This is a genomic window from Paraglaciecola aquimarina (assembly GCF_032464635.1).
Taxonomy (GTDB): Bacteria; Pseudomonadota; Gammaproteobacteria; order Enterobacterales; family Alteromonadaceae; genus Paraglaciecola; species Paraglaciecola aquimarina.
In genome coordinates this window covers 1-115,343 of the sequence record NZ_JAWDIO010000001.1, presented here as the reverse complement: position 1 = coordinate 115,343, position 115,343 = coordinate 1, and the positions used below count along the sequence as shown (strand labels likewise).

Genomic DNA, 115,343 nt, shown 5'->3' with positions numbered 1-115,343 from the left:
GTGATGTGCTCTATAAGGACAGACTGTCATCTGACGACCAAACCGTATACTTCAACGGTGATTACCCCGGGCACTATGGATCAGATGCTGGCTGGAAAGTGCTAGATTCACGAAAGTTAGCAAGTCTTGTTCAACAAGGTATGGTTGCATACGACGCAGACGGCAATGTGATTCGGAAACTGGGAAAAGGCCGATCCAACAGGCTTTGCATTAAAGCTTCAAGGCAGCACAACGTCTGATGAATATGGTCTAAATGAATTTTATCGTTTCAATTTCAAAGCCGACCAGGCCATTAATGCGGTATATCTGATGGGAATGTTTGAAGGTGAGTTGGGCGGCCTTTCGTACACGGGTAATGCCGGTGTTCGCTACATAGAAACTACCAATGATGTAATCGGTCAAGGTTTCGATGACGAAGGAAAACCTATTGCAGTACTGACTGAAACAGATTATGACAATACTCTACCATCAATTAATCTATCAATTGATTTAACCGAAGATATTGTATTACGTACTGCGTATTCAGAAGCGCTAGTGCGTCCCAACTTGATGGCGCAAACGCCCAGCCCTGTAAATACTAATACGGCTACTAGAGTTAAATTAGAAAACTCTAAGGCGGAAGTACTTCCCTATACATCTAATAACTTCGACCTGTCTTTAGCTTGGTATAACCGAGAAGGTTCAGCTATTTCTATAGGGATTTTCAAGAAGGAAATAGAAGGAAAAATAACGACCGAGACTATTTGTCCGGTAGGTGACCATGAAAAGTACAATGTCGGTGAATTAGAGCTTCTTCAAGACGGAAGCTCAAATGGACGTTGTCAAGAGGTTGGAGAATACGATCCTAAAATGGCGAAGACATTGTTAGTAACCGTCTTGTTACCATTAACCAAACTTTTAATAGTGACATTCCTATTACTGTGACAGGTTATGAATTAGCTGTTCAACAAAAATTAGACTTTTTACCTTATCCATTTAATGGTTTTGGTGGTGTGTTTAACTTCACAAAAATAGACCTTGATGAAGGTGGCGGTCAACCTATGACCCGCATTGCGCCTTACTCATATAACTTAATTGGTTATTACGAAAATGATGGGGCAAGTATTCGCTTAGCGTATAACTGGCAAGACGAGAAATTACTAAGTGCTGGTGGCACTACTTCATTCTTAGGTAGTGACGCACGTACCCAAACGGCAGGTGGCCGTTTAGATATGTCGGCATCTTATCGCTTTGGCAAAGGTCTAAAATTGAACCTACAAGCATTTAACTTAAATAATCGCCAAGAATATGAATACATTGGTGGCAATGACCAAGCCATAAGTCGAATCCGCTACGCGGGACGAACTTACGCTGCAAGTTTAAGTTATAACTTTTAAATTCAACCATTAATTTCAAAAGATAGGTTTTCTGTTGCATGCGTAGTTGTTTAACCGTGGTTTGACCGGCAACTCCGCCTGAGCAATATGAATAAAATGATATTTATAGGAACAATCAAATGAAACAACAAATTCTGGCTTTATCTATGATTACAGCTTTATCTGCATGTGACTTAGATAATAGCGAAGCATTACAGGTACCTGCCAATTTCAATAATGAGTTCATAACCGAAGTGGGTTTTTTCGGCACTCCATATGAAGGCTTAGATGTTGAGTTAACCACTGGTCACAGCAAGCTTCGGGAGTGATAGGTGTAACTGATGTTAACTATGGTGAAGCGGATCCTGACTACACTATGGTCTCTGAAGCTACTTACGGCACGTTCACAATGACTGAAGATGGTGATGGCAAGTGGACATACGACTTAGATGAAACTCATGCTGAAGTTATGGCGATTATGGGAAATGCCAATGGCTCCCTCACCGATTCAATAACACTGACGTCTTTAGACGGGACTCAGCAAAATATCAATTTTATAATTCAAGGTTTAGATGCTGACCTAGCGGCTGAATTTAATGGTTCGTTTGTGGCCAACGTTGCAATGAATCAAACTGACGCCATAGGTCAAGCTCGCGTATATGACCAGAATTTTGATCAATCATCGTTTATGCCTATCGGTGTAGATGATGAACCTAAATCTCAATATGGCCAGTTCACCATTACGGCTGAAGGTGTTTGGGAATACAAATTAGACAACACACTTCCAGAACTGCAAGTGTTGGTTGAACCAGAAGATTTCGTTGAGGAAACTTTCACCTTAATGTCAAAAGACGGTACACCGGTAGAGTTTGCATTGAGAATTAGTGGTGCGCCACTGAACTTCGCGGCGAAGCTGCCAAGTTCTACCACTGAGACGGCATTATTATCAATTATCACTCAAAATAATGGCGGTATTACAACTGCCATGCGTGAGCAAGGTAAATTGACTTTCAGGGCGAAAGTCACTGCCGATGCACCATCTAGTGCTGGATTTGGCGTAATTGGTTCGCGCTTCAACTCAGAGAAAAGAAGGGTTGCACATGTTCGTGCATCCAATGCTGGTGTGATCGATATGTATTCACCAGCTATAGAAGCAGGTGGTACCTACCTAGGCAAAAATTATGTAAGAGATCCTATTACCAATAATATTGTCGATGACTATATTGTTTCTGATCAAACTCACATTCCTGACCAGTGGTTTGATATTGAAATTACATGGAGGAAGAATTCTGGATTACCCGCTCTCCTTTCGATGAAAATTAATGGTGAGCCAGTGAGCTCTTCTCATGAGGCGATTTCTGCCGATCCAACCCAAGCCTTTTTGGCGCAAACTCTTGCCAGTTATAGCTTGACTGACAATGTATCGGAAATTCAATTTACGATGCCTAAAAATGCCGAGCAATGGTGGTGTTGGGGCGGTATTTATCGATGATATAAAAATATATGCGACGATCCTGCTGCAACCGTATTATCTACTCCTATTTTTGAAGATGATTTTCAAGATACAGCTTCTGGCGACCCTGTGACCAAGAGAGGCAGCCCGTTTCTTAAGTCAAAAACGACCGATAGTGTGATTTCAGTTATTGAAATGTAGTTGAGCTTAATTCACTGAAAGATCTTCATGTCGATGCTTTTGGTTAAAGAGCATCGCTATAAAAAAGAATATGTAAAAAAGGAAAAATGATGAAAAAACAATTCCTAGCTTTATCAATTATAACAGCGCTAACTGCATGTGGTGGTGATGACGACACTCCCACGATTGCAGCAACATCAGCAGAAATCTCTGGTGATTTCTCCGGTATTGCGACCAAGGCAGTAAATCCTACTGGCACACTTAATGTAAGCGATGCAAATCCTTATGAGTCTCTAGTCTATCCTGCTACCTCGACTGGCCAGTTTGGTACTTTTTTTATTAACGCTGCTGGCGAATGGGAGTATACGCTAGATAAAAGCAATGAGCAGGTCATAGCATTAGTGAGTTCTGATATGGACTCTCTAGTTGAAAGCCCTTTTGAAGTTACGACCGCTGATGGCACCAGTACGAGTGTAGATATTTCAATCGATGGAATCGATGTTCCAGCGACATTTAGCGGCGCCCTTACCTTTTCTGTATTTTATGATGACGGTAGTGCGTCAGCCAAAGTGAGCGTGTCGGATGCTAACCCTGCTGAGGCTCTATTTGCAAGCGACCAAACACCAACCGCTATGTATGGTGTCGTGACGTTTGACTCTGAAGAAGGTGAGTGGACATACGACCTTGATGAGAGTATTGCAGAAGTTAAGGCGTTAAATTATGTCGAGGACACAGAAACGCCACCTACTTTAGAAGATTCTTTTATTATTAAATCGTTAGATGGTACTGAAGCGACAGTGGCAATGACAATTAAAGGCTCACAACTTGTGCCTGCGGTGATTGAAGGGCTGCCTATTGATGATGAGGGTGAGTCAACCGCGATGGTTAATATTAATAGCCCAGATGTAACGGGTGAATTGACGATTATTGATCCCAACTTTGATGAACAGAGATTTCAAGTCCAAGATGCTACCACAACGAGTTATGGGGCATTTAGTATAGACGAAATGGGAGCTTGGTCATATACCGTCGATAGCACAAACGCTGATATTATCGCCCTAAAAGGAGACGGTACCGCGCCAACACCTCTGTCTGAATTAATTAAAGTCATGGCAGTTGATGGTACAGCGGTTGATATTCCGATAACCATTAACGGTCTAGTCGGTGGTAACTTAGCTGCGCAGATTGGTGGCGAGAAGGACGGCAAATGGGTGATTGATATAGCAGATAAAACAAGCCTGCAAGGTAAAGCGACCTTCTTAGCAAGATACCCTGAAAGTTCAGCAAAAGATGTCAAACTTGTATTTAGTGGTCGTGTATGGAAAGGGGCCGAATTACATAGAACTTATTTAGCGATGACCGTTAGGGCTAGCGGTGAGCTTAGACTGAATAATGAAACAGGAAATGGAAAGTTCCATACACTTACCGATACTGTTGAGAAAGGTAAACCGTTTGCGGTTGAATTAACTTGGGATGGTTCTGCTGGTCTCCCTGCGAAGCTTTCTCTGTCGATAGATGGAACACCGATAACTGCTCCTGACATGACATTTAATTCAGATAACACCTTTACATCAATGACTGTTGGGGCCGGTCTCCAAAATCAAGGGCCTGGTTTTTTCGATGTGCAAACAAAAGGTGGGGACACCTTTGAAATTGATGACTTTACCCTTTATTCGGATGTAGCAGGGACAGAAGCTAACAAGGTGTTTGAGGAAACTTTTGAAAGTGCAGATGATAATGACATCCTTGAAGGCAAAGCGCTTAATGTTGACTATTTAAGTAATAAGTCTTCGAATCCTGTTGCGTTATCTGTACCGCTAACAAAAGGTGAATAATTGACTTCTCCTAACTCGTATTGATTGAAATAGCGCTACAGGGTAGCGCTATTTAACTCTGACTAAGCGTTGCTCACTTCAATTTAACACTCCCCAAAGTTATCCTTGAACTTCCCAGACTTCTCTAGAGGTCGCTGATACATCTTTGAAAAATTCTTATCCAATTAGTCACAATTTACCGCGTTTTACCACTGCTGAAGAAATCGTTGTTTCACAAAAATATTATCAATTAATACCAGTTTACTTAGATGAAATATTAATTGTGTGAATATAAATGACCAATTTAATTTGTTTTGAGTAGCTTTTGGTGGTTGTTTATTTCCTTTTTTATCAATGCCTTGGGTACACCCATTGTTCGTCGTGATATTTTTGTGATCATTTGATGATTGAATATGACTTGTTTTAATTGTTGGTGATGTTACAATAATTTACGATTTATTTACATTTGTTGGGTGGGACACAAATGTTTTCACAACCAATGGACGTCTAGACTTTGAGAGAATTAGAATGAAAAATATAAATTCGAATAAGAGCTTATTAGTAAGTGGTACTGCAAGTTTGTTGCTAGCCATCAGTTCGCCAAGCGTAGTTGCGCAAGAAGTTAATGCTGCGCTTGAGGCCAGAAAAGCCGCGCAGAACGTAGAAGTTATTGAAGTATCGGGTGTGCGTAGCTCATTAGAGAACGCATTGAACGTAAAAAGAGAAGCTGTATCAATTGTTGATGCTATTTCTGCCACCGATATTGACGCCTTACCAGCGTTAGATTTAGGTGAAGCACTGCAAGCTTTAGCCTTATGTACAATTGAACTCTGAAACTGAGGGTCGTCAATCTACTATTAGTTTACGTGGTTTAAGTAGCGGGTTCGTTAAAACTACTGCTTTTGGGCAGTCATTTGCTACACCTAGTCCGGCTAGTGGGAATAGAGTGGGGGCACCTAATCCGTTTTCAGCATTCGAGTCAGGCATATTTGATGGTGTGACCGTCGTGAAATCGCCAACGGCTGACATGCAAGAAGGTGGCTTAGCAGGTATTGTTGATCAAAAATTACAACAAGCTCTTTCCAAAAAAGATGGCCTTGCAACTATTAGTATTGGTGGTCGTTATGAATCGTTGGCAGAAGCCCTAAACCCTAACATTAAATTTTCTGGGGTAAAGCATTTAATAGAAGATAAATTAGCCGTTGCTTTCAAATTCAGTCATTCAGGTCAAGAATTTAGACGTGATACATTTGATATCATTGATTATGTGTCAGTCGAAACGGATGCAAATGGTGAGCGTGCAACTAACCTTGCTGAATATAGAGAAGCGTGGGATGTGCCGGCCGACGCCGAAATACGCGTTCCATTAAGAGGCCGAAATGTTATTCAATATAGTGATGGTGATAGAAACTCATTCAGCGGTAATATTGAATATCGTGCATCTGATGATTTAAAGTTAGGCGCACATATCCTTGTGTCTGAACGCTCGTTGGACGATGGTACCAAAGAAACTACCAATTACGAAGCTGGCTTACATAGAACCAATTCTAGAAACGATTTTTATCAAGGCGAAGTGACCTTAGATATGAATGTTTCGCCATTTGCATATACCGCATTAACCGAAGACGGAAATGGAGGCCAAGCGTATATCGCCCCTGCTATTTCATTCAATAATGGTAAATTGCAAAACGAAAACCGTAAAACTACCTTCCATGAAAAAACTCAAGGTGTCATTTTGTATGGTGATTATCTCGCCGATGATTGGGTTTATGACGGTAAAATTTCTTATTCTGAAGCAACTAATGAATTCACTAATATAGGGGTGGGGTACAACCATCAAGGCAACAGAAATACTTCTCAAACACCAAGTGGTTTTAACGGATACATTAACACAGGGCGCGGAGATTTAAGCGCTATTGAAGTTAGCGGTGGCTTAGATGTGCCGTATGTTTACGACAACTTACCTTGGCCAAGTGGGGCAATTCCAATTACATCGAATGCGGTATCGTTGCTTGCTGATGCAAATCAAGGGCGACGTCTTTCTACCTATGTTAATGGACGTACTCGTGATTTATTGTCGGACATGAGCAGTGCTGAGTTTAATGCCCAGCGATACACCGATTTTGGCTTTGGTAGTGGTTTGCGGTTTGATTCAATTAAATTTGGCGGCCGAATTCAGAAAGAAACAATTGAGAGTATTGACCAAGTACATAGTTTAGGCGGCGTAAACCTTAATAACTTGAATTCGTCATTACTGTCTGATCAGCCATTGTCAGCGCAGCAATCGCCATTCTTTAATGGCAACATTCCGGGTACATTTGATCATACCAATGGTTGGGTAACAATTGATAATGATGCAACAATTGCAGCATTGCAAAATGGCATTGTCACTGACCGAAATGAACTACCTTTGGGCACATTAGATTCATTGCACTCATCAGTCACAATGAACCGCGCGGGTTTTTGGGATCGAGCTAGAACACATATGTGAGGACAGGCATGGTTCTTAGATTATAACTTTGACGTTGAGCAGGTACTATCAGCCCTTTACGTGACGACAGATTTCTCTGGTGAATTACCTCTTGGTATTACTTATACCGGTAATCTTGGTGTGCGTTACGTTGAGACCGACAATACTTTTGATGGTGTACAACTAGGTAATGATGAAGCTGGAAACTTTACGGGTACGCCAATTACCTTTAAAGATGGTTATAGTAATACGCTACCGATGATGAACGTGTCGTTTGAACTGAGTGAAGATGTCATTTTACGAAGTGCGTTTTACAAAGGGATCGTCAGACCTAACATCAATGGACAGCGCCCAGCGCCTAGTTACCGTCCTGGTAATAATACTATCAATCTTGATTTACCTAATGCTACTTTAGAACCATATACAGCTAATAATTACGATGTTTCTTTGGAATGGTATAACCGTGAGGGTAGTGCAATTTCTCTTGGCTTCTTCAAAAAAGATATTACCAATCTATTTGGACAGGAAGACGTATATTGCCCAACTGACGGCTCAGATCAATTGGTAAATGAATTGATCGGAGAGATCGAGCTAGTCGGTGATATCTGTCAGCAAGTTGCGTTATTTACCCCGCCGCTAACGGGTATTGAAGGAGAGATACAGCAAGAGGCCAGAAATCGTGAAGTCAACATTTCGAACCCGCGTAATGTTAAGGATACGTTGAAAGTGGAAGGTTTTGAACTTGCAATTCAGCAAAAGCTAGACTTTTTACCTTATCCTTGGAATGGTTTAGGTGGCGTATTTAACTTCACTAAAATCAAACAATCTGGTTCTGAGAGTTTATTGTCTAGAGTATCTCCTAAGTCCTTTAACCTGATTACCTATTGGGAAAATGATGGTGTGAGCTTACGCTTTGCCTATAACTGGCGTGATGACCAGCAGACTGCCGGTGCTAACAGTTTCTTAGGAACTGGGACCAGAACAATCAAAGCTAAAGGGCGCTTAGATTTCTCTGGTTCTTATGCAATTACTAAAAACTTGAAAGTGTACTTACAGGGAATTAACCTAACTGATGAAATTACTACATCACACTACGGTTATACCGATGATGCGATACACCAGTTAAGTTATACTGGCCGTATCTATAAAGTCTCAGCTAGTTACAAGTTCTAAAGTTTAAAAGAGAATTAACCTTACTTCTCAAAAAATTTGTATCTAAAAAAAGCAAAGCTTAATCATGACTGACCTTGTGATTAAGCTTTTTGCATTTTAAGTTGTCATCATTTTGAAGTGGCATAGTTACTTTGCTATGAGCCCACTTAACGTTTCTTACCACTATTGAAACTTTATTCTCGTAGTACAAAAATTTTTATCTATAAGACAAAAATAAGTCCTACAAATAAAGATTGTTAAAAAATTGTTTTAATATAGATTGCACCCAAATGATTATTTGTGACTGTATGTGGTCAAAAGTGATCGTCGGTGTGATTTGTATCTAAAAATAGCTAACAAGTCATTTAGCAAGCAATCAAGTGAAAGATCACTTTCTTGAGAGTAAAGACATGAAAATATCGAACACAACTCAATCTATCAATAATGGAAAAAAGTAAAAACAGCTTTATTCGCGGGTGGAGCCGCAGGTTTGTTACTCGCTATCAGTACTCCTAGTGTTATTGCCCAAGAGGTGAATTCTGCACTTAAAGCGAATAACACTATTGATGAGACTGAAATTATTGAAGTGTCTGGAATTAGAAGTTCGCTAGAAAACGCATTGAATGTAAAAAGAGAGGCGTCATCTATTGTTGATGCGATTTCTGCCACTGATATAGATTCATTGCCAGCATTAGATTTAGGTGAAGCTCTGCAAGCTATTCCTGAATTCAATTAGAGCGTTCAGGTGAAGGCCGTCAATCTGAAATCACTTTACGTGGTTTAAGTGGAGGTTTTGTTAAGACTACTGCTTTTGGTCAAAGTTTTGCGACGCCTAGCCGTAGCTTTGATGAGGTAGGGGATGCGAATCCCTTTTCAGCGTTTGAAGCGGGGGTGTTTGATGGAGTAACCGTTGTGAAAACTCCTACGGCTGACATGCAAACTGGTGGTATTGCCGGCATTATTGATAAAAAGCTTCAACAGGCACTAGGTAAAAAAGACGGCACTTATCATGTTAGCCTAGGTGGACGTTATGAAGAGTTAACTGAGCATTGGGATCCGGCTATTAAACTGTCTGCTTCAAAACATTTGATTAAAGATGAGCTAGCTGTTGCCTTTAAGTTAGCAGGTTCGGGGCAAACTTTCCGCCGTGATACGGCTAACTTTACAACTTATGCACCTATAGGTATTGATCACCCTAGAGGGGGGACAAGAGGGAGTAACTCTGATACCCATTTAGCGTATAGGGAGAAATGGGGCTTGTCACCAGATGCCGACCTTCGTGGTGTCGCGTCAGCACGAAACGTGAGTGAATTCAGTGATGGAGATCGTATTTCATTCACTGGCAATATTGAATGGAAACCAATTGAAGATCTTCGTTTAGGTTCACACTTACTATATACCAAAAGAAATTTGGATAGTGGGACCAAGCAAGACGCGCAGTTTTCTTCTGGATATAATCAAGTCGTTCCTACAAACAGCGAACAGTACTATAAGATAGAGCCCGATATGGACAGCGCTCCATTTATCTATGATAAAACTGCTGATGGAACAGATGTCTGGGGGGTGACAAAAACCAGCATTACAGATGGTGCTTATACCTTTACGAACCGCGAAACTACTTTCCTAGAAACGGTTAAGGGGTTAATGCTTTACGGAGATTACCTAGCCGGAGATTGGAAACTTGATGGGGTGCTATCTTATTCTGAGTCTGAAAATAAATTCAATCAGTTAGGTTTAGATTTCAGGTTCCAAGGCCATCATAGCAATACTAAAAGTGTCAATGGGGTAAGTGGTGTTGTTATTCCCCCTACTGGTATCAATGTAGATATTGATGCTGCATACGGTGATATTAATAATGCATCAGTGGTGGCTAGTGGTTGGGAAAACATTGTTTATGACCTACCTTCATGGGAATCTTCAGATGCATTCAATTCGCTTTCGTTAACCACTGCCGACCCTCTAAATGATGGTAAGCAATTGCAGCATTATATTTTGGGACGGATCGATAATCCTAAACGTGAAATGACAAGTGCAGAATTCAATGCCACCCGTTTTACCGACTTTGGTTTTGGTAGTGGACTCAATTTTGAAACGGTAAAATTTGGTTTTCGTCATAGCATAGAAGAACTTGAAAACGATGACAGGCAACCTGCTGCAATAGGTTTAAATGCCAGTGCTATTGACGCAACTACTGTACACAATAACCTACTGTCTGTAGGTCAAGCTGCCTTTTTTAATGGTGAGTATAGTGGTGCCTTTGGTGCTTCATCCGGCTGGAATACACTTAATAATCTAGAGCATTTAGCTAAGTTGACTGATGGTTTGCGAGATATCCCCGGTGCTGTTCTAGTTGAAGAAATTGGTTTGTATGAGCGTATGATTAGTGCTTCGTCTTCCATCCCACAGTTATATGGAACGAACTTTGATGTTAAACAAAACATTACAGCTGCTTATGTGATGACAGATTTTGTTGGTACGATAGGGTCTATTCCCTTTTCAGGTAATGTAGGTTTACGCTATGTAAATACGGACAATACTTTCAATGGTTTCAGAGCAGATATTGAAGCCGATACTTTAACTTCAGTTAGTGCGAAGGATGACTATAGTCACATGTTGCCATCTTTGAACTTATCTTTTGAAGTACACGAAGATGTGGTTTTACGTGGTGCATTCAATAAAGGAATAGTCCGCCCAAATTTACGGGTTTTAACCCCCGCTACCGATGTGCGTACTGCCGTAAACGGTAATCAAACCCAAGTGCGAACTCGGGGAGCGGATATCAAACCTTACGAAGCGGATAACTATGATTTATCTTTAGCTTGGTACAACCGAGAAGGTAGTGCAATTTCTATTGGACTATTCTATAAGGAATTATCTGGCTTTATTCTTAGTACCGATACATGTAATGAAAACGATCCTGAAGTTATGGCGGCCATAGGTGGTACGTATACTCGCACAAATAATGCCTCTACAGGAGGATTTGAATGCATAGAAGATACGTTACGGGCTAATAACGATGGTGATTTGGTTAACCGTGATTTACGTGTTATCGAGCGTTACAATTCAGACGGAGCAATCAAGTTAACAGGTGTGGAATTTGCGATTCAGCAAAAACTGGACTTTTTACCTTATCCTTGGAATGGCTTTGGTGCTGTCTTTAACTACACATATATTGATCAAAAATCTGACGAATCAGTGAGTGGTGATGATAATCAGCTATATCAGGTTGCTCCAGAGTCATACAACCTTATCGGATATTACGAAAATGATGGGATGAGTTTTCGCTTAGCTTATAACTGGAAAGATGATTCGTTATTGCAAGGTGAAAACTCTTTCTTAGGTACATTGCCTAGGGTGCAACAGGAGAATGGTAGATTAGACTTCTCTGCATCTTACCGTTTCGCTAAAGGTGCTAATTTTACAGTGCGTGCCTATAACATAACAGATGAAAAGCGTGTTGAGTCATGGGGCTTTGATGAACGCGCTGTGTCACGTATTGATTATACTGGGCGTATTTTAGAAGCAAGTGTCTCTTACAATTTTTAATCTTGTGTTGTAAGGCTATGTCAACTTGATGGTGTAGCATGGTACGAGTAAAGCTTAATCATGGCTGACGTTGTGATTAAGTTTTTTGTATATAGGCCTAAAGTTTTAATTGTCGTGATTATTATTGCTTCTTTATGGTTGGATATGATGGTATTATGTTAATAATATGTTTTTTAAATTCAATTTTCACAATGAAGATGAATGTATTTTATTAACGGTAATGAGTATAGCGAGACCACATGAGCGCATTAATCCAAGGCCTTTATTCACCGGTTCAATCTAGGTTGATGGCTAAATTAGTTTTTATTTCTTTAATATTTATACTACCCACTTTATTTAGTATGGAAGCTAAATCTGAAGCTAAGAATCAACAAATATTAAGCACTGAAGCTATCGACCATGTTTGGTCTGGGCATAGAATTAAACCATACCTACTAACGCGCGGAAAGCAGCAGTTTGTAGCGTATTATGACAGTAATAGGCAAATGACGGTTGCTCATCGAGAGGGTGCTGGGAAATGGCGTTACTACAAAGTCGATAGCTGGTTAGGTTGGGATAGTCACAACTATGTGACTATGGAACTAGATGCTACAGGGCATTTGCATGTTATGGGCAACATGCATGCGGATGCAATTGAGTACTTCCGTACTACAGAGCCACTAAAAGTTCGCTCTCTTAAACGCGTTTCTGTCATGGTGGATACGCGGTTAGAACAACGAATGACCTATCCAATATTTATGCTAAATAATAAAGGCGAGTTGCTCGTTAAATATCGAGATGGTGGCAGTGGTAATGGTAATGAAATTTACAATATCTATGATACTAAAAGTCAAAGTTGGTCTCGCCTGCACGCAAATCAGTTTCTCGATGGGCAAGGCTTAATGAGTGGTTATTTTGAAGGGCCAACTAAAGGGCCTGACGGAAACTTTCATTTAATATGGGTATGGCGAAATACACCTAACGCGGCCACAAATCACAGTTTATCTTACGCTAGTAGTCCAGATTTGGTCGATTGGGTTGATTCAAGTGGCAAGCCAATTACCTTGCCATTAACACTGGAGCATACTGAGGTTGTCGATCCAGTGCCTCCCTAGTGGCGGTATGATCAACGGTAATGTCAAACTAGGCTTTGATCAACAACAAAGACCAATTATTTCGTACCATAAGTATGACCAGCATGGTGATACACAAATGTACGTAGCTCGTCGAGAAAATACTGGCTGGAATTCGGTTCAAATTAGTGACTGGAAAGGGTTTCGTTGGGAATTTGGTGGTGGCGGGTCTCTTGGACGTTTTCCTGTTAAGCCATATGCGCCTTTTTATCATTAGTGATAAGACACTTGGTGTTACGGTACGTAAAAATGACGATGTTATGACGTTTGTGATAGATACCAATACCCTGCAAACAATCTTAGTGGAAAAAACGGATCTGTATCCTCCTCTACTCGAACAGAAAAACCGTGTTGCCGATCGTTTATTATTGCAAGATCCAAACGCTCAGTTGGAGCATTCGGTTTTTAAGGGGGTTGGAGACCTAAGTAACAATGGAGGGCAATATTATTTGTCTTGGCACAGCCAACCTGAGCAACAGGGATAGCGCACACGAAGTGATTACAGCACCTAGCGTCTTATTACTGCATGAAGTGAAATAGCGCGCGTTTAACTTTGTCCCTTCACTTGTTAGCAGAGAAGAGGGGGTAACTTGATTCATATTCAGGGGAGGGATGTACCCTACCCCCAACATATAAAGAAATAAAAATGACAACTAATAATTATTCCTTAGTAATTGATATTGGTAAAACTCATGTGAAACTGCATGCGTTAGATCACAGCTTCCAATCTGTATTTTCAAGACAAATGAAAAATGAAGTTATTTTAGGTCCTATGTATCCTCACGCCAATGTTGAGAAAATATGGCTGTGGTTAATGACTAACATCAAACAAGCGACTAAAGAATTTACGATTAGCGCATTAACTATTACAACACATGGCGCGACTGCGGCCTTAATTGATAGAACAGCCACAGATAGTGATGGATTAGTTTTGCCTGTTTTAGATTATGAATATGCGGAACTGGTAGATAAAACTAGTGAATATTCCAAGGTTAGACCGAGTTTTAAAAGTACCTTCTCACCTAATCTACCAGTAGGGTTAAATTTAGGGCGTCAGTTGTATTGGTTAAAGCATACCTTTGCTAGCGAGTTTTCACAGGCCACTGATATTTTAATGTATCCCCAGTATTGGGCTTGGCGGTTTACCGGCGCATTATATTCAGAAATTACCTCTTTAGGTTGTCATACCGATCTCATGGTCTGTCATTGATAACAAGTATTCTTCTCTTATTGATGAGCTAAATTGTGTCGAATTACTACCAGAAATAAAACCAGCTTGGGCCGATTGTGGGCGAATACTGCCAGAGTTGAGCAAAGAGTTAGGTTTAGCAGCCAACTGTCATTTCTATAATGGTATACATGATAGTAATGCAAGCTTTTTACGCTATCGACTGGCGCATCAAGATACACCATTTACTGTTATTTCTACTGGCACTTGGACTATATTAATGGCTTCGCAAGTGTCATTAAATAATTTAGATGAAACTAAAGATATGTTGGCTAATATTGACGCTATGGGTGAACCAATAGCTTGTGCCCGATTCATGGGAGGGCGGGAGTTTGAAGAAATTTGTGAGCAGGCCGGTTCATGGCTGGGTGAGCAATTCGAAGAACGTGATATGCAAAAAATTATCGACCAAGAAGTGTTTGCTCTACCCGATTTTAGTCAAGGAAGTGGTCCATTTGGAGGGAAGCAAAGTGGTTTCGTTGGAGCTGTTGATAAAATAAGTGGCATCGCTTTGGCAACCTTATATTGTGCGTTGATGATTGATTATCAGCTCGACAAGCTGGGGGCTCAAGGCAAAATTTTCATCGAAGGGGCGTTTTTAAAGAACCCTTTGTTGTGTGCTGTGGTAAATCAATTGAGAACTGAGCAAGAGGTTTTTCTTTCTAAAGATTCAACCGGTACGGTACAAGGAGCTGGCTACTTAACAAATTGGCATGAAGTGGAATGTCATATCGATGCATCTAAAGCGGGAATTGTTGATCTAGATCGACTAAAAGAATACCGAGATCTTTGGCGCTCGCAAGCCGAAATCAACTAATGCTGGAAAGTCTAATAGCATGCTCATGCTATTAGACTTTTAAATAGTTAGTCGTCTACCGCTTCTACTACTATTACTTCAATATCATAGCTTTCAAAATATTTAATGAGATCTTTGTCGGCTTCTGAGTCAGTAATGAGAATATCTACTTCTGATAACCGACAAAATACAAAATTACTTCTTTTACCTAATTTTGAACTGTCAGCCAAAATGACCAGTTTTTCGGTTTGCTTTTTTAATTTCTTTTCGGACTGAATCAGCAAAGGGTCTGATCCCATAACGCCAAACTCGCCTATGCCTGGTGTACCCATAAACATCATTGTGCCATGAAAATACTCGCTACTGTCACTATCATAGGAGCTTAGAATGATACCTTGCTCTCGATATATTTCACCACCAGGTAAGGTTACCTGGATATCAGTATGTTCCGAAAGGTAGTTAGCTAAAACAAAAGAGTTAGTGAGTATATTAAGACTTAGATCTGCTAGGTATTCGCCCATCATATAGGTAGAGCTGCCACCATTGATAATAATTGAGTCTCCATTACTACATAGATCAGCAGCCTTCTTAGCAATGAGCTTTTTAGTATTGACTCGTTTGGCTTTATCTACAATAAAAGCAGAGCTAGCAATATGTTTTTTCTTTGGCTCACCATTAATGGATTCTGCACCACCACGGATTTTAGTAATTTGCCCACGTTTAGACATTTTTGTAATATCTCGACGAATGGTCGCTTCGGACGCATTTAACTTTTCGGTTAAATCACGAACGCTAGCAAACTGCTGTTGATCCAAAATATCTTTTATTAATTGTTGTCTATGTTTTTCTAACATGGGTAGTTCATTTCCTGAGCCGAGAGCACTTTTAACGAATTCGTCATATTCTATCCACTTAATTGATTTTTTACAATTGTACGATATTTTGTTAATAACAATGACTTATTTAGATTTAAATTGCACATTTTATTAACGTATTTGTTATCATAATTGACATTATTTTATCAGTTATGACTTAAAATGCTATTTATTTTTGTAAATAGGTATGTTTTTCAATGATTTAGTCATGAATTTATATTTTGAGCAATGTTGAGCGATTTTACTTATAAATATCGAGATGTTGGGATGGCACTATTAGGTGTAAATAGTTTGCTGAAGCTCTTGATATTTGTTCGTCGTTTTCATTGTTGGTAGTCATAACTTGTCGTTTACACTTTATCTTGTAACATGTATGATAAGTTACAAGTGTGGTGGCTTGACCAATTAGTGTTGAAATATCTAGGTGTACTATAAAAACACAAGCGTCGAGATTTGCTCATACTAAAAGGTATCAACCCAAAGGATGCACCATGATGAACTTATTTACTGATATATTAAAAGTGCTGGTAATGCTAACGGTAGCCATATTACTAAGCGCCTGTAGTGAATTTAAAAAAGACTCTGTTTCCATTCGTTTAGCCCATGGCTTAGACGTTCAACATCCTGTGCATGTCGCGCTGGAATACATGAATACTGAGCTTCAGCGGTTATCTGGAGGCACCATGCAATTGGTGCTGTACCCATCGGCACAATTGGGTTCGGAAAGAGAAATAATTGAACTTTTGCAAATTGGCAGCATGGGAATGACCAAAGTCTCTGCTAATTCACTAGAGGCATTCGTGCCTGAAATGAAGGTCTTCAGTTTACCTTATTTGTTTAACGATCAAGCCCATTATTGGAATACCCTACAAGGAGATATTGGCCAACGCTTGTTAGCTGCCGGTACACAATACCGAGTGAGGGGGTTAGGTTATTTTGATGCGGGAAGTAGGAGTTTCTATACCACCAAACAAGAAGTACATAAGCCTAGTGACCTAAATGGTTTGAAAATCCGCGTTATGAGTAGTCAATCGGCAGTTGAAATGGTGAATACGATAGGAGGTGCAGCGACTCCGGTTAGTTTTGGTGAGCTCTACACCGCCTTGCAACAAGGTATCGTAGCCGGCGCAGAAAATAACCCACCTAGTTTTTATTTTTCTAAACATTATGAAGTCAGTAAGTTTTACTTATTGGATGAGCACACTTCTATTCCCGATGTCATTATTGTCGGCACTCATCTCTGGGATAGTTTGACTGCACAACAGCAAACTTGGTTGACAGAGGCTATGAATGTAGCAACCGAATTTCAAAAGCAGTTATGGGCAGAATCTACAGCTATGTCTCTGGCTAAAGTTAAAGAGGCTGGCGTGTCAGTTGTAGAGGCAGATAAGTCTCTATTTCAAGCCAGTGTACAGCCTATATACGACGAATTAAAAGGTACCTCTATAGAACCTTTAGTCAAAGAAATTAAAGCGTTGGGAGATAGCAAGTGAATAATCTCGGTACATTTATTGAACATTTAGACAAAGTACTTCGTGTAACACTCGCTATTTTGATGGCGTTATTGGTCGTTGATGTGACTTGGCAAGTATTAACTCGCTTTATCTTACCGCAACCTAGCTCTTTTACTGAAGAGGTCGCTCGTTTCACTTTAATATGGGTAAGCCTAATCGGTGGCGCATTAGCTTACAGAACTCATAGTCATTTAGGTTTTGATTTGATTGTACGTAATCTATCTTTAAGCAACGCTATTTTCACGTACCGACTCTGCTGTGTGCTAGTGGCAATTTTTGCTATTTCTGTGTTGCTTATTGGCGGATGTAATTTGGTGTCTTTGACATGGTCGTTAGGCCAGCAATCTCCTGTTTTAAATATTCCAATGGCTGCTGTGTACATAGTCATTCCACTAAGTGGGTGCCTGTTTTTACTGTATAGCACGTACTTTTTCTTAACGGCTAAGGTGATAACTGAGACTTCGAGACTACCAACGTCAACGCTGGAGAATGCTAATGATTAGTTTAATTTTATTTGGCGTGTTTGCACTATTACTATTGATTAATCTACCAATTGCGTTAGCCATTATTTTTGCAACATTAGTGACTATGTTGGCTACTATAGACACTTTGCCTGCGCTAACGACCATCGCTCAGCGAGTTGTCGCGGGGATAGATAGTTTCGCCTTGTTGGCCATTCCTTATTTTATCTTATCGGGTTATCTAATGGGGCAAGGTGGTATTGCAGCCCGCTTAATAAACTTTGCAAAGGTGTTGGTAGGCAGACTGCCAGGAGGTTTAGCTTTTGTAAACGTCATTTCATGTGCCTTGTTTGGTTCAATTTCTGGCTCAGCTGTGGCAGCAACGTCAGCTATCGGTGGGTTTATGATCCCTGCAATGAAAAAAGAAGGGTATGACAAGCCTTTTAGTACGGCAGTAACAGTTACTGCGGCTACTACAGGTATGTTAATTCCTCCTAGTAATATTCTGATTATATACTCGTTAGCCAGCGGTGGTGTGTCTATCGCCGCTTTATTCATTGCAGGTTATCTACCTGTAATATTAGTGACTTTGTTGTTGATTGCGGCTTGTGCAATTTATGTGAAGCGTAAAGGCATTCAGCCCATAACTGCTGACAAAATAGAACCTTTCTGGCCTTCACTGATAGGTGCTATTCCGAGTTTATTGCTCATTGTATTGATCATTGGCGGAATTATTGGTGGCTACTTTACACCTACCGAAGCAGGCGCGATTGCGGTGCTGTATTCATTGGCTCTGTCTGTTGGCATTTATAGAGAAATATCTTTTAGAGATCTGTACCCCATATTGCTCAAGTCAGTGAATACAACGGCCATAGTGATGCTGTTAATTGGGGCCTCGTCAGCTATGTCATGGTTAATGTCTTATGAAAATATCCCACAGACAATTAGTCAAACCTTACTCACATTGTCTGACAATCCTATTATTATTCTGTTGATTATCAATTTGACCTTATTAGTGATAGGCACGTTTATGGACATGACACCCGCTGTATTGATATTCACTCCTATCTTTTTACCAGTGGCTGAAATGTTAGGTATTTCCCCCTCCATTTTGGCATCATGATGATCCTAAATTTGTCTATTGGCCTTTGTACACCGCCAGTCGGTAGTGTTCTATTTGTAGGTTGCAGTATTGGTAATGTGAATATTAGTGAGGTTATTAAGCCTATATTACCGCTATACGCCGCGATGGTGTTGGCTTTGATTTTAGTAACCGTTTTCCCAGCTATCAGTGAATTTTTACCTAGCGTACTTGGTTTAATTTAACTGTAAGAACGCTCACTTATTGAGTCATTGAGTTTAATTTATTAATAAAATTGGAAGTGAAAAATGCAAGATTATCTACTAAAACAATTCGGTTTAACTGACAAAGTCGCCATTGTGACAGGGGCGAGCCGTGGTTTAGGTCAAGCCATGGCGATAGCCCTTGGTGAAGCTGGAGCGACGGTCGTGGCGGTTGGTTCAAAAGCCGAAAATGTAGCGGCCACTATTGAAATGCTCAAAGCTAAAAATATTGAGTGCCTAGCTTTAGGATGTGACCAAAGCAATGGCGATGAAATAAATGCAGTCATAGAAACGACCATTAGCACTTTTGGAAAAATTGATATTTTAGTTAACAACGCAGGCACCATTAAACGCTCGCCAGCCAAGGATTTTTCTGATGAGGACTGGAATGAAGTGATCAATGTGAATTTAAATGGCGTATTTAAATTTTGTCGAGAAGCCGGCAAACACATGCTTAATCAGGGGTCAGGAAAGATCATTAACATTGCGTCTCTACTTAGTTTTTCTGGTGGAATTACGGTGCCAGCCTACGCTGCTAGTAAAGGTGGTGTGGCGCAAATTACCAAAGCATTAGCCAACGAATGGGCAGGTTCTAACATACAAGTAAACGCGATCGCTCCTGACTATTTTGAAACTGACAATACTTACAACATCCGTCAAGACCAAGCACGCCTAGACAGTATTACTGCTCGTATTCCTGCTGGTGTGTGGGGTAAACCCGAAGATTTAGCTGGTGCTACAGTATTTCTATCAGGCAACGCCTCTAACTATATGAATGGCCATATTATGTTAGTCGATGGCGGCTGGATGGCGCGTTAATAAATTTTAAAATTTTAAGAGGAATAATTATGGATTTTATGTTTTCAGCTGATATTCGCAGCTATAAAAATATGCGTAATGATGAATTACGTGAAGCTTTTGTTACCGCACCATTGTTCACAGCGGGTGAAATTAACTTAACTTATACAGATGTTGACCGTGGTGTTGTTGGCGGCATTATGCCGACTTCTGCTTCTATTAAATTACCTACACACAAAGAGCTAGCGGCTGATTACTTTTGTCAGCGTCGTGAAGCTGGCGTAATTAATATTGGTGGCGAGGGCAGCATTACTGTCGACGGTGAGACATTTACCATGTCGAACCAAGATAGTTTGTATATTGCCAAAGAAAGTAAAGAAGTAGAATTTTTCTCTACTGATGCGGCCAATCCAGCTAAGTTTTATTTAGTTTCTTATCCGGCTCACCGTGTTACCAAGACGGTACATGTGCCTAAAAGTGCGGCTCACAGTGTTGATTTAGGTTCTCAAGCCACTTCAAACGAACGTACGATATATCAATCTATTCGCCCTGGTATTGTTGATAGTTGCCAGTTGGTTATGGGGATAACACAATTAAAAGAAGGCAGTGTCTGGAATACCAAGCCACCTCATACACATTTTAGACGTACCGAAATATACATGTACTTCGATCTTCCTGAAGATGAAAAAGTATTTCATTTAATGGGTGAACCATCTGAGGTACGTACGTTACCGCTAGATAAAGAAGTGGCTATTGCTTCACCAAGTTGGTCTATTCACAGTGGGGTAGGTACCACTAACTATACTTTTGTATGGGCTATGGGCGGCGAGAACCAAGAGTTTGATGATATGGATCACATTAAAGTATCTGCATTACGTTAAGTCAATTAGCTTGACGTAGTTTGTCTATTTACTAATTAATCGCTGGGGAATGGGGTGAAAGTCACCCCTAACGAATAATAAAAAGGCCTAGACGTACTCTGTACCCTACAAAATTTAGGAGGAAATATTAGTGAAAAGATTAAATTCGCAACTACAAGATGATGGTGCGCCAATGGAGCTAATTTTGTTATTAAGAACATTATTAGCGGGTTGCAAAGAAATTTCTTTTCGGGTCAGTCAAGGTGCCTTAGCTGGAGTACTGGGTTCGACCTTAAGTGAAAACATCCAAGGAGAAACTCAGAAAAAGTTAGATGTTATTTCTAATCAGATATTAAAAGATATATTGAGTGAATCGGGATATGTTAAAGCTATTTCATCAGAAGAAGAAGATGATGTGGTTGGATGTAATCCTAACGGCAACTATCTTGTTAGCTTTGACCCACTAGATGGTTCTTCCAATACGGATATCAATAGCCTGATAGGTACCATTTTTTCGATTACTCATGCCCCACAGTGGATGGAAGCAGACGACCCTTCTGCATTTTTACAACCTGCATCTCAGATTGTGGCAGCTGGATATGTATTGTACGGACCATCGACTATGTTGGCGTTAACCACAGGTAAAGGGACGCATCTCTATACGCTAGATAAAACCCACGGTGGATTTTTGTTAACCACTGCTAATGTTAAAATTCCAGTACAAACGTCAGAATACGCAATTAATGGGTCTAATCAACGTCATTGGGAAACGTCGACTCAACAGTACATTGGTGATTTGCTTTTAGGTACAAACGGCCCAAGAGAAAGAGATTTCAATATGCGTTGGGTGGCTGCAATGGTTGGAGATATCCATAGAATATTGTGTCGTGGAGGTGTGTTTTTGTATCCTTATGATAAACGGGATCCGACTAAAGCTGGCAAACTACGTCTGCTATACGAGGCCAACCCTATGGCTTTTTTGATTGAGCAGGCTGGAGGATTGGCTGACACCGGAACGGGACGTATTATGGAGGTAATGCCCACCGAAATACACCAACGAGTAGCGGTTGTGCTTGGCTCAAAACAAGAAGTTGAGGCTTGTTTGTCTTATCGCTAACAGCGGCTATTGTTGAATGTTCTTCTTTGTAAAACCGATTTAATCTGACCCGTTATAGGTATGCCAATTTTCAATGGAATGACCCTGAAAATTCCAGAATATGGCTAAATTCTAGTGTTTTATGCCTGAGCGGAATGGGTGTTTTGTACCAAACAAAAAAGGCGCCAATTTTTACATTTAGCGCCTTTATTCTCTCACGGTAAACAGTTGCTATAATTGGGCTTTACGGCGAAATCCAAGCAAAGCTAACCCTGTGATGACAAAAAGACTTAGCGTAGTGGGTGCTGATACTTTTGCTCTCACTGTCGTGTCCGATGCCTCTGCACTAACTGGTCCTAAGAAAAAGTCACTGGCTATGATATTAGCCAATTCAAAATCAGATACACCGTTAGTAATCGCAGTTAAACTAAAGGACGCAATGGTAAAATCGCCGCCAGCAAATAAATCGAAATCTAAAAATGTCAGTGCGACACCAAATGTTTGGGCACTCAAGGCTAAGAAGCCTCCAGTACTGGTTAAGCCAGCAACAGCTAAGTCACTGCTAACTGTTGTTGGGTCAATTTCACCAAAGGTATTTAGGTTATCTATTGCAAATAAATGAGTATCAAATTCTAAGTCGACAGTTAATGTATCAAAAGCATCGAAGCCAGAGCCTAAAATACTCACTTGCACCGTGTCACCAATACCAGGATTAGTGTCACTTAATTCTACATCTATCATACCTGCTTGAGCACTAAAGCCCACAAAGCATGCTAAGGCTACTAATAATTTTTTCATGTTTTTTTCCTACTACTTCGTTTACTTGTTTATTTGAATGCACGGCAATTTGCCGCGCATTTGTTGTTATTAATTTTTTGCAGCGTAGCTATTGCACTGCGCAACGGGTGCGGGTACAAACTGACATGAGCATACGAGCATCTAGTACATTGACCACTCCGTCATTATTCATATCAAAAGCTAAATCAATATCTTGACGGGCTTGTATGGCCGAAGTGAGTGCTCTGACATCAATCATGTCCACATCGCCATCGCCATCCCAGTCACCAGAAATGGCAGCGGCGCCCTCAACATCAAAGATTATCGTTGCTTCGCTCATTTTATTATTGCTGTCAGTTACGACCGCTTTAAAAATGTGATTGCCTGCTTCAATGTGTAGGAGCTCATCTGCATTGAATTCATTGCCCCATGTGTATGGCGCTTCATACAGCTCACGAATTAACACCTCATCTAGATATAAACCCACACTGACAATCGTTATAGATTCCGTTGCTGTATCAATGTCAACCGATACCGATAGGGCGTTGTAGCCTTCGACTAGTTTAATATTACTTTCATTAAAGGTAATAGTTGGAGCTGGCGGTTCTTCAACGATCAAGGTCATACTCGCTTCTGCTTTTAAACCGGCATCATCAACAGCCACCGCTGTGAAGGTATGCTCACCCACACCCAGTGGGTTAGGATTTGGTTCATGGCATGGTTTAGGTACAGGGTCTTGATTACAGTCTATCCAACCCATAGCCCCAAACTCATAAGGTGCATGTGAATGTCCAAAATTCCATACAGGACGTGTATCTACTCGGACTAAGTCACCATTTCGATACAAAGTCACTGATTTAATTTCTCCCCCTTCAGTGGATGCAGCAGCATTAAGGGTAATTGCTAGTTTTTGATAGCCTTCAACCACTGTTACAACGTCATTGGGAAAGCTTATCGTTGGCGGTTTGGGCGCGCTTCTAACCGTTAAGGTCATGCTTGTTTCACTTTCGGCGCCTGCACTATCAAGGGCAACTGCTGTAAAAATATACTCGCCAGCGGTAAATGGGTTAGGGTTAGGTGTATGTGACTCAGTCCAACCCATAGCACCGGTTTCATGAGGTTTACTGGCATGACCGAACAAATAGGTGTATGAATTATCCACACGAACTAGCTCGCCATTAATATACAGAGTGACTGACTCAATTGTTCTATCGCCGGTGGCTTCTGCGGCTACTGTGATAGCGAGCTTTTCGTAACCTTCGTCTACGGTCATTGCTGATTGTGGAAATGCAACGCTCGGTGCGTTTGACTCAACAATAAGTGTCATAGTGGTGGTTGACGTTTGCCCTGCACTATCAAGTGCGATAGCTTTGAATGTATGTTCGCCGGCGAGTAGTGGATTAGGGTTAACGCCATGGGCTTCTTCCCAGCCCATTGCACCCGTTTCATGTGGTTTACTACCATGGCCAAACAAATATGTTGGTCTATCATCTACGCGAACTAATTCATCATTTATGTATAAAGTCACCGATTCAATTGTACGGCCTTCAACAGCAGGCTCAGCAGCAATGGTAATAGCTAATTTTTCGTAACCTTCACTAACTGTCATTACTTCTTTCGGAAAACTGACTATAGGACGCGTCGATTTCACTTCAAAACTCATAGAAGCGAAGCTAGTCGCGCCTTCACTATCCGTCGCAATGGCTCTAAAGGTATGAGTGCCGACTGGTAAACCGAGTAATTCAGTCGGTTTATTGTTATGACCCCAAACAAACGGAGCAGCAGAGTCAGTGCGAATAAAGTTGCCATCTACGTATAAGTCAACTTGTGTAACAGTACGCCCAACGGGGCTAATAGCATCGACTTTAAATGATAATTGCTCATATCCTTCAAACGCCGTCATGGACGTTTGTGGGAAAGATACCACTGGCTTAGCTGCGTCACTTTCAAGATCTAAATCTATGATCTGTAAGTGAAGTGGCATAGCATTACCTGAGGTTTTTTCCATTAAGTAATAGTAGACTTTGCCATCTTTTACATAGATGGTGCCGTGGTCAAATACCGGGCCTTCAGTTTCTTCATAAACACGTTCAAAATCACTGGTTCCACCAACGGCTTTTTCAACAAAAGGACGGCCGTTTTTCAAACCGATAATATAAATATTGTCGCCTGAAGTGTAAATGTTGGATGCGCCAACAAAGTCGGTATCAATGATAAATTCATCAGCACCCGCTGGCTTGTACGCATGAATGTACTGCTGTTCATAATCGGGTCTACTTCTGTCGGTAGATCTAACCAAGCTAATGGTATGAATATCGCCTTTAGCGGTGACTGTCCAGTCAAAGCTTCCCACGATATGTACAGAGTTTGGTTCTGTGTGAGTAATGTAATCACCCGGTTCAAACACTTTTATTTCATCACTATTCACTAGTGGCCACGTCATCTCTTCGCCTTTGTGGTTTTTCCAAGCACCGAAACCTTCAGGATGATCTGAGTACGCGTAAAACACTCCGTTTTGGTATATATACTTGTCAGTATTGTTATTGCTACGCTGCTGGAAACCCACTCGGAGCTTACCATTCACATACTTCATATTGCCGTATAGACCCCAGTTATACGCATTTCCGTGAGTGGTTTTTTGATTTTTATGATTAAAAGGAGTAAAGGTTGACCACTTTTGCTGGTCAGCATCGTAACGATTGAAATAGTAGGCGCCGTTGTTATTTCCACCCCAACGCATATATAGCAATAACGTACCGTCTTTGGTTTCAAAAAACTTAGGATAAGTTAACGCCGCAAAGTTATTTCTATCGGCGAGGTCACCGGTCATGACTAGATGTTTGTAATCATCATCGCCTTGACTAATTGAGCTTTGTATCTTTTACAAATTTTTCTAGGGTAAACTCTTCGTCGGATACTTCGGCTGCGCCCGCAACAGAGTAACTGTAGCGAAAATAGTCATCTTTGAATTTGCCGTCATACTTATTGTTGTCGTAGGCATGCATGTCATACACTATATGAATAGTGCCATTTTGAGGACTGACAGCTAAGCCAATGGTGTTATGGGATTCACCAATCCACCAGTCTCCCCTAAAGCCCGTATGTTGGTGAGGAAATTCAATGTGCTTTACTTTACCCGTAGCGGTGTTGTAGCGAGACAACATTACATGGCGGTCATCTTTACCACCGCGATACCAAGTCATAAATACATAATGTTTGTAGGTTTTTACTGCATCCCCATGAGCTGAAATATTCCTCCCAAAGTGATAGTCATATTTGTCTGTGCCATTGTCAGGTACATTGAAGCCAACATCTTGTCCATCAAAATGTAATCCGATATCAGTTATTTTAATTTGATCCTCTAGTGTCACTTCCGCATTCGCGTACTGAATCGAAGCACCTAGAAATGATGTCATCAGGAGTAATTGCTTCAATGGCGATATGTTTAGATTTTTAAATAAATTCATATTGTGCCTAATTATTGTTGCTTGCTTTTATTTCTGGCTACGAAGTTCTAGCGTAACCACTGTCTAAAGTTGCCTTTTATACTTTGTTGAGTACTTGATACTGGTTGTACTCTTATCTGACAACCATGAATGTTATGATAACAATAGATCAAAAATAGTCAAAATAATTCACTTAAATTTAACTATTATGTCACAAGTGGTCATTATAGGTCTTTGATGGGTGTTGATAGTGCAGTTAGGGATACAGTCGTAAAACAGATACATGTCGATCTAATTCGTCATTTTACTGCCAATATAAATAGCCGCTTAGTCCAACCGATATCAAAAAGACGACAATTGCAATATAGATTGATACAAAACGTATCCCTAAAGCGGGGGGCGCTCGCATGATTTATAGCCACTAATCATCGCCTTGATCAGATTGTCTTGTTTAACCAATACGTAGAAAAAGACCGCTACTAGGTGAATCCATATGACGGCCACGAGTAAATCGAAATTTAATCCGTGAAGTTGGGTCAATTTATCTGAAAAAGCCTTACTGACGTAATCTGACAAAGCGCCGCTAAAGCCTAAGTCGTCATTGGCAAATAAGCCTGAAACTGCTTGAAATCCTATAACTGACATCATGATAATAACCATCCAGCCGCCTGCTGGATTATGGCCGATCTTATGATGAGCTTCGAGTTTTAAGGATTGTATTAAATAGTGCATGGCAGAAATAGGGGGTAATAAAGTGGCTAAATCTTGCTGTAGTTGAGCCAATAACCCCCAGCAGAGTCTAAATATTAGCAATGCTATTAATGTATGTCCGGCTATTTCGTGAAGCGCTATCATGCGGTTCTCTATGGTGTACCAAGCAGCAAGGATATTGATAACTAACGCCCAGTGAAACAAGCGGGTAGGGCTGTCCCATATTTTAATTTTTCTCATCGGCTTATCCTTTATTTACACTTACGAGTTTGACATTCCGTTGTTTAAAAGCGGCTTGTATTTGTTCAGTCAGTATTGTTTGGTTGACTATCACAGACTGTAAGTTTTCGAGCGCCAATAGCTCGATTAAACGATTACTGGTGATTTGCGTGTTGCTTACATTGATTACTGTGATGTTTGGCATGTTTAGAATTAACTCGATGGAATGGTCAGTAATAGCAGAACTTGCAATTTGTAACTCCGTTAATATTGGCGCCAAGGGAGTAAATTCACTTAGCATATCGTCAGTGAGCCACTGCTTTATAGGTAACCCCTCCAATACTACTAAACTTGAGGTTCTTGCTTGGTAATGCAACACATTAGGATAGCGTTTTTGCAGGTCCTTCAATATAGGCGCGAATGGTGCGCGGTCTGCTTCAATTTTTTGCCAATTGATGTCAGCAAATTTTATTACTTTGGCTTTAGCAGGCGCTTCAGGAAAATCATCCTCAGTTAAGTCTCCACGCCCACCTTTACTTAGCCAGAGTTCAATTAGCGCGAGTTCTTCTTCGGTGTGGCGTTCACGACCAAAAGGCGGCATGGCCATTCTATCTGTTCTCGGTAGACTCATTCTGTGTACTAATAAGTTGTTGTCTGCCGCTCTGAGGTCGGATTGGCTTTTTCCCGAAAACGTTAAGTGGCGATAGCTGTCTAACCTTAATTGCCCTTTGTCTTTGCTGTCGTCGTGACATGCTGTGCAGTACTTTTCAAATATAGGGTCAATTCGTGAGTTATAAAACGAGTTATCGGAAGCTTGCAAGTGAGGGTGTAATCCTAACGCTTCTCTAATGCTTTGGGTCCAACTCGGGTGAGCATGAATGTAAAGTAATACCCATAGTAAACTAAGAATCCCCACCACAATAAAATAGTATTTTGGGGTGATCATTTTGGTCATTTCTCTCAACCCCATTAACGCAATATTTGTGACACTATATGGGCTTCTTCGACACCTGTTAGGCGTTGATTGAGCCCTTGGAAGCGGTAGTTTAAATCGTAATGATTAAAGCCAAGTTGATACAAAATCGTGGCGTGCAGGTCGGCTATTTCTACTTTGTCTTTGACAATTTCGTAGCCGAGTTCATCAGTTTCACCATGGGTATATCCTCCTTTTACTCCTGCGCCAGCCATCCACATGGTGAATGCGTCTGGGTGATGGTCTCGTCCTGCAAAGGGCGCGTCTTGACCTCCTCTATTTTCGAGCATAGGTGTACGGCCAAATTCCCCTCCCCAAATAACTAAAGTGTCTTCTAACATACCTCTTTGTTTCAGGTCCTCTAATAACGCCGCTATTGGTCGGTCGGAGCCTTTACATAAATCTACAAAGCCATGATGTAATGAACCATTTTTACCTGAGCCATGTGAATCCCATCCATAGTCAAACAGTTGAATGTACCTCACGCCTCGTTCGGCCAGTCTGCGCGCCACTAGACAATTATTGGCGAAACTTGCAGAGCCGATTTTTGCTCCATAACTTTCCCGCGTTTGTGCCGATTCTTTTTTAATATCAAAGGCGTCGGATGCTTCCATTTGCATTCGATAGGCCATTTCGTATTGAGATATGCGAGTGAGGGTTTCGGGATCGCCAAAGGTGTCGTAAGACTGTTGGTTGACGTCTGAAATTGCATCTAACACGCGTCTGCGTAATGAGCGACTTACATTTTTAGGATTACTCAAGTATAAGACTGGATCGCCATGAGAGCGGCACTCAACTCCTTGATATACGCTGGGTAAGTATCCAGAACCCCAAAGTTGTTTGCCACCGTCCGGAGCATTTGTGCCAGATACTAAGGAGACAAAGCCAGGTAAATTTTGGTTTAGTGTACCTAAGCCATAGGTTGCCCATGAGCCGATTGACGGCTTGCCTGATAATTGTGAGCCGGTATGCATGAGCAGTTGAGCTGGTGCGTGATTGAACTGATCACTTTTCATTGATTTAATAAAACAGATATCGTCTACATGTTTTGCCAAATAGGGCATACGGTCTGATACCCAAGCGCCACACTGACCATGTTGTTTAAAAGGAAACTGCGGACCTAATAATTTTGGAGTGCCAGAAATAAAAGCAAATTGTTTACCTTCCAGAAACGATTGAGGCGTATCTTGCCCATTAAATTTTTCCAGTACGGGCTTGTAGTCAAATAACTCGAGTTGACTAGGTGCGCCCACCATATGCATATGAATTACGCGCTTAGCTTTGGCCGGATATTGAGGTGGAAGAGGCGCTAAAGGCTCGGTGAGTGGTCGGCTGAAATCTAGTTGTTGCCCTGCTGCAAAACTTTGACTTGGTATAATAGAGGCTAGAAAAGCAGCTCCAACTAATCCACCACTTTGGGTTAAAAAAGCGCGTCTGGAGTTTAACGCCAATTGTTGGTATCTAAGCTGGTGTAATTCAGCTTGGCTTGGCATATCTGAGTGCTTTGCTCGATTAAAAAAGTGCTTCATTATTTTACCTCGTTAACGCAATATCTAAGTTCAACAATACTGAAGCCATTGCCGTCCATTTTGCACCTACCCTTAAGTTTGGCGCTAAATCAGAGTCTTTTATGTCTTTCGATATTTCGTACAAGGCAATCTCTAAACGTTTTAGCTCGTTAGCGTCTGGTTCACGAGATACCACCTTTTTGAAACCATATCGAATGGCTGACGATTGATCCTTAGCCATGATATTAGCAAACATCGATTGCCCGAGAGCCTGAGCAGCTTCGTGATAAACGGGATCATTTAAGGTGACCAAGGCCTGAAGAGGAGTATTGGTGGGTAAACGTCGTTCGTGGCTTATTTCGCGCGTTTCCATATCAAAGGTCAAAAAGCTAGGGTACATGAAGGCACGTTTAATAAATGTGTATATGGCTCTGCGGTAGCGGTTTTCGTCTTTTGCGTCGGTCCACTGCTTTACTTTTTTACCTGGGTGACCCCATATACCAGCAGGCTGGGAGGCATAACGGGTTCACCACCAATTTTATGTACTATTAAACCGCTAGCGACTAACGCTTGATCGCGGATCATTTCAGCAGATAGTCTTTGCCGAGGGCCTCTAGCAAATAACTGGTTGTGAGGGTCAAACTCGATTAATTGCTGGGATACCGTCGAGTTTTGCTGATATGCATGGCTCATTACCATAAATTTCAACATAGCTTTCATGTCCCAATTTAGGTCCTCTTGAAATTTAAGGGCTAGCCAATCTAATAGCTCGGGATGGGATGGAGCCGAACCTGCACTGCCAAAATCTTCCAGGGTTTCTACAATGCCTATGCCAAATAGACGGTGCCAAAGCCGGTTAACCGCTACCCTAGCTGTTAGCGGCTGTTCTGGCTGGAAGAACCATTGCGCTAAGCCTAGTCGAGTTTGTTGTTGCGTAAACATTGGGAAAATTGCAGGCGTGCCTGGGTCTAATAAAGGTCCGACTTTCGCTATCATATTTCCGCGGTTAAATTTTGCCATGCCGCGATTGTCCCATTCGTCTTGCTCAAGAATAACGGGCATTGCAAAACTATCAATTTGACTTAGTTGTTCGGATAGAGTGCCATATTGCCTGATATTATTGAGCCGCTTATCACTGGCGACATACTCTGTCCAACCACTATAGTCAGTGACTTCTAGCTTGACTCGGTGAAGCCTTGCCAGTAATAAATCGCCAGCAATTTGCTCTTGCATTTGAGTTAACTCAACTTCAATCCTGTCGCCTTTAACAAGGGTTAATGGTTCGGCAAGTACCGCCGTACTCCAGCGTGGTAAATAGATGCGATGTGCTAGCCAACCGACGCCTTTGCCAGTACTCAGACCGTCATGATTATCAGGTAGTTGCGCTAAATTTGTCAGTTGTTTGTCCATCACCTCGGTCGAGTTAGACATAAACGATTCAATTGCCAACTGATGTTTTTGACCATTTTTCTTAACGACATATAACGTAACGTCATCGATTTGGAAACGTGTCTCTGGGCTGTGCCTAGCCTTGATTGGATCCTGTGGCATAGCTGTCATACGCAGCGAGCTAATACTGGTAGCTCCATCAAATGGCTCAGTTGTAAAATGATAATATACTCGTGCCTCGTATTTTCCAGGATCAAAATACTCGCCATCTTTGACTGTAAATTTACGCAGCCCTTGTTGCTCTAGTTCTGCAAGCCGTTTCGTCCCAACTTTAATCAATTCGATATATTGGTAGTTGGGCGTTTGACCTTTGGCTTTTCTTTCTTCGTTAACTTTTTGCATACCACTTATATATTCATTCAGCCCCCTGTATTCGTCTCCTACAGCGGTTTCAATTTTGAGCTTTTGCCATGGTGATGCTGATTCGTCTGTTTGCTTAGATAGCATGAATGCTTGGTGGGCTTCATGACGCGCAATGGCGGACATTTTTTCTTGAACTTCAAAAGCTTGCTGCTGTTGCTGTTCATTCTTTGCTAGCTTGTAGAGTGGCTTGTAATCTCGATAATCAGAATCTTTGGTGGTATTAAAAAAGCTTAAGGACTGATAATACTCATCATGCTCTATAGGATCATAAGGATGAGCATGACACTGAACACAGTTCATTGTTATGGCGTTTAACATTGACCAAGTGGTAGCACTTCTGTCCATCACCGCGACCATACGAAATTCCTCATCATCTGTCCCTCCTTCACTATTCGAAGGCGTTTGCCGATGAAAGCCGCTGGCAATTATATTGTCCAAGCTGCGGTTAGGCATTAAATCCCCAGCGAGTTGCTCGATCACAAAGTGCTTGTATGATTGATTGGCATTTAAGGCTTGAATGACCCATTGTTTGTATGGCCAAGTTTCGCGGTATTCGTCTCGGGTATAACCGTGACTATCTGCATAGCGAGCTAAATCCATCCACATCGCAGCCCAACGTTCACCATATCGAGGAGAAGCTAACAATCGATCGACTTGCTTCTCAAATGCATTTTTACTATCGTCGGCCAAAAATTCATCGATTTCAGCTAAGGTTGGCGGTAAGCCAGTTAAGTCAAATGACGCTCTCCTGAGGAGCGTGGTTTTGTCAGTGGTATCAGTTAGTGTTAAAGGCTTGTTATTAAACTTGGTTGCTTCTAGTTTCGCTTGCAAGAATGCATCAATTTCATTATTGATCACGTTGGTATTGTTGGTTTTGGGTACTTGATGAATTTTAGGTTGAATAAATGCCCAATGTTCTTCCCACTCGGCACCTTGCTCGATCCAATCTCGCAATAGCTGAATTTTTTCTGCTGACAATGCGGGGGCTTTGTATGGCATGCGAATATTAGGATCGGTAGCTTCAATCCTAGCGATAAGTTCTGACGCATCTGGGTCACCAGGGACTATAGTTAAACGTCCCGAATGGCCTCGAGCTAGTGCTTCCTCACGGTAAATAAAAGAGACATTTGATTGTTTACTAACCCCTCCATGACAGCCAGTACAACTCTCATTTAGAATCGGCCGAATATGCTGGTTAAAAGAGATCGTTGGACTTTGTACAGAATTCTCACTTTTGTGGCTGAATCCTTGGTACGCAGCCAGTAGCACTACAGGGATTAGTAGATAAGTATATTTCATATTCATTTACCAGTAACTTTAACCATTAAGGTTTAGTTGTGCGCTCAGGCGAAGTTAGGTCAAAGCGTACAATGCGACCCCATTTGTTCCATTCAGTGACAAATAAGTTACCTTGGTTATCAAAGGTGATGCCATGTGGTGCAGTAAATATTCCGTTTCGCCACATATTAGGTGTAGTAACATTGGTATTGATTTCTTCTGCAACCTCGTTAGTTCCCAAGGTGCTAATTGTTTTTCCGCTTTTGTCTAGCAGACTCACTCGCCCACTAATTTCCGCTACAGCTGCAAGGTCATGATAAAAAGCTACGGCACTGGGTCGGCGTAAATCTCTAGCATAAGTGCCAATTAAGCCCCCATCTAAACTCATGTGCACTAAGCGACCATTTTTGCGATCGGTGCAGATGAGACGATTAGGCTCAAATCTAGGATCGATATGGATCTTGTGGCAGTTATCAAATTTATATGGCGAATCTTGGCCGCCAAAGGTGCTTAAATAGTTGCCCTTAGCATCAAATTTGTGAATGTAATCTAAGCTGTAACCATCAACTACATATAGATCCCCGAAACCGTCTACATCTATGGCTGTTAGTTTAAGTTTTTGTTTGCCTGCACTATGGTATTGACTAGGGATAGCTTTGACGGCATCAACGTCTAATACAACTCTTCCTTGCAAGGTCATTTTGATAATTTTTTTATTTCGCAAAGATGCGCCGTAGATGTACTCCTTACCATTACTATCTTGATGAATAACAAAGCCATGGAAATCATCTGGTGCATTGGGCACTTCACCTACTCGCTCGCCCGCAGCTGAATAGATATGTATGCCGCCTTTTGATTCAGGGGTGCTCATTAGACTTAAATAAAACTTTCCGTCTTGCGCGACGTCTATTTCACCATGAGATTTACCAATGAACTGTTGTCCAGTGGCTAAGTTCGTCCAGCTTTTAGAAACCTGATAATTTGTTGCATTTGTGTACTCATGATTGGTATGTGCATAACCGGTATGGGCTGAAAACAAAAGTACACCTGAGCATAAAATCCGTGAAAATTGTTGGGAAACCATCATCTATTTATTGCTCCATAATTGCGTGAAGTTGTGACCGTATTGGATCATGAGTGTGGGTCATGTTTGGTTGAATGATTTGCTTAAACACTGCCGAAGTCAGTCGACGTTTTGAGCTCAACTGATTTGCCATTAAGCTGGTTGTTGCTTCGCAGTTTCGTACGTTCGTTGCAATAACAATATTCGCATCGCTTTGAGTCAGGTGTGCAATAAAATATAGGCAAATTATCCAGAGCTGCTACCCAACTGGTAATAAATTTTAATGGCATACTAGTTATATATAAGTGATAATGATGTAATGTGATTGTAAATGATTGTTGTGACTATTGTCTATTAAACGTTGCTTTTTGTAGAAAAACGTAAAGACAAATTAACATTTATTAAACGTTTATTTAGCTTGTGTCATGTATATTTATGATTGAATTTGTTTGTTATGGGTTTTAAATGATGACTATGTCGTGTTTTCGAATGATTGGAGTTTGTGCCGTACTGGTTGCGGCGATAGTTAGTAGCAATGTATATGCAAATTCAGCGCAATCAAAGGTTAAGAATGAATTTACCAGACCTAATATACTGTGGTTAGTACTAGAGGATATGAGCCCAATCATTAAGGCTTATGGTGACAATACTGCATATACGCCGAATATTGATTGGTTAGCCGAACAAGGCGTGAAATATACCAATGCTTATTCTACTTCAGGGGTTTGTGCGCCGAGTAGAGCTGGATTAGCGTTAGGCATGTACCCATCTTCAGTGGGGGCAATCACATGCGTACCACCTCACACACAGAAGTAACTGGCTTACCCAAATACGGAGCAGTTCCTCCCGCAGAGGCTAAAATGTTAAGTCAATATATGCGAGAGCAAGGTTATTACACCACTAACAATTACAAAACAGACTATCAATTCCAAGCGCCTAAAAATGCATGGGATGATAGTGGTATATACGCTCATTGGCGTAATCGCCCAGCTGATAAACCTTTTTTTCGGTGGTTAACTTTACTACTACCCATGAATCTGGCTTGTTTGAACCTTATGGTTTTAGAAAAATAGAATCTCGACATTACTTTTCCGATGATCCAGCGCGAATAGCTAAATTGCCTACCCACCCAATGGACAAATCTGCAGAACAAAAAACGGCAGTGCATGTACCTAAAGACGCAAATTTTCCTATTCCACCTTATTTACCGGATACGCCTTTAGTACGTCGTGATTTATGGAAGATGTATAACAATTTGGCTGAAACCGATCGCCAAGTGGGTGCCGTATTAGAACAGCTAAAACAAGATGGATTGTTAGAAAGTACTATAATCTTTTTCTACTCAGATCACGGTGGACCATTGCCAAGGCAAAAACGTTTAGTGTATGACAGTGGATTAAGAGTGCCTTTGATAATTCGTTATCCACATGCAGCTATGGCAGGAATGGTTGATGACCAATTAGTGAGTTTTGTGGATTTTGCGCCTACCACAATGAAACTAGCCGGTATGGATATTCCTGAACATATGCATGGTCAAGATTTCATTAATAATGGTTTGCAACAACGTGACTATATTCACGCTGCTGCGGATCGTTTTGATGGCTTTACTGATGTAATACGTGCGGTTAAAAACAAACGTTTTAAATACATTCGCAATTATCGTCCTGAGCAAGGCTACTACCTTCCCGTGGAGTACCGAGAAAAAATTCCCACAATGCAAGAATTGTTGCGTTTACGTAATGAAGAAAAGCTTAATCCAGCTCAGGCCCAATGGTTTAGAGGTTCAAAGAATGTTGAGGAGTTATTTGACACGCTATCTGATCCTCATGAGCTCAACGATTTAGCTGGTGATCCCGCTTATGCTAAAGAACTAAAAATGTTACGACAGGAAATGGATAGGTGGCTAGATGAAGTGGGAGATAATCCTGCTCTGGCTGAGAAAGACCTGATTAAAAGATTATGGGATGGGCAAGATTCTCAGCCAACTACTAAAAAACCAAATGTGAAGTTCAAACAGGGTTTGATGACCTTGAGTAGTGATACCGCCGGGGCATCTATCAGTTATAAAATCATAAATAATAATTATGAATCACCAGTTTGGCACATATACCAAGAGCCAGATCACTGTGCCAGAAGGCGCAAAAATTAAATTTGTTGCTCAACGTATAGGTTATCTAGAAAGCGCTACCCAACAAAGTGTAGTGAAATTTTAACTATTGGGGACATGCCTAAAGCATGTTTACACTATCAACTATTGAATGGATTATTTATGTCATTTAGGCAAAGTACAGTAAATAAATTTGTCACCCTGTCGATTGTCGCCATGCTGGGTGTGTCATGTAGCCCGTCTCGAATCGAAACTACGGCAAGTGCATCTGAACAACAGCAAGGCGCCGCATTGAGTTTATCGCCTAGTTCACTGAAAGTGGGAGAAGGCTTTGAAAATCCATTAGGGTACTACGAAGCGGCTCCGCGTTTTTCTTGGAAGATAGCCTCAGATGCAAGTACCCAGTTTCAAAGTGCCTATCAAATACAAGTCGCCACTAGTGCAGATATTTTGTCACAAGCTGCTGATTTGTGGGATAGCAACAAAGTTCAGTCTGAAGTGACTTCTTGGGTCAAATACCAAGGGCAAGCATTGCGCTCTCGCCAAAAAGTGTATTGGCGTGTGCGCATTTGGGATGAAGCAGATAAAGCATCACAATGGAGTGAAGTGCAATCTGTAGAGTTAGGGTTATTAACCAATCAAGATTGGCAAGCTAAGTGGATTGGCCACCCAGATACTGATCTAACTAAAAAACCATCGCAAGCCGTACTAGCGACTCCTCAATACCTACGAAAAACTTTTTCTGTTGCAGGAGAAATTAAACAAGCGCGTTTGTATATTACCGCTAAAGGTTTATTCAAACCTTTTATCAATGGTTCGGCGGTGTCCTTAGAAGATGTCATGACCCCAGGTTGGACACCTTATGCCAAACGTATCGAAACACTGACTTATGATTTAACCAGTAGCTTAAAACAAGGCGAAAATGCTATATCAGCTAGTCTAGCTGGTGGATGGTATGCCGGGCGGGTTTATGAATTTACCGACAGAGAATTTGCGCTACCTGCCCGTTTATTGGCGCAACTCGAGATCACCTATGCAAATGGCAAAACTCAGCAAGTAGTAACAGATGAAAGCTGGTTTACTTCCCAGCAAGGCCCTATTCGCTTTGCTAGTATCTACGATGGAGAACGTTATGAGCAAGGTAAAGAAATGCCTTGGCTGGACGACCTCTAAATTTGACCAAGTTAATTGGCTACCAGCAGTTGCTGAACCACTTGACTCGGATATTAGCCTTAGGCCTAAACGCCATGCGCCAATTCGCGTGACGGAGTTGATGCCAGTGCAAGAAATTGTTAGCCACAATAATGGTTCTGTGATCTTCGACTTTGGCCAAAATATGGTAGGGGTGCCTAAGCTAAATATACCTGTTATCGCTGGACAAGAAGTGAAAATTCGTTTTGCCGAAGCTTTGCATAAAGATGAATTTTACACAGACAATTACCGTAGCGCAGAATCGACAAACTACTACTTACCGAGCCAGTCGGGCGATATTGAATACACGCCAACTTATACCTATCACGGTTATCGTTATATGGAAGTGTCTGGTTTTGATGTCAGCAAAACACCAACTGAAAATTGGGCCACGGCCATGATCCAACATTCGGATGTAGATGTGCATGCAAACTTTAGCAGCTCTCACCCTAAGTTAAATAAGTTATCAGAAAATATTGTCTGGGGTATGCGTAGTAATTTTTATGACATTCCACTGGACTGTCCACAACGTGATGAACGCTTGGGGTGGACTGGCGATGCTCAAGTTTTTGTCACCCCGTCTATGTATATGGCCGATGTATATGGTTTCTGGTCAGCATGGCTAGAAAGCATTCGTGAAGAGCAAGGGGCAGATGGAAAAATCCCTTTGTATATTCCTTTTGTCGATTGGATCAATTTTGCGTCTTCGGGATGGGGGATGCGGTTACGATAATTCCATGGGAGTTATACGTGGTTACGGGTGATGAAACCATATTGGCTGATAATTACCAGATGATGAAAGGGTGGTTAAAATATCACGAGAAAAAAAGTAACAACTTAATTTCTACTATGACCACCTTTGGCGATTGGCTACAGCCTTATCCAAGTAATTTAAAGGACGGGGAAAATGGTAATCGTGGTAACACTGACTTTAGTTTAATCGGTACCGCTTACTTTGCACGCTCTGTAGAGTTGACCATAAAAACAGCTGAAGTCTTGAACAAAACAGAAGATCTTGAGCAACTTAAACGATTACATGCTGATATAAAAGCAGCTTATATGGCTAAATTCTATGATGAAAACTTAAATGTCTTAGCTGGCCAGCCTACGCAAACAGGTTACTTACTAGGTTTGGCTTACAATTTATTTCCAGTCGAAAAACGCGATATAGGTATCGCCAAGTTAATTGAGCTGATCCGTATTGCTGACACACATCTGCGAACTGGTTTCTTAGGTACCCCATTGTTGACTCAAGTATTACAAGATGCTGGCCGTAGTGACATCATTTATGAATTATTGTTTAAAGAATCGTACCCGTCTTGGTTCTATTCAATTAACAATGGGGCGACCACCACTTGGGAGCGTTGGAATTCATATTCAATCGATGAAGGTTTCAATCCTCAAGGCATGAACTCACTTAATCACTATGCTTACGGTACGGTGTCTCGTTGGTTTTACGAAGGTATATTAGGTATTACTCCGGCAAAAGCCTGGCTTTAAACACATTCGCATTGAACCACAGTTTGGTGACCAATTGAGTCAAGCCAAAGGTGGTTATAAAACGCCGCAGGGCGAAGTCTTGGTTGAGTGGAAAATTAGTCAGGGATTATTAATGATGAGTGTAACCATCCCGAAGAATTCCACTGCAGATATAGTCTTGCCTAAAGTAGAGACAGCCAGTTTAACGTTGAATGACATTAAAGTGACAAAGCAGTCTTTGGTGGATTTACCACCAGGACACTATGTGATTTCTGCAGCTGTGTCCCTTTAAGTACATAAAGTTTACAAACAAAAGGTCATCAAAAGGTGGCCTTTTTATGCACCACAAATGACTTATATTGCTTAGTATTGAGTTTTTATTGTTGTTTTTTGTCTTTAATGAATATTGAATCTGAGTGGAATGCAAATGAAAATTTATAGCTTTGGCGTACTACAACTTTTGGCGACATCAACGGTTTATGCTTTAGATTATCCTTTTGATTTACCAGAAAGCATAACTGCGGAAATAAAGATAAATACGCAGCAACAAGAAAAATATAACAATAAGTTGCTGGGTACCAATATATTTAAGTTTAGCTACGCAAACGAAAAAGAATTAATACGCACATTTGATCCATTAACCATTCGTTTTCCCCATGGATTATGGGCTAATTGGTATGACTGGCATAGCGATAGCACTAGGCAATTTGGTGAAGATAAAGTGACATTTACCAATTCGCTAGGAGAAACCAAATCTAGAACGCTGGATCATTTATCATCGATTAAAATATTTGAAGCTAGTGGCGCTAAAGTAGGTATAGACGGCTTACAATTGCTAAATGATGAGCGTCTCAGCCAGCAAGGTATTGGCTATGATATGGTCTGGACCTTTAATATGAGCGCTGACGGTGAAAATGGCACGAGTCCACTGAATGATGGCAGCCCAGAGTCAGTAGCGCGTTACACTGATTTAGTGAATAGAGGGTTTGATGTCACTAATATAGAAATGGGTAATGAGAACTTTTACTCTGGTCAACGTAGCTCAATCATTCCAAATGTCAGTGATTACGTTGAGCGAGCAAAGTCAATATCAAAGGCGTTGAAAGCGATAAACCCCAATATTAAGCTTTCTATCCCTCTACTAAGAAAAGCCAATACCGCTAATCCTAATTACAATCAGTTACTCACTGAAGACAAAGACTACTTTGATGCTGTCACTGTGCACACATATGTTGGATATGACCCTGATGATAGTAATGATAGTGATGAAGCCTATAAAACAGCGCTGTTAGCGCGGGTTCATATTGCTAATTCAGTCAACAATTTCTCACAGAAAGTCGCGCCTAATAAACCTGTTTGGTTAACTGAATGGGGCGTGAAATCGGGTGGCCCAAACGCCGCTTCTATTTTAGGTATGGCTGATGCTTATCTTTTCATGAGCGAAAATCAAGATATTTACCAACGAGCCAATTGGTTTAGTGTAAATGGCCAGTTAAATTCATTTTTGGTGTGGTATCAAAAAGAAGTACAACCAGGGGTGTTTAGGCCTCGGATAAAAGAGCCGTTAGAAAAAACGCTATTTGGCTCTGCTCATGAAATCATTCGCTCAATTTTACAAGACAGTACTTTGTTAGGCAGTGATTTAAGCGCCACTGAATTAGAGAATGGCGTAAAAAGTGTAAGTGCTAGGGCGGTAATTAAAGACGATAAAGTGACAGTCTTCGCATTAAATTTAACGGATAGAACGTCTCCCTTTGCTTTAACGTTAGATAACGTTGCTTATGATGGTAATGCAACGCACTACACTATGGGTTTTAGTTCATTGGACGAAGAACGTATCTTACCAATAGCTCAAGATCCACTTAGCTTAGTTTCTGAAGGCAGTAGTGGAATAGTCTTACCGCCACTTTCATTGAATAAGATCGTGCTAGAGGATACTAGCATTAGCGCCGAAGTTTTTGATGTGGACATCAGCACCCAATCAAGTAGCTACCTTTTTGAGCTTGGAGACCAAGTTAAGTTACAAGCAAGTGTGGATATCAATGGTGGTGAAGTTGCTTCAGTCCAATTTTTCAAAAATGGCGATTTGCTAGCAACCGATACTAGCGCACCTTATCAATTTGATTGGCTACCCACAACGCCAAGGTACACATGAAATCGTGGTTAAGGCGACTAAAGTTGACGGTTCGCAGAAAGCATCAGCGCGTAAATTAATCAACTTAGTTGGTGAGCCATTGGTGTTTGAAGTTGACTTAGCAGCACCCAGCCAAAATCAAATAACCTTAGGAAACAGTTTATCGTTAACCGCTACTGCTAGCACAAATATAGGGGAAGTCAGTACCGTTGATTTTCAAGTTAATGGCCGTTCAGTTCACCAAACATCTACAGCGCCGTACCGCTTTAACTGGCAACCTACCTCTGCGGGGGTTTATAACCTTGACGTTTTAGCCACTAAAAAAGATAGCAGTGTTAAAAAGTCTGAGACTATCACAATTACAGTTAACGCGCCGCCGCAGCCAAATCCGCCTTCATCTTCAACAGACAAACCAGCAAATGCTGGCGGTGGCGGAAGCATTAGTTATTTAATTCTGTTGTCGCTAGGAGTGGCTAGCTTTTGCCGATGCATGAGCTTAAATAACCGATTAACTAAAAAGCTAATGCAGATGATTGACCAAAAAATTGCAGGATTTAAACGATGCTTACTCAAAGAATAACCAGAAGAGTGTTTATCGGTGCCAGTGTTTATATTGTATCCGCGCCTTTATTCGCCACTATCTTCAACAAAGCTATTGAAATACATAGAGTGGTTGATAGTGGGCAGTTTTTTGATGAACACGCGTTGACGGTGCTAACTGATGTTGCGGAAATTATGATCCCTAAAACTGAGACTCCAGGGGCAACAGATGCCAATGTTGCTGCAGTGTTAGATGGTTTGATGATGACTTGGGCAGGCAGCAAAACAAAACAGCAATACATAAGTGTCATCGAACAAATTCAAGAGGTGGCAAAGTCAACCTATCAAGCCGATTATATTCAGTTGCCGTTACAACAAAGAGAATTGTTAATTACTGAACTGGATAAAACGGCTTTTGCCAATAAAAACACTTCCTTGTCTGCGAGTTACAGACATCTAAAGGAAATGATTTTTCATGTTTATTATAGTTCAGAAGAGGCCAATCCTGATTTTGTGTTAATCCCGGGGGGATATCGTGGTGATATTACTAAGTCAGAATTGCAGGCAATAAAAACCAGAGGTTATTTATGAGCCAAACTAAACAGGCAGAGGTTAACAGCCAAGTAATGTTCGACGTGATAGTGGTTGGCTCTGGGATCACTGGTGGTTGGGCGGCGAAAGAGTTCTGTGAAAAGGGCTTTAAGACTCTAGTGATTGAGCGTGGACGCCACCTTGACCACCCGAGTCCTGAATACAATGATATGAAGGCGCCGTGGCAGCTTGAGAATTTTGGCATTGCCTCAGAAACACTGCAAGAGCAAGGACGATATACGCAACTGTTGGCAAAGAAAAAGGTATTGAAGTCTGACTCAATTCAGTTTTTTGCTGATGACAAAGAATATCCTTATTCTTACCCTAGCGAAAAACCTTTTATGTGGACGAGAGGCTATCAATTAGGCGGTCGTTCACTTACTTGGGGACGACAAGTATTGCGTTGGGGAAAAAAGATTTTGAAGCTAATGCAAAAGATGGTCATGGTGTTGCTTGGCCGATAAGTTACGATGATTTAGCGCCGTGGTACGATTATGTAGAATCTTATATTGGCGTATCCGCCAATAAAGATGGTTTAGACTCAGTTCCTGACGGAATCTTTCAACCGCCTTGGGAAATGAGTAGCGCTGAAAAATTCATCGCTAACAACATGGCCAAAAAATATCGGGATAGACATCTAATTATAGGGCGTTCTGCCAATCTTACAAAACCCACTGAAGCACAAAGCAGCCTAGGTCGAACGCGTTGCCAAGCACGTTCTTACTGTGCTAGGGGCTGTACTTTTGGTGCGTACTTCAGTTCTTTGTCTGCCACCTTACCGTCAGCCAAAAAAACTGGCAATTTAACCATAGTGACGGATGCCATTGCCTCTTCAATAGATTACGACGAGGCAACCGGTAAAGCCAGTGGCGTTACTATTGTCGATGTTCGCAGCAAAGCAACGCGCAGTTATAGAGCGCGCGTGGTTTTTTTGTGCGCCTCTGCTTTGGGCTCTGTGCAAGTTTTATTGAATTCTACGTCCAAAACGTTTCCAAATGGTATTGCCAATTCAAGTGGTGCTGTAGGGCATTATATTATGGATCACTTTACCGGTGTAGTCGGTATGGCCGAAGTGCTTATGGTTTAGAAGACAGGTTTTCTTATGGCAGGCGGCCAATTGCTACCTATATTCCCAATTATCGTCATGAACAGACTGTGGATGTTGACTTTATTCGTGGCTACGGTTTTCAAACCACTGCCAGCAGTAGGCCAAATTCAGGTACAACAGCAAAACGAGCCGGTATAGGGGCTGAAGTAAAGGGACAGGCTAACCAGCCCAAACCATGGTACTTTAGAGCGTTTATGTATGGTGAATTATTGCCTTACTACGAAAACCAAGCGAGTTTACATCCCACCAAAAAAGACCCTTGGGGCATTCCACAACTGCATATAGATGCACAAATTCGCGACAATGAGCGCAAGATGATCAAACAAGCTGCCAAAGATATCAAAGAAATATTAGCGGTCGGCGGGTGTCAGAATATTAAGGTCATCGAGACAGATGAACATAAGCATATAACGGTAGGTAACAGAACTCATGAAATGGGTGGGGCTTGTATGGGGGCGGATCCTAAAACATCGGTGCTAAACAAGTGGGCACAAGCACACGATGTAGCTAATTTATTTGTAACTGATGGTGCCTGTATGTCTTCTTGTGCTACTCAAAATCCCTCTTTGACTTACATGGCTATCACGGCACGTTCGGCGGATTATGCTGCAAAGTTAATGCAACAAGGTAAATTATAATGGATAGACGAAAATTTATTGGCAGCTCCTTGCTAGCAGGTTTAGCCATTACGGGTGTTACTTCGTGTGTTGCTAGTAACGCAATTGAAATGAATCCAAGTTCGGATATTTTATCCTTAACTGATAGGCAAAAATGGTTAGCTCCATTTTCTTGCAATATTGAACAATGGTTTCGACCTATGCCATTTTTAGACAGAATTGACGCCGCTAAGGCGTTGGGTTTTTCGGCTGTTGAAATTTGGAACCCAAATCAAGCCAAACGAGGTAAAACCCCAGAGTCTATTGCTGAAAGGGCAAAATCTCTAGGTATGCGCGTTACTAGTTATTCACCTAAGCCACCTCCTATGGCAGATCCTAACAATGCAAAAAAATTCATGGCATGGATAGAAACAGTTATTTCTTCTGGGAAAACGTTAAATGTTCGAAATTTTAATTTAACCGGTCACAGGGTGGTAGAGGGTTTAAGCATGGAGCAAATGGTAAGCAATTATACCCAAATGTTAAGACTCGCTGTGCCGAGATTAGAAGCAGAGAATATGGTCGCCACAATCGAGCCGTATAACCCTTTCAATCACAAAGGTGATTTTTTGTATGGTAACGAACCTGCTCTAAGTATCTGTCGAGAGATTAATTCGCCTAGTGTGAAATTGAATTGGGATTTTTTCCATATGCAGCGCACTAACGGCAACTTGATAACCCATTTAGAGAATGGCTTTGATCAAGTGGCTTATATCCAATTTGCAGATTCCCAGGTAGAGAACCAACCCGGTACAGGAGAAGTAGCCTATGGAAAAGTGTTCACCCGCCTACGTGAACTTGGTTATACAGGTTATATAGGTGCTGAGTTTTTCCCTGAGAATAAAGATAATTTAAGAGCTGCATCGGATTTGGCTAAGTTAGCCAAAAGCATCAATCTGCAGCCAAGTGTGTAAACAGAATTTACAGGATCCAACATGAAACTCTGTACTTTTTTAAAACTGGCTATTGTCGCTACAAGCTTGGTCAAGCTGAACGTTTGTATCGCTGAAAACGTGTCAAAAATGGCAGACACACCATTGGGCAACCAATTGAGTTCGGTAGATTATTTTGCTGAAAATGGTTATGGCGAAGGGGTCGCTGTGGTGCAACATCCGGGAGGAGAGTATCTTAACGGTGTGACGTATGTTGCCTATCAAGGCACAAAGGAAGACCCTTATGTGGCTGCATATAACCACGATAAAAAACAATGGTCTGGGCCAGTTCAAGCGGGTAGTAGTATTTTAGGTAAAGATCCTACTAAAAAAATAGATAGCCATGGAAAACCCACCTTATTGATTGATGATGCTGGTTATATTCATGTTTTTTATGGTGGACATGGCGGGGTTAAAGCCCTGCATGGCGCAAATATATTTGGCGCTGGTGATCATTCAGGTGAAAACAAACACGCTGTATCTAAAAAACCTTATGATATCAGTGCTTGGCAAAACTTAGACAATGTGGCGCCTTTTGGTACTTATAATCAAGCCATTAAAATGGATAATGGTGATATGTACTTATTCTATCGTCATGGAGCTCATCGAGCCGATTGGGTGTACCAAAAATCTACCGATAATGGTCGCACCTTTGAAGCGCCAAAGGCATTTCTTAAATACCAAAGACGCGAAGATAATTTAGGTACAGATAGTTGGTATGCCTATGTGTCTAAGGGCTTAAATGACGAGATAGTGGTAGGTTTTGATTACCATTATTGTTGGGACAGAGATGCTCCTAAAAATAACAGAGGAGGGCATTCAACAGAGCGTAAGAATCTGTATTTTATGACCTTTAATACTAAAACGGGTGATTGGCAAAATGTCTATGATGAGACCTTATCCATTCCGCTAACCAAAGACGTAGCTGACGAAAAGACTTTAGCCGTAGACACAGGTGATATGTGGACTTTTAACGGCAGCACAAAAATTGACGCACAAGGTAATCCTCATATATCTGCTTATATTGGTAAAGACATAGGTTGGCAAATTGGTGGGCCTAAACATGCTCGTTATTTTAGATGGACAGGGACTGAATGGGCTGGAAATTTTTCCAGTGGCTTGCCTATTGGCAGAGGTGATTTTTTAAGTTCGAATAATAGTGTTCGGTTTTTACTAAGTGGCATCGACCCTAAAACTGATAAAACCATAGTGCGTTGGTGGGAGAGTAACGACGGCGGTATTCGTTTCAGAGCAGGTAAAGAATTACTTAAATTTAAAGACGACCTAGTGATTATTCCAGATGAAACCAGCGGTAAGCGGCCAAAGTCATTAAGTAACTTAGACAGCCCAGGATCAGCGGCTAGCTCCTTTATTCGCAATGCTCATCCTGACGCGAGGATTATCATTGCCGAAAAGCCTGAAGGAACTGACTTTAGACGTATGTATTTGGTTGGGGATAATGGACCCGTCAAGCGCTCTTTGCTGAGTAAAGAGCAATGATAAAACTATCGCTACTATTAGCATTACTAAGCTTCACTTCACTTTCTGCTTTCGCAGAGGTTATCTGGTTTGCAGACCCTAACAAAAGCACTCAGGTAAATGACTTTTTTAAACGCTTTGATGATGGCAACTACCCGCAAGATTACTGCAAGGTCAAAGGGGATCATAAAGGTGTTGAAGCTTCAACTGCAGTTGTATTTACTGATGAAAAGCTGGGGCAAGTTTGGAAAATAAACAAGCCTAAAAATAGAAAACGTGGTGAGTTTGCTAGGTTTGAAGGTTTAAAAAATAATTACAGCCCAAAAGAAGGTGACGATATTTATATTGCTTGGCAGTGGAAAATTGACACGGTTGATAAGGCCCAAATTGATAAAGAAGTTACCGTTTTTCAATGGAAATCAGCCAGTCCACATAACCAAAATTACCCGCTCAACTTGGAGTATGACGGCGAATTAACGCTAAATGCTTGGGGGGCAGATTTTGTCGGAGACAAGAGCTACTCATCTCGTCGAACTGTATTGTGGCGAAAAACGGTACCGCAGAATGAATGGATTTCGCTGGTTATTCGTATCAAAGTCAGCAAAGCGGAGCATGGTGGCTTAGTACAATTTTGGTTTAATGGCAAACAGCAAGAGTTAGCGAATCTACGCTCGGAAACTTACCAAGTAAAAGTATCGAAAGACAACAAAACGGTGTTTCACCGAACGAATGATGGCCGCTTTGTTTATCCTAAATGGGGAGCATACAATAGAAAATCATGTAAATTTGACATCAATGCTTATTTCCACGAGATGAAGGTCGGGACAAGTTTAGTTGAGGTTATGGCAAACCATTAACCTTCTTTTAGTAGTATTTTTCATATTACTTCCTTGCGCGTTTTAATAATGATTTTTGACTATTGAAAATAAAATTAACAGAGAGGTAAAATGCCTAACTTATTTATAAAAATTGCGGATTATATAAGAGAAAATCAAGCCGCAAGGGGCGCTAAGCTAAGTGTATTAGTATCGGCCAGCTTATTTACGTCAGCATGCCAATTACCCGCTAAGGTGGAAGAAACGAGTTTAGATGAAATTAGTTCCGTGCCACGACCAAACATTTTGTTTATCTTGGCTGATGATCACCGCTGGGATCTCATCGGTAAATACCACCCCATTATACAAACACCAACATTAGATAAATTGGCCGATCAGGGTGTGCTCTTCAAAAAGGCGTTTGTTACTACCCCTATCTGTGGTGCCAGCCGCGCCAGCATTTTAACTGGATTAACTGAGCGCACTAGCGATTACTCCTTTCACCGTCCGCCGGTATCGGAAGAAGATATGGCAATAACCTACCCAGTGGTATTAAAACAACACGGTTACAAAACGGGATTTGTGGGTAAGTTTGGAGTAGAAACCTCTGGCAATATCGAGCAGCGTTTTGACTATTTTAAACGTTCCAAAATGAAAAAAACAGATGTTCATAATGGTGTAGAACGTCCACAAACCTACCACTTTGTTGAGCTTGCCAAAGACTTTATTGAACAAAATAAAGATAGCGACCAGCCTTGGTCTTTATCCGTTAGCTTTTGGAACCCTCATGCCCTTGACCCAGATAAAGTCGATCAGTACCACTATCCTGTTGAGTTTGACGATTATTATAATAACCTAACGATACCGCCTGCCCCATTGTCATCAGAAGAATATTTTGGGTCATTACCTGAGTTTCTACAGACCTCTCTTGGTCGTGAGCGCTGGCAATACCGATATAAAAATGAGGCCCTTTATCAAAAAATGGTTAAACGCCATTACCGCGCAGTCAGTGCCGTTGACCGAGGTGTTGGAATGCTTTACGAGAAGTTAGTTGAAAGCGGCATGGCTGAAAATACCATTATCATTTATACCGGCGATAACGGATATTCGCTTAACAACCGCCAATTGGCAGGTAAATGGTTTGGATGGGATGAAGACTTACGTGTACCTCTAATTATTTTTGATCCTCGTAATCTCAAAGCCCAAGAGCGTGATGAAATTGCTTTAAACATCGATATTGCACCAACCATATTAGATTTAGCCGGTATCGAGTTATCTGAACGTTACCAAGGAAAGTCATTAAAACCTATCATGGCAGGTGAGGCCCCTGAATGGCGCAGTGAGTTCTTTTTTGAACATTTGTTCTCGCCTAAAGTATTTAACATCCCGCCAACGGTTGGAGTTAGAACCGAAGATTGGAAATACGTGCGATACTACCGTAACCAACACGAACAACTTTACCATTTAAAAAGTGACCCCAATGAAGCAATTAACTTAGCTAATTCAAAGCAGCATCAGAATGTATTGAATACATTGCGCCAAAAAACGGATGCCTACATTGATCAATATGAAGCCGAGCGTAACGATACCGTTAAACAACGTGCTTTTGACGGCAATAAAAAAACGAATTTTGTTAACACTGACTCAAAAAATTATTGAGCTAAGCAATTAACGCCAGAGATTAAAGAATATGCTTATTAGCCCCTTTGTGCGGGCGACTGAATTTTTACGACAACTCAATTATTTTTATTGTCTATGACAAAAAACATCAGAAACTAAAAAGGCCAATCGCTTTGATTGACCTTATTCTAATTCACTTGAACCTAGGGCCTGTTTCAAGTAATCGCATTGAGAATGCTCGCCAATTAATACATAAATAGGACAGAACAGTGCACAATTGCCCCCCTAATCATTAATGATATTTAATTCTTTGAAATACCGAGTGATTATTTCTGGATTAATTGTAAGTAATGTGACTGTTTTTGACTTGATGGTTTAACAAATAGCTTATAAATTGGTATATTTTAACATCTTCTATACAAGTTAGATTCAACGCTTAGTCGAATTATTTTGCATTTTACCTGATAAAAGGCCTGAGTGGTGTCTTCAGAACAAAAAAATCAATTATCAGAGAAGCCTTCATCCGAGTTGGATAACGCAGAGGAGTTTGAGCGATTGTTTGATGCTAATAAGAATCGACTTTATCGCTACGTTTATGCGTCAGTGTGGGATAACAGTGCTGCCGACGATATTTTTCAAGAAACCAGCTTAACTTTATGGAATGAGTTTTCTAAATTTGAACCCGGAAGTAACTTTTCAAAGTGGGCAACGTGCATTGCTTTTAACCGTATTAGAGCCTTTAAACGCAAACAAAATAAATATCAGTTGGGATTAGACGATGACTTATTACAAGAATTTAGTAATAACCTTTCGGTGTTTGAAGAGAATACGGTGGCACAGGAAACAAGGTGGCGTCATTTAGAACATTGTTACACGTTACTCTCTCCTCCGATGCAGAAAATTTACCATTATTTTTATAAGCAAAACTTAGTGGCGCAGGACATTGCACAAAAATCGGGGCGATTCATCTATGCTATTCGCAAAGCTATTCACAAATTAAGAAAAAATTATTCGATTGTGTTGAGCAAAAAATTAGTGGAGATGAGAAATGAACAGAAGTGAAAAGTATGCCGCTATCCGAGAAATAGCTGATGCGATAGGTACTAAAACAGCGACTTCCGAACAACAAAAACAATTGTCACAGTTTCTGAAAGGCAATCTTGAAGCGCAACAATTTTTTTATGATTATATGAGTATGCACGCCCATTTACTTTCTGGTGCTGATCGTAATTTAGAATTTTCTTACAAACGCAAAACTGAAACCGCCGTCACAGAAGAGTTTGTAATTCGTCGTAAAGATAGCGAAGACGTACTTAACGACATAGCTAAATTCACAGACAGCCCGCAACAAATAACAACAAAGGCTCCCAGTGGGCGGTTAAAATTATGGATAATACTCGCCACAATAACCTTTTTACTATTGTTAGTTTGGCAATTATTTAATAAAAATACTTTGCCGATTATTGCAGAAATCGAGCAAGGAAAAATTTCAATTATTGGCTAGGGTAGAATAGCTAACTCGCAGCTATTTTCGGGCGAATACCAAGTTGAGCAAGACGCCAGTTTAATACTTGCCGATGGTGATAAGTTGTTCTTAACCGCCAATACCCATATTAAGTTTTTTAATCACAATGAAATTCGATTAACTCAAGGAAAATTGAGTATTGAGCCATTATCAAATAACAATATTATTCTACATGGCCCCAATTTTACCCTGCATTCAAATGGCGGAGCGCTTGCTCTCGACTTAACTCAAGCGCACCTCAATCCTATTGTCCAGAGTGGCGAAAATACCATGTTAATCCCCAGTCGCTGGCAACCGAAACATTTTTGGAGTTTCGATAGCCAAAGTGACCGCACTATTGACTCAATGGGCGGAGCAACAGGTATACCCGCTGCAGGAGCCACCCGAACAACTGGGCTAGTAGGACAAGGCGCTTTTATTTTTGATAATAGCGCCAATGCACGAATAGATGTTGGCTCTGGTGGCGGTACCGCACCGGCAACGGGATCTTTTTCGGTGACAGATGGCGTCACCATTGAAGCGCTGATCCGCCCTGAGTATTCTGGCAAGTTTAAAGAAATAGATGTTATCTTTCGAAAAGATAAAGGCGATAATGAACTGCGCATGCTGCTTAGCTTTCAGCATGATCAGGGTAAAAACTACCTGCGACCGGAAGGTCAATTTAACGAAAGTTTAAGTTTTGGCCTTTACATTGTTGGCCAAGGCTACCATGAATTAAAACTGCCACTTGATGGACTAAAAGGACGACCAACATTAGCGCAATTAAAACAAGGTGATTTTCATCATATCGTGGCAAGCTACAATGTGCCGACAGGTTTAAAAGCTATTTATATAAATGGTGAACTCCTTGCAAGTTACCAATATCCACCTGGGTCAAAAATTTTAAGTGGTGGCCCATGGGACAGGCATCTATCGGTAATAATCCGGCAGAGTCTCGTTGGTTGATGGAGGCTTTTTCCGGCATTATTGATGAAGTGGCATTTTACGATTTTGCTTTACCCTCATTGTCAATCAATCAGCACCTCCAAAATGCCCAGAAAGGACAAAACTACTTTAGCTTACCGCCAAGTGCTGACCCTCTTCCTAAAGCAATCAAATTGTCCTTACCCATGCATTCTGCTATTGAGCTTGATAAGTTAACGGGATTGCCATCACAACACATACCGCAATAAAACAATCGCTTTTAACAGAATTCCGGCAATACTTTTTTGCTGAAAACCTTGGTTAGATTTTAGTATTTATTAAAAATTTACAAAAGAGGGTATCAATCTCTAACTTGCCTGACTAAGTCTTATATACATTAAAACATTTATACATCACTGCTAACCATTGCTATGTAAAATGATGATTAGGACACCAAATGACTAAACGAAAAACATTACTCGGGCTGCTTGCCAGCTTATTAACTTTATTTTCTTTGCAATCTGCCGCTGTAAAATGGGATGCGGAATGGATTTGGACCAAACAAAAAATTGGCAACCCAAATACTTGGGTTGCACTGCGTAAAGAGGTCGATATCGCTGATTTTGACAAGATAGCGACTAATGATGCAATAACCGCTTATATCAGCGCAGATACTAAATATTGGTTATGGATCAATGGTGAAATGGTGGTGTTTGAAGGTAGTTATACTGGCGGCCCATCACCAGTAAAACCCTCGCCTCGTGTGGATAATTTTCCCATTGCTTCTAATAAATATTACGACCAAGTTGATATCAAAAAATACTTAAAAAAAGGTAAAAATACCATTGCCGCCTTAGCTTGGTATTACGGTGCTAATGGCGACAAAGGCACCCATATTTCAGCCAGAATAGGCGGTTTTATATTTCAGGCCAAGGTAGGTGAACAGCTCATCATTTCTGATACGTCATGGAAAGCTAAACAACATTTGGCTTATCAACCGGTAGCGAAAGAAAAACATCGCAGAGTTGCTGCTTGGAGTGTTAATTATGATGCCCGCAATGATATGGGTGACTGGGGTAACGACGCATGGTATTTAGCGGGTTATGACGACTCTAGGTGGGAACCAGCTAAAAGTTCTAAAAAACCGCCTCGCGCGCCATTTTTCGAATTATTCCCGAGTGAAATCCCAACGTTAAATAACTTCGGTTTGGCCAATTGCACTAACTTCCCAGCGTCCAAATTCCCGTTTGTCAGTGACGGTAAAAAAATTAAATGTCAGTTAGATTTTAATAAAAACTTCACGCCTTATTTTGATATTGAAGCGCCTGCGGGCTTAAAGATTCACATCAAATCTAATATGCGTTTAAACACCATTGAAACTTTTTACACGACCAAGCAAGACCGCCAGCAGTTTGAATCTTATTCTTGGTTAAATGGCCGCATCATCGAATACACTATTCCTAAAGGCGTGACCATACACGGTTTAAAATACCGTTGGACTGGTGTAGGTAAGCCTGTTGGTCATTTTGAAAGTGACGATGCATGGTATTCACGTATCTGGCAAATGTCTGAAAACACCCTGTATATTTGTGCCCGCGATAACTTTATGGACACCCCTGACCGTGAACGCGGTTTATGGATTGGCGATGTCGCCGACCAAGCCAGTTATCTATTTTATAGCATGGATAAACCCGGCCGAGATCTTTCTGAAAAAAGCGATTAAAGTCACCATGGCGTTTAGTGATCTCCGAATCAGGTGTATTTGCTGGTTTAGGCCCTGGCCGTTTCCGTGAATTACCGGCACAAAGTCTGCAGTTTATCGAGCAAGGCGTTTGGCATTATTATTACAATACCGGTGATTTAGAAACCCTCGCCTATGCCTATCCTTACGTACACAGATATTTATCTATTTGGGACAAACAAGACAATGGCCTGATAGTATTTAGAAATGGTGCATGGAAATGGACTGACTGGGGCCCACAAGACACAATTGATTACGATGTAATCCAAAATGCTTTGTATTACAGCGCCTTAGTATCTGCTCGTAAAATGGCAAAAGCCTTAAACGACAATACTCATATGACCTTTTACGATCAAAGTATAACAGCGCTGAAAAAAGCCTTCCAACAGCACTTTTGGCAAGATGGTTTTTATAGTAGTAAACCAAACAAACTCAAAGATGATCGCGCCAATGCCGTCGCTATTATATTTGGTTTAGCCGAACCATCTCAGTACCAACAAATTGTCGATAACGTATTGATCCCAAATCAATTTGCCAGTCCGCATTTTGAATGGATGATTTATAACGCCATGGCGATGGCAGGTCGTTATGACGATGCGTTAGCACGAATGAAACAACGTTATGGCAAACAAGTGGATAACAAAGAACGCTCAACCTTAACCGAATACATGACAGGTGGCGGCACCGAAAACCACGCATGGAATGCGCCAGCAACCGTATTAAGCCAATATGTTGCGGGTATAGAGCCAACATCTGTTGCATGGCAAAGCTATCAAATCATGCCAAATATGGCGCACATGAAACGCATCAAACAATTAGTTCCTAGCGTGCAAGGTGATATTAATTTTGCAATAAGCCGTAATAATAACAGTATCAATATGACACTAACGTCACCTAAAGGCAGCACAGCAACTGTTGGTATTCCAAAGACCTACTTCAAGGTCAACTCGATAAGTATCAATGAGCAGCAGGTATTCAAAGCTGGCTTGTTATGGCCAACCGACAATACAGATCAATATCCAGGTATTCGTTATATGGGAGAAGACGATAAATACTTGAAGTTTGAACTGGCTCCTGATGATTGGATCATTCAAGCGGATCAATAGCCATAGTTTGAGCAAACACATGTATATCGGTGTCATAACCTGATTTTTAGGGTTGTGACACCGATATACAAAGCATTAAGAGTAAGCTAGGAAACAATATGTTTAATGATAATAGCGTGATAAATAATTCAACTTTAATCACAATATTCAAGCATCGATTCTCAAGCATCATTATTATTATAATGATGCACTTTTTGATTGGCTGTCACTCAGTTGATCATAACGATACAAACGCCAGTACCAACACGATTAAACAAATTAAACCGCTAGCTCAAACTCAACATTCACCTTTAACTTTACCTTTTAGCACATTAAAAACAAATTTTAAAAACCCCGAGAAACATTATTACCCTGAAACTTGGTTTCACCTCAATGGCAAAAATATTAGTAAACCAGGTTTAACCGCAGATTTAGCCGCAATTAAAAAGGCTGGATTACAAGGCATACAGTTATTTAATACCCGATCTCAGCCATACCCGAATGTCGAACAAGTGCCTATTTTAACGCCAAAATGGGAAGAGATGATTGGCCATATTGCCGATGAAACAGAGCGTTTAGGATTAAATTTAACTCTACAAAACTGCCCGGGTTGGTCGATGGCTGGCGGGCCTTGGGTTCCCGTTGAAGAGTCACAACGTGAGCTAATTGAACATGTATTTCAATTAAAAGGCGGGCAATTTGTTCAAAAAGCGTTAGCGCTTAAAGCTGAGTATTTAACCTCCGATCGTAACTACCAGGATATTAAAACCATTGCTTTTAAAACGCCTAAAAATGAACGTTCGGTTAAGCCAATTCCTCAAATTTCACCCATGAGTTATCAAACTAATAATTCGATAGTGCCGTGGGATACCGTATTTGAAGAAGCAAAACAGGTGATGTACGACCCTAAAAAAATTGATTCACAGGAGCCGTATAGAACCTATCAACAGAAGAATATTCAATATGTTGATGGTAAACCTACATGGGTAGCCGTAACATTCGCAGAAAAAACCACCTTACGCAGTGTAGAATTACCCCCTATTCGTACTGTGTTAACCAATCGCCTTTTGCCAAAAGTAAATATCGGTATTTTAGTTGAAGCACTACAAGATAATGAGCAGTGGCAAACCCTTGCTTCACTCAAAGTTCCTACAAGTCATTGGTACGATAATGATTACCCCGTGACGTTTAATTTACCTGAAACAAAAGCTAAAACTTTTAAATTAACCTTTACTGATGATCCCTTATTTTTGTCTTACGTCCGTTTAAATGGTCACGTGCGTTTACACAACCATGAAGCTAAAGCCTCAAAAAGCTCACGAGGTTTACAAAGCGACATCAAGCAAGTTGTTACTGCTGAAGATACGATAGACCCCAATGACATTATTGATTTAACCTCATATGTTAATAACCAAGGTCAACTAAACTGGCAAGCACCAAAAGGTGACTGGACAGTGATCCGTTTTGGTCACGTCAATATGTTAAAAACCAACCGTCCTGCCGAGCCAGAAGCAACCGGTTGGGAAACCAGCAAGCTCGATAAAATTGCAATAGAAAACCATTTACGTCATGGCATGATGGGGAATTTAATGCGCGATGGTGGCCCACTAGATGGTCATAAACTACATGGCATGTTAATTGACAGCTGGGAAAGCGGCGTGCCTACATGGACCATGCACAAAGATGATTTACCCCAAGCATTTAAACAGCGTCGTGGTTACGACATGTTGCCGTATCTCCCCGCCACATTAGGCTACATTGTCAGTTCAGTCGATGACACAAATAAGTTTTTAAGGGATCTTCGTCAAACCATGGCTGATTTGTATGTCGATAATTTCTTTGACCATTTTAGAACCGTAGCTCACGAGATGGGATCTAAAGTTTACATTGAGGGGGCAACCGGCGAAACATTACCTGGAGATCCCTTACGCTATTACGGCGTAAGTGATTTCCCGATGACCGAATTCTGGTACCCGAAAGCTCCGCAAAATCAAAAAGAAGCCAAACCTATCTACGCCGCAGCATCGGCTTATCATTTATATAACAAACCGTTTTTAGCTGCTGAAGCCGCAACGCAATTAGGGGTGAAATGGAATGAGTCCCCTAAAGATATCAAATACCTGATCAATGAAAATTTTACCAAAGGTGTTAACCATTTAGTCTTTCATACTTTTTCTCATACCCCACAAGTTGATGTCGTGCCCGGATCTAGCTTTGGTGGCAATATTGGCTTCCCCTTTTTACGCACGCAAACATGGTGGCGTCATACACCTACATGGATCAAGTCATTAGCGCGCAGCCAATATTTATTGCAACAAGGTGAATTTGTAGCCGACGTACTTTGGTATTTAGGTGATGATTTAGACCGTCCCCCGTTTGATACCCATCCATTTCCACAAGGTTATAAGTTCGATTATTTAAATGAGGAACTATTGCAAGAAAAAGTACACATCGCTAACGGCCAATTGTATGTTGAAGATGCAGGTAAGTATAAAGTCATTATGCTGCGTGACTCTCAGCGCATGTTGTTATCCACCGCGCAAAAACTTAAAACCTTAGTAGAACAAGGCGCGGTTATTTTAGGTAACAAACCACAAACATCACCGAGTTTGATGGATGATGCCCAAGATTTAAGCAAGCTCACTCAAATAGCAAACCAGTTATGGGGCGATACCAAAACCGGCATGAGAAAAGTGGGTAAAGGTAAAGTTTATTGGGGGCATACATTACCACAAGTATTGAACGCTGAAGCAATTCAGCCGGATGTTTCGTTTGCCAAAGAACTTGATTTACGCTGGATACATCGCAGTATTGGCGACACTGACGTTTATTACATAACGAATCAGCTCGATAAACCTATTGATGCCTCCATCCGATTAAGAACAACAGGTGCGCCACCAGAAATTTGGAATGTAGATACGGGCAACACCCATATTGCGCCAATTTGGCAGCAAGACGATGCTCACATGAATGTCGCTATTAGCCTCGATCCTCATGGTAGTCAATTTATTGTGATTAACAAAAAACGTGAAGATGCAACCAGCGTTACAATATCCCAACAGCAAGGTCATATTGCCCTGAAAAAAGGCACAAGCACCTTATTAAGTAGCCAAGCACACTGGTTTAAAATTCACGATACTGATACACCACCGCTATCATTTATAAATGGTCAGTTACTGCCAAAACAAACAGGCAACTATCAATGGCACTCACATAACGGCGACATAGATGAGCAATTGATTCAGACAGAAACCAAGCCTCTAAACAAACCTTGGCTATTAGATTTTGAAGCCGGCTGGGAAACGCCATCACAGCTAACGTTAACAAATTTGATAGCCTTAAATGAACACGCAGAACCTGCTATTCAACATTACTCAGGCACAATCGCCTATAACACTTCATTCACCGTGAAAGATAAATCACAGTTGATGCAATTAGATCTCGGTCAAGTGGCCGATATTGCCGAAGTGTGGTTAAACCACCAACGTGTCGGGACTCGCTGGGCCCCCCTTATACCTTTGATATTACAAAACATGTAACTGATGGAGAAAATCAACTCAAGGTGTTAGTCACGAATACCTGACGAAATCAACTGATATTCGATGCCAAACGAAAAGCATCACAAAAGAAAACTTGGACGACCAATCCACCAAAAGAACATGAAACACAACTTGATCTTTCAGGACTCATTGGTCCTGTGAGTATTCAGCAAATTAATAATAACAGTGTAGATGGGATATAAACATCGGCATGGTCAATAATAGAGATCCATTCAAGATGATAAAACAGATTAACGAAACCTTAACGCCTAAAGATAAGAAACAACCAAAGCGAGCTCTTTCAAAGCATGGTCGTTTTTCCATTTGCGCTCTGAGCTTTTTAATCTTGTCTGCTTGCACAGGCGTTGAAGAAATTTCAACAGCTGATTCTGGCGCTGAGCCGCTTAAAGAAAAAGGCAGACTAGCATTAAGCTTAAATTCCGAACAATTTTATCAAGCGCCTGCAGAGGTATTAAAAGCCAATTTTAAGACGCCGCCTGAGCAAGTAAACCCTTGGGTTTATTGGTATTGGGTTAGTGATCACATTTCGAAAACGGGGATTGAAAAAGACTTAGCGGCGATGCAAAAAGCCGGTATTAATACTGCACTTATTGGCATTATTCACCTTAAAGACGAACAAGGCGAAGTCAAAGCCTTAAGTGCCCCTTGGTGGGATCATGTGCGTTTTGCCATTAAAAAAGCAGCTGAGTACAACATCGACATTGGATTATTTAACTCACCCGGCTGGAGTCAATCAGGAGGCCCTTGGGTGACACTTGATAAATCAATGCGTTATTTAGACTCAAGTGAACATCAGGTTGTTGGCCCCAAGCAACTTCACATGGCGTTAAATGCACCAGAAGTCAAAGGCCTAAAAAGTAACAGCGCAGACTTTTATCAAGATGTTCGCATTGTCGCGTTTAAAACACCAATTTATGAACAAGACAAACTAACAGCAAGCAATAGCGAAATTAGTATTAGTAATCCGATCACAAATACTTTGCTAAAAAACCAAGCGGTAGACGCACTGTTTGACGGCGACCGCAGCACTATTTATAACTTGCCACAAGAAGTACTTAACCATCAACGTAAAGGAACTCGCAGTGGAGGCCAGCTGCAAATTGATTTAGTGCATCCAACAGCATTTCAAGCCCGTAGCTTAGAGATTTATCCGTACAAAACCTTAAAAACAACCGTTACCCTGTCTGCTAAAAATAAGGCCGGTGTATTTGAAGAAATTAAAACCTTCGAAATGCAACGTCCACGTGATATGGCAGCTATTGGTCCAGATCATGACGCGCCGATTACCGTCACTTTTCCAGCGGTTGATGCCAAACATTTTCGTTTAACCTTTAATGGATTTCATCGTTGGCGTAGCGACAAACCAACCGACCAAGTTGGCTTTAAAGACATTGTATTATCAAAGGCTTACAAACTGGAACGTTATGCCGAGAAAAAACTTGCAAAAGTTTTCCCCAACCCGATGCCTAAATTTGATACCTACCAATGGCCAATGTCGACTGATGTTAGTGATCCGGCGTTATTAGTTGCCGCTGATGAAGTGATAGATATCACCAAACATGTCAAAGATGGACACTTAACATGGCAAGCACCTGCGGGCGATTGGAAAATTGTGCGTTATTTTATGCGACCTACTGGCACACAAAACGGCCCATCAAGTGGACCCGCTCGCGGCCCAGAAATAGACAAACTCAGTAAAGAAATTGCTCAATTTCATTTTGATGCTTACATAGGTAAGTTTATTGAAAGCATGCCAGCAGCTGATCGCACCGCGTTAAAATATGCTGTCGTTGATAGTTACGAAAAAGGCGCACAAAACTGGAGTGACGGTTTTGCTGAAAAGTTTGAGCAACGTTACGGATACGATCCCGTACCTTTTTTACCAGTTTATAGTGGCCGCGCTGTTAACAGTGTTGCACAAAGTGAGCGGTTTTTATGGGATGTTCGCCGACTAGTTGCCGATGGTGTTGCCTACGAATATACCGCAGGCCTTAGAGAAAGAGCCCACCAGCACGAGTTAAAACTGTGGTTAGAAAACTATGGTCATTGGGGTTTTCCCGCTGAGTTTTTACAATACGGTGGCCAAGCTGACATCGTCAGTGGTGAATTTTGGGCCAGTGGCAATTTAGGCGCAATAGAACTCAAAGCCGCTTCCTCTGCGGCCCATATTTACGGCCAAAAAACCGTGATGTCAGAGTCTTTTACCTCGGGCCGTGATACCAGCTTTAAAAATCACCCATGGAATTTCAAAAAGCGTGGCGATTGGTCATTTGTTGAAGGGATAAATCACACCTTATTACATGTGTACATCCACCAAGCTTACGATGACCGTTTTCCCGGCGTAAATGCTTGGTTTGGCTCAGAGTTTAATCGCAATAATACGTGGTTTGATTTTATGGGTAGTTGGCTTGATTATATAAAACGCGCTAACTACATGATGCAACAAGGTAAATATGTTGCCGACATTATGTATTTTATTGGCGAAGATGCGCCGAAAATGACAGGCGAAATTAACCCAGCAGTGCCTGAGGGCTATTCCTACGACTTCATAAACGCTGAGGTGATTTTAGAGCGGTTAACCGTTAAAAATGGTTATTTTCATTTGCCAGATGGCATGCGTTTTAAATTATTGGTGTTACCTAATTTAACCGCCATGCGCCCAGCGGTGTTAACTAAAATTCAGCAACTGGTTAAACAAGGCGGAACGATTTATGGACCTAAACCACAACATTCTCCGAGTTTAGAAAACTACCCAATTGCTGATCAAACCGTCCGACAGACCGCAAATTCATTGTGGCAAAACATTGATGGTGAAACTGTTACCCAATCCAGTTACGGCAAAGGACAGGTTTTTTACATTGCTAGTAAAAGTGCTGAGCTAAGTAGTGTTTTATCTGCCATCAACACGCCAGCAGATTTAAAGGGCTTGCCAGAAGATGTTATTTGGAGTCATCGCAGCAGCGATACTCATGATATTTATTTTATCGCCAACCAATCAGAGCAAAGCCTTGATATCAATCCAAGTTTTAGAATTAACCATGCAACTGGCAGTGCTGCGTCGTCAGCACACATGCAGCCACAACGTTGGAATGCAGTGACTGGTGACATTGTTGATATTGCCCAGTTTGAATTAACCGACAACAACACCCGCATCCAAACACCGATGACATTAGAAGGGTTAGAGTCGAGCTTTTTGGTCTTTGAAAAATCACCAACGGCAGAACAAGCTAGCCATAAAGTCAGCATCAAAAGTATTAACAAAGAACAAAAAAACATGTTTTTACCATCGATGTTTAACCAAGATGGCACGACAACGATTGACGTTAGCGAAAATGGCGTTTATCAAGTCACAACAACTGACAATGTTAAACGTACATTAAAGGTCGATGATATCCCAACGCCACTAATACTTAACAAACCTTGGCAATTAAGGTTCGAACAAAATCGCGATGTGCCAAACACACTTACCTTAAACCAGCTCACGTCGTTAACCACGTTAGCAAGCCAAGCCTTACAACATTATTCGGGCAAAATAAGTTATCAAACGACATTTAGTCTTGATGAAAACATGTTAAGCGATGATCAAACCTTAGAGCTTGATTTAGGTGAAGTTGGTGTAATTGCACGAGTGAATCTCAATGGTAAAGATTTAGGTGAGTTATGGAGCCGACCGTTAACGGTTGATATCACCGACGCTGCGCAATTTGGCAACAATACATTAACCGTAGAAGTAGCAACCACTTGGTTAAACCGTATGGTCGGAGATTTAAAATACCCAGAAAAATTCCCAGATAGTAAAGCGGTTAAAAACTTTAATACCGACGTAACCTTTACCACTAAATTGTCAGCCCAAACGCCATTACAACCGTCAGGTTTGCTTGGGCCAGTATCGATTAGACCTATCCACGCACTTAGGTTTTAAGCCATGTTTTGTGAGTAAAAAATATTTAATAACGAGTATTAAAAATAGAAATAATTATGTTGATGTCCATTTAGAAAAATCAACAAAAAACTGCCTTAGGCGATCAACTCAGCATCAACGGCCAAATATTAACAAACAAAGACACGATCTGGATCGGAGAAACGAAAGAAGCCAATAAGATCATCGTTAAATCAGGACACAACATAATCCAAAGAAAATAGATGTCTATAGCAAGTTTACTTTAAAGATCTGCTTAAAGACTAAAGCAATTAACCAAAAGGAAAAACAATGATTAAAAACATACTGAACGCTTTTAGTAAAGTGTTCAATATGCAAAAAGTAATGACCACCGCCTTATGTACGACTGTACTTGCATTAACGTCAGCTTGTTCATCACTTTCAACCAGCGCAGATGCGGCAGTACCTTCGGTAGCCAAAGAAACACCGCCTAATATTTTACTGATATTATCTGACGACCATGTTTGGAATGATTATGGTTTTAAGGGGCACGAAATTGTTAAAACACCAGCACTCGACAAACTTGCCAATGAAGGCGTCACATTTAAACGTGCTTATGTACCTACGTCACTTTGCCGCCCTTCGCTAGCCACCATAGCAACGGGTTTATATGCCTCTCAACACGGCATTACCGGTAACGGTCCTTCCAAAAAAGTACTCGGCGGTAAAAAGGGTGAAAAATACGCGCAATTACGCAAACAGATCATCAGTAAAGTAGATAAATTAGATACTTTACCGGAATTATTAAGAGCAAAAGGCTATGTTTCACATCAATCAGGTAAATGGTGGGAAGGTAGCTTTAAGCGTGGCGGTTTCGGTCAAGGTATGACCCAAGGTTTTGGTAATCATCCTCAAGGACGCCATGGAGATGTCGGTTTAAAAATTGGACGCAAAGGCGTGGCACCAGTTACAAACTTTATTGATGAAGCAGTTGCCGCAGGCAAACCATTTTTAGCTTGGTACGCGCCATTTATGCCCCATACACCACACACGCCGCCAGAACGAATTTTAAAGAAATACACAAACAAAGGCCTAGCCTTACCTATCACTAAATATTACGCCATGATCGAATGGTTTGACGAAACCAACGGAGAATTGTTCGATTACCTTGAGCAAAAAGGCATAAAAGACAACACGCTTATTGTCTATGTTTCTGATAATGGCTGGATAACTAACCCTAAACAAACAGACCGTTTTTTACCGCTGTCAAAACAAAGTCCAGCAGAAAGTGGTGTCCGTACCCCGATCATGTTCTCGCTACCAAGCAAATTTAAGCCACAAATGCGTCCCGAATTAGTTAGTAGTATCGATATTGTTCCAACTATTTTGGGCGCTGCTGGCGTAGAAGTACCAGCGGGATTACCGGGTAAAAATTTATTTGCCAACATGGTGAATGAAACACCACTTGATCGCAATGAAGTCTACGGTGAAGGCTTCTCTCATGATATGTCAGATATTAACGACATTGAATCTTCATTATTATACCGCTGGGTAATTGAGGGAGATTGGAAACTTATTTTAAGTTACGATGGCGTAAACGAGAGTTATCAGGAGCATCACGCTGTCGATCGTCAAGGGCCACGTTTATACAAGGTATCAACTGACGAGCATGAACAAGTAAACTTAGCCAAGCAACACCCAGAAATAGTAGCGCGCTTATCGCAAAAACTCACCGATTGGTATCCGGTTAAGCAACGTAAAATATTGCAATAGGCCAACTAATAAGGCCAATCGCTTTGATTGGCCTTATTCTAATTCACTTGAACTTAGTAACAGTATTTAGGCAATCTAATAAATCACAGTCCCAGTGATTTGGTAATCGTCAGGCTCTTGATTTAACAGGCCTTGCTCTACGTCAACCTTTTCGCCATTGATCATTAAACTACCGTGTTTTATTTGCCCTAAAACAAAATTGCCTCGACTGTTTTTGGGAAGAGTGACCTGCATGTCTAACTGCCCTTGGTTAATCGTCCAGGCGACACTCACCTCGCCATGGGGTGTGTTATAACTGCCACTGGCTTGATTTAGACGCTGATTAAACTGAGGGTTTATATCAATTTGTCTAAAACCTGCTACCGCAGAGTTGATACCTAAGATGCCTTCATAGAACCACTTTGCTACCGCACCATAAGCATAATGATTAAGGGAATTCATCGATGCTTTACTAAAACCATCTTGTAATGAATAAGAATCCCAGCGCTCCCATGTAGTAGTTGCACCATTATTAATCGAGTAAAACCACGACGGGTAGCTTTCTTTAAATAATAAATCGTACATCAAATCACTGCGCTCCATTTCTTGCAATACAGGTGCAAGTATTGGAGTCCCCAAAAAGCCTGTACGCAAATGATTGTCTGCTTGTTCAATTTCCTCTACTAGATAACGCTGGGCGTTCACTCGATCAAGACCTTCAAATAAATCAAAGGCCAAAGGCAATAAATAGCTGGTTTGGGTTGCCTCACTTTTGACCTTTGTTTGTTCATCATAAAAGGTATTGCGAAATGCCTGCTTAACCTTTTCGAAGGTTTTAGCATGATGTTCAGCATCTTCATCACGCCCTAAGGTTTGGGCAATTTGTACCGCATAATTTAATGAATGAGCATAATAGGCGGTAGAAATTAGTTTAGTTGGGGTATCACCGCGAGTCGGGCGACCATTAACCCCTTTGGTATAAGGTTGTAACCAATCGCCAAAGCCCCCCATAGTCGATACGTAGTCGTTCGCTTTTGAGGCATGAAAACCTAACCAGTTTTGGATCATGGAATAGTTTTCTTCGAGGATCTGTTTGTCTCCTGTTAGCAAGTAGGTCTCCCAAGGAATGATTACCACAGCATCCCCCCAACCAGAAGATACCCCTTTGGTATGGCGACTTTGTTTAGTGGGAATAAAATTGGGTATACGGCCATTATCTGCTTGCTCTTCACGAACAGTTTGCAGCCATGCAGACCAAAACCCATAAACATCCGCCATATACATAGAAGGTGCAGCAAATACTTGAGCATCTCCTGTCCAGCCCAAACGCTCGTCACGTTGCGGGCAATCTGTGGGGATATCCAAAAAGTTACCTCGTAAGCCCCACACTACGTTTTCAGCCAATTTGTTTAACTTATTATGTGAACTAGTAAAGTTTGCATGCACCTCAAAATCAGAATGCAGCACACGGCCTTTCACCCAAGTTAAATCTGGTGTTTTAGATGCATCGAACCCTGATACCTCCACAAATCGATAACCATGAAAGGTAAAAGTGGGCACATAATTAATAGTGCCGGTGGTGGCAGGTATGTAGTAATCTGTGGCCTTAGCGCTGCGTAAATTTTTAGTGTAAAAGGTATTTTTTGTAAGGCTTCGGCAAATCGCACTGTGACTTTTTGGCCTGCGACCACAGGCAAGGTTAACTCAGGCACGCCTAACATGTTTTGTCCCATATCAAATACCACCACACCAGATTGAGGGTTGGCAACCTTGACAATTTCTATTGCATCCAAAGTTAACTTCACCTTAGATGCCTGATGGCGCTTAGGCGCTAACGCCACTTGCGGCTCGATTGGATCGGTTATCACAGAAAGCCAATCCGAAGCTTGGAAATTAACCTGATCCCAGCCCGGCATTTCATAATTTGCATCATAGGTTTCACCATCGTAATTGCCGGCTTCTCGAATTGGACCGTTTAAAGTAACTTGCCAATTTTGGTCACTTACAACTGTTTGCATCGAGCCGTTAGCGTATTCAATTTCTAGTTGAGCCAATAACGCAGAAGGTTTTACTTGTTCTTTTTTCGGCGCCAGAATCCGCCCAGTATGCCAGCCTTCAGCAACGGTTGCGGCCAAAACGTTTTCTCCTGAGCGCAACATTGATGTGACATCATAGGTTAAGGTTTCGATGCGTTTTAAGTATGGGGTCCAACCCGGTGTCATGACATCTTCAGATACCTTTTGACCGTTGATATATGCGTTAAATACTCCTTTAGATGTGATGTACAACCTAGCTTTGGTTATAGATGAATTGGTCTCGAATTGTTTTCTGAGATATTGCGGACGATAGTGCTTATTGGTTACTTGGGTGACCAATTTGGTCTTGCTGTCGGTCACATAAAAAGTAACGGTTTCGTCTGTTTCAGGATGCCTGATCCACTGACCTTGCCAATCAGCATTTGCCAACAAACCCAACTCGATAGATGCTGGTACACTCCAGTTTGACACCTTGCCTTGTTCATCCCAAACACGCACCCGCCAGTAAACTTGTTGACGAGATTGCAAAGGCTTGCCTTGGTACCTAATCCAAGATGTGTTCGACGAGACCTGCTTTTGACTATCCCATAAGTCGGCATCCGCGAGATTTGCCATAGACGATGCGACCTGTATCTGAAATGCCTGTTGAAATTGCGATTTAGCAGTTGGCGCTATTTGCCAAGAAAAACGAGGGGCTTGTTCATAATAACCAATAGGGTTGACAAAACCCTCACCGACTTTCAATTCGACGGGAGCGGCCACATCTGGCATTTGCTCGGTAAATGAACAGGCCGACAGTACAATAAGTAAACCTAAAAGGCTCAAGCTAGCTATTTTTCTTATTCTTGTAAACATTCATTACTCCAGCACTTCGTATAATCAATTTACGTCTGTTAAACACCTAGTTGCCTAATACAAATTCCACTAAGTGGCTACTTAGAAAAAAATCCATGGGCTACATCATAATAATCGGCATCAATATGCTCTACATTCGGATTTCATCTATATAAAAGATTCACTTTATAACGGCTTAATACGTTCAATTGGTTTATCACCAGCAACACTTGCCCCAACTGGATAATGTTGATTTTCAGCTTTAGCAGTTATATTTTTTTCAGCACAAGCAAAACTCAGCAGTGAAAAAACAGTAAAAGCGATTGTGTGTTTATACATTTTCAAGAAATCCTTTATTTTTTAAGCTTTCCAAATAAGAATTTTAAAACTTCAAATAAGCGCTGTTGTAGTAGAAAGTAACTTTCCTTGCCTCATATCGAATAGCGGATTGTTTAACAAACAATCAATAGGTTTGCCTTCTAGTGTGATCGGCTGCATGGTATGGACGGTCTCTAATTTAAAGGCCTTTGTTTAACCATAATTTTTCTGCTGAGTCATTGTCGTCAACTTTAGTTAACTTAATGGTAACTATTTTTTGATTAGGCTCATTTGCAATTGGACTAATGAGCATCACTCCATTTTCTACATTGACAGAATAACTGCTAATGCCATAGTTGCCATAAGATGGCATTTGCATGGATAAATGTAAGGTATTGCCCAATAGCGGATTAAACCAATATCTATAGTATCCATAATGTGTACGCTTACCGTTGTTGAACCCATCAGACAAACCATTTTTACTTAGCACCAATTCATATGGAGTTGAATTCCCGCTGCGGTCAAGGGTCACTCCTTTCCAAGTTCCGATGATCGCATCGTTTTTGAGTATACTGGCGGGTATATAAGTGAAAACATGTTGGTAAGAAATCAATTGTAATTTATTGATACCTGAGTGTTCTGTTAAGTAGAACTTTAAGGTTGTATCAATTTTTTTCTGCCTATTGCGGGGATTGGTAAATGAATAGGTGACTGTACTTTCATCAATTACCTTGTAAGAACCAATCATATTAAATTGATTGAGAGTATCAACCAACAATACTTCTCCGTTAGCCTTAAATTCATACTTATCGATACGGGGGGCCAATGCACCGTTGCCATTCATTAGATTAGAAGTCGTTAAATCCCATTTTCCGATCAATAAATGGCTCGCTATTGTCTTATTGATATTTAATGACTGGGCTGAAAAGTCAGCCACGGTTGAATTTTTAGGCGATCTTATCTGTGGTTTTTGCTTACTTATTTTATCTAAAGACTGTAGTAGTGACTTAGCGCGATAAGACGTTTCGGTATATGAGTAGGCTTCTATAATATAACGGAGCGTGCCATACGCCTTGGCGTATTGCTCAAGCTGAATATAATTATCTACAATCAAAATCCAAAGGTTAGCTTCTCCTGCCGCAGAATATTCATACGTGGTTAATGCCCTATTGGCTAACCTTAAGGATTCTTTATAATCCCCTGAATCATACGCTTTTTGAGAGCGATTTGCCGCAGCAGGAGCCAAAGAGCAACTCGAATGCATCACGCATATAATGATGAGTGCCACTATTGTATATTTCGACATTTTAATCCCTAAAAATAAAGTTCATCTAACCACGATATTTCCGATCTCAATACGCAATATAAGCGCTATTCGACCCTGGCTTGGCCGTTAATTTGTGCTGGTTATAATGTAAATAACTACCTGCACCTAAGTACATTTCGGTTGGGTGTTGCTGGTCATCAAGGGTGATAACGGCAAAACGTCCTTTAAAGTTGATACCTAACTTTTGACTTTGGTAACGATCTTCACTATTTTCTTGGACTAAAATATATTGGGTTAATAATTTACCATTGAGCTTAACTCCCACTTTTACACCTTTAAATATACCATTGGCGAGAATACGTTCAACGTTTTGAACTGCGTAGTTTTCCCCTTCAGTGATTGACTCGTAAGCCACGACATAAGGGTTATCCCATGCCTCTCCTTGATGACGTAATAAAAATGTGGGTAAGGGCTTGGAGTTGTAAGGTGCAGTACCACCGTATGCTTTCGGCGCGTTAACATGGCTAATATCAATATTTAGGCCAGCAGGAATCAAAGCTCGCATTGAAATACTTTTATCGCCTAATTTACTTGCAGTAAAGGTGGCTTCAAATTGCTCTGTTGCATGACTTTTAGTTTTTACATCATCGAAAAAGTGCCAACCTGGATGCCTGTAACCTCGTTGTCCCGTGGTAATCCATGCTAATTTAGCCGAGGCTTGATAACGATCGTGATCTGCCACCAAGTCTACCATCTGGTTGTTCGAAGTGATGGTAAGTTGGTCACCAATGTTATGGTAAACATAGTCATGATACTGATTTTGGAAGTCACTTTTTGCTCTGAAAATATCAAGGTAATAACCTTTAGTGTCATCAAGCTTAATTAATGCTAACGTTCGTTCATGTTGGGCCGGAGCCACTAGATTATACTCATCGTAAAACGAGGATGTTGAAAATGAATGATTAGGTGAAACCCCAACATCACCCGCGGCAGGTTCCATTAATTCCGACTGTACTCGGTTAATACCTAAATTAATCCAGCCATTTTTTGAGGCAGAAGCCCCATTGCTAATAACCGTGTTATGGGCGGCAAACAAACGGTAGTAGTTTTCGTGAATGTCGGTACGGTAAGTACCTTTACCTCCATCAACCCCAAGCACATGACCTTGACCATATAGCTCCATGTCCATTCCTGAAGCATGGCCATGAATATAAGAGCCGCCAGCAACAAATGCCATTAAGCTGTTTTTGACTGGGTTAATCTTACTGATGTTACGCTGAATATTCATTCCAGCAAATTCTAAACGCAGGCTGCGAGGGCGCTCTGGTGTTACATCAATGTCAGTTTCACTTTGAATTTTATTCACCGACCATAATAACTGCAATGGCGTAAAATATGGGCTAGCGCCATATGAGCGACTATGTAAATGACCTCGATCATACAGCCCGTTTTTGATGCTAGACGACAAATAAGAGGTAAAATACTGCTCTTGTTGTTTGTTGTTATTTAACTTGGCTAATAACAAGGAGTTTTCTAAATCGGCATAGTCAATTTTATAAGTACGATGACCATCGCCAATAAAAGGCGATTCGTCATTTGGATATTCTAAATTGTAATAGGAGGTAAAGGCCCCTGGAATATTAGGGTACGTTGCACCTAATTTTAGTGACGGATCATAACGATCTAGTAGTGTCATTAAATAAACAGTAAAACCAGCAACATGGCGGGAGTATTGGAACGACTCAGGCCATATGTCGCCTTGATTAACAAAATGCTCAGCCACTTTTTTTAGTGATGCTTGGTTCTTGGTGTTGATATGGGTGTAGTAAGGAATAAACTTCTTGATCTGTTGCTTGTCGTCAAGGGCTAAAATATTGTGAACTAAGCTTGATGACTCTAACACTGGCCAGTTTGAGTCTAATAAACCTTTGTTTAGTGCTAACCAAACATATGTGCCAATGACACCTTGGGCGGTAGTGAAGTCAAAGTTTGTTAGTTTTGCTGAGGCTAAGTCATACACTTGACCACCTGAGGCTAAATAAGGATAAATAAAATCATAAATAATGGGCAGTTGAGCGCCAATTACGCGAGCTTCATATAAATGATCGGTAGGAAACATCCAGCCTGAATTCATTGCCCCGTCTTTATGTACTTTCATTTGTTTAAGGGCATTTATATAAGTAAATAAAATATCTGCACCGCAGGTGGCATATTTGGTTTCTTCAGTTAAATAATACAACACACCACAATCAACCCCGTCTTGCAGCGTTTTGACGACTTGAGTTAACTGTTCTTTGCTGCCCCCATCTTTGTGACGGAAAGTTGGTAAAATAGGGGAAGTGATTTATCTTCAAACCAAAGTAAGGGTAATGTTTCTAAGGAACTACGGCGTTTTTTATTACCTTCAACTGCAACGGAATCCGCTCTTTTTTTAAGCTCTTCGAATAGCGATTTTGCCCATTGTTCGCTTTGAATCTTTTCCAAAATCGCTCCTCGGTCTGAGTTTTTAACCCAAATCGAAGGCCGTTCTACTTCTGAGGCAACACTCAATGTACTAATACCCAATGCGCATACACCGAGCATTATTGCATTTTTAACATTTAAAACGGTTTTAAGTCGACTTAACCAAGGGTTCTTCTTTGCTATTAACATGCTAATGCCTTACATAATTGAGTTGCAGTTAGCTTGCGCCAACATCGAATTGGTTTTTAATGATTACCGTGAAATTGCCCGTTGCTCCATAAATACAAACGTTGAGCGGTACCTTTTTTAACGTTAAGGATTACGGCAACGGGTTCGCCGTTGTTGTTTTTTACTGATTCCATCTGAATACGGGTGTTAGCTAGGCTCAAATGGGTTTCGTTAACTCGCCAGTCTTCCTGTTTATCGTCGATCATTTTGACGGTGGCAAAAACGGTTTTGTCTTGTTGATTCTTATAAACGACAACAGCTGTGTTTTTTTCAAGCTTTTCAAAACCTAGCACTTGCTCTATAACACGGTTGTTATGATCTTTTATTGTGCGTGTTTCAGTACCCGGAAGCGGCAAGCTATGCTGCCATTGGCCATTTTTAAGTACCGCCATGCGCCACTCTCTATAGTTTTTAGTGCGAGCTTCATAGGCTAGGGCAGGAGTTTTCTCTGGCAATGTGAGTGGTCGGGTGCCAAAGGGCGTTTCTTCTCTTTGGGTTGAGTCGAAGGCTAAGGTCTTTGCATTCGCAACGGCTAAAGTAATAGGCAGGGGCAACTCTTCGTTATAAGCGTTATAAAAAGTATCGTTTGTTGTATCAAGCTTCATGTAGTAAGCGTTGATTCGGCTATAAGTGGTTTTATCGTGAACTTCATGGAAGTTACATTCGTGCCATAGAGAACTAATAGCAATCTCAGTATCAGAGATTTTCAACGGGGTGATGTAAAAAGTATCAACCTTAATCGGGTCGTCTTTTTGTGGTGTTGGCCAAGTAATGATGACTGGGGGCTGAAAGCGTTGTTCCCCATTTTTCATTTTGTAATATACCCAAGGCGATTTATGAGTACCGGCGCGGGTAAATAAGTAAATATCACCATTGGCCATAGTGTAACTCTTGGTATAAGAAGCAAAGGGAGTAATGTCGTTGACTTGCACAAAATTGGTGAGGTCGTGGGGTTTTTCTGACATCACATGCAACATTCTTCCGCCAGCATGAGGCGTGTCAATAGAATAAGGGTTGAGCCCGTCCTCTCTTTCACCACCATGCCCACCAAACACAATATGAAAGTGTCCTTTACTGTCTTGCTCCATAATAGGTCGACCATGGCTATCGATTTTTCGTCCGCCTTTTGAGAGGGTACTTTCAGCAGCTTTATGGGGACCTTCCCAACTGTGCTCTTTAAGATCAAAACTGGCAATATATGGATCGGTCAAATGTCCTTGATAGGTAATGTATACCTTGTCATTTTTGACATAGTGATGCCCTCTATGAGGGTTACCCGGCAGATTGTCAGTAAAATAACCGTGTGGCAAAGTCGTTGCAGATGAAGATATCGGGGTGTTAGGCGGCTGTTGCTTAAACGTAAGATCTTCGGGCGGTAAATTATAAAGTTGATGGAATGTTTTGTGCTGAGCATAAGCATTATAAATGGCTTGGAACTCAGGGTATTGACCGTATAAATATTGATCAATACGCCAACTCCAGTATTCACTGCTGGTAAGGTCATTGGCTGTAACTTGGGCTTGCAAGGTGGTAAAAGTACTATCCTTAGTAGAGTACTTTGCAATTAATGCAGACCTTTTCTTAAGGTATTGTTGTTTACTCGTACCCTCAGATGCGCTGACCGAAGCAGATACCAGAGTTGTAAAAAATAAAATTACTAATAGTGCTCTACCAATACCTAATGAGCTCAGAACTTGAGCATGGGCGATATGTTGCATGGATCTTCCTTTGTTGACGAAGCATCTAAACATTTTTGAACCACATCGATTCCTAGCGACATCTGCTACTTGTTTTCATGTACATACATCAGCAAGTGATGGATAACTAAATTAGTTAAAGATTATATTTGACTATTATTTGATTGTAAATGATTATGGGTGATTGTTATTGTTTTGTTGAGTTGTCTAATACATCTTCCTTAATTAGGTCGACGTTAGTTATTTTGTACTGATGTTCTCCCAATAACTTGTCAGGGCTATACGACCCAGCATGATGATGTGGGGGATAACCTCAACATTAGCTAAAGTACTTCACGGTGATAATATGGAAACTAAAATTCAAGCTGTTTCAACAACTGCCGCACTTCTTATGGCTTGCTTAGCAAGTGCCAACGCCAGTGCAAACGAAAGTACAGAGTTAGACAGTATTTCGCCGCAACGCTTTACCTCTCCAGAGTCGGAATATTTACCTAAAACGTGGATGCATGCCATGAATGGCAACTTAAGTAAGCCCGGTTTTACCGAAGATTTTAAAGCCATGGCAGATGCTGGTATTGGCGGTGCAATTTTCTTCCATGTACATAGACGTAACATGCCTTATTCATCAAGAGGGCCTGTTCGATTTAATACCGAAGAATTTATCGATACCTTAGTGCATGCCGCAGCTGAGGCGGATAAAAACAATATTGAATTTGGCGTGCACAATTCAGATGGCTGGACCTCAAGTGGTGGACCATGGGTTACCCCAGAAATGTCGATGAAACGCATCACTTGGTCTGAACAAGCCGTGCAAGTAAACCAAGACAGCGGCCAAAATGTGATCCCACCGCAACTAGGATATTATGAGCAATATTATCGCGATGTTGCGGTAATTGCCCTGCCAGCGAATAAATACAACCGGAGTAATGCTTTTGCCAATGCCAAGGTGACGGTTTCAGATCCTAGCTTAAATGCCGAGATACTCACCGATAATGACTGGGACAGCGTCCTGACGTTTAAACAAAATAAAGACAATAATTACTGGGTACAAGTTGAAGTTGAACAAGCAACTTCGCTTCGTAGTCTACAAATAGAGACGCCCGACCGCCATGGCGATGCTGCACTTCAAGTTTCAGATGACGGCATAAATTTTACCACAGTGGTTGAAAAACTAAGACGTCCTCGTCCTGGTGCCAGATTATGGGCATTTAGCCCACAGCTAGTTAATGATAAAAACGACGGTTTTAAAGCTAGATATTTCCGTTTAGTGTTTGATAAGCCGATAACACTGAAGCGTTTCGAACTATGGTCGGTACCGAGAATTGACCACTGGTTTTCAATGAATTCCATGGAGCGAGGGCGTTTAAGTCTTGCACCTAGCATTAACACCGAAGCGATTACCCAGGCAAAAGATGTTTTAGTATTAAATCGCGGGGAGTTACCTGATGAAGGAGTAAAATTACCCAAAGGTGATTGGCGTGTTTTACGTTTTGGTTACACCAGCACAGGGGCGTATAACGTGCCTGCCACTGTTGAAGGAGAAGGCTTAGAAGTTGATAAATTTGACGCCAAAGTACTGCAGTTTCACTTTGATGCATTTGTCGGCAAATTGCTTAAAAAGGTAAAAGCTAAGGGAATAGAATCATTAAAAACGAGCGAAATTGATAGTTACGAAGTAGGTGGTCAAAACTGGAGTCAAGGTGTCGAGCATAGTTTTAGAGAGAAATTTAATTATGACTTGATTCCTTGGTTGCCGTTATTGACCGGCCGCGTGATTGAGTCGTCTGAGCACACTGGAGCGGTTTTGCAAGAGTTTCGCCAGCACTTGTCAGACTTAATGGTTGAAAACTACTTTGGCGAGTTCACCCGCCTTACCAATCAATATGGTCTTGAGTCTTATATTGAGCCATATGGCTGGGGGCCGTTTGATGAATTGGCCTCAGGCGGTAAAGCTGATCGTTTAATGGGTGAGTTTTGGGTCAAATCACCTTTTGCTGATAAACGTAAAATTTATCATGGCCGCACCAGTGCCGCTATCTCTGCGGGTCATGTCTATGGAAAAAAATAATTTCGGCGGAGTCATTTACCTCCATAAATACCGTAAATTGGAAGGGCCATCCCTATTACTATAAACATCATGGTGACCATATGTGGGCAAGAGGCATCAACGAAACCATGTTCCATCGTTTTGCTCATCAACCCAATAATCACGTTAAACCTGGGATGACCATGGACTCTATTGGCTCTCATTTCGATCGCACTCAAACTTGGTGGTCTAACGGTGGCACCGAGTGGTTTAAATATTTAGCCCGTGGTTCGTATTTATTACAACAAGGGGTGCCTGATGCAGACTTCTTAGTGCATGTTGGCGATGTCGCGCCAGTTAGAGGTAATAGCTCTGCTAAAATTCCAGCAGGTTTTGGTTATGACTTAGTCAATAGCGACGTATTACTTAATCGCATCAGCGTAAAAGATGGCTGGTTAGTGCTGCCAGAAGGTACACGTTACAAAGCCTTGTATTTAACAAAAACTGATTACTTAAATTACAACACCTTAAAGCGTATCCAAACACTGGTAGCAGATGGCGCTACCGTCATTGGCAATAAACCGACATCAGTAATTGGCTACAGCGAATGGGCCAATCAGGCAGCATTTAAACAAATTGCCGACCAACTTTGGCCAGAAACTCCAAATAACATCAAGACCTACCTCAAAGGTCAGGTCAGTAATTACAGCCTAGAAGAGACCATTGCCCAGCTTAAACTTGAGCCTGATTTATTGATAGATAAACAACCCATCGAAGTGTTTGCAAAACGCAGAGTAGCCGGTAATGACTTATATTTTTTCCATAGTGAAAAACCTGAGTTTCGCCAAATCACTGTCGATATTCGTGATGACGGGGTTAATTCAAATGGCATGCCTGAAATTTGGAATAATACCGATGGAACGATTGAGGCCGTTAAAGAATTCCGTCGCAGCGGCAATCGCATTAGCTTTGATTTAGACCTTGAGCCTTATGCCAGTCGTTTTATTTTTATTCGTCGTGACAATCAACCCCCTGAATATAACGGCAAACACTCCCAACTGGTGAAAGACATCTACTTAAACACAGCCAGTACTTCTAATAAGAGCACGCAAAACACCAACAATCAAACCGCAATAACCGAGTTAACAGGTGCATGGAATGTAGAGTTTGATAAAAAAGTGGGCAGGCCCTGTAAAGGTTCAATTTGAACAATTAGATGACTGGACCAATCATGCAAACACAGGGATCAAACATTATTCGGGTACAGCCCACTATCGTAAGAATTTCAACTTAACCGCCAAAGATATTGTTGCAGAACGCCCCCTCTATCTTGATTTAGGCAAAGTACAACAAATCGCAGAAGTCACGGTTAACGGTGAAAAAACTCGCGACCTTATGGAAACCGCCTTATGCATTGGATATTAACTCTGCTATCAAGGTTGGCGATAACACTTTGCAAATTGATATCACCAATACTTGGGTCAATCGCCTGATTGGTGATGAAGCCTTACCTGATACCAGTGGCTATAGCATGACGGGCGATACCGTCCCTTGGATCAATAATAATCAACGCCCGCCAAAGAGCGAACGTGTCACTTTTACCGGTTATAACTTTTTCAAAAATGATAAAGCTAAAGTCTTACAGTCGTCAGGGTTGTTAGGGCCTGTTCGCTTGATAAAAAGCCATTAAATATTTTGTTATCAATCTAAATGAAAACAAGGATTTCTATGTTTATTCAGTTACTAAACAACACACAAGACACAGTCAAAGTGCGCTCACAACAGGCAATAATTTTATGTCTAGTCATGCTGGGGCTCACCTCGGCCTGCGATCAATCTTCTTCATCAAGTACTTTTTCTTCAAACACTTCTCAGGTCAGCAAAATCACTGAGCCCGACCAGCTTAAAGCCCAGTTTGCTAACCCGCCATCATCATCAAAACCACTAACTTGGTTACATGCTATGAGTGGCAATATGTCGGCGGCTGGTCTCACCAAAGACTTAGAAGCGATAGCTGATGTAGGAATTGGCGGAACTATGCTATTCAATGTGACGCAAGGCGTTCCACTGGGCAATGTAAAATTTAATTCAACCGAACACATAGATCTTATTGGCCATCTAGCCAAAGAATCTCAACGTCTTGGATTAACCTTTGGTATGCACAACTGCGATGGCTGGACATCAAGTGGCGGCCCTTGGGTTACGCCTGAACATTCAATGAAACGACTGACCTTCAGCGAAGTAGTGGTCGATGGTGGTAAAATAAATCTAGCTTTGGCACAACCTCAAACATTACTAAATTATTACCAAGATGTGGCCATTATTGCTTATCCGGCCCTCGATACTGAAATAGACGATGCAACACGTAAACCAGTAATAACATCTTCCGATCCTAACTTTGACCCAAGTATCATTAGCAATAACGATGTCAGTGATCACAGCCAACTTATGCCTTCTGAAGGGGAAAACGCTTGGCTGCAAATCGCTTACCAAGAACCCTATACCTTACGTTTAGCAGACTTACTTATATATGAAGGGCGAGGCACTGAGTTGTCATTACATATCTCTGACGATGGGCAAAACTTTACCAAAGTGAAAGAGTTCACCCTAAGACGCCCAGGCAAAAATATTTATGGTATTGATGAAGCGTTTGTAGGTTATACCGCCAAATATTTTCGTATCGTTACGCACAAAGCAATCAACTTGATTGAATTGCGATTATCTTCGACGCCAACTATGGATAATTATACCGGTCGTACTTCGGCTAGCCGCACTGATTATCAAGAGTTTAAAGCTATAGGGTTAGCTCCAGAGAGGTTGACCATACAAAGCAAAAATATTCGTAATTTAACCGCACATTTAGATAAAAATGGTCAATTAGATACCACTCTACCCGAAGGTAAATGGACTATTATGCGTTTTGGTTACACCACCACAGGCGCAGTCAATATTCCAGCTTCAAAAGAAGGCACAGGATTAGAGGTAGATAAATTTAGTAAACCAGCCTTTAAACTGCATTACGATAATTACGTCACTAATGTGATCAATAAAATAAAAGAAGTGGCGCCTAATGCCTTACATAGCCTAGAAATAGATAGCTATGAAGTAGGTGCTCAAAACTGGACACACGATTACGAAAAACTGTTCCAAACAGAGTATGGCTATGACTTAGTGCCTTACTTACCTTTATTTGCAGGTAAGTTCGTTGATTCAGCACAGACTTCTGAACAAGTATTATGGGATACGCGAGACTTTAATAACCAATTGATCACCGAAAACTACTATGGCTACTTTACAGAACTTGCCCATCAAGATGGTATTCAAACCTATCTTGAACCCTATGGTTCAGGGCCGTTCAATGAACTGGATGTGGCCAAAAAAGCCGACCTGCCAATGGGTGAATTTTGGTTAGACACGAACAATTTTAGAATATCGGCGTCGGCATCGGCCGCTAACCTATACAATAAGCCACTGGTTTCAGCAGAAGCCTTTACCCAATTTCCACAAAACAATTGGTTATTCAACCCCTCACTTGGCAAGATCGACAGCGATAAAAGTTGGACCTTAGGTGTGAATCAACACGTATTTCATCGCTTTGCACACCAGGCCAACACCCACGTTATGCCCGGTATGACCATGAATAAATGGGGGCGCATTTTGACCGTACTCAACCTTGGTGGCACGGTGCAGGTAAAGCATGGTTTGAATATATTACCCGTGGCCAACACCTGTTACGAGAAGGCCATGCTGTGGCCGACATTCTGTGGTATTTAGGTGATGCGACCCCCACCATATGCCCTGAAAAAGATCCCCTAAGTTCAGTCGTGCCCATTTCTATTAATTATGATTGTTTAAATACCGAAATGTTACACAAGCTCGAAGTACAAAACCGCAAATTAACCTTACCTCACGGGGCGCAGTACAAGGTATTAGTATTAAACAACCATAAAACCTTGAGCTTTAATTCGGTAACAAAAATACATGAATTAGCCAAACAAGGAGCGGTGATTATAGGCGCGCCAATCGAGCAACTAGCAGGACGTTTTAACACTCAAGCGCAACAAGACCAATTTGCAGAAATGGTGGCTTTTATTTGGTCACAACCTACAACTTACAACATGCCTTTTAATCCAAAAACCACACAAGGTCACGCAGGAGTCATTCCGGATCATTCTGTAGCTGAAGATACTTTACTTGATTGGGATAAAATTTATGCTGAACAAAACTTTGTACGAGACTTAAGTATAAAAGGACTAAAACACTTCTATTTTACTCACCGTAAAAGTGCGACGCATGACATTTACTTTATTTTCAATGAAAGTGATCAGCCTCGTTTGATAGAGGCTAAATTTAACCTTGTTGGTAAAATTCCTGAACTTTGGGATCCACAAACAGGCAATACCGTACAACTTGGCGCTTTTGAAACGGATGCCACTCACACTCGTGTGGCCCTTAGATTAGCAGCGAAACAGTCAATGTTTGTGGTCTTTACTGAAAGTTCAAAGGGCGTTAGTCCTGTGTCACCTGATGTTATAGTCGAGCAAGATATACAAGTATTACTGGATCAGCCTAAAGGTAAAAATCAGCAAAATACTCCAAAGAAACAATTAAGCGTTGTCACGAAAAAAGGGCTGCAGCAAGTCTCCCTAAACACCAAACAAGATGCGATTGCAATACCTACCTTGCCCGAATCACTGACCTTATCGGGACCTTGGCAGGTTAAATTTGATAAAAAATATGGCTTAGACCACACCTTTAAGTTTACTCAACTACTTGATTGGCGAAACCATCCAGATACCCGTATCCAAGACTATTCAGGCACTGCTAAATATAGTCAAAACATGACAATAGCCGAACAGTATGTAAAACCCGGCACCCTACTTACTCTTGATTTAGGACAGGTGAATATTGCGGCTACAGTAATCATTAACGGTAAGTTAGTAGCTACGGCTTGGGTAGAGCCTTATCAACTGGATATCACTGAGTTTGTTAAAGTAGGCGAGAATCAGATAGAAATTGAAGTCGCTAATGTGTGGGTAAACCGCCTGCTAGCGGATCAAAAACTACCTGACACGTCAGGCTTTAAGATTGCACGCTGGCAAGATCCGGTCACTAAAATGCCTAAATGGTACACGGACAACCAAGCGCCACCACCGAGCGAACGCCTTACTTTTAGTACCCAAAAATTTATGTCTCAAGATGAACCAAGACAAGCATCAGGTTTAGTGGGCCCGGTACAAATAAAACTCAGCCAGAGCATTAAATTGTAGGTGCTCTATTGGCTGGGATTTGGTTAATCCTATCCTCAGCACCAAGGCGAAGAATAAAGGAGTCAATCGACTCCGTTAATAATAAACATATCCAATGCAGAAAAGCATGTGCGGTCAATAAAACTGAATAGATTGTGTCAGCTTTATCACTGATATTGTCAGACGATCGCATTACCTTTAATTTAGCCTTTGAACCTTATGCCAGTGCGTTTAATTCACAAGTCATTTAAGATAAAACTGTTAGGTAATAGATAACATGAGCTAATGAGGATGGCGCTAGTTGTCATGGCGAGTATCTACATCAATACAAATTGGTATTATTTGTGTTGATGTTATAGTGAATATACTGCATATTAGGCAAAATAACTTGTTACAGGTAACTATTTAGTGTCAGTGATTAGTGACAAAAATGTGCAGGTTGATCCATATTGGCAAAAATATGTATCTTCTGGTTTAGTAGAAAAGGGATTGACACCAGCAGACTTTATTGGTCCTGATTACGTTTTACCTGAATTTAATAAGGACTCGCCCAAACAAGCATTTCAGTTATTCAAAAAACATCTTACACCAGCAGCTTATAAAAAATTAAATGGTCGTTGGAGGAAGTATAAATACAGCGCTACACACAATAATACGACTCTGACCATTAGCCGCGAAACCCTTGAACGGCTAAAACAAGTTGCAATAAAAGCGGGATTTAAAGATGACAACTATGATCTTTTTTTAGAGTACCTATTAGACCCAGAAGAAGAGATGAGCTCGGCCAAGGCTGAGGTGGCTGATATGGATTTAGATAGTCGTTTAAATGTTAGTGAGAAAGCTGAGTTATTAAGAGCTAAATTACGTTTCAGAAAAACAACTTACCAATATATGTTGTCTTTGATGGAGCATGCGTTTAGATCTGGATGGTTTGCGGCCAAGCATTTACATGCTAAAAAACGTACCGACGCGGCTTTAGATGACGCAGTAAAAGAACATGTATCAGAATTAAAAGGCTTATAATTCAGATACATAATTGTCCTATTCTTAACTATGTCGAGTCTTTTTACTTAAAAGTGGTAGCGTCTGACTGGTCCTAAGAAACGGATGCATATGTAAAATTTAAGAACAAAACTTCGCTAAAAACATTCTTTACCGAAAGTCTATTCTTTACGTAAAGTATCTATACTCAGCCAGAAATAGCAACGTATTGCTAAGTTGAAATGAACAATAGTGACGAAGTCTTGCATACATTAGCTATACTTTTACGGCACCATCCTGAAAAGGCATAATACAAACTTACACCCAACCAGCTAAAATAATCGACAACAATCAGCGCTATAAAAACATCAATATCATAAAAAGTTAATCAGTTTTAAATAATGGCAAAGCCAGCCGCATGGGTATTCTAAAAACACTTTTGGATGGTGCCGTAAATAAAATGAGTTACAATAACTATATGCCGAGTTTGGCAATAACGATTTATATCTAACTAGAGTAAATTATGAACTTACTTTTACCGCTAATGGCTGACATAAAAGAACATACTAAAAAGTTGAATGCTTTGTTAAGTCACATTGCAATTCTACAAACTGAAGTATTTTCTCTTCCAGAATATAGCAAAGATGATGAAATACAATTGCTAGGCCAAGGCTTAAAATATTGCCATGTAGAGCACTCTTCGGGTAAACAAGCACTAAAGCTAGCTCAACAAGCTTTTATAGACATGCACATATACGATAGTAATTTATCTACGCGATTCACGCGTAAACACCTCGGCTTAATCACTATAAATTCCCATCAAGGGGACATCATTCAATTGTGCAATTCTATTAATCGTGCAAAAGATGAGTTTAAATCAGAAGTTCAGACGCTAGGCAACGAAGACGAAAAATTCAAGGAAGTACATAAAGCGCTTCCAGGTTTAGTTACATCAATGGCCTATCGCAAGATCCACTACCGCGAAAATGTTAAAACTCTTTATTTTAATTGGGCCAAGCGTAGTCGCAGTGAAAAGGTAAACATAGACAAGTTAATTGAACAATTGGAAAACGGTACGGGTAAAGCCGCTTTTAGAAACTTGGCACAGCGAGAGCGTGAGTTAGCGATATTAGATGAACACAGACACAGAACACTTCGCTATAAACGTCCAATAAATATACGACCTGAGTGTAGTATCCGTTCAAACGATAATAAAATGTTAGGTATGACAGTGGGCAATCCAATAATCGTATTCTCTCCCAATAGTATAAGATTCACACCTTTAAATACTTATTCCCCCTCACTAAACCCAGTAAATCAAGTCGTTCTGAATGGGAATGTTTAATTCCTAGATTAAACTTATACGCTAAATAACAAAAAGTTACCTGTAACTAAAAACACCGTTGCTATAACACCTTTAAATAAACAATAAAAACCGCAAGTTACAGGTAACATTAATATTGACACTGACTCTCCCTACTCTATTATTCGAGATAAGTGTAATTATCTCGAATAATATAAATGAACAATTACCTAACTATCAATCAGCAAGATTTGGCTATAGCCGAACAGGATAAAACCAGAGTAATAAGCAATTTACTTGAGTTGCGTGATGACGTGTGGGAAACCATGTCGGCTAATACACGAAAAGCGTATCAGTTAGATTTTAATCAGTACGTCACTTTTTGCCGCGAAAATTCCCTACCTGCTATGGCCAGTGATTGGCGAAAAACCAAAAACAGTTGTAAGGCTTATTTTGACCAGATGATGGCCAGCTCTCTAAAACATCATTCTATAAAACGAAAATTAACCGCTATTCGATTCTTTATTGGTATGTGTGAATTACCCGATCCTTGGAAACATTCAAAATTGTTTACCACACTTATCAACGGCCGTTTAAAACAAAAACCAGCTATTCAGAAGCAAGCTAAACCTCTTAAAATCAATAATGTGATCGAGCTAAATCACACTTTAGATCTGGATACCCTATTAGGATTGCGCGACGCTGCCTTATTCAATGTAGCAATTGATACCTTATTTAGAGCATCTAATATAATCGCCATTAAACTTGAACATATAGATTGGCAGGCAAAAACGATCTTTGCTCCACGTTCAAAAACAGACACAAAGGGTGAAGGGTATTATGGCTATATGTCTGATGATACAGCCACTTTATTGCGTAGATGGATTACTATGGCTAATGTTAAAAATGGCTATTTATTTAGGAAGCTCTCTCCTAAACATACGGTGCAAACAGAACCTTTACAGTACTAAGGCACTACTAAAACGTTATGAGACGATTGGTTTAGCATTAGATAATGATGGAGGTTTCACCTGTCATAGCACAAGAACAGGTGGAGTTTTGACTATGATGGAAGCTGGGGTACCTATTGCCGACATTGTGCTATCCGGTGACTGGAAATCGGTAACTATGCCAGTACGTTATGGCCAACAATACACCGCATCTAAGACAGGCATGGCGAAGGTAAGGTAATTTCAAATATATTCATTCAACATCAAATTTTAGGTCAGAAGCCGTAATAGTTGGCTCTAACTCTATATCAATAAGTTCGGCCGATAATGATGGGTAAGCTATCATGATAATAGTCAAGCGTGGACATTAGTTGTGCTAAATTAACCCTAATATTACCGCTATTGCTAACATAACTACTAACGATGGATTCGCTCCAAGTGACTTGCTTCATACCAAGTAAATGGTTTGGACGCAGGTGGTGGTGTTTGAAGTTCTTAGCCAACGCCTGATAGCTTTGTTTGTTCGTTCTCCGTCCAAGTTCAATTCAAGCTAACATCAATGGCCGAATGATTAGTCGTTGGGATGCGCTATTCAGCACAGCCTAGTAGCTACTTATAACTCGCAGCATTACCGCCATTTAAAAACAAGCGGCTTGGCAAAAGCGCTCGCTCTGAGCAAGTTAAACTCGTCGCTACTTATCTATACCGATATGTTGTTTTAATCTTTTCAATTAACTGTTGATTAATATTTGCGTCATATTCTGGGTTCAATTGGCTAGGAATATCTGCTCTCACTTGTTTCTGCCATGCTATCAATTTGGATTTTAATTCTGCAACCTTAGCTGGGTGCTTAGCGGCAAGATTGACTTTCTCACTGAGATCATTGGCTAGGTCATATAATTCAAATTCATTATTTTCAAAATATTGAATTAACTTCCAATCACCACTGCGTATGGCACTACCGGGACGAGTTCTAAATAGCGGATCTTGTCCTTGGTCAGTTGGCGCATGGTGTGCTTCTAAATAAACGGGGAAATGCCAGAATAGATCCCGTTCAGCAATTCTTTCTAGTGCGAGTAGATGTGGCGCTAGATCGACACCATCCAAGACTTGATCAGGTTGCGAGGCGTTAGCCAAACTTAGCAAGGTTGGGTAGAAGTCGGCATTAATAACAGGAGTGTGATCGAGACCAGGTTTGATTTTGTTAGGCCAACGGATCACCAGCGGCACCCGCAATCCACCTTCATAATATGATCCTTTCCCCGCACGCAAAGGTGTAGGAAAAGACGGCATTCGATAACCCCCATTGTCAGAGGTAAAAATAACCAGCGTATTGTCTACTAAATTCTCTTGCTCCAACATGTCTAAAATGCGGCCAACATTGTCGTCCATGTGTTCAACCATGGCTGCATAGGTGGCTTCTTTCTTATTTGTGACACCTTTATCTTGGTATTTTTGCACCTTATCAACTACGGCTTGATATGGAGTATGAACGGTGTAGTAAGGGAGATAGGCAAAAAATGGTTTGCCTTTGGTTGACTTAATCCAACTGATCGCCTCGTTGGTTAAACGCTCAGTTAAATATTCCCCTTCGGGTCCATCTTCTATATTTGGTAGCTGGTAAGGGCTAAAGTAATGAAAAGTCATACCTTGGTGGCTACCAGCAACGTTAATATCAAAACCTTGCTGGTCAGGATCCGCACCTAAATGCCATTTGCCAAAAGTGCCCGTTGCATAACCTGCTGTTTTAAGAGACTCAGCGATGGTAACGACTTCGGTGCTTATGCCCCGTTTGTTTTTTATTGGAATAAGCTTACGGGTGTTACCATTACCACGCGTCGACGGCGACACGGTATACACACCATGACGTGGTCCATATTGTCCAGACATTAATACCGCACGACTTGGAGCACAATTTGCGGCACCGGCGTATGCCTGATCAAAACGTAAACTTTGCTGCGCCAATGTATCAACATTAGGCGTTTCAAAGTAATCTGTTGTTTGATTGTAGCCAACATCAGACCAACCTAAATCATCAACCACTATCATCAAGACGTTCGGTTTTTGAATTATCTCGGTAGAATCGACAGTGCTTTCATGTAATTGTGAGTCTGTAGTATCGGTAGCCGAGCTGCACGCCCCAAAAAGTAAGCTGAATATCAGGGGTAAATAGTTAAATTTCATCGCTAATCCTATGGCTAAGTTTGTCCTAAAATAAGAACAATACCGTTTTGACAAAAACTGTGTTCAGTACTAATGCTGCTTCAACCAATGCTCAACAACATAATAGTCTTCATGTTTTAGCAAGTTTTGAAGGGCCTTAGGCACATTTGTTCTGAGTGGAGGTTTGTTCTGATCGAGTTTAAACATGGGTGCGCTGATGATAGGTAGGTTGCCAAAATTATCATCTAGAATGTCATTTTGCCCTTTCATCCAACTAAATAATTGGGTTTTCAAACGCTCTCTTACACCTTGCATGCGCGCTTATGGATCAAATTTACCTTTTCAAATGGATCACTTTTCAAGTCATAAAGCTCTTCAAACGGCTCATTTGCGTGTTTTTCTGCACCTAAGCGTAAGAAAACATTAATATTCGGATTATCCGTTAAATTCTTATTCAGCACTTCAAGCGCATTAAAATTTCTAATGTATTTATAACGCTTATCACGGATCATGCGTGATGGAAAAACGTGGGCATTGATAATATTTTGATTGGTGCGCACACCGTAAACATATTGATGAATAGCCTCATCATTGCCTTGCAGTAGTGATAAAAAGCTCTTACCGTCCATTGTTGGGTCGGCCTCACCTTTAGCTATATCAATAAAGGTAGGCAACACATCGGTATAATGAATTAACTGATTTGACCGAGTGCTCAAGGCTTCACAACGTTTGGCCAACGCACCACAAAGGGCACATTTAACCCAATATCTTTTACCGAGAATTTACCTGATACGCCATGGTCAGCACTGTAAATAAATAAGGTATTGTCGCTTAAGTAGTTATCTACCAAATCAAGTACGTGTTTAATTTGGGTATTGTCCTCTGCAATACTGCGATAATAACCTGCTCTTTTTTTGATATACGATTGATTGTCTTTTAAATGTTCGTCATATACATGAAACTTAAGGTCTTCTACTTTAGGCTCTTTAACGTCAAAGTACTTGCCATGAGGATACTTAGAAGTAATAAACATTACAAAAGGTGTAGTAGCGTTCTTAAAATAAGCTTCGATGTCTGCGAGTGGAATGTAATCTCTGGGTACACCTTCTTTAGGTACAGGTTCCCATTCTGCATCCCAGTCATAAACACTCGCGGGTTTAACATGGCTCTTACCGGCTAAGACGACTTCGTAGCCCAAAGAACGCATGTGTTTGGTCACAGCGATAATGTTAGGACGCGTTGGAGTATGATTTGCAAATGCGCCATTTTTGAGTGGATATTTACCCGTAAATAGTTGAGTTCGGCTTGGCGCACAAATTGCCTGTGCGGTAAATGCTTGATCAAATACCATACCTTGCTGGGCAAGTTGATCAACAGCCGGTGTATGCACTTTTTCATTACCGTAGATTCCGTAGTCGGTAATATCTTGATCGTCCGCCAAGTAAAAAATAATGTTTGGGCGGTTGTCTTTTGTTGACTGACTCGATTGAGCATCGCGTGTTGTTTCCGAAGTTACATTGCATCCAGAAGTACCTAACGATAAACCAACAAGACAACTTAACGATATCAATAAATACACTGGTGTAAAAAATCTAGATCTTTTCATATACCGTCCTTATCGATTTACTTATTGGGTAAATACGCTTCACTTTTGCTTTAATCTGCTTAAGTTGGTCAGAAAAACGCACCACGTCTTTTCGATAGTTTGGGTCTGACACCACGTTAAACGTCTCTTCTGGATCCCGTTGTAAATCGTATAGCATGGATTCTTCCTTCCCTGTATCGCTTACATACTCGGTGTAAATTAGATGTTTGCTGATTAACGTATCTCCTTGCTTAAAGCGAGAATATACAAAAGGTGTGTGGTCGGCTTTAGGATCTTTTAATAAAGGGGCCATACTTTTACCGACAATTTGCTGGTCTAATTTAGCACTAGTATTTAAACCCGCTAGCTCAATCATTGTGGGAAAGATATCTACCAAAGTAACCAAGGCATCAGTTGTTCCACCTGCTTTGTGTTTGGGCGCATCAATTATTAAAGGAATATGTAAAGCTTTGTTTAGCATATTGTGTTTACCCCAAAAATTATGCTCGCCCAAGTTAAAACCATGGTCACTCGTTAGCACCACAATAGTGTTATCTCTTAAACTGAGCTCATCTAGGGTGCTAAGTAGGTCACCAACTTGTTGGTCGATAAAACTCACCGCAGCGTAGTAACCTAATAAAGACAAACGATGAAACTCATCAGAGTTATATTCTTTATTTTTGAAATGATAGACATGAATTTCGCCTGAACCTTTTAATGATTCCGGTGCATTCTGGGGTTTTTCTCTAATAGGTGAAGGTTGAAAGTCTGTATTTTTGTATAGATCGAAATATTTTTGAGGCGCATTAAAAGGTAAATGTGGTCTACGAAATCCAGCCGCTAAGAAAAAAGGTTTTTTTAGTTTGGCAAGGCGCTTTAAGTCGCTAACCGTTTTTTGTTTGACTTGTCCATCATAGTAAACTTCGTCAGCTTGTTCAGCGCTTTCGTACCATGGTCCTTTATCACCAAAGCGGGCACTTGGCTTCACGTAATTCTTCGAGTCATCACTAAAATATGCGGGTCCTTTAGTTTTGGGCTCCCATGCTGGTTCAGTCCAACTTTTTTCATCTGAATCTTTTCTGCTATGAAATACCTTACCGTTAGAAATCGTGTAGTAGCCCTCATTTTTGAATAGTTCACCCATGGTGGTTGCTTCAGGTACTTCTCTTTCAGCATTGGCTAAATAATCGATAAATCTAGTTTTATGAGGGTATACGCTTGTCATCATACTTGCGCGAGACGCTCCACAAACTGGCACATTTGCGTAAGCGCGGGTAAACAACATTCCTTGCGCGGCTAATTTGTCCAAATTAGGGGTAATGGCTCGTTTATCGCCCATTGCGCCCATGGCAACGCGGTAATCATCTACCATGATTAATAAAACGTTAGGCTTCTGTTTGGTTTTCTCGGTATTATCACCCCTTGCCATTAAAGGTGGTTGCGAGCATCCAGCAACTAACAAGCTAAAAATGGTGACGACAAAAATTAAACGTATTTTCATAAAAAATTATTAAACCCGTAAATCACTGAGAACAAGCCTTTATAATCATATAAAATCATATGCAATCACAAAAAGCCAAATCAACTCATGTTAACAGAAGGTAAACGTAGTACCAATAATTTTTGACAAATATTGTGTAAACAACAGATTTTTATTTAAAAAATAATCGCAATCAGCTGGTATGAACTGATCAATACAAACGCTATTTTTGGCGGTAGATTGACGATTCCTTATGAGATGCACGCCGCTTTCAGACACGTTACGACTCATAATTCCTTAACTTGTGCGTTTACTCATACGAAGAGTTTGGGTACGGTTTTGGCGTATTTTATTTTATGCATAGAACTACGTGAGCAAAACTAGAGCCTGATGGGCTTAAGGAATTGACACACTTAAGCAAGAAACCTATTACAAGCCCTTGGGGTAAAGTATGGGCAGGATATTAATATGCTAAGCCAATAGCCATAAAGCCATTTAAACAATATATAGCGAATACTGATCTTAGCCAAAGCTAGCTGCGTAACACTTATAATCTATAGGTGTATGAGAGAGCTAATGAAATATTTTATTACTATGTTAACGCTAATCACTTTAACGGGTTGTAGTGCTAGCTATCCTAATCAAAACTTGCTGGGTCAGCCTTTTATTGCTGTTTCGGGACAAAGTTTAGCGCAACAACAAGTAAATATCCCCGGTGATTTTAACGGCGAAAAGACTTTGCTATTAATTGGTTACAAACAGCAAACTCAGTTTGACATTGACCGCTGGCTGATAGCGTTACATATGAGCGAACTGAGCATCACTACTTATGAACTTCCGGTTTTAACTGGCTTAAGCACTAAAATTATGCGCCCAGTAATTAATAACGGCATGCGTGATGGGATCCCAAAAGAACTATGGCATGCGGTAATAACAGTTTATAGCCAAGGGGAAAAAGTGCAAAAATTTACCGGTAATGTAAAGCCAAATAATGCGCGAGTAGTATTACTAAATGAGAAGGGTGAAGTGATTTATTTCTATGATCGCGGCTTTTCTGTTGCAGCGCTAGCAGCACTAAAACAACTAATTTAAACGGCTATACGCCCCAAATATTGGGGGGCGTAGCGACCATATACAACACATATTGGTTCATTTTTTGACTTGGTTGAGTAGCGCAATGATTTTTTGCTGACCAAAGGTTTCGGCAAATTGCTGCGCTGTTTGTCCAGCTTTATTTTGATGTTCGGTATCACATTGTTGCGATACTAACGTTTTAGCAATACTGAATTCACCTCTAAAAATAGCCGCCATTAATGCGGTGTTACCGCGGTTATCTTCTAAACAGGCATTGGCACCTAATTGCAGTAAAGTATTTACGCTGTTTTTATTGCCGTGGTAAGTGGCAATCATTAATGCTGTATATCCTTTGATATTAATACTATTTATTGGAATACCACCATGAACAAATTGTTCTATAACATCACTTTCGTCGGTACGCGCTGCGGCAAAGTAATAGGCCAGTAGGTTTTCGTACTGTGTGTTTAATGCAGTGCTTTGCTCGCTACTTGAGTTTGTCGCTGTATTGGGTTGAGCCGCGTGCACTGTGCTACAAAGGCTAACCAATAATGTTAATATAATGAATACGTTACGCATAGTTGTCCCCTTAAAAGAGGAAGGAGACCCTTCCTCGGGTGTTGGTTGGTTACGGGTAAGTTGGATTACAGCTTGGCTGCAAATTGCTTAACAAGTTTTAAATCACCTTTTACTGCTTTAGTTAAGCGAGTACCGTATTCGCTATCTGCTTTGTAAAAGTGACTAAGCATTTTGTGCTTAACATTTTTATCTTGTACTTTACCCAGATCTCCCGCTAAGTTACTGACAAGGTTAGTACGTTCTTGTTTACTAAAGCTGCGGTATAACACACCGGCTTGAGCAAAGTTTTGCTGCTTTTTAATTGCAGCTTGTTGTACATAACCTTCAAGCTCTGTGGTACTTCTGCGGGCAATTGGGTTTTCAGCTACATTTTCATGGCTAGGCTGATAGTTCACATTGCTGGTTGTGTTGCCGTAGTTCATAGCACCGTCTTGGTTGTAGTTCACTACATTTACTTTTGCACGGTTGATAGGTAGTTGCTGGTGGTTTGCACCTAAACGATACATTTGAGTATCGGCGTAAGAGAACACTCGCCCTTGTAATAAGCGATCTTCAGAAGGTTCAATACTAAGGGATCACATTAGCTGGAGCCATTGCCACTTGCTCAGTCGCTTGGAAAAAGTTCGTTGGCATACGGTTTAACGTCATGGTGCCTACTTTAGTTTCTTTTACATTCAACCACATTTTTGTTGCATCAAGTGGGTTGTAGTCAAAGTCATCGAGTTGTGATGGATCTAACGTTTTAATGTAAAGATCCCATTTTGGGAAGTTACCTTTACCAATTTCACTGTATAAGTCGCGAGTTAAGTGTTGGAAATCTTGGCTTTGAACTGCTGCAACTTCTTTACCATCTAAGTTATCAATACCTTGTTGGCTAACCCAGTGGAACTTAACGTATTTAACATCGCCAGATTTATTAATCATTTTGTATGCATGTACACCCCAGCCATCCATTTTGCGTAAGCTTGCAGGTGTACCGTAGTCACTGTAAACCCACGTTAGCATATGGGTTGCACCCGGTTCGTACGAGAAGAAATCAAAAAAGCGATTTGGATCTTGGATGTTATCTACCGGAGATGGCTTTAATGAGTGCACCATGTCAGGAAATTTAATCGCATCGCGGATAAAGAATACAGGTAAGTTATTACCGACTAAATCCCAGTTACCTTGGTCAGTGTAAAACTTAGTAGCGAAACCACGCGGGTCGCGCAATGTTTCTGGGCTGCCTTTTGAGTGGATAACAGATGAGAAACGAACAAATACTTCGGTCTCTTTTCCTGCTTTTGCAAAAGGAGCTGCTATTGTTAAATCATCGAGTTCTTTTGACGCAACAAATACACCATGAGCGCCTGTACCTCTTGCGTGTACTACACGCTCAGGGATACGTTCACGGGCGAAACGTTGCAATTTTTGAATTAAATGTACGTCTTCAAGTAACACGCTGCCACGAGGGCCCGCTGTGATTGAGTTTTGGTTGTCGCCAACAGCAGCGCCATTGTCTTTTGTTAATGTTGCAGTTGCGCTAGCAGAGCAGTGTAACTGCAAGTGCTAATGCGCTTAATGTGAGCTTTGCTTTAGTATTTAATTGAGTTTTCATTGATAACCTCATAGATGTATTAGTGCCAGCGTGCTGCAGGCTGTTTAACTGTCGATGAGTATATGAATGGACTTTGAATCGATAAAACAGGTTATTTAGATTGCTTTGATTTGTATTTTAGATTGAGTAATTTAATAAATAATCTGAACTCTGGATAATGAGTGCCGTTTTGAATTGAATTTCACAAACAATTCACGCGCTTAAAGTGGGCAATATATCACTCTAACTTTACTCGATGTAACGTGGGGAGGAGTTAAGAAAAGCTAAAAAAACAGATTTTTAAGGATCCAAAGAAGTATCCGAAAACGGGATAGCGATACAAGAGGAAAACAGGCAGATATAAGGCGAATACAGAATGCAAATGAAGTGGTATGAGACCATTCTGGAAATGTAATCTCAACGCGATCTTATCCGCCAGACACAAACTAAACACTACATCATCAACAATTGATGTTTATGGCAGTCTTGGTTCTACCGATTTTAACGAAACCTTCAACTAAGCGATTCTTGCTTCAACGACTATATTTTGCATGATTAGTTGTCACTCTAACATCTGCACCTCAGATCGACCTTTTCTAAAACTGGGATGAGAGCCTTTTTCAGCACCTAGGTCCTCGAAGAGCTAGACAATGGGTCAGACCTATTTCTTTTATAAAATTTGTCTGCGTATGCAGTGTCATAGTTAATTTGGTCACCGCTTAACAGATGTTATGCTCGATTCGTAGCAGGTATCTGGTGCCAAAGGTAAAGTAGTAAGAGTCATGCGATATAATTCAGCTCTTTATTACACAAGTTAGTTACGAACTTACTCTGTTATATTCCCAGCCCAATAAAACTCATAATAAATCATTAACAATCAATTAAAGTCACAATTACATCGATTTTCAGGTGAATTTCATTAATAATAGCTGGGATAAACTAGCAACACCTTTATTCGCTTTATTGGAAGTTCGATATTGGCAAGCTTAATGAAAACGAATGAGTATGAAACAATGAGAAAACGAATAGCCCTGACTGGTTTGTTAATGATAGTGCTTAATTCATGCAGCGCACAAAAAACACCAGCAACCCAACTAGACGCAAAGCATAAAGCACCGCTAAATGTCTTGGTATTTATGATAGATGACCTTCGTGCTGATCTTGGTACCTATGGCCACCCACATGTATTGAGTCCAAATATAGACAAGCTAGCTGAGGACGGCGTTAAATTTACACATGCGTACGCTCAGCAAGCTATTTGCGGCCCTTCCCGCGTAAGCATAATGACGGGGTTACGCCCCGAAACAACCGGTTTATATACCATTCGTCGTGACGGACGATTGCGCCCAAATCAACCTAATATTGTCTCTATGCCACAGTTGTTTAAAGAAAATGGTTATAAAACAATAAGTATTGGCAAGGTTTACCATAGCGTTACTGACGATGAAGAAAATTGGACGACACATATTAAAAAGCTCGATAACTTCTATTCAGAGCCCGGTAATGCCGAGAAAAAGTTTGCCTATGAAGCGGGTGAAGTTGATGACGACTTTTACAAAGATGGCAAAGTGGCAAACGATGCGATCAACATCTTAAAACAGCTTAAAGAAGATAAATTTCTAATGTTTGTTGGGTTTAGTAAACCTCACTTGCCTTTTAATGCCCCCCAAAAATATTGGGATTTATACGACCGAGAGCAGTTTACGGTGCCTAGTCGCAACAAGCCCGACAACATGTACAGTTTAGCCTTAACTAAATGGGGCGAGTTACGCATGTATGGTGGAATTCCAAAAGAGGGGGATACAAACGACGAGTTAACTAAAACGCTTATCCACGCATATTACGCCACTGTAAGTTACATGGATGCACAAGTCGGCCGAGTGATGAGCGCCTTGGATGAAACAGGGTTACGTGAAAACACCATGGTGATATTCATGAGCGATCACGGCTATAAACTCGGTGAATATGGAGCATGGAACAAGCACACTAATATGGAGTTGGATACTCGAGTACCACTGATTATTAGTCGCGAATTGTCGAATAGAAACCGTCAATCTGGCGTAACATCTAGTGCGTTGGTAGAAAACATTGATATTTTTCCTTCTATTGCTGAAGCAGCAGGGTTAACTATGCCTAAAGTAGATGGAATCAGCTTACTGCCTTTGCTAGACAACCCCGACAGACCATGGAAAAAAGCGGCATATAGCTTGTTCAATCGCGGCAAAACAATGGGCGTTACCGTGACAGATGGTGCATGGCGTTACACTCAATGGCGTGATGCTGCGACACAGCAAATAAAATACTCAGAATTGTATGATCACACCCGTAACGATGTTGCCCAAGCTAATGTGTCCGGACAGTTACAATACAAAGCACTCGAACAGAAGCTACAAACTCTACTGCAAGAGAAGTTCCCGCTTAATGCACCACCTTTCTATCAAAAACGTCATGTAAACAACAGATAACCTCATCTTCAGATAAGAGTTAGCAAGTTACAGTAGCATTTTCATTGTAAAGAAGATCGTTCACATAAAATTAGGAATCACTTATGCACAACTTTAACCTTTTTACTTATACCCTATTAGTCTGCGGCTCGCTCAATGTACCTAACGTGGTAAGTGCTGAAAAAGCGCCCCAAAAGAATATATCCATAATAGCCGAATCGTTTGAGCATGCTGGATGGAACGCTCAAAGTCCTAGAGGGTTTACTCACTAGTTTAGATGAAAACCTAGACAAGAACTTTATGTTTAATCAACTCCAAGGCAACCATGCATTCGTACTGGAAAATAACGTTGTCCGCAAAGGAAAGCACTCGGCCAAGCTAGTTTGGAAACATCGAGAGCCAGCGACGTTCAATGGTGACAAACAAAAAATAGACAATGTCGATCGCAAAGCAATGTTCCATGGCTATAAAACCCAAAAAGTAATGGGAGCCGAAGCATGGTATGGTTTCAGTTTTTATTTTCCCAGTGAAGGCACAAAAAATGAACCAAATGATTGGTTGTTTTTTCAAATTCATGGCAGTGCAGACAAACGCCTACAGGAACACTCTCGTAATCCGCCGTTTAGCATAACCTTAACCGAGAACGGCTTGCGTGGAAGCTGGAAGTGGGATCCAGATGAAAAGAGTTTAACCCGCACCGGCAAAGGCACTCAGCAATATACAATTCCAGGAGATAAAAGTACTTATCTTGACAGATGGGTTGATTTTGTCGTTCACGTAAGAGTAGATTATTCCGAGAAAAAAACAGGTTTTATTGAACTTTGGATAGATAACAAAAAAGTACTGGATAAGCACAATATTCAATTTGGCTATAATGATGACAAAGGAATTTATCCATCTTGGGGAATGTATTTCAATGGCGACTTGAGTGTGATGAAAAATGATCACTACTTATATCTAGATGAAATAAAAATGACGGATGACATCAATGCCACGTACCAAGATGTCGCGCCAAGTTTATAAGTTAACACAAGCAGCTTATACCTAGGATTCAAAGGGTTACTACTAATTCGCGCCATTACACCCTGCGTGCTAATGGCAGCGAATTTTACATTGCGTTATCGATAGGTTCGGCTTATCCAAGTTATTTAATAAGGTTAACTTCGAGGATGTTCTCAATCTTCTGTTTTTTACCGCTCCAAGTGTATTTATAATGCCCACCTTGAACCGTTACAAGATCAAGTTCACAAACCTCACCGTATTGACCATGTATCGGTAGTTAAATCATTTATAACCACTGCTAAACAACAACCTTCAACGCATACTACTATGTCAATAGAACCGCCCATTACAGTTGATACGTTGGTTACATCAAATAAATCTTATGACATGTGTCTATATTTGCACATTTTTAGAATCAATGCTTAAATGTGTTTATATAGACACACTCAGAAAAGTATATGAGCAGGGTATCAATTGGCAGTCAGTTACAAACAAACAGAACTGCACGTCATTTAACACAGACCGACATAGCCAAAAAACTCAACTGTGATAGAGCGGCCATTTCTCGCATTGAAAACGGAAAATATCAAGGCTCACTCCAATTACTCGAACGTTATTTGAATTTACTTGGTTTAGAGTTATTTGCCGCCCCCATCAAACCAGAAAGGCCCACGCTAGACAATATGGATGGAATATATGATGACTGATATATTCGCGGGATTACCAGAAAAAATATCAAAAATTAATGTTGAAGCTGGTGGACAACAAACCGGTATTTTACGTCAAACCGGTCACTTTAGTTTTATGTATAGTGATGATACTCGCCCAGTTTCACTCACCATGCCCTACAAAGACGAACCATATAACCACGGTGCTCTTCACCCTGTATTCACACAAAGCCTACCAGAAGGCTATTTAAGACGATATATCCACGAAAAGCTTATACGTTACGCCCATGTAGATGATTTATATTTACTCGCTCTAATGGGCGATAAAGGTATCGGTCATCTAGGTTATAAAAAGTAATATCAATCTCCCAGCACTCACACCTATTAACTTAGACGATATATTGCATTGGAGTAGTAAGGAAAAGCTATTCCCTCAACTACTTGAAACCTATTATCTGGGCGGTATGGCTTCAGGCGTGCAACCAAAAGTAGTGATTGAAAGAGCAGCCCTTTTACAGCCAGACTTAATCATCAAAACATTTGACGATGAATTCCCACTCTTAACCGTAAATGAATTTGTGTGCATGAAATGCGCTCAATACTGCGGCCTGCCGACACCCAACGTATGGCTATCTGATAATCTTGAGCACTATATTATTGAGCGATTTGATACGGATGAGCATGGTAACAAAATTGGCATAGAAGATTATGCAACATTAATGGGAAAGTCTGGGGATAAAAAATACCTTGGTAGTTATGAGAGTATCCTTAAAGCCACAGCCATTAACACCCAATCTATACACGAAGTGGAAAAAGCTTTTTCACTCATTACCTTTAATTGTCTAATTGGAAACGGGGATGCCCACCTCAAGAATTTCTCTGTTCAATACGACTCGGATATGACCAATATTTCATTATCGCCCGTGTACGATATAACTCATACCATCATCTATCCAACAGTAGACAAGGATATGGCTTTAAAACTCAAAAAAAGCAAAACCTATCCAAACAGAAAAGACTTGATTGACTTAGCTTTTGACGCAGGTATATCGCGCAGTAAGGCAGGTGAAATTGTAGATAATATGGCTCAAAACATTCAACAGTGCATACAAGACATAGCTGAAATAGAAGCGATGCCAAACCTCAAACAATCTATCTTAGACCACTTAAGCAAAGTCATGACACATTTCCCAATGGTCTCTCCGTATCGGCACAAGAAAAGAAAAAATACGAATAACCCTACTTTTACACTCAGAAACACTCTGCGCTGCCTAATTTTCTTATTTATTTTATCTGGTTACGTAAAACCCAACTTAACCACACAATCGAGACAATTTATGTCAAGCAAATAGTCTTACCTAACCAAAGGCGGCAACAGCTGCTTTAAATGCGGCTTTACTGACATTGTAGGTGGTTCTTTCTCTACTGATTCAGGCATAGCCAAACGTATCCGTCTGGTAAAACACATCTAGTAGTTACGGCTTGTTAATTTGAAAATACCTCCTCATTATTCATCGGAGGGTTTATGAAACATAAAACGCTAGCAATATGGGCTCTGATGAATCAGAAAATGTAGAATAGGTGAGTTCACAGACTAACAAAGCTAATGATAGTGATCAGCTATAACATATTTCGGAGTTAATACACGGGATAAGCCATTGGCTATACGAAAACACCAAACCCGCCAGATAGCGGGTTTTCAATTAAACAAGCAAAAAGCTATTTAGCGTGATTTACCCAGCAGCATATTTATTATGTCGGCAATGGTTGAGTGTTTATTTCCCCCTTATCTGCTCCTGTAATCCACCAATAAATCATGCCTGCGTCAGAGCAATCAAACTTGTTAGTTTGAAAAGGTACAACACCATCTTGCTCGGCGTAGGCCAGCATGTCCCATATATATTTCATTGCTGGGTCGTGATGATTTTTGGCCCAATCCCAAGGTTCCATAGGGGTTTGCAAGCCTAAATTCTGATCACCTATTTGGTGCTCTCTCACTCCAAAATCAAGAATCTGTTGCCACGTAAAAAAATCACCACTGTCATCATTCGCTGGATGGTGGGATACAACATGCACATTTTTGTGTACTTTAGGGTCAGATTGTTGAAGTGCATAACCAATTAAGTCTGGTTCCCCAGCTTCAATAATCCATAATGGGTCTGCCTCTGTTGAGGCATTTATCGCTTTAACTAAGTCGGCAATTGCACCATTTTGATCAGCTCTACAATTGTAATACTTGGCTAAATTAGCAAAGGGGCCAAATAACTCAATGCCTTTGCCGCTCATTTCATGCAGTATTTTTTGACGCCTTAGCTCATCTTCCTTGCCAATTTGATAACCTTTATTTCTTGTCGGATCTAGATCACATGAATGAGATAAATGTACCAACCTATCCCGTAGCCCTGACTTTTTTAATAAACCAAACATTACTGGGGTTGCGCCAATATCGTCGGGATCAGGTGAGTTTCCGTCAATAACCACAGCCAAACGGCCTTTAGGGGCATGAATGCTATCCAATTCAACATTGGTTACATAACGCTGCCAAAAAGCATGAACTGAAATTGCAGGCTGGCCCAATTCTAGAGTCCACCAAGTTTCCACCAAATCAGAAAAATCTACCCCACCTTTAGGAATAACTGAGTACTTGGCTGAAAATCCAGAGCTTTTGATTAGTTTGTCAGCTTCAATCCATAGCTTTCTGATGTCTTCATTGTCGTTACTAGTTGATACCGCAGTCTTGATCCACTTAAGGTCCAGATCAACATATTGCGGGGTAAATTCTCCCCTTCTATTCTTGCGGATATACTTTTTAAGCGCCTTATTCCCATCATTTATCGCGCGGTAATCCGTTAGTTTTTTTATGAAAGATAGATCTTCGGCCGTGGTTTTTTCTTCATTCCAGCTACTATGCTGCACAACTATGACATTGTTTTTGACGACGGATGGATGAACCCCGACATCTATTAACCCTTCAACCCAATCCCGAGTAAAATCAGATTGCCCCGCCTCTTGCACCCATATTTTACCGCCATTCGCGAGTCTAGCTTTCACTCTGTCTCTTATCATCAAGACTGATTTTTGCCAATCGGCTCGAGCATCAGTCCAATATAAGTTTTGCTGGCCAAATGCCATATTAAACAGTGTATTAGCATTTACATAGGTTCCCTTTTGAATACCAGTGGTGCCTGCAACTGCAATATAGTCGACTTTTTGCAAATCACTATGTTGCAGCATAGAACCTAAGGCTGCGATTGCATGCACATCATCGGCATCGGGTAGTAAGTCAAACTGAGCAACCAATAGGTCATTATCATAGTTAAACCTTGGACGCGGGGCTGGTAGGTCTTCAGCTTGTTTTAGCTCAATTTGCTGCCATCGCCCCTTGGCCCATGCTGTACCACCATATTCCGGAATTTCACCATTAGTATCAGCAATAGAGCCAACACTGAGCTTATCCCCCGGCTTTAAGGTGATCCCTTTCCAAGTATGTTTTTCTAGTTTAAGATCTTTTGGGGAGTCTTTACCAATATATGAACCACGATACATACCCACCACTTCATCATTAACAAGCAAACGGTAAATTGGTTCGCCATCTTCTTCTGTTAACGATGTGAGCGTAATGTCATAGTCGCCAGGTTGACCAGAGAATTGAACGCTCGCTTGTGCAAACAAGTTGCGATAGTCATGCACTCTAGCATCAATCGCAAGTGCATTATACCGTAGATCTCTATAATAGGGCGCCAGCCCCTCTGCCATGATTCTAAAGTCTTCAAGTGCAGAGTAAACCAAACCACCGCTAGTCGGCGTATCCGTGTTTTGCTCAGCAAAGCCTAATGACGAGAAAAACATAAAACATAAAATCAAACATTTGCGCATTTTATTTCACTACCAATCTGTTATTAGCTTCATTTAATTACAAGAGATCACTGTCTTGTGTACTTGGCTCTTCGACTACAAACGAATATTCTACCAGGCTCCAATAACTGCCTTGGTTTATTCGGTAAAATCACCAAGCACTCGTATTGTTCGGTACAACTACCTGCCAAGTGATCTCTTTGTCTTTCCGTTGCCAGTTACTTGAAATCACACCATAGCCATTTTCGTACCGGACCTTGACACTATCTAAACCTGTTGGAAAAACAGGTTTCAACATGAATTGCTGAAACCCGACTGTATCTTCGAGAGGGCGAATACCGCCTAAGCCTTGATAGAACCACCCATCATAGCCACTATGAAAAGGATGGCTTAACGAGCGAAGTGGGCCACGATCTTGGCGAGGATCAAATGCGCCTTTTCGCTCCCAAAGTGTGGTGCCATTTAAATCGTCAAATAAATATGAAAAGCCAGGGTAACCCTTTGCTTTAAAAATATTAAAAGCGGTGTCACCATACCCATAATCGCTTAGCGACAAGTACAGGTATGTCTGACCAAGTGCACCAACAGAAGAATGACCTTGCCATTTTTCGACTACATCTTTATTCAACGCATCGGCTACACTTTGGCGCAATTCAACTGGCGTAATGCCAAACTGTAAAGCCATCGCATCGGCTGTTTGGCTACCATAGTGACCAGTTTTAGGGTCATATAAAGCGTTGTGAAACCCTTTTCTCAAATTGGAATATAGAGTTTGATATTGAAGAGCGGCTGCTGTTTTACCCAAGACTTGGGCGATTTTCGCCATATAGTTTGCGGCTTGAGTAAACAAAGCCGTGCTAGTTACTGTAGTGGTAGTCCACTGGGGCGTTCCTCGGCCACCTACTCTTGGTGTTACTGGCGAAAGAACTGGGTCGCACCAATCTCCATACCCCTGCTTAATTAGAAAGTTAGACATTTGAGTTTGACCAAAATCCATATACTTCACTAAGCTCTGATACTGATTTTGTAGTACTTGAATGTCACCGTGATGACGGTAGTGTTCCCAAGCAATAAACACTTCGGCCACGGCCCAATCAACTTTCTTACCACCTGTTCGTTTTTAAAGGTACTACGGTAGGGGCAATGTTCAGTGCGGTCTTGAAATCACCTAAGTACTTAGGCCAAAAAGTTTCCATATTAAAATTGTAATTGCCAGTAATAAGTGCAGCGTGAGCGTCACCTGTCCAACCAGCTTTTTCTCGAATCGGGCAATCTAGCGGTACACTCATTAAATTACTTTCGTAGGTCCATAACGCGGTATGATGAATACGATTAAGTAACGGGTCTGAACTATCAAACTCCCCTACTCTTGCAACATCACTACGAATAAGACGAGCGCTCAATGCATCCAGTGGAGGCGACGTGGTTAGACCTGTTACTTCAATATATCTAAAGCCATGCCACGTAAAACTAGGGGTCCACTTACCATAGCTTTGTTCACCAGCAATATACCCATCTACAGCATTCAAATTGGTTGCCCACCCGCCGCCGCTCAATTGACTAATATTGCCGTTTCCATCTTGCCATTCTGCGAATCTTAAATAAACAGCCTGCCCTTCTTGCAAACCTAGACTATCTAAGTGCAAAGTTGGAATGCCTGTAAAGTTCTGACCAAAATCAAACACCCAAACATTATCTCTGGGCTGCAAAATACGCTTGGGACGCATAATTTTATTAGCTTTTATTGGCGGTAAAAGTTGTGGTTCCAGACGCTTAGTTGGCCATTCGGCTAAAACTTTAACCTTTGACCAAGTAGCAGTATCAATTTCATCTTGTGGTTTACGCCACCCTTGCAACTGTTTTCTAGCGTCATACAATTCACCGGAAAAAATACCTTCTTTGACAACAGGAGAAATATGACTCAACCACTCTTCGTTTGAACTGATGACTTGTTTGCTGCCATCGCTAAAGGTTAACGCTAATTGCGCAATAAAAGTAGGTTGGCCAAATGAATAGGTTTTTCTTGTTTGGTTCGGCGTTTTAGCGTCTGGATTTTTCCAGCCATTAAATGCGATATCTTCATCGTACCAGCCGCTACCCAAATGCACACCTATGACATTTTTCCCGCCAAAAGAAGCTCGGTTACTTGATCTGTGTTGTATAGAATACGTTTGTCGTAATCTGTCTGGCTAGGATCCATTAAACGATCTTTTACTTTTCTACCGTTAAGAAAAATTTCATAGTAACCACCAGCCGTACTGTGCAATTTAGCGCTGACTATCTTTTTATCGACACTGAATTCATATCTAAATAAACTGGCTGTTGGCATAGCTTGTAGTTGCTTAACTGCTGTGCGCTCTATATTTCCATTCTCTCTTTCAACAGTACCAACAAGTTCCGCCCATTGTGATACGGCGCTATCGCTTTCAACTGCTTCTCTACTCGCTACTTGTAACCATTTAGCATGCCAGTCACTTTTGTTCAGTAAGCCCATTTCCCAGCGCGTCGGATCACTCCACTCGGAAGGTAAATCGCCCCCATTTGGCCAAACTCTTACCCGCCAATGAGCAATATCATTAGACGCTAAGGCTCTGCCCTGATATGGAATGTTACGGGATTTTTGTGATTCAACTTTACCAGAGGTCCAAAGGTCAGCAGTATTTTGAGATAGTAGTTGCTTGGAACTAGCCACTTGAATTTCATAGGCGTATTGCTGTTTAACATTAGCGAGCCAAGACAGTCTAGGGCTATGATTATGCACATTCAATGGCACTTCATTGCCTTCGGTTAACAAATTTGACGGCTTTAATACACTTATTGTAGAAGCCGGAATTTGTAACTCTGATTCTGGCTTTATTTGTTCAGAACAGCCCAAAAAGCTAAAACAAAAAAGTGTACCGATTAATATATTTCTCATAAGACTCAGCCTAAATTCGCTTTACTAAGTTTCCGTGTTAGTCACATTTATTGATGCACAAAAAGTCCACACTTTTTATTGGTTCTGAGCTAGGTAGTAGCTATGCACGGAGCGGATAAAATATGTCACTTCTGTAAGATTTTTCTTGTCGTTAGAGGATACCAATCAACAAGTTTTGCAGATAAGCGCTTAACCAAGTCTGGATGTTGCTTAGCCATGTTGTTATTTTCGTGCTCGTCTGCTAACAAGTTATATAAACGCGGGCCGGTTAAATCACCTGTATGATACTGCTGATAACTGACATTTTTCCCATCGTAGCTGAGTATTAACTTCCACTGACCTTCTATTACCCAACGATAGAGAAGTGTTGATTCTGGGTCATTCAAGTCATCCATATCATGAGCAAAGCCTTCACCAAAGATGGTATTGCGATCGATAGATGTTTCATTTTGCATAGCAGCAAACAAGTTTTTGCTAGGTAAATCATTAGGCACATCAATACCTGCTGCACCTAATATTGTAGGAACAATATCGACACTGCTCACTAGCTCCGGACGCATTTGCGCGTTAAGTTTGCTGGGAAGTGAGAACATAATTGGCGTACGTACACCACTTTCTCCTGGACTTTGTTTCGATTGAGGTAAGAAATAACCTGTTTTAGTTGGGTTTGAAACCCAACCATTGTCTGATACATATACAATTAACGTATTGTCTTTAAGTCCTTTCTTCTCTAAGTGCGCAAATAGCTGACCGTTGGTCTCATCAAACCATTCAATCATGGCGTAATATTTTGCGATAGAAATAGGTAAATGCTTATCCAAGTATTTTTTCAAAATACGCGTTGGGGGGTTATGCGGCGCATGAGGCAAAAACGGCGCGTACCACACCAAAAAGGGCTTATTTTCAGCGCTAGATCTATCAATAAAATTAGTGACTTGACTCAAACCTTCACGGCCAATCTTTAGTCCATCGTCACCGTGACGCCCACCCTTTTCAGGAAAACCACGGGTCATTCCCTGATCGAAACCTCCTCGTTTATAACTACCTTCCCACCATTTACCTGATTGAAAAGATACATAACCTTTTTGTTTTAACAGCTGAGGCAAGGTTGCTACTTTGTCAATTTTCGCAATAATTTCAGCGCGCTGTTTTTCGTATATTTCACCGCCTTTTCCACCGGGTAATTCTCGTGACGGGTCGTTTCCTGTGATGCCATGCTGAAATGCATAATAGCCAGTAGCGATAGTAGCTAACGACGGGCGACATAAAGAAGTTGGCACATAACCACGTTTGAACGTCACCCCTTCGGCGGCGAGTTTATCTAAAGATGGTGTTTGAACTATGTCGTGCCCCATAAAACCGTAATCATTCCACGCATGATCATCAGACAGTATCAACAATATGTTAGGGGGCGTTTTTGCGTTACTGGCTGGAATTTCAACAGCCGATTTTTTATGATAACTACATGCAGATATTGTCACTATAAACAAACATAGAATAATGTCTCTAGAAATGGCATACAGCCGCCCCCAGAAGTTTGCATTGATAGGTTGTAATAGCATGATTCTAATCCTTAACTGTCTAAGTTATACACTAATATGATTATTTCTTGCATAAGAAAGACTAACTATGGTGTTAAGTTAGTCTTCTTAGTAGAACGTTAATTTGTAAAGATTAGTCTTTGTATTGCTCAAATAACTCAAAGAATTCTTTAGTTAAAACTGGATATTTAATTGCAAGGTTATTCGATTCGTTAGGGTCTTTGATAATGTCGTACAGCTCCATTTCACCTTGTACTGTGTATCGAACAGCTTTCCATTTTCCTTTGCGGGCAGCTTGGAAAGTATCCCCAATGACACCTGAATTAGGATCGCCTACTTGTTTAGCAAACTCCCAATACAAGACCCGTTCCTCCATTTCTACCGGAGAATCATTCAATAAACCGTTAATTGACACGCCGTTCGTGCGCACTCTTGGAACAAGGTTCAAATCAACGCCAGCAATGTCAGCCAAGGTAGGTAGAACGTCAGCAAATAACCAAGGAGTATTGTCTACTCGAGCTTGCTTAATTTTCGCTGGCCATTGTACTAACATAGGCACATGGATCCCCCCATCGTATAAATCTCTTTTTTGCCCTTTATATGGTGCTGAGGCTTTAAAAAACTTAGGGTCTGCGCCACCTTCATCATGTGGGCCATTGTCGGATGTAAACACGATAAGTGTATTATCTAACTCGCCCCTTTCTTGTAATACTGAAATAATTTGACCAACATAGTCGTCTAATGCAGTTACCATACCCGCTAATGTTGCATTGGGCCTTTCAACAGGTTCTGGATAATAAGCAGCATATTTGTCCGCAGGCACACCACCTTTCATACCTGTATAAGGGGTTTCCTCTAACTCATATTGATTGCTGTATCTTTCTGGCACACCTAATTCAGCATGAGGTGAAGAAAAGGTAAGCATCATAAAAAATGGATTTTCACGATCTTGTTTGATGTAGTTTATCGCTTCTTCTGTGAATAATTCCTGAGCGTAAGCTCCCTTCTTGCCACCTTCATTTTCAGTAATTCGGATTTTTTCCCGTCACGCCACATAATATGTGGATATTGTCTGTGTCCTTCTAATATTGAATACATGCCATACCAAGTATCAAACCCCATAGCTAAGGGATCTGTCACGCCCATTTGTTGACCAATAGAATACTTACCAAACAAAGCAGTGTCATAACTAGCGTGCTTTAGAACGTGAGCAAGCGTAATATCCATATGAGTCAATTCAACAGTATTAGAATTATTCGCCATAAACCGCCCATCACGCCCGGTGAATAAAGAAACCCGAGAAGGTGAACACACAGTATTACCTGCATAAGCTTGGTCAAAACGGATACCATTGTTAGCCATTTTATCTAGATTAGGGGTCTTAATAGGTGTATTACCGTAAGCGCCAATTTGATTGAATCCTAAATCGTCAGTTAAGATAAAAATGATGTTCGGTTTATCCGCTGCGTATACACTTGAGGTGATACAAGCACTTAGCACCACGCTAGTAAAACCCCTCAACAACCTGCGACAAGTATTTGTAATTTTCATTCTTTTATTCCACTTTCCAAACAATTTATAATTAACTCAAAGCAACAAACAGCATACAAAATATACATCTTGATAACATGTTTTGCGGTATCTTACCTGAATAACACAAACACTAAAAGACTATTTATGACATTTAATGAGTGATTCTGACCTTTACTAGACAGAAAACACACAGCGCTTAGAACAACACCATATAAAAATTGTACTTTTTCTACTAAGCAATTGATATTGTTGACATGAAAATTGTTCAACCTCGGAAATAACACTGTAATTTTAAATCTTGAATTAACCAAAAAGCACTAAAGAAGCTCAAGAACTCTTCTTCTATGGAGTATAAAAAACCAAGAACACAGCACTAAAAGTAAAATTAATGTGAATTTTTGGTCAATATAATTACTTAACTGACCTTTCCATTTAGACCCACATGAGCAACAATGACTACAAATGACTACATGGTTTATGTAATGCCCTCACATTTCAAAAGGCTAGCCACTCAAGTAGTCTACTAAACGCTCAGATTAGGTAAAAATATGAATATGCTAAATAGACGAGATTTCCTTTTGGCGGGTGCTGGTACATTGGCTGCAGCAACTTTCCCACAACTAGCTTGGTTAGCGGAGTTAAAAAAACAATACCCCAATGTATTGATGTTAATAGTGGATGACTTAAATGACTGGGTAGGTGCAATGAATGGCCATCCCAATGCTAAAACACCTAATATAGACCGCTTGGCTAGCCAAGGTACTTTGTTCACCAATGCTCACGCACCAGCGCCACTTTGTGGTCCTTCACGAGCAAGCATAATGACAGGCCTAGCTCCTTCTACTACAGGTATTTATGGTCATATAAATGATAGCGATATAAGAAAAGCGCATGATAAAACAGCGCAAACAGTTTTCTTAAGTGAATACTTTAAAAAGCATGGGTATTACACATCAGCGATTGGCAAAGTATTTCATCAAAAGGTAGTAGACGGGAGTTTCGATGAATATGGTGGTCGTGAACAAGGGTTGGACCTTACCCTAAAAACCATATGGCATGGCAAGACCCAAGAACCAGTACGGATTGGGGGCCCTTTCCAGAAAGAGACGAGCAAATGCCTGACTACGATTCAGCACAATGGGCTATTGAACAATTATCCCGAAAGCACGACAAACCTTTTTTCACAGTATGCGGATTTATTCGACCTCACGTACCTTGGCATGTGCCTCGAAAGTGGTTCGACATGCATCCCACAAAAGACATCGTTCTTCCCCCCTACCTAAAAGATGATCTAGATGATATTCCCGAAATAGGTAAAAGAATTGCCGACCACCCTATGATGCCAACAACTGAATGGGCTATCAAAAATGGGCAGTTTCGCAACGCAGTGCAAGGCTATCTAGCCAGTGTTTCTTTTGTTGATTCGTGTATAGGCATGGTATTAAATGCACTTGAAAGCAGTGCCTACGCCGACAATACAGCCGTTGTACTGTGGGGAGATCATGGCTACCAAGTAGGTGAAAAAGACAAGTTCGCTAAAATGGCGCTATGGGAGCGGGCGACTCGTACCCCACTTATTATTAAGCCACCAAAATCAAAACAACATCAAGTTAGCCATAAGCCCGTTAGCTTGCTAGATTTATACCCAACCCTAATAAAAATGTGTGGCTTACCCAACAACCCAGAGAACGAAGGACGTGATTTAACTCCTCTACTGAAGGATCCTAATGCCCCCTGGGAACATGTTGCCATCACGACCTACGGCGCCAAAAATCACGCAGTAAAAACAGAACGGTATCGTTATATTCAATACGAAGATGGCTCAGAAGAACTGTACGATCACGAAATAGACAGAGACGAATGGTCAAACGTCGCAAATGATCCAGCCTACGACAAAATTAAGAATAAACTCGCGACTTACGTGCCAAAAGAAAACGCACCTTGGTCAAAAATGTCTTATTACAATGGAAATGAATATTTTCTACAGAAAACCGTAGAGGCCGGCGCTAAAGGCCGTATGTGATATAAAAGGCCCAAAAAAAGCATAATCCCTTAGTGGGGATTATGCTAAGACATCACACAAACACACATCTAGATTACCTCATTCACAATGGCTAAATCAATCACTAAAAACCAAAATCAATCACAAAATCTAACTAAGAGTGAATAAAATCAGTGTATTTTCTGCTTTCAGGCAGATACATACATAGTTTGGGACATACATTATTTTCAATAACAGATTGCTAAATTCACAAAAACATCAATTAAAAAGGGTGATAACAACTATTCTGTACTCATTAACGAACACAACAATGTAAATATTAAGTAAATGATATTTTGCTAGAATATTGGTTATTTACAATCTAAAATGATCATAAATAATCAACCCATTATAAATCACAATGCTAAAACGACTCTCCGCCTTAAAACTGTTCATATTTATAACCTTTATATGCCCTGCTACCGTTTTTTCTGCGGATATTTTTAAAGCAGACAAGTACTTTACCTCGCAACAGTATGATTTAGCGTTAGAAGAGTATATCAAGGCCTCACAACTTGGTAATCCCCATGCATACTATCAATTGGGCATTATGTTTCAAAAAGGCCTTGGAGTTAAAAAAGACACACTTAATTCACTAATTTATATGTCTATGGCTGCAGATTATCCATTAGAGAAAGCGCAAAGTACATTTAGCTCTATGATGACAGTATTCGATGACCAACAAAAAATAACTATCAACAACATATTGAATGAACATAAACAGAAATCAGGCAAAGCTATTATCCAAGCTAAGTATTTCCCAACAATTATTATCGAAAATTTAGCTGAAAAAATTACCTTTGACGGCGAGGATACTATTGATAAGAAGTTTTTTAGTGATGAGTTTGAGGACTACTTACTTGAATTTGAAGAAGGGGGTTCAGCGATGAGGGAGACGAAGAAGATTCATTAACGTTAATCGTGTCTACACCGAAACTACCATTTTTGATATTAGATCACGACATAGCCCGTGATGGCACTGTGCGCAACCTTATCGACATTCAAAAAATGGGCACAACACTGTCAATAAAGAATGAATACTCGTTATTCCCCATGCCACCCCCTGTGTATAAAGAACAACCCGTTGAGTTCATACACCGTGCTTATATGGGAGCCGCCACTTATAGTAAGTTTACTATGGTGAGAGAAAATGAACCTATGTACGAAAACATCATCCGTTCAACCAAAAAGCTAAAATCAGCAACTTCATTAAATCAACAATATCAATACGCTATGGCTTTGCAAAATTTCACTTGGCTAGCGCAAGAAGAAAATGAAGTTAATCGCCGCCTCCTATCTTTATCTAAACAAGGACATCCGCTAGCCATGTATGAATATGGACTAAAATTATACCGCGAGCAAAGCGATATTCCTCAGGCCGTTGAATGGATATCCTTAGCGGCTAGTTATGGTTTAGCAAATGCTGAATATCGTTTAGGTAAATTACTCACAACCAGCCCTTGGATTGAACAGGACGAAAAAGCAGTATTTTGGTTTGACTCTGCGCTAGAAAAAGGCCATCTACCGGCAACTTTAAAAGCCATAGAACTAAAGCTCACTGCTAGCGATCAATCGTTACATAATCAAGATACAGCTGTCGCCTTGCTAGAAAAAATAGCCGCCAACCAAACAAGCAATCCAGAGTATTTTTACTTGTTAGCCTTATCCCATAAAAATCGTAAAAATAGAGATTTTACATTAGTCATAGAAAACTTAGAAAAGGCCATTTTTATGGGCCGGGCTAAAAATTGGGATACCGCTGAATGGCAAGACTTATTAGCACGACTTACCCAAGGACGTGTAACCATTAGTGAATAAAGTAAATATTAAAAGCCCTTAGGCATTGCTAAAGGGCCTTCTAAGTTTGTACTCAATATTGGCACTAAAAATTATAGTCTGTTTGGTAATACCAACTCTAATAGACGTTCACTCAGCGTGAATATAGAAGTACATAATCAAGACGCGTGAATAAGCGTCTTGAATGAATCACTCGTTTTAAAAAGGAAGCCAGTGCCATTTTGAGTTCTAACACTGCTGGCTATGCGCTTTTAACACTCGCCCACGGAATGTTCTGCCCCCAGCGGATTTTGCTCTAGATTAACGGTATTTGAAAGGGAGCACCATTTCCACATACCGTCGCCTTGTTCAAAAGCAGCCGGATCGTTCTGCATGCATAGTTATTTATTGGAATTGGTATAGCGTCCTATGCAGTTTAACTCTTTGAACGCCAGTGTTAGTCGTTCCGCCATAGATTCTTCAGCTTTACGCAACCAAACTCGCGGGTCATAATATTTTTTATTCGGACCTTCAGGATCTTTATCATTACCTATTTGGCTGTGTAAACAATCTTGATTATCCTGATAGTAATCCAACACCCCTTTCCAACTAGCCCATTGGGTATCAGTATCGATGTTCATTTTAATCACGCCATAGCTGATACCCTCTTTGATTTCAGCTGGGGTTGAACCTGAGCCACCATGAAACACAAAATTCAATGAATTGTCAGGTAATCCGTACTTTTCTGAAACATAGGCTTGAGAGTTTTTAAGGATAACAGGCGTTAAATTAACATTGCCAGGCTATACACGCCATGAACATTACCGAAAGATGCTGCTATAGTGAATTGTTCACACCACCTGACTCAATTGCTCGTATGCATATGCTACGTCTTCAGGTTGAGTATAAAGTAACGAATTGTCGATATCAGTATTATCGACTCCGTCTTCTTCCCCCTGTACAACCCAATTCAATTTCAATAGACATATCTAACTTAGCCGATTCTTCTCAAGTAACTTTGGCAAGTTGCGATATTTTCTTCTAATGGCTCCTCCGATAAATCAAGCATATGAGAGCTAAACAAAGGTCTTCCCGTACGTGCATAAAGTGTTTCACCTTCTACCAATAACCCATCTATCCATGGCAGTAGCTTTTTCGCCGCATGATCTGTATGCAAAATTACCGGGATACCGTAGTTTTTAGCAACATTATGTATGTAATGTGCGGCGGCAATTGCCCCCACTATTGCTGGTTCATGCCCAGACAATGGCGCGCCTTTACCACAGAAAAAAGCAGAACCACTGTAAGAAAGTTGAATAATAATAGGTGATTGAACTTTGTATGCCGCTTCTAAAGCAGCATTAATAGAGTTTGATCCCACAACATTAACCGCTGGATAAGCAAACTGGTTTTCTCGAGCAACACGATACAATGTATCTAAGTCTTTCCCACTCACCACACCGGGTGGTACTAAATTGACTAAGCTTGTCATAACAATTCCTATAAAATTAACTAAAAAAACCTAGTAGTTAGCACCCAAAATTTTTTAGGTGCTCAGGCACCAATAGCAAAGCTAATGATGTACAAAAAATTGGATTGAGTTGTATTACTGTAAATTATCAAGATAGGCTTGCAGTTTTATGAATGTTTGAAACGGCAAGCTATGTAACTATTAAGCAATCGGGATTGTCTAATCTTCGTTAGAACTCTTCGCTAAATAAGCGTAGGTAGCGGTCACGAAGTAAATCAAAGTCAGCACGATCAACCATGTAGTAACTGTTTCAATGTCTTGATTTACATAGGACATTATTCCCATGTACAAACAAGCTAATAGTGCAGTCCACGAAATATATTTCGCAACTTTTGAGTTCATAGGCTCTATGTTATCTAAAGATACTTGCTCTGTTTGTCGAGAAGATAGAAATTGGACTTCAGCGGCTTTACGCTCTAATTCCACTTTTTCAGCCACAATGGCTTTAGAATATGTATCTTTCGCCCCCATTGACGACGCTAAAACAATGTACATAACCGTCGAGAATATCCACATAGGCACTAAGATAAAGAACAAATGTAATAATCCAGCTTGTTCTACTGCAATTCCTGCAATCATTGACACTATCCACGTAATAAAAGCAGCTATGTTAGTAGTGTTACCTTTATACGACGACCAATAGCGCGTCAGGCCAATCTTTGGAAATATCCAGTGCTCGGCAACAATAATCGCACCAACTGGCGCCAGTAAAAGCCCCATATACCCAACAAAACCCAACAAACCAGAAAAGACAAACGGAGAACAAGCAATAATAGTTGTGATAATACCCACGACTATGGTCACCTTAGTACGACCCCAAGTGTGGTTTAAAGAGCTAAAAGCTAACCCTGCTCGATAAATAGTAGGATTAGACGTTGTCCAACCAGCAATAATAACGGCTAAAATACCTGAAGCGCCTAAAGCGGCATATGCAACTGATCCAGGGTCAATAGCGGTAATGCTTGTTTTCAAAAGAATCGCTGCGCCAGCACCCATTATACCCGCACAGATCCAAGCCATATAGTGGCCGATAAACATGCCAAGCGCTGAGAAGTAACCATACTTAGCACTTTTAGCGAAACGTAATAAAGTCATATCACCTAAGCTACCGTGCATCGCTAAATTGGCTACCCACGCGAACGCAATAACATGCCAAATTCCACTTCACCTTCAGTATCTTTCCAAATGGATTCACTGGCTACTGTTAAAAAATCACTAAAACTGTTAATACCATCTACACCTGCTGTGGCCGCAACAGTAGTTGGCATCATCACTAACGCGCCAACAAAAACATCAGTATCATCCAAGGTGCACATACCTCAGCAAAAGCAGCTAATTTTTTGAAACCTTTCACCGCCATGTAAACAACAACTGCACCAACACCTAGTACAACCAATACAAAGCGAAAGTCAGTCGGGAAATAACCCACTTGGTCCTCAATACCAAATAGAATACGTACGGCTGAAGCTGACACAGTAATCATCGCTCCGGCCAGTACACAAAACAGAATACCATTCACCACACTATATAGTTTGATAGTACCGGGACCGGCTATTTTTTCTAGATAAGCGTATAACGTCAAACGCGTATCTGTCGCTATAGGCGCTGTGACTAGACCCCATGTCAATACGGCTAATAAATTACCGAATAATAAACCTACTAGTACATCTACTGCACCAACACCCCAAGCGACAAACAGCGCTCCAATAACAAACTCTGTTCCTGCGACATGTTCTCCCGCATAACTAGCGGCGAAGGTTTTAGGACCTTGCAACTTTTGTGGACTAACGGGTTGAGTTTCAAACTCTTCTGCTGATGACATATAACCTCCGATATCACATACAACCAATTTCGGAGGCTATACGTGTAGCTTACTATTCTTTTTATTTTGCTTGGTATACTAAAAACTCAAAGATACCAAGGTATCTTTGAGTTTTTTTACAATGTGGGGAAAGTTATACGATCCCTGAACCATTACCACCACTATTCGGACGCTCTACACCCGCTTGTGCACGATAACCAGACTTACGGTATACAGCGATTGGATCAATTGCCCCACCTTTACGTAAACGAGCCATTTCTAAAATTGGCGATACATCTGTAGTAAAAGCTTTCTTCAATGTATTACTACACATAAGTGCATCATTAGCCGTTTGAAATTCAGTCAACTTAGTGCGATCAACAATCAATGCTGAAACATATGAACGCTGCACACTTGCCGCTGAATTCATCAAACTTTCAATTGGATCAGTCACGTTGTGAGATTGATCTAACATGTAGTTTGGACCGAAACCTTCTTGTCCTCGATATTCAGCATCAACTAACTCATTGAATATAAGGAATTGTTGATAAGGATGTAAGCTACCACTGTCCAAGTCATCGTCACCATACTTACTATCGTTAAAGTGGAAGCCACCTAATTTCTTAAATTGGATCAAACGCGATACAATCATCTCAATATTAACGTTTGGAGCGTGGTGTCCTAAATCGACCAGTGACTTGAGCCTGGGGACCCAACTCCATAGCCGCTAGGATATTACTACCCCAATCTTGAATAATGGTTGAGTAAAAAGCAGGCTCGAACATTTTGTGCTCGATGTGCAATTCCCAATCAGCAGGCAGTCCAGCGTAAATAGTTTTCATGCTTTCTAAATAGCGCTCAAAAGCATGTTGGAAATGTTGCTGGCCTGGGTGGTTAGAACCATCGCCGACCCAAACAGTTAAAGTTTTTGAATCAAGAGCTTTACCATATTCAATACAATCAAGATTGTGCTGAATGGCTAAATCTCGAGACGCAGCACTGGTATTGCTTAAGCTACCATATTTAAAGCTATGCTCTTGACCAGGTTGGTCTTGGAATGTATTCGAGTTTATTGAATCCCATTTCAAGCCTAGTGCATCTGAAGTCTGTTTTAGCTCAGAAAAGTCATCCACTTTATCCCAAGGAAAATGCGGAGATACACGTTCTGTACATTGAGATAAGTCGTTGATAACCGCGCTATCTTCTAACTTTTCCCAAATATTGCGAGGCTCACCTTCATAAGGGAAACGCGCAAAACGCGTTCCGCCAGTACCTGTTCCCCAAGAAGGAACAGCGATCTGGAATGTTTCAGCTTGCGCAGTTACTTCATCAATATTGATACCATCACGCGCCAATTTGTTACCTAGTGCTTGATAGTCTTCTTGTAAATTGGCTTCTAGTTTTGCATTTTCTTCTGCAATAAGCCCTTTATCGATACGTTGTGTCATATTTTCTACTCTTATAAAAAGGAGCCTGTAAAAGGCTCACTAAAAGGGTTAAGTCAGCTTAGCGTAAGAATGCTTCGTGCAATCCGCCATCTACACTAATGATTTGGCCTGTTGTTTTACTTAACTGCCCTGATACCATCAAATATGCAGCTTCTGCTTGGTCTGCTGGTGTAATAGGCGACTTGGTTAACGTACGCTGGGCGTAGAAATTAGCCAATTTGTCACGCAATTCATCATCAGAATCATCTGCACCAAACTCAACATCGTACTTAGTTAAAGATGCAATCACTCGGTCACGAGGGAACATAGTACTGCCTTTTACAACCGTAGCAGGGGCCAAATCCATTTACATTAACCAATGGAGATAACTCTACTGCTAGTTCACGTACTAAATGGTTAGCCGCAGCTTTAGATGTGTCGTATGCCAACGAACCTTTTTTCGCAACAGCTGCATTAACGCTAGTGGTTAATACTAATGCACCTTTTAAGCCTTGAGCTTCCAAAATTTCGTTAGCTTCTGTACCGACTATATAGCCACCTTTAACATTAACCGCAAAGCTCACATCAAATTGTTGATCATTAGACATGCCTGACTGGCCAGGCGCTAAGAATACACCTGCGGTAACGATAACTTTATCGATACCACCGTAAGCTAAAGTGACTTGTTTAAACATTTTCTGCACACTGTCACGGTCAGTAATATTAACTTCTTGAGCAATGGCTGGACCACAACCAGAAATACCAGAACCAGCTACACCAATACCTTGACCATAAATTGTAGCCAATTCATCAGCTGTTTTTTGTGCGGCCTCTAAACGTAAGTCGGCACATACAACGTGAGCGCCTTCTTTCGCTACACGAGAAGCCGTTTCTTTACCAATACCGTCACCAGCGCCAATTACAACAACTATATCGCGAGCTAAAGGAGCTTCTTTAGGCATGCGTTGTAATTTAGCTTCTTCTAATAACCAGTACTCGATATCAAACGCTTCTTGTTGAGGCAGTGCAACATACTCGTCAATAGCTTCAGAACCCCGCATGACTTCTACAGCACAATTATAGAATTCTGCAGTTACGCGAGACTCTGATTTGTTTTTACCCCATGCAACCATGCCAACGCCCGGAATTAAACCAAATTGAAGGTGACGATACTACCTGCGCACGTACCTTAGGCGAGTTATCACGTTTACACGCTTCATAGTAGGCTTTGTAATCTTCTTTATATTGCTCAACACCTTCAGCTAACATAGTTTTCAGTGTTTCAACAGAGTCAGTTTTTGGGTTCCAAGCAACATATAAAGGTTTAATTTTTGTTCTTAAGAAATGATCAGGACATGACGTCCCCAAGTCAGCTAAGCGAGGCGCATCATTTGGGTTAATAAAGCGTAAAATATTTTCATCATATTGAACCGTACCAATTAGTTTCGCTTCACCCGAAACCAAACCACGTAAGAAAGGTAACACCTCTGCAAGTACGTCATCTCTTTCATCGGCATCTAGCGTTGAGTACTTCTGACCACCAAAGGTATTTTCTCCACTATCGTGTTCTTCAATATAACGCGCAGCTTTCTCGATAATATCTAAGCTTAGGTCATAACACTCTTTATTATCATTTGCCCAATTAATCACACCATGCCCAGCTAGAATCGCACCTTTAGCATTAGGATGTTTTTCGCAAATTGATTGTAGCTGTAACCCTAAATCAAAGCCTGGACGTTGCCACTCAGTCCAGACAAGGTCATCTGCCCCAAATTTTATCTGTTAACGCTTTAGAGTTTTTACTAGCTGCTACCGCTATTACTGAATTAGGGTGCATATGGTCAACATGCTTATAAGGAATATAGGCATGTAATGGAGTATCAATAGACGTTGCACGTGGATTTAAATTAAAGGTAGCATGGCGATACATAGCAGCCATGTCATCTTCGATTTGTGTCTTAACACCCACTTCATCAACATTATTATATATATCTTGTAGCGCTAATAATTTGTCCATATACAAAGAAGAAAAATTCTCGGGCTTAGATGTTCTTAAGTC

The 115,343-nt window shown here is 40.8% G+C and carries 93 protein-coding genes and 14 pseudogenes; 66 read left to right on the top strand and 41 right to left on the bottom strand.

All coding sequences use genetic code 11. The features are described 5' to 3' along the window. Positions 1–288: 288 nt before the first annotated feature. The 15 genes and pseudogenes from RS130_RS00545 to RS130_RS00475 all read left to right on the top strand — a co-directional run. A pseudogene (locus tag RS130_RS00545) lies at positions 289–924 on the top strand (TonB-dependent receptor domain-containing protein); the annotation flags it as partial. Continuing rightward, a complete protein-coding gene (locus RS130_RS00540) occupies positions 921–1,376 on the top strand; it encodes a TonB-dependent receptor domain-containing protein (protein WP_316024310.1) in 456 nt (151 codons plus the stop codon). The pseudogene RS130_RS00545 and the gene RS130_RS00540, both read left to right, overlap by 4 nt. 119 nt (positions 1,377–1,495) lie before the next feature. Beyond that, a complete protein-coding gene (locus tag RS130_RS00535; RefSeq protein ID WP_316024309.1) occupies positions 1,496–1,684 on the top strand; it encodes a hypothetical protein in 189 nt (62 codons plus the stop codon). 47 nt (positions 1,685–1,731) lie between these two features. Continuing rightward, a pseudogene (locus RS130_RS00530) lies at positions 1,732–3,009 on the top strand (VCBS domain-containing protein). An 86-nt stretch (positions 3,010–3,095) separates the two neighbouring features. Further along, positions 3,096–4,823, top strand: coding sequence for a VCBS domain-containing protein (locus RS130_RS00525; RefSeq protein ID WP_316024307.1), 1,728 nt, complete (start codon positions 3,096–3,098; stop codon positions 4,821–4,823). 507 nt (positions 4,824–5,330) lie between these two features. Further along, entirely contained in the window at positions 5,331–5,636 is a 306-nt protein-coding gene (locus tag RS130_RS00520) for a hypothetical protein (RefSeq protein ID WP_316024306.1), read from the top strand. Next, a complete protein-coding gene (locus RS130_RS00515) occupies positions 5,626–7,293 on the top strand; it encodes a TonB-dependent receptor (protein ID WP_316024305.1) in 1,668 nt (555 codons plus the stop codon). Before RS130_RS00520 ends, RS130_RS00515 begins: the two co-directional genes overlap by 11 nt. Before the next feature lie 60 nt (positions 7,294–7,353). Continuing rightward, positions 7,354–8,445, top strand: a complete 1,092-nt coding sequence (locus RS130_RS00510; protein WP_316024304.1) for a TonB-dependent receptor domain-containing protein — start codon at positions 7,354–7,356, stop codon at positions 8,443–8,445. Positions 8,446–8,914: 469 nt separating this feature from the next. After that, positions 8,915–9,160 carry a hypothetical protein gene (locus tag RS130_RS00505; RefSeq protein WP_316024303.1) on the top strand — a complete coding sequence of 82 codons (246 nt, stop codon included), beginning with the start codon at positions 8,915–8,917 and terminating at the stop codon, positions 9,158–9,160. Then, positions 9,151–11,970, top strand: coding sequence for a TonB-dependent receptor (locus RS130_RS00500; protein WP_316024357.1), 2,820 nt, complete (start codon positions 9,151–9,153; stop codon positions 11,968–11,970). The genes RS130_RS00505 and RS130_RS00500 overlap by 10 nt, the downstream gene beginning before the upstream one ends. 239 nt (positions 11,971–12,209) lie before the next feature. Then, positions 12,210–13,064: a BNR repeat-containing protein gene (locus RS130_RS00495; protein WP_316024302.1), complete on the top strand. Its 855-nt coding sequence runs from the start codon at positions 12,210–12,212 to the stop codon at positions 13,062–13,064. 7 nt (positions 13,065–13,071) lie between these two features. After that, entirely contained in the window at positions 13,072–13,299 is a 228-nt protein-coding gene (locus RS130_RS00490; protein ID WP_316024301.1) for a BNR-4 repeat-containing protein, read from the top strand. Next, positions 13,280–13,567 carry a hypothetical protein gene (locus tag RS130_RS00485; protein WP_316024300.1) on the top strand — a complete coding sequence of 96 codons (288 nt, stop codon included), beginning with the start codon at positions 13,280–13,282 and terminating at the stop codon, positions 13,565–13,567. The genes RS130_RS00490 and RS130_RS00485 overlap by 20 nt, the downstream gene beginning before the upstream one ends. Positions 13,568–13,728: 161 nt before the next feature. Next, a complete protein-coding gene (locus RS130_RS00480; protein ID WP_316024299.1) occupies positions 13,729–14,292 on the top strand; it encodes an FGGY family carbohydrate kinase in 564 nt (187 codons plus the stop codon). 97 nt (positions 14,293–14,389) lie between these two features. Further along, positions 14,390–15,127: a hypothetical protein gene (locus tag RS130_RS00475; RefSeq protein ID WP_316024298.1), complete on the top strand. Its 738-nt coding sequence runs from the start codon at positions 14,390–14,392 to the stop codon at positions 15,125–15,127. A gap of 47 nt (positions 15,128–15,174) precedes the next feature. Here RS130_RS00475 and RS130_RS00470 read toward each other — a convergent pair whose 3' ends face one another. After that, positions 15,175–15,960 (bottom strand): DeoR/GlpR family DNA-binding transcription regulator, encoded by a 786-nt coding sequence (locus RS130_RS00470; protein ID WP_316024297.1) that lies wholly within the window; start codon positions 15,958–15,960, stop codon positions 15,175–15,177. Positions 15,961–16,472: 512 nt separating this feature from the next. Between RS130_RS00470 and RS130_RS00465 the strand changes: the two genes are divergently transcribed. The 6 genes and pseudogenes from RS130_RS00465 (at position 16,473) to RS130_RS00440 (ending at position 22,075) form a co-directional block, all read left to right on the top strand. Then, on the top strand, positions 16,473–17,474 hold the full coding sequence (locus RS130_RS00465; protein WP_428982714.1) for a TRAP transporter substrate-binding protein: 1,002 nt from the start codon (positions 16,473–16,475) through the stop codon (positions 17,472–17,474). Continuing rightward, a complete protein-coding gene (locus RS130_RS00460) occupies positions 17,471–17,998 on the top strand; it encodes a TRAP transporter small permease (RefSeq protein ID WP_316024296.1) in 528 nt (175 codons plus the stop codon). The genes RS130_RS00465 and RS130_RS00460 overlap by 4 nt, the downstream gene beginning before the upstream one ends. After that, positions 17,991–19,282 (top strand): annotated as a pseudogene (locus RS130_RS00455) (TRAP transporter large permease). The gene RS130_RS00460 and the pseudogene RS130_RS00455 overlap by 8 nt, the downstream one beginning before the upstream one ends. Positions 19,283–19,345: 63 nt before the next feature. Further along, on the top strand, positions 19,346–20,119 hold the full coding sequence (locus tag RS130_RS00450) for an SDR family NAD(P)-dependent oxidoreductase (RefSeq protein WP_316024295.1): 774 nt from the start codon (positions 19,346–19,348) through the stop codon (positions 20,117–20,119). Positions 20,120–20,148: 29 nt separating this feature from the next. Continuing rightward, positions 20,149–20,979: a 5-dehydro-4-deoxy-D-glucuronate isomerase gene (gene kduI, locus RS130_RS00445; protein WP_316024294.1), complete on the top strand. Its 831-nt coding sequence runs from the start codon at positions 20,149–20,151 to the stop codon at positions 20,977–20,979. A gap of 130 nt (positions 20,980–21,109) precedes the next feature. Further along, the gene (locus tag RS130_RS00440; RefSeq protein WP_316024293.1) at positions 21,110–22,075 is read left to right on the top strand and encodes a class 1 fructose-bisphosphatase; all 966 of its coding nucleotides are present in this window, start codon (positions 21,110–21,112) and stop codon (positions 22,073–22,075) included. 210 nt (positions 22,076–22,285) lie between these two features. Here the strand turns inward: RS130_RS00440 and RS130_RS00435 are convergent, their stop codons facing one another. The 8 genes and pseudogenes from RS130_RS00435 to RS130_RS00395 all read right to left on the bottom strand — a co-directional run bounded on the left by RS130_RS00435 (position 22,286) and on the right by RS130_RS00395 (position 33,865). Continuing rightward, the gene (locus RS130_RS00435) at positions 22,286–22,852 is read right to left on the bottom strand and encodes a hypothetical protein (RefSeq protein WP_316024292.1); all 567 of its coding nucleotides are present in this window, start codon (positions 22,850–22,852) and stop codon (positions 22,286–22,288) included. 88 nt (positions 22,853–22,940) lie between these two features. Next, positions 22,941–26,247, bottom strand: a pseudogene (locus RS130_RS00430) (Ig-like domain-containing protein). Between the two features lie 417 nt (positions 26,248–26,664). Further along, positions 26,665–27,228 carry a cytochrome b/b6 domain-containing protein gene (locus RS130_RS00420; protein WP_316024289.1) on the bottom strand — a complete coding sequence of 188 codons (564 nt, stop codon included), beginning with the start codon at positions 27,226–27,228 and terminating at the stop codon, positions 26,665–26,667. 4 nt (positions 27,229–27,232) lie between these two features. Continuing rightward, entirely contained in the window at positions 27,233–28,162 is a 930-nt protein-coding gene (locus RS130_RS00415; protein WP_316024288.1) for a c-type cytochrome domain-containing protein, read from the bottom strand. A gap of 14 nt (positions 28,163–28,176) precedes the next feature. Beyond that, positions 28,177–29,709, bottom strand: coding sequence for a DUF1501 domain-containing protein (locus RS130_RS00410; protein ID WP_316024287.1), 1,533 nt, complete (start codon positions 29,707–29,709; stop codon positions 28,177–28,179). Positions 29,710–29,713: 4 nt separating this feature from the next. Then, positions 29,714–30,115, bottom strand: coding sequence for a DUF1553 domain-containing protein (locus RS130_RS00405; RefSeq protein ID WP_316024355.1), 402 nt, complete (start codon positions 30,113–30,115; stop codon positions 29,714–29,716). Between the two features lie 44 nt (positions 30,116–30,159). After that, positions 30,160–32,799: a PSD1 and planctomycete cytochrome C domain-containing protein gene (locus RS130_RS00400; protein ID WP_316024286.1), complete on the bottom strand. Its 2,640-nt coding sequence runs from the start codon at positions 32,797–32,799 to the stop codon at positions 30,160–30,162. A gap of 25 nt (positions 32,800–32,824) precedes the next feature. Continuing rightward, positions 32,825–33,865, bottom strand: coding sequence for an NHL repeat-containing protein (locus RS130_RS00395; RefSeq protein WP_316024285.1), 1,041 nt, complete (start codon positions 33,863–33,865; stop codon positions 32,825–32,827). A 465-nt stretch (positions 33,866–34,330) separates the two neighbouring features. Here RS130_RS00395 and RS130_RS00390 point away from each other — a divergent pair, with 465 nt between their 5' ends. The 25 genes and pseudogenes from RS130_RS00390 to RS130_RS00265 all read left to right on the top strand — a co-directional run bounded on the left by RS130_RS00390 (position 34,331) and on the right by RS130_RS00265 (position 62,960). Then, the gene (locus RS130_RS00390; protein ID WP_316024284.1) at positions 34,331–34,657 is read left to right on the top strand and encodes a sulfatase-like hydrolase/transferase; all 327 of its coding nucleotides are present in this window, start codon (positions 34,331–34,333) and stop codon (positions 34,655–34,657) included. Further along, the gene (locus RS130_RS00385) at positions 34,630–34,914 is read left to right on the top strand and encodes an alkaline phosphatase family protein (RefSeq protein WP_316024283.1); all 285 of its coding nucleotides are present in this window, start codon (positions 34,630–34,632) and stop codon (positions 34,912–34,914) included. The genes RS130_RS00390 and RS130_RS00385 overlap by 28 nt, the downstream gene beginning before the upstream one ends. Then, complete coding sequence (locus tag RS130_RS00380; RefSeq protein WP_316024282.1) at positions 34,884–35,990, top strand: sulfatase-like hydrolase/transferase; 1,107 nt, start codon at positions 34,884–34,886, stop codon at positions 35,988–35,990. Before RS130_RS00385 ends, RS130_RS00380 begins: the two co-directional genes overlap by 31 nt. A 120-nt stretch (positions 35,991–36,110) precedes the next feature. Beyond that, positions 36,111–37,121, top strand: a complete 1,011-nt coding sequence (locus RS130_RS00375) for an alpha-L-rhamnosidase N-terminal domain-containing protein (protein WP_316024281.1) — start codon at positions 36,111–36,113, stop codon at positions 37,119–37,121. After that, a pseudogene (locus tag RS130_RS23635) lies at positions 37,015–38,639 on the top strand (family 78 glycoside hydrolase catalytic domain). Before RS130_RS00375 ends, RS130_RS23635 begins: the two are co-directional and overlap by 107 nt. 34 nt (positions 38,640–38,673) lie before the next feature. After that, the gene (locus tag RS130_RS00360; RefSeq protein WP_316024278.1) at positions 38,674–38,910 is read left to right on the top strand and encodes an alpha-L-rhamnosidase C-terminal domain-containing protein; all 237 of its coding nucleotides are present in this window, start codon (positions 38,674–38,676) and stop codon (positions 38,908–38,910) included. A 135-nt stretch (positions 38,911–39,045) separates the two neighbouring features. Continuing rightward, on the top strand, positions 39,046–40,773 hold the full coding sequence (locus RS130_RS00355; protein ID WP_316024277.1) for an Ig-like domain-containing protein: 1,728 nt from the start codon (positions 39,046–39,048) through the stop codon (positions 40,771–40,773). Between the two features lie 4 nt (positions 40,774–40,777). Next, positions 40,778–41,332 carry an Ig-like domain-containing protein gene (locus RS130_RS00350; RefSeq protein WP_316024276.1) on the top strand — a complete coding sequence of 185 codons (555 nt, stop codon included), beginning with the start codon at positions 40,778–40,780 and terminating at the stop codon, positions 41,330–41,332. Beyond that, positions 41,314–41,883: a gluconate 2-dehydrogenase subunit 3 family protein gene (locus RS130_RS00345; RefSeq protein ID WP_316024275.1), complete on the top strand. Its 570-nt coding sequence runs from the start codon at positions 41,314–41,316 to the stop codon at positions 41,881–41,883. The genes RS130_RS00350 and RS130_RS00345 overlap by 19 nt, the downstream gene beginning before the upstream one ends. Continuing rightward, a complete protein-coding gene (locus RS130_RS00340; RefSeq protein WP_316024274.1) occupies positions 41,880–42,347 on the top strand; it encodes a hypothetical protein in 468 nt (155 codons plus the stop codon). Before RS130_RS00345 ends, RS130_RS00340 begins: the two co-directional genes overlap by 4 nt. Then, on the top strand, positions 42,287–42,970 hold the full coding sequence (locus RS130_RS00335; RefSeq protein WP_316024273.1) for a GMC family oxidoreductase N-terminal domain-containing protein: 684 nt from the start codon (positions 42,287–42,289) through the stop codon (positions 42,968–42,970). The genes RS130_RS00340 and RS130_RS00335 overlap by 61 nt, the downstream gene beginning before the upstream one ends. A 68-nt stretch (positions 42,971–43,038) precedes the next feature. Then, complete coding sequence (locus RS130_RS00330) at positions 43,039–43,629, top strand: GMC family oxidoreductase (protein WP_316024272.1); 591 nt, start codon at positions 43,039–43,041, stop codon at positions 43,627–43,629. After that, positions 43,629–44,561, top strand: coding sequence for a TIM barrel protein (locus RS130_RS00325; protein WP_316024271.1), 933 nt, complete (start codon positions 43,629–43,631; stop codon positions 44,559–44,561). Before RS130_RS00330 ends, RS130_RS00325 begins: the two co-directional genes overlap by 1 nt. Positions 44,562–44,582: 21 nt before the next feature. Continuing rightward, complete coding sequence (locus RS130_RS00320) at positions 44,583–46,079, top strand: BNR-4 repeat-containing protein (protein ID WP_316024270.1); 1,497 nt, start codon at positions 44,583–44,585, stop codon at positions 46,077–46,079. Further along, complete coding sequence (locus RS130_RS00315; RefSeq protein ID WP_316024269.1) at positions 46,076–46,915, top strand: heparin lyase I family protein; 840 nt, start codon at positions 46,076–46,078, stop codon at positions 46,913–46,915. Before RS130_RS00320 ends, RS130_RS00315 begins: the two co-directional genes overlap by 4 nt. A gap of 90 nt (positions 46,916–47,005) precedes the next feature. After that, positions 47,006–48,532 carry a sulfatase family protein gene (locus RS130_RS00310; protein WP_316024268.1) on the top strand — a complete coding sequence of 509 codons (1,527 nt, stop codon included), beginning with the start codon at positions 47,006–47,008 and terminating at the stop codon, positions 48,530–48,532. A 441-nt stretch (positions 48,533–48,973) separates the two neighbouring features. Further along, entirely contained in the window at positions 48,974–49,555 is a 582-nt protein-coding gene (locus RS130_RS00305) for a sigma-70 family RNA polymerase sigma factor (RefSeq protein ID WP_316024267.1), read from the top strand. Then, positions 49,542–49,997, top strand: a complete 456-nt coding sequence (locus RS130_RS00300) for a hypothetical protein (RefSeq protein WP_316024266.1) — start codon at positions 49,542–49,544, stop codon at positions 49,995–49,997. Before RS130_RS00305 ends, RS130_RS00300 begins: the two co-directional genes overlap by 14 nt. A gap of 84 nt (positions 49,998–50,081) precedes the next feature. After that, complete coding sequence (locus RS130_RS00295; protein ID WP_316024265.1) at positions 50,082–50,963, top strand: LamG domain-containing protein; 882 nt, start codon at positions 50,082–50,084, stop codon at positions 50,961–50,963. Then, positions 50,915–51,190, top strand: coding sequence for a hypothetical protein (locus tag RS130_RS00290; RefSeq protein ID WP_316024264.1), 276 nt, complete (start codon positions 50,915–50,917; stop codon positions 51,188–51,190). Before RS130_RS00295 ends, RS130_RS00290 begins: the two co-directional genes overlap by 49 nt. A 188-nt stretch (positions 51,191–51,378) precedes the next feature. Beyond that, on the top strand, positions 51,379–52,644 hold the full coding sequence (locus tag RS130_RS00285) for an alpha-L-rhamnosidase N-terminal domain-containing protein (protein ID WP_316024263.1): 1,266 nt from the start codon (positions 51,379–51,381) through the stop codon (positions 52,642–52,644). A gap of 17 nt (positions 52,645–52,661) precedes the next feature. Further along, positions 52,662–53,768: an alpha-L-rhamnosidase-related protein gene (locus tag RS130_RS00280; protein WP_316024262.1), complete on the top strand. Its 1,107-nt coding sequence runs from the start codon at positions 52,662–52,664 to the stop codon at positions 53,766–53,768. A 98-nt stretch (positions 53,769–53,866) separates the two neighbouring features. Continuing rightward, positions 53,867–57,286, top strand: coding sequence for a glycosyl hydrolase (locus tag RS130_RS00275; protein WP_316024261.1), 3,420 nt, complete (start codon positions 53,867–53,869; stop codon positions 57,284–57,286). A gap of 211 nt (positions 57,287–57,497) precedes the next feature. Next, positions 57,498–61,229: a glycosyl hydrolase gene (locus RS130_RS00270; protein WP_316024260.1), complete on the top strand. Its 3,732-nt coding sequence runs from the start codon at positions 57,498–57,500 to the stop codon at positions 61,227–61,229. 288 nt (positions 61,230–61,517) lie between these two features. Continuing rightward, positions 61,518–62,960: a sulfatase family protein gene (locus RS130_RS00265; protein ID WP_316024259.1), complete on the top strand. Its 1,443-nt coding sequence runs from the start codon at positions 61,518–61,520 to the stop codon at positions 62,958–62,960. A 75-nt stretch (positions 62,961–63,035) separates the two neighbouring features. Here the strand turns inward: RS130_RS00265 and RS130_RS23485 are convergent, their stop codons facing one another. From RS130_RS23485 to RS130_RS00230, 8 genes and pseudogenes are all read right to left on the bottom strand, one after another. Beyond that, a complete protein-coding gene (locus RS130_RS23485; RefSeq protein WP_346433318.1) occupies positions 63,036–63,401 on the bottom strand; it encodes an alpha-L-rhamnosidase C-terminal domain-containing protein in 366 nt (121 codons plus the stop codon). Positions 63,402–63,404: 3 nt separating this feature from the next. Beyond that, positions 63,405–65,378: pseudogene (locus RS130_RS23480) on the bottom strand (family 78 glycoside hydrolase catalytic domain); the annotation flags it as partial. An 83-nt stretch (positions 65,379–65,461) separates the two neighbouring features. Next, positions 65,462–65,746 (bottom strand): annotated as a pseudogene (locus tag RS130_RS24050) (glycoside hydrolase family 78 protein); the annotation flags it as partial. 249 nt (positions 65,747–65,995) lie between these two features. Further along, positions 65,996–66,148, bottom strand: a complete 153-nt coding sequence (locus RS130_RS00250) for a hypothetical protein (RefSeq protein ID WP_316024258.1) — start codon at positions 66,146–66,148, stop codon at positions 65,996–65,998. 178 nt (positions 66,149–66,326) lie between these two features. Then, positions 66,327–67,433 carry a tetratricopeptide repeat protein gene (locus RS130_RS00245; RefSeq protein WP_316024257.1) on the bottom strand — a complete coding sequence of 369 codons (1,107 nt, stop codon included), beginning with the start codon at positions 67,431–67,433 and terminating at the stop codon, positions 66,327–66,329. Between the two features lie 46 nt (positions 67,434–67,479). Further along, complete coding sequence (locus RS130_RS00240; RefSeq protein ID WP_316024256.1) at positions 67,480–69,636, bottom strand: endo-acting ulvan lysase-like protein; 2,157 nt, start codon at positions 69,634–69,636, stop codon at positions 67,480–67,482. 41 nt (positions 69,637–69,677) lie between these two features. After that, complete coding sequence (locus RS130_RS00235; RefSeq protein ID WP_316024255.1) at positions 69,678–70,046, bottom strand: hypothetical protein; 369 nt, start codon at positions 70,044–70,046, stop codon at positions 69,678–69,680. A 56-nt stretch (positions 70,047–70,102) separates the two neighbouring features. Then, positions 70,103–71,803, bottom strand: a complete 1,701-nt coding sequence (locus RS130_RS00230) for a hypothetical protein (protein WP_316024254.1) — start codon at positions 71,801–71,803, stop codon at positions 70,103–70,105. Positions 71,804–72,074: 271 nt separating this feature from the next. Here RS130_RS00230 and RS130_RS23630 point away from each other — a divergent pair. The 9 genes and pseudogenes from RS130_RS23630 (at position 72,075) to RS130_RS00180 (ending at position 82,532) form a co-directional block, all read left to right on the top strand. Continuing rightward, positions 72,075–75,016: pseudogene (locus RS130_RS23630) on the top strand (glycosyl hydrolase). Further along, positions 74,976–75,233 (top strand): glycosylhydrolase-like jelly roll fold domain-containing protein, encoded by a 258-nt coding sequence (locus tag RS130_RS00215; protein ID WP_316024252.1) that lies wholly within the window; start codon positions 74,976–74,978, stop codon positions 75,231–75,233. Before RS130_RS23630 ends, RS130_RS00215 begins: the two are co-directional and overlap by 41 nt. Then, entirely contained in the window at positions 75,184–75,498 is a 315-nt protein-coding gene (locus RS130_RS00210) for a glycosylhydrolase-like jelly roll fold domain-containing protein (protein WP_316024251.1), read from the top strand. Before RS130_RS00215 ends, RS130_RS00210 begins: the two co-directional genes overlap by 50 nt. Before the next feature lie 20 nt (positions 75,499–75,518). Beyond that, a pseudogene (locus RS130_RS00205) lies at positions 75,519–78,160 on the top strand (glycosyl hydrolase); the annotation flags it as partial. Positions 78,161–78,283: 123 nt separating this feature from the next. Continuing rightward, a complete protein-coding gene (locus RS130_RS23625) occupies positions 78,284–79,078 on the top strand; it encodes a glycosylhydrolase-like jelly roll fold domain-containing protein (protein WP_428982716.1) in 795 nt (264 codons plus the stop codon). A 387-nt stretch (positions 79,079–79,465) separates the two neighbouring features. After that, positions 79,466–80,080, top strand: coding sequence for a hypothetical protein (locus tag RS130_RS00195; protein ID WP_316024249.1), 615 nt, complete (start codon positions 79,466–79,468; stop codon positions 80,078–80,080). A gap of 481 nt (positions 80,081–80,561) precedes the next feature. Beyond that, complete coding sequence (locus tag RS130_RS00190) at positions 80,562–81,383, top strand: DNA replication terminus site-binding protein (protein WP_316024248.1); 822 nt, start codon at positions 80,562–80,564, stop codon at positions 81,381–81,383. A 176-nt stretch (positions 81,384–81,559) separates the two neighbouring features. Next, entirely contained in the window at positions 81,560–82,312 is a 753-nt protein-coding gene (locus RS130_RS00185) for a tyrosine-type recombinase/integrase (RefSeq protein ID WP_316024247.1), read from the top strand. 94 nt (positions 82,313–82,406) lie between these two features. After that, the gene (locus tag RS130_RS00180; protein WP_316024246.1) at positions 82,407–82,532 is read left to right on the top strand and encodes a hypothetical protein; all 126 of its coding nucleotides are present in this window, start codon (positions 82,407–82,409) and stop codon (positions 82,530–82,532) included. Between the two features lie 455 nt (positions 82,533–82,987). Here the strand turns inward: RS130_RS00180 and RS130_RS00175 are convergent, their stop codons facing one another. The 5 genes from RS130_RS00175 to RS130_RS00155 form a co-directional block, all read right to left on the bottom strand. Further along, on the bottom strand, positions 82,988–84,475 hold the full coding sequence (locus RS130_RS00175; RefSeq protein ID WP_316024245.1) for a sulfatase: 1,488 nt from the start codon (positions 84,473–84,475) through the stop codon (positions 82,988–82,990). 69 nt (positions 84,476–84,544) lie between these two features. Then, entirely contained in the window at positions 84,545–84,748 is a 204-nt protein-coding gene (locus tag RS130_RS00170; RefSeq protein ID WP_316024244.1) for a hypothetical protein, read from the bottom strand. Positions 84,749–84,756: 8 nt separating this feature from the next. Next, positions 84,757–85,170 carry a sulfatase/phosphatase domain-containing protein gene (locus RS130_RS00165; RefSeq protein ID WP_316024243.1) on the bottom strand — a complete coding sequence of 138 codons (414 nt, stop codon included), beginning with the start codon at positions 85,168–85,170 and terminating at the stop codon, positions 84,757–84,759. Next, entirely contained in the window at positions 85,167–86,060 is an 894-nt protein-coding gene (locus tag RS130_RS00160; protein ID WP_316024242.1) for a sulfatase-like hydrolase/transferase, read from the bottom strand. Before RS130_RS00160 ends, RS130_RS00165 begins: the two co-directional genes overlap by 4 nt. Further along, a complete protein-coding gene (locus RS130_RS00155) occupies positions 86,047–87,540 on the bottom strand; it encodes a sulfatase (protein ID WP_316024241.1) in 1,494 nt (497 codons plus the stop codon). The genes RS130_RS00160 and RS130_RS00155 overlap by 14 nt, the downstream gene beginning before the upstream one ends. A 555-nt stretch (positions 87,541–88,095) precedes the next feature. Here RS130_RS00155 and RS130_RS00150 point away from each other — a divergent pair. Continuing rightward, positions 88,096–88,611, top strand: a complete 516-nt coding sequence (locus RS130_RS00150) for a hypothetical protein (protein WP_316024240.1) — start codon at positions 88,096–88,098, stop codon at positions 88,609–88,611. Positions 88,612–88,668: 57 nt separating this feature from the next. Here RS130_RS00150 and RS130_RS00145 read toward each other — a convergent pair whose 3' ends face one another. Together RS130_RS00145 and RS130_RS00140 are read right to left on the bottom strand one after the other, a co-directional pair. Beyond that, positions 88,669–89,172: an ankyrin repeat domain-containing protein gene (locus RS130_RS00145; protein WP_316024239.1), complete on the bottom strand. Its 504-nt coding sequence runs from the start codon at positions 89,170–89,172 to the stop codon at positions 88,669–88,671. A 65-nt stretch (positions 89,173–89,237) separates the two neighbouring features. Then, positions 89,238–90,769 (bottom strand): annotated as a pseudogene (locus tag RS130_RS00140) (catalase). Positions 90,770–91,737: 968 nt separating this feature from the next. On the opposite strand from RS130_RS00140, the gene RS130_RS00135 reads away from it, so the two are divergent. From RS130_RS00135 to RS130_RS00110, 6 genes are all read left to right on the top strand, one after another. Then, positions 91,738–93,213: a sulfatase gene (locus tag RS130_RS00135; protein ID WP_316024238.1), complete on the top strand. Its 1,476-nt coding sequence runs from the start codon at positions 91,738–91,740 to the stop codon at positions 93,211–93,213. Positions 93,214–93,296: 83 nt separating this feature from the next. After that, the gene (locus tag RS130_RS00130) at positions 93,297–93,464 is read left to right on the top strand and encodes a hypothetical protein (RefSeq protein WP_316024237.1); all 168 of its coding nucleotides are present in this window, start codon (positions 93,297–93,299) and stop codon (positions 93,462–93,464) included. 28 nt (positions 93,465–93,492) lie between these two features. Beyond that, positions 93,493–94,215: a heparin lyase I family protein gene (locus tag RS130_RS00125; protein WP_316024236.1), complete on the top strand. Its 723-nt coding sequence runs from the start codon at positions 93,493–93,495 to the stop codon at positions 94,213–94,215. A 437-nt stretch (positions 94,216–94,652) separates the two neighbouring features. Beyond that, positions 94,653–94,901, top strand: a complete 249-nt coding sequence (locus RS130_RS00120) for a helix-turn-helix transcriptional regulator (RefSeq protein ID WP_316024235.1) — start codon at positions 94,653–94,655, stop codon at positions 94,899–94,901. Beyond that, the gene (locus RS130_RS00115; protein ID WP_316024234.1) at positions 94,891–95,220 is read left to right on the top strand and encodes a HipA N-terminal domain-containing protein; all 330 of its coding nucleotides are present in this window, start codon (positions 94,891–94,893) and stop codon (positions 95,218–95,220) included. The genes RS130_RS00120 and RS130_RS00115 overlap by 11 nt, the downstream gene beginning before the upstream one ends. 43 nt (positions 95,221–95,263) lie before the next feature. Continuing rightward, the gene (locus tag RS130_RS00110; protein WP_316024233.1) at positions 95,264–96,214 is read left to right on the top strand and encodes a type II toxin-antitoxin system HipA family toxin; all 951 of its coding nucleotides are present in this window, start codon (positions 95,264–95,266) and stop codon (positions 96,212–96,214) included. Between the two features lie 400 nt (positions 96,215–96,614). On the opposite strand, the gene RS130_RS00105 is transcribed toward RS130_RS00110, so the two are convergent. The 7 genes and pseudogenes from RS130_RS00105 to RS130_RS00075 form a co-directional block, all read right to left on the bottom strand. Beyond that, positions 96,615–98,738: a hypothetical protein gene (locus RS130_RS00105; RefSeq protein WP_316024232.1), complete on the bottom strand. Its 2,124-nt coding sequence runs from the start codon at positions 98,736–98,738 to the stop codon at positions 96,615–96,617. A 130-nt stretch (positions 98,739–98,868) separates the two neighbouring features. Continuing rightward, complete coding sequence (locus RS130_RS00100) at positions 98,869–99,804, bottom strand: alpha-L-rhamnosidase-related protein (RefSeq protein ID WP_316024231.1); 936 nt, start codon at positions 99,802–99,804, stop codon at positions 98,869–98,871. A gap of 16 nt (positions 99,805–99,820) precedes the next feature. Continuing rightward, on the bottom strand, positions 99,821–100,444 hold the full coding sequence (locus tag RS130_RS00095) for a family 78 glycoside hydrolase catalytic domain (RefSeq protein ID WP_316024352.1): 624 nt from the start codon (positions 100,442–100,444) through the stop codon (positions 99,821–99,823). 69 nt (positions 100,445–100,513) lie between these two features. Continuing rightward, positions 100,514–101,634: pseudogene (locus tag RS130_RS24045) on the bottom strand (alpha-L-rhamnosidase N-terminal domain-containing protein); the annotation flags it as partial. Between the two features lie 125 nt (positions 101,635–101,759). Next, the gene (locus RS130_RS00085) at positions 101,760–103,196 is read right to left on the bottom strand and encodes a sulfatase family protein (RefSeq protein ID WP_316024230.1); all 1,437 of its coding nucleotides are present in this window, start codon (positions 103,194–103,196) and stop codon (positions 101,760–101,762) included. 112 nt (positions 103,197–103,308) lie between these two features. Next, positions 103,309–104,133 carry a sulfatase-like hydrolase/transferase gene (locus RS130_RS00080; RefSeq protein WP_316024351.1) on the bottom strand — a complete coding sequence of 275 codons (825 nt, stop codon included), beginning with the start codon at positions 104,131–104,133 and terminating at the stop codon, positions 103,309–103,311. Between the two features lie 5 nt (positions 104,134–104,138). Further along, positions 104,139–104,726 carry a sulfatase-like hydrolase/transferase gene (locus RS130_RS00075; protein WP_316024229.1) on the bottom strand — a complete coding sequence of 196 codons (588 nt, stop codon included), beginning with the start codon at positions 104,724–104,726 and terminating at the stop codon, positions 104,139–104,141. Between the two features lie 530 nt (positions 104,727–105,256). Here RS130_RS00075 and RS130_RS00070 point away from each other — a divergent pair. The 4 genes and pseudogenes from RS130_RS00070 to RS130_RS00055 all read left to right on the top strand — a co-directional run. After that, a pseudogene (locus RS130_RS00070) lies at positions 105,257–105,622 on the top strand (sulfatase-like hydrolase/transferase); the annotation flags it as partial. Between the two features lie 137 nt (positions 105,623–105,759). Further along, on the top strand, positions 105,760–106,731 hold the full coding sequence (locus RS130_RS00065; RefSeq protein ID WP_316024228.1) for a sulfatase-like hydrolase/transferase: 972 nt from the start codon (positions 105,760–105,762) through the stop codon (positions 106,729–106,731). Positions 106,732–107,110: 379 nt separating this feature from the next. After that, positions 107,111–107,662 carry a tetratricopeptide repeat protein gene (locus RS130_RS00060; protein ID WP_316024227.1) on the top strand — a complete coding sequence of 184 codons (552 nt, stop codon included), beginning with the start codon at positions 107,111–107,113 and terminating at the stop codon, positions 107,660–107,662. 8 nt (positions 107,663–107,670) lie between these two features. Then, positions 107,671–108,567, top strand: a complete 897-nt coding sequence (locus tag RS130_RS00055; protein WP_316024226.1) for a tetratricopeptide repeat protein — start codon at positions 107,671–107,673, stop codon at positions 108,565–108,567. A 359-nt stretch (positions 108,568–108,926) separates the two neighbouring features. On the opposite strand, the pseudogene fbaA reads toward RS130_RS00055, so the two are convergent. The 10 genes and pseudogenes from fbaA to RS130_RS00005 form a co-directional block, all read right to left on the bottom strand. Next, positions 108,927–110,017 (bottom strand): annotated as a pseudogene (gene fbaA, locus RS130_RS00050) (class II fructose-bisphosphate aldolase). A 198-nt stretch (positions 110,018–110,215) separates the two neighbouring features. Continuing rightward, entirely contained in the window at positions 110,216–111,151 is a 936-nt protein-coding gene (locus RS130_RS00045; RefSeq protein WP_316024225.1) for a purine-cytosine permease family protein, read from the bottom strand. Positions 111,152–111,183: 32 nt separating this feature from the next. Further along, positions 111,184–111,327 carry a hypothetical protein gene (locus tag RS130_RS00040; protein WP_316024224.1) on the bottom strand — a complete coding sequence of 48 codons (144 nt, stop codon included), beginning with the start codon at positions 111,325–111,327 and terminating at the stop codon, positions 111,184–111,186. Positions 111,328–111,329: 2 nt separating this feature from the next. Then, complete coding sequence (locus RS130_RS00035) at positions 111,330–111,878, bottom strand: purine-cytosine permease family protein (protein ID WP_316024223.1); 549 nt, start codon at positions 111,876–111,878, stop codon at positions 111,330–111,332. A 133-nt stretch (positions 111,879–112,011) separates the two neighbouring features. Then, a complete protein-coding gene (locus RS130_RS00030) occupies positions 112,012–112,509 on the bottom strand; it encodes a hypothetical protein (protein WP_316024222.1) in 498 nt (165 codons plus the stop codon). A gap of 7 nt (positions 112,510–112,516) precedes the next feature. Continuing rightward, positions 112,517–113,305, bottom strand: a complete 789-nt coding sequence (locus RS130_RS00025; RefSeq protein ID WP_316024221.1) for a hypothetical protein — start codon at positions 113,303–113,305, stop codon at positions 112,517–112,519. Positions 113,306–113,363: 58 nt separating this feature from the next. Then, positions 113,364–113,612: an SDR family oxidoreductase gene (locus RS130_RS00020; protein WP_316024220.1), complete on the bottom strand. Its 249-nt coding sequence runs from the start codon at positions 113,610–113,612 to the stop codon at positions 113,364–113,366. Continuing rightward, a complete protein-coding gene (locus tag RS130_RS00015) occupies positions 113,599–114,417 on the bottom strand; it encodes an SDR family NAD(P)-dependent oxidoreductase (RefSeq protein WP_316024219.1) in 819 nt (272 codons plus the stop codon). The genes RS130_RS00020 and RS130_RS00015 overlap by 14 nt, the downstream gene beginning before the upstream one ends. Beyond that, positions 114,401–114,934, bottom strand: a complete 534-nt coding sequence (locus tag RS130_RS00010) for a hypothetical protein (RefSeq protein WP_316024218.1) — start codon at positions 114,932–114,934, stop codon at positions 114,401–114,403. Before RS130_RS00010 ends, RS130_RS00015 begins: the two co-directional genes overlap by 17 nt. 109 nt (positions 114,935–115,043) lie before the next feature. Beyond that, positions 115,044–115,343 (bottom strand): annotated as a pseudogene (locus tag RS130_RS00005) (bifunctional rhamnulose-1-phosphate aldolase/short-chain dehydrogenase); the annotation flags it as partial.

Bases quoted from the DNA above. Each gene is read 5' to 3' on its own strand.
- RS130_RS00105 (WP_316024232.1), bottom strand. From the start codon at position 98,738: ATGCGCAAATGTTTGATTTTATGTTTTATGTTTTTCTCGTCATTAGGC.
- RS130_RS00415 (WP_316024288.1), bottom strand. From the start codon at position 28,162: ATGACCAAAATGATCACCCCAAAATACTATTTTATTGTGGTGGGGATT.
- RS130_RS00390 (WP_316024284.1), top strand. From the start codon at position 34,331: ATGATTGGAGTTTGTGCCGTACTGGTTGCGGCGATAGTTAGTAGCAAT.
- RS130_RS00145 (WP_316024239.1), bottom strand. From the start codon at position 89,172: ATGCGTAACGTATTCATTATATTAACATTATTGGTTAGCCTTTGTAGC.
- RS130_RS00115 (WP_316024234.1), top strand. From the start codon at position 94,891: ATGATGACTGATATATTCGCGGGATTACCAGAAAAAATATCAAAAATT.
- RS130_RS00375 (WP_316024281.1), top strand. From the start codon at position 36,111: ATGTCATTTAGGCAAAGTACAGTAAATAAATTTGTCACCCTGTCGATT.
- RS130_RS00135 (WP_316024238.1), top strand. From the start codon at position 91,738: ATGAAAACGAATGAGTATGAAACAATGAGAAAACGAATAGCCCTGACT.
- RS130_RS00045 (WP_316024225.1), bottom strand. From the start codon at position 111,151: ATGACTTTATTACGTTTCGCTAAAAGTGCTAAGTATGGTTACTTCTCA.
- RS130_RS00320 (WP_316024270.1), top strand. From the start codon at position 44,583: ATGAAACTCTGTACTTTTTTAAAACTGGCTATTGTCGCTACAAGCTTG.
- RS130_RS00040 (WP_316024224.1), bottom strand. From the start codon at position 111,327: ATGATGCCAACTACTGTTGCGGCCACAGCAGGTGTAGATGGTATTAAC.
- RS130_RS00155 (WP_316024241.1), bottom strand. From the start codon at position 87,540: ATGAAAATACGTTTAATTTTTGTCGTCACCATTTTTAGCTTGTTAGTT.
- RS130_RS00410 (WP_316024287.1), bottom strand. From the start codon at position 29,709: ATGAAGCACTTTTTTAATCGAGCAAAGCACTCAGATATGCCAAGCCAA.
- RS130_RS00315 (WP_316024269.1), top strand. From the start codon at position 46,076: ATGATAAAACTATCGCTACTATTAGCATTACTAAGCTTCACTTCACTT.
- RS130_RS00030 (WP_316024222.1), bottom strand. From the start codon at position 112,509: ATGATTGTATCGCGTTTGATCCAATTTAAGAAATTAGGTGGCTTCCAC.
- RS130_RS00290 (WP_316024264.1), top strand. From the start codon at position 50,915: ATGGGACAGGCATCTATCGGTAATAATCCGGCAGAGTCTCGTTGGTTG.
- RS130_RS00175 (WP_316024245.1), bottom strand. From the start codon at position 84,475: ATGAAATTTAACTATTTACCCCTGATATTCAGCTTACTTTTTGGGGCG.
- RS130_RS00250 (WP_316024258.1), bottom strand. From the start codon at position 66,148: ATGTATAAACACACAATCGCTTTTACTGTTTTTTCACTGCTGAGTTTT.
- RS130_RS00130 (WP_316024237.1), top strand. From the start codon at position 93,297: ATGCACAACTTTAACCTTTTTACTTATACCCTATTAGTCTGCGGCTCG.
- RS130_RS00060 (WP_316024227.1), top strand. From the start codon at position 107,111: ATGCTAAAACGACTCTCCGCCTTAAAACTGTTCATATTTATAACCTTT.
- RS130_RS00035 (WP_316024223.1), bottom strand. From the start codon at position 111,878: ATGTCATCAGCAGAAGAGTTTGAAACTCAACCCGTTAGTCCACAAAAG.
- RS130_RS23625 (WP_428982716.1), top strand. From the start codon at position 78,284: ATGTTTGTGGTCTTTACTGAAAGTTCAAAGGGCGTTAGTCCTGTGTCA.
- RS130_RS00095 (WP_316024352.1), bottom strand. From the start codon at position 100,444: ATGCGTCCCAAGCGTATTTTGCAGCCCAGAGATAATGTTTGGGTGTTT.
- RS130_RS00495 (WP_316024302.1), top strand. From the start codon at position 12,210: ATGAGCGCATTAATCCAAGGCCTTTATTCACCGGTTCAATCTAGGTTG.
- RS130_RS00275 (WP_316024261.1), top strand. From the start codon at position 53,867: ATGTTTAATGATAATAGCGTGATAAATAATTCAACTTTAATCACAATA.
- RS130_RS00120 (WP_316024235.1), top strand. From the start codon at position 94,653: ATGAGCAGGGTATCAATTGGCAGTCAGTTACAAACAAACAGAACTGCA.
- RS130_RS00185 (WP_316024247.1), top strand. From the start codon at position 81,560: ATGAACAATTACCTAACTATCAATCAGCAAGATTTGGCTATAGCCGAA.
- RS130_RS00520 (WP_316024306.1), top strand. From the start codon at position 5,331: ATGAAAAATATAAATTCGAATAAGAGCTTATTAGTAAGTGGTACTGCA.
- RS130_RS00245 (WP_316024257.1), bottom strand. From the start codon at position 67,433: ATGTCGAAATATACAATAGTGGCACTCATCATTATATGCGTGATGCAT.
- RS130_RS00085 (WP_316024230.1), bottom strand. From the start codon at position 103,196: ATGCTATTACAACCTATCAATGCAAACTTCTGGGGGCGGCTGTATGCC.
- RS130_RS00340 (WP_316024274.1), top strand. From the start codon at position 41,880: ATGAGCCAAACTAAACAGGCAGAGGTTAACAGCCAAGTAATGTTCGAC.
- RS130_RS00180 (WP_316024246.1), top strand. From the start codon at position 82,407: ATGATGGAAGCTGGGGTACCTATTGCCGACATTGTGCTATCCGGTGAC.
- RS130_RS00075 (WP_316024229.1), bottom strand. From the start codon at position 104,726: ATGAAAATTACAAATACTTGTCGCAGGTTGTTGAGGGGTTTTACTAGC.
- RS130_RS00230 (WP_316024254.1), bottom strand. From the start codon at position 71,803: ATGCAACATATCGCCCATGCTCAAGTTCTGAGCTCATTAGGTATTGGT.
- RS130_RS00065 (WP_316024228.1), top strand. From the start codon at position 105,760: ATGGCATGGCAAGACCCAAGAACCAGTACGGATTGGGGGCCCTTTCCA.
- RS130_RS00470 (WP_316024297.1), bottom strand. From the start codon at position 15,960: ATGTTAGAAAAACATAGACAACAATTAATAAAAGATATTTTGGATCAA.
- RS130_RS00235 (WP_316024255.1), bottom strand. From the start codon at position 70,046: ATGTTAATAGCAAAGAAGAACCCTTGGTTAAGTCGACTTAAAACCGTT.
- RS130_RS00325 (WP_316024271.1), top strand. From the start codon at position 43,629: ATGGATAGACGAAAATTTATTGGCAGCTCCTTGCTAGCAGGTTTAGCC.
- RS130_RS00480 (WP_316024299.1), top strand. From the start codon at position 13,729: ATGACAACTAATAATTATTCCTTAGTAATTGATATTGGTAAAACTCAT.
- RS130_RS00015 (WP_316024219.1), bottom strand. From the start codon at position 114,417: ATGGTTGCATGGGGTAAAAACAAATCAGAGTCTCGCGTAACTGCAGAA.
- RS130_RS00345 (WP_316024275.1), top strand. From the start codon at position 41,314: ATGCTTACTCAAAGAATAACCAGAAGAGTGTTTATCGGTGCCAGTGTT.
- RS130_RS00285 (WP_316024263.1), top strand. From the start codon at position 51,379: ATGACTAAACGAAAAACATTACTCGGGCTGCTTGCCAGCTTATTAACT.
- RS130_RS00525 (WP_316024307.1), top strand. From the start codon at position 3,096: ATGATGAAAAAACAATTCCTAGCTTTATCAATTATAACAGCGCTAACT.
- RS130_RS00160 (WP_316024242.1), bottom strand. From the start codon at position 86,060: ATGAAAAGATCTAGATTTTTTACACCAGTGTATTTATTGATATCGTTA.
- RS130_RS00310 (WP_316024268.1), top strand. From the start codon at position 47,006: ATGCCTAACTTATTTATAAAAATTGCGGATTATATAAGAGAAAATCAA.
- RS130_RS00355 (WP_316024277.1), top strand. From the start codon at position 39,046: ATGAAAATTTATAGCTTTGGCGTACTACAACTTTTGGCGACATCAACG.
- RS130_RS23485 (WP_346433318.1), bottom strand. From the start codon at position 63,401: ATGAATTCCCTTAATCATTATGCTTATGGTGCGGTAGCAAAGTGGTTC.
- RS130_RS00485 (WP_316024300.1), top strand. From the start codon at position 13,280: ATGCGCCTTTTTATCATTAGTGATAAGACACTTGGTGTTACGGTACGT.
- RS130_RS00265 (WP_316024259.1), top strand. From the start codon at position 61,518: ATGATTAAAAACATACTGAACGCTTTTAGTAAAGTGTTCAATATGCAA.
- RS130_RS00435 (WP_316024292.1), bottom strand. From the start codon at position 22,852: ATGAAAAAATTATTAGTAGCCTTAGCATGCTTTGTGGGCTTTAGTGCT.
- kduI (WP_316024294.1), top strand. From the start codon at position 20,149: ATGGATTTTATGTTTTCAGCTGATATTCGCAGCTATAAAAATATGCGT.
- RS130_RS00420 (WP_316024289.1), bottom strand. From the start codon at position 27,228: ATGAGAAAAATTAAAATATGGGACAGCCCTACCCGCTTGTTTCACTGG.
- RS130_RS00450 (WP_316024295.1), top strand. From the start codon at position 19,346: ATGCAAGATTATCTACTAAAACAATTCGGTTTAACTGACAAAGTCGCC.
- RS130_RS00490 (WP_316024301.1), top strand. From the start codon at position 13,072: ATGATCAACGGTAATGTCAAACTAGGCTTTGATCAACAACAAAGACCA.
- RS130_RS00150 (WP_316024240.1), top strand. From the start codon at position 88,096: ATGAAATATTTTATTACTATGTTAACGCTAATCACTTTAACGGGTTGT.
- RS130_RS00125 (WP_316024236.1), top strand. From the start codon at position 93,493: ATGTTTAATCAACTCCAAGGCAACCATGCATTCGTACTGGAAAATAAC.
- RS130_RS00270 (WP_316024260.1), top strand. From the start codon at position 57,498: ATGGTCAATAATAGAGATCCATTCAAGATGATAAAACAGATTAACGAA.
- RS130_RS00300 (WP_316024266.1), top strand. From the start codon at position 49,542: ATGAACAGAAGTGAAAAGTATGCCGCTATCCGAGAAATAGCTGATGCG.
- RS130_RS00025 (WP_316024221.1), bottom strand. From the start codon at position 113,305: ATGACACAACGTATCGATAAAGGGCTTATTGCAGAAGAAAATGCAAAA.
- RS130_RS00395 (WP_316024285.1), bottom strand. From the start codon at position 33,865: ATGATGGTTTCCCAACAATTTTCACGGATTTTATGCTCAGGTGTACTT.
- RS130_RS00020 (WP_316024220.1), bottom strand. From the start codon at position 113,612: ATGTTCCCTCGTGACCGAGTGATTGCATCTTTAACTAAGTACGATGTT.
- RS130_RS00465 (WP_428982714.1), top strand. From the start codon at position 16,473: ATGATGAACTTATTTACTGATATATTAAAAGTGCTGGTAATGCTAACG.
- RS130_RS00400 (WP_316024286.1), bottom strand. From the start codon at position 32,799: ATGAAATATACTTATCTACTAATCCCTGTAGTGCTACTGGCTGCGTAC.
- RS130_RS00385 (WP_316024283.1), top strand. From the start codon at position 34,630: ATGCGTACCACCTCACACACAGAAGTAACTGGCTTACCCAAATACGGA.
- RS130_RS00190 (WP_316024248.1), top strand. From the start codon at position 80,562: ATGAACTTACTTTTACCGCTAATGGCTGACATAAAAGAACATACTAAA.
- RS130_RS00535 (WP_316024309.1), top strand. From the start codon at position 1,496: ATGAAACAACAAATTCTGGCTTTATCTATGATTACAGCTTTATCTGCA.